At 62.7% G+C, this 100,701-nt stretch carries 98 protein-coding genes, 3 tRNA genes and 3 pseudogenes (1 of these 104 cut by a window edge); 53 read left to right on the top strand and 51 right to left on the bottom strand.

What is annotated here, in order from left to right; all coding sequences use genetic code 11:
* Positions 1-473 precede the first annotated feature (473 nt).
* Complete coding sequence (locus tag C5J22_RS24405) at positions 474-2,414, top strand: M23 family metallopeptidase (protein ID WP_105440345.1); 1,941 nt, start codon at positions 474-476, stop codon at positions 2,412-2,414.
* 78 nt (positions 2,415-2,492) lie between these two features.
* Here the strand turns inward: C5J22_RS24405 and clpB are convergent, their stop codons facing one another.
* Positions 2,493-5,093: an ATP-dependent chaperone ClpB gene (gene clpB, locus C5J22_RS24400; protein ID WP_105440344.1), complete on the bottom strand. Its 2,601-nt coding sequence runs from the start codon at positions 5,091-5,093 to the stop codon at positions 2,493-2,495.
* Between the two features lie 384 nt (positions 5,094-5,477).
* Here clpB and C5J22_RS24395 point away from each other — a divergent pair, with 384 nt between their 5' ends.
* Positions 5,478-6,545 (top strand): 3-deoxy-7-phosphoheptulonate synthase, encoded by a 1,068-nt coding sequence (locus C5J22_RS24395; RefSeq protein WP_245440518.1) that lies wholly within the window; start codon positions 5,478-5,480, stop codon positions 6,543-6,545.
* An 82-nt stretch (positions 6,546-6,627) separates the two neighbouring features.
* Here the strand turns inward: C5J22_RS24395 and C5J22_RS24390 are convergent, their stop codons facing one another.
* From C5J22_RS24390 to C5J22_RS24360, 7 genes and pseudogenes are all read right to left on the bottom strand, one after another.
* On the bottom strand, positions 6,628-7,512 hold the full coding sequence (locus C5J22_RS24390) for a DUF4167 domain-containing protein (RefSeq protein WP_105440342.1): 885 nt from the start codon (positions 7,510-7,512) through the stop codon (positions 6,628-6,630).
* A 301-nt stretch (positions 7,513-7,813) separates the two neighbouring features.
* On the bottom strand, positions 7,814-8,677 hold the full coding sequence (gene prmC / locus C5J22_RS24385) for a peptide chain release factor N(5)-glutamine methyltransferase (protein ID WP_105440341.1): 864 nt from the start codon (positions 8,675-8,677) through the stop codon (positions 7,814-7,816).
* Positions 8,674-9,756: a peptide chain release factor 1 gene (prfA, locus tag C5J22_RS24380; RefSeq protein WP_105405205.1), complete on the bottom strand. Its 1,083-nt coding sequence runs from the start codon at positions 9,754-9,756 to the stop codon at positions 8,674-8,676. Before prfA ends, prmC begins: the two co-directional genes overlap by 4 nt.
* Before the next feature lie 29 nt (positions 9,757-9,785).
* Positions 9,786-12,053, bottom strand: a complete 2,268-nt coding sequence (gene ptsP / locus C5J22_RS24375; RefSeq protein ID WP_046664946.1) for a phosphoenolpyruvate--protein phosphotransferase — start codon at positions 12,051-12,053, stop codon at positions 9,786-9,788.
* Between the two features lie 80 nt (positions 12,054-12,133).
* Entirely contained in the window at positions 12,134-13,408 is a 1,275-nt protein-coding gene (locus C5J22_RS24370) for an aspartate kinase (RefSeq protein ID WP_046605362.1), read from the bottom strand.
* Between the two features lie 307 nt (positions 13,409-13,715).
* Positions 13,716-14,282 (bottom strand): annotated as a pseudogene (locus tag C5J22_RS24365) (SH3 domain-containing protein); the annotation flags it as partial.
* A gap of 141 nt (positions 14,283-14,423) precedes the next feature.
* The gene (locus C5J22_RS24360; protein ID WP_105426089.1) at positions 14,424-15,473 is read right to left on the bottom strand and encodes a LacI family DNA-binding transcriptional regulator; all 1,050 of its coding nucleotides are present in this window, start codon (positions 15,471-15,473) and stop codon (positions 14,424-14,426) included.
* A 145-nt stretch (positions 15,474-15,618) separates the two neighbouring features.
* Between C5J22_RS24360 and C5J22_RS24355 the strand changes: the two genes are divergently transcribed.
* From C5J22_RS24355 to C5J22_RS24320, 8 genes are all read left to right on the top strand, one after another.
* Positions 15,619-16,719, top strand: a complete 1,101-nt coding sequence (locus C5J22_RS24355; protein WP_105440340.1) for a glycoside hydrolase family 105 protein — start codon at positions 15,619-15,621, stop codon at positions 16,717-16,719.
* Positions 16,716-17,552: a 5-dehydro-4-deoxy-D-glucuronate isomerase gene (gene kduI / locus C5J22_RS24350; RefSeq protein WP_105440339.1), complete on the top strand. Its 837-nt coding sequence runs from the start codon at positions 16,716-16,718 to the stop codon at positions 17,550-17,552. Before C5J22_RS24355 ends, kduI begins: the two co-directional genes overlap by 4 nt.
* Positions 17,553-17,559: 7 nt before the next feature.
* A complete protein-coding gene (locus C5J22_RS24345; RefSeq protein ID WP_105440338.1) occupies positions 17,560-20,043 on the top strand; it encodes a hypothetical protein in 2,484 nt (827 codons plus the stop codon).
* Positions 20,044-20,093: 50 nt separating this feature from the next.
* Positions 20,094-21,362 (top strand): ABC transporter substrate-binding protein, encoded by a 1,269-nt coding sequence (locus tag C5J22_RS24340; protein WP_046665355.1) that lies wholly within the window; start codon positions 20,094-20,096, stop codon positions 21,360-21,362.
* 196 nt (positions 21,363-21,558) lie between these two features.
* Positions 21,559-22,575: a carbohydrate ABC transporter permease gene (locus C5J22_RS24335; protein ID WP_105440337.1), complete on the top strand. Its 1,017-nt coding sequence runs from the start codon at positions 21,559-21,561 to the stop codon at positions 22,573-22,575.
* Positions 22,575-23,627 carry a carbohydrate ABC transporter permease gene (locus tag C5J22_RS24330; RefSeq protein ID WP_105440336.1) on the top strand — a complete coding sequence of 351 codons (1,053 nt, stop codon included), beginning with the start codon at positions 22,575-22,577 and terminating at the stop codon, positions 23,625-23,627. Before C5J22_RS24335 ends, C5J22_RS24330 begins: the two co-directional genes overlap by 1 nt.
* Before the next feature lie 9 nt (positions 23,628-23,636).
* Positions 23,637-24,719 (top strand): ABC transporter ATP-binding protein, encoded by a 1,083-nt coding sequence (locus tag C5J22_RS24325; protein WP_105440335.1) that lies wholly within the window; start codon positions 23,637-23,639, stop codon positions 24,717-24,719.
* 103 nt (positions 24,720-24,822) lie between these two features.
* Complete coding sequence (locus C5J22_RS24320; RefSeq protein WP_105440334.1) at positions 24,823-25,167, top strand: hypothetical protein; 345 nt, start codon at positions 24,823-24,825, stop codon at positions 25,165-25,167.
* Positions 25,168-25,182: 15 nt separating this feature from the next.
* Here C5J22_RS24320 and C5J22_RS24315 read toward each other — a convergent pair whose 3' ends face one another.
* Entirely contained in the window at positions 25,183-26,076 is an 894-nt protein-coding gene (locus C5J22_RS24315) for a S9 family peptidase (protein ID WP_105440333.1), read from the bottom strand.
* Positions 26,077-26,375: 299 nt separating this feature from the next.
* Between C5J22_RS24315 and ubiG the strand changes: the two genes are divergently transcribed.
* Genes ubiG through C5J22_RS24300 form a run of 3 tightly spaced genes read left to right on the top strand, consistent with a single transcriptional unit; the run spans position 26,376 to position 27,706 of the window.
* On the top strand, positions 26,376-27,122 hold the full coding sequence (gene ubiG / locus C5J22_RS24310) for a bifunctional 2-polyprenyl-6-hydroxyphenol methylase/3-demethylubiquinol 3-O-methyltransferase UbiG (protein ID WP_105440353.1): 747 nt from the start codon (positions 26,376-26,378) through the stop codon (positions 27,120-27,122).
* A gap of 50 nt (positions 27,123-27,172) precedes the next feature.
* Positions 27,173-27,418 carry a hypothetical protein gene (locus tag C5J22_RS24305; protein WP_105440332.1) on the top strand — a complete coding sequence of 82 codons (246 nt, stop codon included), beginning with the start codon at positions 27,173-27,175 and terminating at the stop codon, positions 27,416-27,418.
* Between the two features lie 9 nt (positions 27,419-27,427).
* Positions 27,428-27,706 carry a type II toxin-antitoxin system RelE/ParE family toxin gene (locus C5J22_RS24300; RefSeq protein ID WP_105440331.1) on the top strand — a complete coding sequence of 93 codons (279 nt, stop codon included), beginning with the start codon at positions 27,428-27,430 and terminating at the stop codon, positions 27,704-27,706.
* 54 nt (positions 27,707-27,760) lie between these two features.
* On the opposite strand, the gene C5J22_RS24295 is transcribed toward C5J22_RS24300, so the two are convergent.
* Genes C5J22_RS24295 through C5J22_RS24280 form a run of 4 tightly spaced genes read right to left on the bottom strand, consistent with a single transcriptional unit; the run spans position 27,761 to position 30,145 of the window.
* On the bottom strand, positions 27,761-28,189 hold the full coding sequence (locus tag C5J22_RS24295; protein ID WP_105440330.1) for a DUF1178 family protein: 429 nt from the start codon (positions 28,187-28,189) through the stop codon (positions 27,761-27,763).
* Positions 28,186-29,040 (bottom strand): carbon-nitrogen hydrolase family protein, encoded by an 855-nt coding sequence (locus tag C5J22_RS24290; RefSeq protein ID WP_105440329.1) that lies wholly within the window; start codon positions 29,038-29,040, stop codon positions 28,186-28,188. The genes C5J22_RS24295 and C5J22_RS24290 overlap by 4 nt, the downstream gene beginning before the upstream one ends.
* Before the next feature lie 12 nt (positions 29,041-29,052).
* Positions 29,053-29,310, bottom strand: a complete 258-nt coding sequence (grxC, locus tag C5J22_RS24285) for a glutaredoxin 3 (RefSeq protein WP_105405218.1) — start codon at positions 29,308-29,310, stop codon at positions 29,053-29,055.
* Positions 29,311-29,368: 58 nt separating this feature from the next.
* The gene (locus C5J22_RS24280; RefSeq protein WP_105440352.1) at positions 29,369-30,145 is read right to left on the bottom strand and encodes a ComF family protein; all 777 of its coding nucleotides are present in this window, start codon (positions 30,143-30,145) and stop codon (positions 29,369-29,371) included.
* Between the two features lie 58 nt (positions 30,146-30,203).
* Here C5J22_RS24280 and C5J22_RS24275 point away from each other — a divergent pair, with 58 nt between their 5' ends.
* Positions 30,204-31,079 (top strand): class I SAM-dependent methyltransferase, encoded by an 876-nt coding sequence (locus C5J22_RS24275; RefSeq protein WP_105440328.1) that lies wholly within the window; start codon positions 30,204-30,206, stop codon positions 31,077-31,079.
* 17 nt (positions 31,080-31,096) lie between these two features.
* Here C5J22_RS24275 and C5J22_RS24270 read toward each other — a convergent pair whose 3' ends face one another.
* The 6 genes and pseudogenes from C5J22_RS24270 to C5J22_RS24245 form a co-directional block, all read right to left on the bottom strand.
* Entirely contained in the window at positions 31,097-31,270 is a 174-nt protein-coding gene (locus C5J22_RS24270) for a Flp family type IVb pilin (protein ID WP_105440327.1), read from the bottom strand.
* A gap of 45 nt (positions 31,271-31,315) precedes the next feature.
* Positions 31,316-31,636 (bottom strand): hypothetical protein, encoded by a 321-nt coding sequence (locus C5J22_RS24265; protein WP_037081748.1) that lies wholly within the window; start codon positions 31,634-31,636, stop codon positions 31,316-31,318.
* A 107-nt stretch (positions 31,637-31,743) separates the two neighbouring features.
* Positions 31,744-32,157 (bottom strand): 8-oxo-dGTP diphosphatase MutT, encoded by a 414-nt coding sequence (gene mutT / locus C5J22_RS24260; RefSeq protein ID WP_046664960.1) that lies wholly within the window; start codon positions 32,155-32,157, stop codon positions 31,744-31,746.
* A pseudogene (locus C5J22_RS24255) lies at positions 32,154-32,974 on the bottom strand (GNAT family N-acetyltransferase). The gene mutT and the pseudogene C5J22_RS24255 overlap by 4 nt, the downstream one beginning before the upstream one ends.
* Positions 32,943-34,184 carry a bifunctional glutamate N-acetyltransferase/amino-acid acetyltransferase ArgJ gene (gene argJ, locus C5J22_RS24250; protein WP_105440325.1) on the bottom strand — a complete coding sequence of 414 codons (1,242 nt, stop codon included), beginning with the start codon at positions 34,182-34,184 and terminating at the stop codon, positions 32,943-32,945. Before argJ ends, C5J22_RS24255 begins: the two are co-directional and overlap by 32 nt.
* Positions 34,185-34,244: 60 nt before the next feature.
* On the bottom strand, positions 34,245-35,117 hold the full coding sequence (locus C5J22_RS24245; protein ID WP_105440324.1) for a peptidylprolyl isomerase: 873 nt from the start codon (positions 35,115-35,117) through the stop codon (positions 34,245-34,247).
* A 254-nt stretch (positions 35,118-35,371) separates the two neighbouring features.
* Here C5J22_RS24245 and secA point away from each other — a divergent pair, with 254 nt between their 5' ends.
* A complete protein-coding gene (gene secA / locus C5J22_RS24240) occupies positions 35,372-38,083 on the top strand; it encodes a preprotein translocase subunit SecA (protein ID WP_105440323.1) in 2,712 nt (903 codons plus the stop codon).
* Positions 38,084-38,158: 75 nt separating this feature from the next.
* Here the strand turns inward: secA and C5J22_RS24235 are convergent, their stop codons facing one another.
* Positions 38,159-39,064 carry a LysR family transcriptional regulator gene (locus C5J22_RS24235; RefSeq protein ID WP_105440351.1) on the bottom strand — a complete coding sequence of 302 codons (906 nt, stop codon included), beginning with the start codon at positions 39,062-39,064 and terminating at the stop codon, positions 38,159-38,161.
* A gap of 129 nt (positions 39,065-39,193) precedes the next feature.
* On the opposite strand from C5J22_RS24235, the gene C5J22_RS24230 reads away from it, so the two are divergent.
* The 4 genes from C5J22_RS24230 to C5J22_RS24215 all read left to right on the top strand — a co-directional run bounded on the left by C5J22_RS24230 (position 39,194) and on the right by C5J22_RS24215 (position 43,721).
* Positions 39,194-39,448: a DUF2798 domain-containing protein gene (locus C5J22_RS24230; RefSeq protein ID WP_105440322.1), complete on the top strand. Its 255-nt coding sequence runs from the start codon at positions 39,194-39,196 to the stop codon at positions 39,446-39,448.
* Entirely contained in the window at positions 39,445-40,905 is a 1,461-nt protein-coding gene (locus C5J22_RS24225; protein ID WP_105440321.1) for an MFS transporter, read from the top strand. Before C5J22_RS24230 ends, C5J22_RS24225 begins: the two co-directional genes overlap by 4 nt.
* Positions 40,906-41,007: 102 nt before the next feature.
* The gene (locus C5J22_RS24220) at positions 41,008-42,429 is read left to right on the top strand and encodes a lipopolysaccharide biosynthesis protein (RefSeq protein WP_305778791.1); all 1,422 of its coding nucleotides are present in this window, start codon (positions 41,008-41,010) and stop codon (positions 42,427-42,429) included.
* Between the two features lie 53 nt (positions 42,430-42,482).
* A complete protein-coding gene (locus tag C5J22_RS24215) occupies positions 42,483-43,721 on the top strand; it encodes a GNAT family N-acetyltransferase (protein ID WP_172746767.1) in 1,239 nt (412 codons plus the stop codon).
* A 3-nt stretch (positions 43,722-43,724) separates the two neighbouring features.
* Here the strand turns inward: C5J22_RS24215 and C5J22_RS24210 are convergent, their stop codons facing one another.
* Positions 43,725-45,359 (bottom strand): AMP-binding protein, encoded by a 1,635-nt coding sequence (locus C5J22_RS24210; protein ID WP_105440318.1) that lies wholly within the window; start codon positions 45,357-45,359, stop codon positions 43,725-43,727.
* Positions 45,360-45,648: 289 nt separating this feature from the next.
* On the opposite strand from C5J22_RS24210, the gene C5J22_RS24205 reads away from it, so the two are divergent.
* A tRNA-Leu gene (locus C5J22_RS24205) sits at positions 45,649-45,733 on the top strand.
* Positions 45,734-46,100: 367 nt separating this feature from the next.
* On the opposite strand, the gene C5J22_RS24200 is transcribed toward C5J22_RS24205, so the two are convergent.
* Positions 46,101-46,754, bottom strand: coding sequence for a hydrolase (locus tag C5J22_RS24200; RefSeq protein WP_105440317.1), 654 nt, complete (start codon positions 46,752-46,754; stop codon positions 46,101-46,103).
* Between the two features lie 153 nt (positions 46,755-46,907).
* Between C5J22_RS24200 and C5J22_RS24195 the strand changes: the two genes are divergently transcribed.
* Positions 46,908-47,786, top strand: coding sequence for a LysR family transcriptional regulator (locus C5J22_RS24195; protein WP_105440316.1), 879 nt, complete (start codon positions 46,908-46,910; stop codon positions 47,784-47,786).
* Between the two features lie 125 nt (positions 47,787-47,911).
* Here the strand turns inward: C5J22_RS24195 and C5J22_RS24190 are convergent.
* A tRNA-Arg gene (locus C5J22_RS24190) sits at positions 47,912-47,988 on the bottom strand.
* A gap of 255 nt (positions 47,989-48,243) precedes the next feature.
* Between C5J22_RS24190 and C5J22_RS24185 the strand changes: the two genes are divergently transcribed.
* Positions 48,244-48,759: a disulfide bond formation protein B gene (locus C5J22_RS24185; RefSeq protein WP_105440315.1), complete on the top strand. Its 516-nt coding sequence runs from the start codon at positions 48,244-48,246 to the stop codon at positions 48,757-48,759.
* A 42-nt stretch (positions 48,760-48,801) separates the two neighbouring features.
* On the opposite strand, the gene C5J22_RS24180 is transcribed toward C5J22_RS24185, so the two are convergent.
* Entirely contained in the window at positions 48,802-49,359 is a 558-nt protein-coding gene (locus C5J22_RS24180; RefSeq protein WP_007767848.1) for an HNH endonuclease, read from the bottom strand.
* Positions 49,360-49,460: 101 nt separating this feature from the next.
* Positions 49,461-50,132, bottom strand: a complete 672-nt coding sequence (locus C5J22_RS24175; RefSeq protein WP_205837221.1) for a DNA-3-methyladenine glycosylase — start codon at positions 50,130-50,132, stop codon at positions 49,461-49,463.
* Positions 50,133-50,150: 18 nt separating this feature from the next.
* On the opposite strand from C5J22_RS24175, the gene gluQRS reads away from it, so the two are divergent.
* Complete coding sequence (gluQRS, locus tag C5J22_RS24170) at positions 50,151-51,047, top strand: tRNA glutamyl-Q(34) synthetase GluQRS (RefSeq protein WP_105440313.1); 897 nt, start codon at positions 50,151-50,153, stop codon at positions 51,045-51,047.
* Here gluQRS and C5J22_RS24165 read toward each other — a convergent pair.
* Complete coding sequence (locus tag C5J22_RS24165) at positions 50,976-51,950, bottom strand: YihY/virulence factor BrkB family protein (RefSeq protein WP_046637231.1); 975 nt, start codon at positions 51,948-51,950, stop codon at positions 50,976-50,978. The two genes, gluQRS and C5J22_RS24165, sit on opposite strands and share 72 nt — an antisense overlap.
* Before the next feature lie 70 nt (positions 51,951-52,020).
* On the opposite strand from C5J22_RS24165, the gene C5J22_RS24160 reads away from it, so the two are divergent.
* The 7 genes from C5J22_RS24160 (at position 52,021) to C5J22_RS24130 (ending at position 57,296) form a co-directional block, all read left to right on the top strand.
* Positions 52,021-52,854, top strand: a complete 834-nt coding sequence (locus C5J22_RS24160; protein ID WP_105440312.1) for an SDR family oxidoreductase — start codon at positions 52,021-52,023, stop codon at positions 52,852-52,854.
* A 17-nt stretch (positions 52,855-52,871) separates the two neighbouring features.
* On the top strand, positions 52,872-53,075 hold the full coding sequence (locus tag C5J22_RS24155; RefSeq protein ID WP_037081726.1) for a twin transmembrane helix small protein: 204 nt from the start codon (positions 52,872-52,874) through the stop codon (positions 53,073-53,075).
* Positions 53,076-53,090: 15 nt separating this feature from the next.
* Complete coding sequence (locus tag C5J22_RS24150) at positions 53,091-53,663, top strand: cob(I)yrinic acid a,c-diamide adenosyltransferase (RefSeq protein WP_105440311.1); 573 nt, start codon at positions 53,091-53,093, stop codon at positions 53,661-53,663.
* A 24-nt stretch (positions 53,664-53,687) separates the two neighbouring features.
* Complete coding sequence (locus C5J22_RS24145; protein ID WP_105440310.1) at positions 53,688-54,434, top strand: rhomboid family intramembrane serine protease; 747 nt, start codon at positions 53,688-53,690, stop codon at positions 54,432-54,434.
* Positions 54,435-54,573: 139 nt separating this feature from the next.
* The gene (locus C5J22_RS24140) at positions 54,574-55,320 is read left to right on the top strand and encodes an electron transfer flavoprotein subunit beta/FixA family protein (RefSeq protein WP_105440309.1); all 747 of its coding nucleotides are present in this window, start codon (positions 54,574-54,576) and stop codon (positions 55,318-55,320) included.
* A 19-nt stretch (positions 55,321-55,339) separates the two neighbouring features.
* Entirely contained in the window at positions 55,340-56,269 is a 930-nt protein-coding gene (locus tag C5J22_RS24135; RefSeq protein WP_105440308.1) for an electron transfer flavoprotein subunit alpha/FixB family protein, read from the top strand.
* A gap of 145 nt (positions 56,270-56,414) precedes the next feature.
* Positions 56,415-57,296 (top strand): 3-hydroxybutyryl-CoA dehydrogenase, encoded by an 882-nt coding sequence (locus C5J22_RS24130; RefSeq protein ID WP_105405298.1) that lies wholly within the window; start codon positions 56,415-56,417, stop codon positions 57,294-57,296.
* A gap of 330 nt (positions 57,297-57,626) precedes the next feature.
* Here C5J22_RS24130 and C5J22_RS24125 read toward each other — a convergent pair whose 3' ends face one another.
* A complete protein-coding gene (locus tag C5J22_RS24125) occupies positions 57,627-58,295 on the bottom strand; it encodes a TlpA disulfide reductase family protein (RefSeq protein WP_105440307.1) in 669 nt (222 codons plus the stop codon).
* A 23-nt stretch (positions 58,296-58,318) separates the two neighbouring features.
* On the opposite strand from C5J22_RS24125, the gene argH reads away from it, so the two are divergent.
* From argH to C5J22_RS24105, 4 genes are all read left to right on the top strand, one after another.
* A complete protein-coding gene (gene argH / locus C5J22_RS24120) occupies positions 58,319-59,722 on the top strand; it encodes an argininosuccinate lyase (RefSeq protein ID WP_105440306.1) in 1,404 nt (467 codons plus the stop codon).
* A 104-nt stretch (positions 59,723-59,826) separates the two neighbouring features.
* Positions 59,827-60,033 carry a lipoprotein gene (locus C5J22_RS24115; protein ID WP_038590638.1) on the top strand — a complete coding sequence of 69 codons (207 nt, stop codon included), beginning with the start codon at positions 59,827-59,829 and terminating at the stop codon, positions 60,031-60,033.
* 16 nt (positions 60,034-60,049) lie between these two features.
* Positions 60,050-61,318 carry a diaminopimelate decarboxylase gene (gene lysA, locus C5J22_RS24110; protein WP_105440305.1) on the top strand — a complete coding sequence of 423 codons (1,269 nt, stop codon included), beginning with the start codon at positions 60,050-60,052 and terminating at the stop codon, positions 61,316-61,318.
* A gap of 135 nt (positions 61,319-61,453) precedes the next feature.
* On the top strand, positions 61,454-64,180 hold the full coding sequence (locus C5J22_RS24105; protein WP_105440304.1) for a TIGR02302 family protein: 2,727 nt from the start codon (positions 61,454-61,456) through the stop codon (positions 64,178-64,180).
* 4 nt (positions 64,181-64,184) lie between these two features.
* Here C5J22_RS24105 and C5J22_RS24100 read toward each other — a convergent pair whose 3' ends face one another.
* From C5J22_RS24100 to C5J22_RS24090, 3 genes are all read right to left on the bottom strand, one after another.
* The gene (locus tag C5J22_RS24100) at positions 64,185-64,562 is read right to left on the bottom strand and encodes a response regulator (protein ID WP_037081707.1); all 378 of its coding nucleotides are present in this window, start codon (positions 64,560-64,562) and stop codon (positions 64,185-64,187) included.
* Positions 64,563-64,693: 131 nt separating this feature from the next.
* A complete protein-coding gene (hpt, locus tag C5J22_RS24095; RefSeq protein WP_038546323.1) occupies positions 64,694-65,236 on the bottom strand; it encodes a hypoxanthine phosphoribosyltransferase in 543 nt (180 codons plus the stop codon).
* 62 nt (positions 65,237-65,298) lie between these two features.
* Entirely contained in the window at positions 65,299-65,958 is a 660-nt protein-coding gene (locus tag C5J22_RS24090) for a hypothetical protein (protein WP_105440303.1), read from the bottom strand.
* A 206-nt stretch (positions 65,959-66,164) separates the two neighbouring features.
* Here C5J22_RS24090 and ftsE point away from each other — a divergent pair, with 206 nt between their 5' ends.
* The 4 genes from ftsE to C5J22_RS24070 all read left to right on the top strand — a co-directional run bounded on the left by ftsE (position 66,165) and on the right by C5J22_RS24070 (position 69,546).
* Entirely contained in the window at positions 66,165-66,824 is a 660-nt protein-coding gene (gene ftsE / locus C5J22_RS24085; RefSeq protein WP_007770735.1) for a cell division ATP-binding protein FtsE, read from the top strand.
* A gap of 100 nt (positions 66,825-66,924) precedes the next feature.
* Complete coding sequence (locus C5J22_RS24080) at positions 66,925-67,875, top strand: ABC transporter permease (RefSeq protein WP_172746766.1); 951 nt, start codon at positions 66,925-66,927, stop codon at positions 67,873-67,875.
* A 64-nt stretch (positions 67,876-67,939) separates the two neighbouring features.
* Positions 67,940-68,671, top strand: coding sequence for a YdcF family protein (locus tag C5J22_RS24075; RefSeq protein ID WP_046665022.1), 732 nt, complete (start codon positions 67,940-67,942; stop codon positions 68,669-68,671).
* 83 nt (positions 68,672-68,754) lie between these two features.
* Complete coding sequence (locus tag C5J22_RS24070) at positions 68,755-69,546, top strand: 1-acyl-sn-glycerol-3-phosphate acyltransferase (RefSeq protein ID WP_105440301.1); 792 nt, start codon at positions 68,755-68,757, stop codon at positions 69,544-69,546.
* A 1-nt stretch (position 69,547) separates the two neighbouring features.
* On the opposite strand, the gene C5J22_RS24065 is transcribed toward C5J22_RS24070, so the two are convergent.
* A complete protein-coding gene (locus tag C5J22_RS24065) occupies positions 69,548-70,084 on the bottom strand; it encodes a gamma-glutamylcyclotransferase (RefSeq protein ID WP_105440300.1) in 537 nt (178 codons plus the stop codon).
* Between the two features lie 54 nt (positions 70,085-70,138).
* On the opposite strand from C5J22_RS24065, the gene C5J22_RS24060 reads away from it, so the two are divergent.
* A complete protein-coding gene (locus C5J22_RS24060; RefSeq protein ID WP_105440299.1) occupies positions 70,139-71,143 on the top strand; it encodes a DUF2125 domain-containing protein in 1,005 nt (334 codons plus the stop codon).
* Positions 71,144-71,149: 6 nt separating this feature from the next.
* Here C5J22_RS24060 and C5J22_RS24055 read toward each other — a convergent pair whose 3' ends face one another.
* The 3 genes from C5J22_RS24055 to C5J22_RS24045 all read right to left on the bottom strand — a co-directional run bounded on the left by C5J22_RS24055 (position 71,150) and on the right by C5J22_RS24045 (position 74,100).
* The gene (locus tag C5J22_RS24055; protein WP_105440298.1) at positions 71,150-72,079 is read right to left on the bottom strand and encodes a prephenate/arogenate dehydrogenase family protein; all 930 of its coding nucleotides are present in this window, start codon (positions 72,077-72,079) and stop codon (positions 71,150-71,152) included.
* Entirely contained in the window at positions 72,076-73,185 is a 1,110-nt protein-coding gene (gene hisC, locus C5J22_RS24050) for a histidinol-phosphate transaminase (protein WP_105425989.1), read from the bottom strand. Before hisC ends, C5J22_RS24055 begins: the two co-directional genes overlap by 4 nt.
* A gap of 174 nt (positions 73,186-73,359) precedes the next feature.
* Positions 73,360-74,100, bottom strand: a complete 741-nt coding sequence (locus C5J22_RS24045; protein ID WP_105422714.1) for a class I SAM-dependent methyltransferase — start codon at positions 74,098-74,100, stop codon at positions 73,360-73,362.
* A gap of 88 nt (positions 74,101-74,188) precedes the next feature.
* Here C5J22_RS24045 and gloB point away from each other — a divergent pair, with 88 nt between their 5' ends.
* Positions 74,189-74,959: a hydroxyacylglutathione hydrolase gene (gloB, locus tag C5J22_RS24040; RefSeq protein ID WP_105440297.1), complete on the top strand. Its 771-nt coding sequence runs from the start codon at positions 74,189-74,191 to the stop codon at positions 74,957-74,959.
* On the top strand, positions 74,960-75,379 hold the full coding sequence (locus C5J22_RS24035; protein ID WP_105440296.1) for a cupin domain-containing protein: 420 nt from the start codon (positions 74,960-74,962) through the stop codon (positions 75,377-75,379).
* Here the strand turns inward: C5J22_RS24035 and C5J22_RS24030 are convergent.
* The 3 genes from C5J22_RS24030 to C5J22_RS24020 are packed head-to-tail and all read right to left on the bottom strand — an operon-like array spanning position 75,376 to position 77,762.
* Positions 75,376-76,029 (bottom strand): lysoplasmalogenase family protein, encoded by a 654-nt coding sequence (locus C5J22_RS24030; protein ID WP_105440295.1) that lies wholly within the window; start codon positions 76,027-76,029, stop codon positions 75,376-75,378. The two genes, C5J22_RS24035 and C5J22_RS24030, sit on opposite strands and share 4 nt — an antisense overlap.
* Before the next feature lie 36 nt (positions 76,030-76,065).
* Positions 76,066-76,953, bottom strand: coding sequence for a DMT family transporter (locus tag C5J22_RS24025; RefSeq protein WP_105440294.1), 888 nt, complete (start codon positions 76,951-76,953; stop codon positions 76,066-76,068).
* A gap of 35 nt (positions 76,954-76,988) precedes the next feature.
* Complete coding sequence (locus C5J22_RS24020) at positions 76,989-77,762, bottom strand: DUF3108 domain-containing protein (protein WP_105440350.1); 774 nt, start codon at positions 77,760-77,762, stop codon at positions 76,989-76,991.
* A 250-nt stretch (positions 77,763-78,012) separates the two neighbouring features.
* Here C5J22_RS24020 and rpmB point away from each other — a divergent pair, with 250 nt between their 5' ends.
* The 3 genes from rpmB (at position 78,013) to C5J22_RS24005 (ending at position 79,490) form a co-directional block, all read left to right on the top strand.
* Positions 78,013-78,312, top strand: coding sequence for a 50S ribosomal protein L28 (rpmB, locus tag C5J22_RS24015; RefSeq protein ID WP_037081685.1), 300 nt, complete (start codon positions 78,013-78,015; stop codon positions 78,310-78,312).
* A 116-nt stretch (positions 78,313-78,428) separates the two neighbouring features.
* Positions 78,429-79,067, top strand: coding sequence for a queuosine precursor transporter (locus C5J22_RS24010; protein WP_046637207.1), 639 nt, complete (start codon positions 78,429-78,431; stop codon positions 79,065-79,067).
* Positions 79,068-79,157: 90 nt separating this feature from the next.
* Complete coding sequence (locus C5J22_RS24005) at positions 79,158-79,490, top strand: pentapeptide repeat-containing protein (RefSeq protein ID WP_105440293.1); 333 nt, start codon at positions 79,158-79,160, stop codon at positions 79,488-79,490.
* Positions 79,491-79,501: 11 nt separating this feature from the next.
* Here C5J22_RS24005 and C5J22_RS24000 read toward each other — a convergent pair whose 3' ends face one another.
* From C5J22_RS24000 to C5J22_RS23985, 4 genes are all read right to left on the bottom strand, one after another.
* On the bottom strand, positions 79,502-80,539 hold the full coding sequence (locus C5J22_RS24000; protein ID WP_172746764.1) for an esterase-like activity of phytase family protein: 1,038 nt from the start codon (positions 80,537-80,539) through the stop codon (positions 79,502-79,504).
* Positions 80,502-82,397, bottom strand: coding sequence for a cobaltochelatase subunit CobT (gene cobT, locus C5J22_RS23995; RefSeq protein ID WP_105440291.1), 1,896 nt, complete (start codon positions 82,395-82,397; stop codon positions 80,502-80,504). Before cobT ends, C5J22_RS24000 begins: the two co-directional genes overlap by 38 nt.
* A gap of 14 nt (positions 82,398-82,411) precedes the next feature.
* On the bottom strand, positions 82,412-83,404 hold the full coding sequence (gene cobS / locus C5J22_RS23990) for a cobaltochelatase subunit CobS (protein ID WP_038546380.1): 993 nt from the start codon (positions 83,402-83,404) through the stop codon (positions 82,412-82,414).
* A gap of 61 nt (positions 83,405-83,465) precedes the next feature.
* A complete protein-coding gene (locus tag C5J22_RS23985; RefSeq protein ID WP_105440290.1) occupies positions 83,466-84,101 on the bottom strand; it encodes a J domain-containing protein in 636 nt (211 codons plus the stop codon).
* A 103-nt stretch (positions 84,102-84,204) separates the two neighbouring features.
* Here C5J22_RS23985 and C5J22_RS23980 point away from each other — a divergent pair, with 103 nt between their 5' ends.
* A complete protein-coding gene (locus C5J22_RS23980) occupies positions 84,205-84,486 on the top strand; it encodes a BolA family transcriptional regulator (protein WP_007753730.1) in 282 nt (93 codons plus the stop codon).
* A 198-nt stretch (positions 84,487-84,684) separates the two neighbouring features.
* Here the strand turns inward: C5J22_RS23980 and C5J22_RS23975 are convergent.
* From C5J22_RS23975 to C5J22_RS23965, 3 genes and pseudogenes are all read right to left on the bottom strand, one after another.
* A pseudogene (locus C5J22_RS23975) lies at positions 84,685-85,557 on the bottom strand (HlyC/CorC family transporter); the annotation flags it as partial.
* An 11-nt stretch (positions 85,558-85,568) separates the two neighbouring features.
* On the bottom strand, positions 85,569-86,711 hold the full coding sequence (aroB, locus tag C5J22_RS23970) for a 3-dehydroquinate synthase (protein WP_205837220.1): 1,143 nt from the start codon (positions 86,709-86,711) through the stop codon (positions 85,569-85,571).
* Positions 86,708-87,316, bottom strand: a complete 609-nt coding sequence (locus tag C5J22_RS23965; protein WP_105440348.1) for a shikimate kinase — start codon at positions 87,314-87,316, stop codon at positions 86,708-86,710. The genes aroB and C5J22_RS23965 overlap by 4 nt, the downstream gene beginning before the upstream one ends.
* Positions 87,317-87,450: 134 nt before the next feature.
* Here C5J22_RS23965 and C5J22_RS23960 point away from each other — a divergent pair, with 134 nt between their 5' ends.
* The 5 genes from C5J22_RS23960 (at position 87,451) to C5J22_RS23940 (ending at position 91,301) form a co-directional block, all read left to right on the top strand.
* On the top strand, positions 87,451-87,609 hold the full coding sequence (locus C5J22_RS23960; protein ID WP_037081678.1) for a hypothetical protein: 159 nt from the start codon (positions 87,451-87,453) through the stop codon (positions 87,607-87,609).
* Between the two features lie 11 nt (positions 87,610-87,620).
* On the top strand, positions 87,621-88,565 hold the full coding sequence (xerD, locus tag C5J22_RS23955) for a site-specific tyrosine recombinase XerD (RefSeq protein ID WP_105440289.1): 945 nt from the start codon (positions 87,621-87,623) through the stop codon (positions 88,563-88,565).
* Between the two features lie 63 nt (positions 88,566-88,628).
* Positions 88,629-89,582, top strand: a complete 954-nt coding sequence (locus C5J22_RS23950; RefSeq protein WP_105422692.1) for an acetyl-CoA carboxylase carboxyltransferase subunit alpha — start codon at positions 88,629-88,631, stop codon at positions 89,580-89,582.
* Between the two features lie 181 nt (positions 89,583-89,763).
* Positions 89,764-91,071, top strand: coding sequence for a murein L,D-transpeptidase family protein (locus tag C5J22_RS23945; protein ID WP_105440288.1), 1,308 nt, complete (start codon positions 89,764-89,766; stop codon positions 91,069-91,071).
* Positions 91,068-91,301 carry a sulfurtransferase TusA family protein gene (locus C5J22_RS23940; protein WP_105440287.1) on the top strand — a complete coding sequence of 78 codons (234 nt, stop codon included), beginning with the start codon at positions 91,068-91,070 and terminating at the stop codon, positions 91,299-91,301. Before C5J22_RS23945 ends, C5J22_RS23940 begins: the two co-directional genes overlap by 4 nt.
* Positions 91,302-91,307: 6 nt before the next feature.
* Here the strand turns inward: C5J22_RS23940 and C5J22_RS23935 are convergent, their stop codons facing one another.
* Positions 91,308-92,483, bottom strand: a complete 1,176-nt coding sequence (locus tag C5J22_RS23935) for a GTP-binding protein (RefSeq protein ID WP_105440286.1) — start codon at positions 92,481-92,483, stop codon at positions 91,308-91,310.
* 13 nt (positions 92,484-92,496) lie between these two features.
* Positions 92,497-93,594: a D-alanyl-D-alanine carboxypeptidase family protein gene (locus tag C5J22_RS23930; protein WP_105440285.1), complete on the bottom strand. Its 1,098-nt coding sequence runs from the start codon at positions 93,592-93,594 to the stop codon at positions 92,497-92,499.
* A 158-nt stretch (positions 93,595-93,752) separates the two neighbouring features.
* On the opposite strand from C5J22_RS23930, the gene C5J22_RS23925 reads away from it, so the two are divergent.
* Positions 93,753-94,916, top strand: coding sequence for a M20 aminoacylase family protein (locus C5J22_RS23925; protein ID WP_105440284.1), 1,164 nt, complete (start codon positions 93,753-93,755; stop codon positions 94,914-94,916).
* A gap of 55 nt (positions 94,917-94,971) precedes the next feature.
* Positions 94,972-95,048, top strand: a tRNA-Arg gene (locus C5J22_RS23920).
* Positions 95,049-95,058: 10 nt separating this feature from the next.
* On the opposite strand, the gene C5J22_RS23915 is transcribed toward C5J22_RS23920, so the two are convergent.
* Both C5J22_RS23915 and C5J22_RS23910 read right to left on the bottom strand, forming a co-directional pair.
* On the bottom strand, positions 95,059-95,595 hold the full coding sequence (locus tag C5J22_RS23915) for a DUF2937 family protein (RefSeq protein ID WP_105440283.1): 537 nt from the start codon (positions 95,593-95,595) through the stop codon (positions 95,059-95,061).
* A 42-nt stretch (positions 95,596-95,637) separates the two neighbouring features.
* Entirely contained in the window at positions 95,638-96,867 is a 1,230-nt protein-coding gene (locus C5J22_RS23910) for an FAD-dependent oxidoreductase (RefSeq protein ID WP_105440282.1), read from the bottom strand.
* A gap of 133 nt (positions 96,868-97,000) precedes the next feature.
* Between C5J22_RS23910 and dxr the strand changes: the two genes are divergently transcribed.
* Positions 97,001-98,188: a 1-deoxy-D-xylulose-5-phosphate reductoisomerase gene (dxr, locus tag C5J22_RS23905; RefSeq protein ID WP_105440281.1), complete on the top strand. Its 1,188-nt coding sequence runs from the start codon at positions 97,001-97,003 to the stop codon at positions 98,186-98,188.
* A 241-nt stretch (positions 98,189-98,429) separates the two neighbouring features.
* Here dxr and hemA read toward each other — a convergent pair whose 3' ends face one another.
* The 3 genes from hemA to C5J22_RS23890 form a co-directional block, all read right to left on the bottom strand.
* Positions 98,430-99,644, bottom strand: coding sequence for a 5-aminolevulinate synthase (hemA, locus tag C5J22_RS23900; protein WP_046637191.1), 1,215 nt, complete (start codon positions 99,642-99,644; stop codon positions 98,430-98,432).
* 226 nt (positions 99,645-99,870) lie between these two features.
* Complete coding sequence (locus C5J22_RS23895) at positions 99,871-100,668, bottom strand: xanthine dehydrogenase family protein subunit M (RefSeq protein ID WP_105440280.1); 798 nt, start codon at positions 100,666-100,668, stop codon at positions 99,871-99,873.
* A gap of 11 nt (positions 100,669-100,679) precedes the next feature.
* Positions 100,680-100,701: the 3' portion of a xanthine dehydrogenase family protein molybdopterin-binding subunit gene (locus tag C5J22_RS23890; protein WP_105440347.1), read on the bottom strand. 2,324 nt of this gene lie beyond the right edge of the window; only the last 22 of its 2,346 coding nucleotides appear in the window; the start codon falls outside the window, past its right edge; the stop codon is at positions 100,680-100,682.

The following is a 100,701-nucleotide window of genomic DNA, read 5'->3' as shown; positions in this document are numbered from 1 at the left end:
CGGTCCCAACCAGCATGCGCCAATCAATCAGTGATTTCTGAAGAACGAAAGTCGTCGTCGCCAGCAGCGCCGCCGCCCTCGTTCAGTGAGCGGGTTATAGATCCCACCACCATTTGAAGTCAACAGCATTGATTCAGAAATCTTGAGAAAAACGTCATCTAACTGATTCTAAAGGGGAATTTCCGGGAAAATTCCGTGAAAGCCGTTTTCTCCCGACTTTCGAGCCCTTGAGACGTGCATAAACAGCGCCCTTTCGGCCCCTGCCCCAAAACCGCCCCGACAAATTCACAATCTCATGGTTACCACGGTTCCAGCAGGGAATCGAAACGCCGCCTCGGGCAAGTGTACGCGTTTGCACCGTGGCCGATTTGACTCTCTAGACTGAAAGGGGCACATGTTTGGCCCAAGGTCCCGCAGGCAGTATAAAAGCTGCCTACGGCAATAACGAGTATCAGGGACTGGCTTTAATTGGCATGATGACGGCCCGCAGCATGATCCGCTCGCTCGGCAACGAACCGCCGATCCTCGCCGACGGCCGTCGCGCTCCGGATCGACGTGAGATTTCGTTGCGTTGGCTGTCCGGCACCTTTCTGACCGGCATTACCTCTTCGATCCTGATGGGCGTTGCTTTGTTTGCCGCCCTCGACGGCCGGCAACAGCTTGCCATCCCCGCCGAAGCCTCCGCCTCCATCCCGACCAACGATGCAGATGCCGCCTCGCGCGGCAAAAGGCTGCTCGGCAGCAATATCGTCGCCATGCCGACCGACCGGAAAGTGATGGAAGTCTCGACGGTCGTGCACGAGGGCAATAAGGAAGTCGTCCGCCGCAAGCCTTTCGCCCATGTGAAGATGAACCTTGCCGCAAACCACGTGGCGCAGGAAGATTACCCGAACTTCGACCCGATGACGATCTTCTCGTCGAGCGAGACCCCGCCGCCGCCTGCCGCGCGTGCCGGCGTCATCTACGGCTCGAATGTCGAGTCTGAGGTCAGTCTCCAGACCGTGGCCTTCCCCATCAAGGGCAGCATGTATGCCTTCGCGCAGGCGATGACGCTGGAAGAGGTCGAGGAGAACGTCCGCTCCAACGGTTCCGTGCTCACCGACGGCAGCGGCCAGCTTTCGGCACTCTATTATGTCGACCCGCAACGCTTCTCGTCGAAGGAGGACGGCGGCGGCCTTGACATCACCGCCGGCCTTTCGGCCCGCGTCGTCGAGGAAAACATCTCGGTTTCGGTGCCTGAGGCGATCAACGCCCGCACCCGCGAATATGCCGACGACATCATTCCGGTCCGCAAGGCCGAGACCGTCAGCCAGGCAATGACCGAGGTCGGTTATCCGGAAGGCAAGGCGCGCGAGATTTCCGGCTACCTGCAATCCCGCCTCGGCGAGGCCAGCCTTTCCATCGGCGACGTGCTGCGCATCGGCGTCATCCAGGAAGGTGATATGGTCCTCGTCGTCCGCGCCAGCCTCTATCGGCGCGGCGACCACCGGGTAACCGTCGCTCTCGACGATCGCGGCCGCTTTGTGGATGGCCAGGAGCCGCCGATGCTGGATGCGGTCGCCTCGGCCTTCAGCGAACAATCACCACAGATCGTTGCCGGCCGGGAACTGCCGCGCGTCTATGACGGCATCTACCGGGCAGCCCTCTCCTACGGCATGAGCAAGGAGATGACCGGTACACTGGTAAAACTGCTTGCCAGCAATGTCGATCTGCAGGCCCAGCTGAAGCCGACGGACAAGATCGAGGCTTTCTTCTCGGTCGCCGACGAAAAGGGCCAGGCGAACAAGGATTCCCAGCTGCTTTACGTGAACGCCCGGTTTGGCGACACGACGAGCCGCTTCTACCGCTTCCAGAACCCCGACGACAACGCGGTCGATTATTTCGACGAAGACGGCAAGAGCATCCGGCAATTCCTGCTGCGCAACCCGCTTCCGAACGGCCGCATGACCTCCGGCTTCGGCATGCGCGGCCATCCGCTGCTCGGTTATTCCCGCATGCATACCGGCACCGACTGGGCCGCCCCGCGCGGCACGCCGATCATCGCCACGGGCAACGGCGTCGTCGAAAAGGCCGGCTGGGATTCCGGCGGCTATGGCAACCAGACGCTCATCCGTCACGCCAATGGCTACGTCTCCTCCTACAATCACCAGAGCGCCATCGCGCCAGGTGTTCGCGAAGGCGCCAAGGTCACCCAGGGCCAGGTAATTGGTTACGTCGGCTCTACCGGCCAATCGACCGGCGCCCACCTTCACTACGAGCTGATCGTCAACGGCACCAAGGTCGATGCGATGAAGATCCGCCTGCCGGGCGGCAATTCGCTGAACGGCAAGGCGCTCGCCCGTTTCGAAGAGGAACGCAAGCGGATCGATACGCTGCTCAACACCCAGTCGGCCGACGAGGTCGCCAGCCGCTGAGGCCTTTACCGGATCAGCGGGGCACGAACAAAAATGGCGGCCGAAGCCGCCATTCTGCTTTTCAACGTTCGGTTCGGCTTACGCAGCCTCGCTCACCACCCGTTTGACCCGGAAGAGCAGCCGGTCGGAACCGGCGCTGACCGCAACGGCGGAGCCGTCCGGGATCTGGCCGCCGAGGATCTGCTCGGCGAGCGGATCCTGCATGAACTTCTGGATCACCCGCTTCAGCGGACGAGCGCCGTAGACCGGATCGTAACCCTTGTCGGCCAGCCATTCGCGGGCGTCCGAACCGAGATCGATGGCGATCTTGCGCTCCGCCAGAAGCGACAGCAGCCGCTTCATCTGGATATCGACGATCGCGCCCATTTCGTTGCGCTTCAGGCGATGGAACAGGATGATCTCGTCGACGCGGTTCAAAAACTCGGGGCGGAACGAAGCTTTCACGACATCCATCACCTGCTCGCGCACGCTTTCGGAATCCTCGCCCTCGCGAAGAGCGGTCAGGTATTCCGCGCCGAGATTGGAGGTCATGATGATCATCGTGTTCTTGAAGTCGACCGTGCGGCCCTGCCCGTCCGTCAGTCGCCCGTCGTCGAGCACCTGCAGGAGAACGTTGAACACGTCCGGATGCGCCTTCTCGATCTCGTCGAACAGCACGATCTGGTAGGGCTTGCGCCGCACCGCCTCGGTCAGCGCGCCGCCTTCCTCATAACCGACGTAACCCGGAGGCGCACCGATCAGCCGCGCGACCGAATGCTTCTCCATGTATTCCGACATGTCGAGGCGAACCATCGCGGACTCGTCGTCGAACAGGAAACGGGCGAGCGATTTGGTCAGCTCCGTCTTACCGACACCGGTCGGGCCGAGGAAGATGAACGAGCCGATCGGCCGGTTCGGATCCTGCAGGCCGGCACGGGAACGGCGAACCGCGCGGGACACCGCCTGGACCGCATCGCCCTGGCCGACGACGGATTTCGCCAGCTCGTCCTCCATGCGCAGCAGCTTGTCGCGCTCGCCTTCCAGCATCTTGTCGACCGGAATGCCGGTCCAGCGCGACACCACGTGAGCGATCGCATCCGGGTTTACGACTTCCTGCACCATGGCATTGGTCGAGGTATCCTGGGCTTCCGCTTCCACGAGGCGCTTTTCCAGTTCGGGGATCACGCCATAGGTCAGTTCGCCGGCACGCTGGAACTCGCCCTTGCGCTGGGCGGTCGCCAGTTCGTTGCGGGCCTCGTCGAGCTGTCGCTTCAGGTCGGCGGCAAGGCCGAGCTTCTGCTTTTCCGCCTGCCAGCGGGCCGTCAGAGCATCCGCCTGTTCTTCGAGCGACGTCACTTCGCCTTCAAGACGCTGCAGCCGGTCGGCCGAGGCGCTGTCGGTTTCCTTCTTCAGGGCTTCGCGCTCGATCTTCAGCTGCATGATGCGGCGGTCGAGCTCGTCGAGTTCCTCAGGCTTTGAATCCACCTGCATGCGCAGCCGCGATGCGGCCTCGTCCATCAGGTCGATCGCCTTGTCGGGCAGGAACCGATCGGTGATGTAGCGGTTGGAAAGCGTCGCTGCCGCAACCAGGGCCGAATCCGAGATGCGGACCTTGTGGTGCTGTTCGTATTTTTCCTTGAGCCCGCGCAGGATCGAGATCGTATCCTCGACCGTCGGCTCCTCGACCATGACCGGCTGGAAACGGCGGGCAAGCGCCGGGTCCTTTTCCACGTGCTTGCGGTATTCGTCGAGCGTGGTGGCGCCGACGCAATGTAGTTCGCCGCGGGCAAGCGCGGGTTTCAGGAGGTTGGAGGCATCCATCGCGCCGTCGGATTTGCCGGCACCCACCAGCGTGTGCATCTCGTCGATGAACAGGATGATCTCGCCGTTTTCCGACTGTACTTCGTTCAAGACGCTCTTCAGGCGCTCCTCGAACTCGCCGCGATATTTGGCGCCGGCGATCAGAGCCCCCATGTCGAGCGCCATCAGCTTCTTGTCTTTCAAGCTTTCCGGCACGTCGCCGTTGATGATGCGCAGCGCCAGGCCTTCGGCGATCGCCGTCTTGCCGACGCCGGGCTCGCCGATCAGCACCGGATTGTTCTTGGTGCGGCGGGACAGAACCTGGATCGTGCGGCGGATTTCATCATCGCGGCCGATCACCGGATCGAGCCTGCCGTCGCGGGCTTCCGCCGTCAGGTCACGCGCATATTTCTTGAGCGCTTCAAAGCCGGCCTCGGCATTGGCGCCGTCGGCCGTGCGACCCTTGCGGATGTCGTTGATGACCTGGTTGAGCCCCTGCGCGGTCACCCCGGCCTTTTTCAAGGTCGCGGAGGTCGAAGCGGAGGTCTCGATGACAAGCGCCAGAAGCAGGCGCTCGACAGTGACGAAACTGTCGCCGGCCTTCTTGGCAGCCTCTTCCGCGGTCGAGAAAACCTTGGCGAGCGGCTGGGAGAGATAGATCTCGCCATTGCCGCCGGAAACCTTGGGGAGTTTCGCGAGCGCGGCGTCGTTGGCGATGCGCGCTTCCTTGGCGCTGCCGCCCGCGCGGTCGATCAGCGAGGACGCCATGCCCTGGTCGTCGTCAAGCAGCACCTTCAGCACATGTTCGGGCGTAAATTGCTGGTGACCCGAAGCCAAAGCCTGCGTCTGAGCCGACTGCAGGAACCCGCGGACGCGCTCGGAGTATTTTTCGATGTTCATTCTGGTACCTCCAGTGATCGACCCGCCCATTATAAGGCACGGACCGATGATTGAGATTGAGCTCCCTCAAAGGCGAGCCCTGCCGAAGTCTCGGCGTTGCTGGAGATATGGTAAGCGGATTCTCGTGTTTAAAGTGTTCAGAAGCTCAAAATCCGCGAGCGGAAACCTCACGAATTTTCCGCGTGACAATCCACAATCGAGCGAATACAGAAACCGCATGTCTTTCACGTCCGCCTACGCCTCGCGATTTTATAGCTACCGCTTTCCCCAGCGGATGCGGGTCCGTGCGTAGCTGATTTCGACGCAACGACATTCCCTCAAGCCGCTAGTCTATCTGGCGGCTTTTTCAATTCCGCACGGTAGGACCAAACAGGAGCCATGCCCGTGCCGAATGCCAACACTGTTGACGATCGCCGAATCGTCGAAATCACCCCGCTGACCATCCCCGCCGATATCATCGCCGAAATCCCCCGCAACGATGCGGTCACCGGGACCGTGACCGGCACGCGTGGCACCGTCCATCGCATCCTGCATGGCGAAGACGACCGGCTGATCGTCGTCATCGGTCCCTGCTCCATTCATGACCCGATCGCAGCACGGGACTATGCGGCCCGGCTGGAAGAACAGCGACGACGTTTCAGCGGCGATCTCGAAATCGTCATGCGCGTCTATTTCGAAAAGCCCCGCACCACCGTCGGCTGGAAGGGTCTGATGAACGACCCGCATCTCGACGGCAGCTACCGGATCGAAGAGGGTTTGAGGATCGCCCGGCAGCTTCTTCTGGATATCAATGCGACGGGCCTTCCGGCCGGCTGCGAATTCCTCGATACGATCACCCCGCAATACATCGCCGACCTCGTCAGCTGGGGCGCGATCGGCGCCCGCACGACCGAAAGCCAGGTACATCGCCAACTCGCATCCGGCCTCTCCTGCCCGATCGGCTTCAAGAACGGCACCGATGGCGGCGTCGCGGTTGCGCTCGATGCCATACTGGCCGCCTCGCAGACGCACCATTTTCCGGCGGTGACCAAGGACGGCCGAGCCGCGATCGCCACCACGACCGGCAACGAGGATTGCCACGTCATCCTGCGCGGCGGCAAGCTGCCGAACTACGAGGCGGCCGATGTCGAGGCCGTTTCCAGGGACGCGGCGAAACGCGGTTTGGAGCCGCGCATCCTCATCGATGCCAGCCATGCCAACAGCGGCAAGGATCCGATGAACCAGCCGCGGGTCGTCAAAAACGTCGCGGCGCAGATCGCTGCCGGCAACATGGCCATCAAGGGCATGATGATCGAGAGCAATATCGTCGGCGGCCGCCAGGACCTGGTGCCCGGCAAGCCTCTCGCCTACGGACAGAGCATCACCGATGGCTGCATCGACTGGGAGACATCGGTCCTGGTGCTCGAGGAGCTTGCCCGCTCCGTCCGTGATCGGCGCCAGCCGACGGCTTGAAGCAGAAGGCAATCTCCGCTCGAAGAAAAAGGCCGCCCGGTTTCCCGAGCGGCCTTCTTGATCTCGTTATTTGAAGAATGGCTTATTCCGACGCTGCATCCGCCAGGGCCGGCTGCGAGCCGTCGCCCGAGGTTTCGCCTTCGGAACCACCCTCTTCACCGGCGCCTTCGCCACGACGCGGACGACGCGGGCGGCTGCCGGCGGCGCGACGACGGCGCGGCGTAGCTTCTGCCTGTGCCTCTTCCTCGACGGCCACTTCGGCAGGCGTGCCTTCGATCACCGGCTGCGGGCCGGAACCATCCATCACCGGAGCAACCGGCTGAGGTGCCGCGACCTGGGTCGGAACCGCTGCCACTGCCGGCTGTTCCTGGCGGTTTTCGCGGCGGGGCCGTTCGCGCTGCTGGTCACGCTGTTCGCGGGGTTCCCGCTGGTCGCGAGGTTCGCGTTGTTGGTCGCGAGGTTCGCGTTGTTCACGGGGCTCGCGCTGTTCACGCTGCTCCCGGCGCGGCTGCTGTTGCTGGACCTGCGGCTGCGGAGCCTCGTCCATGGACGGCTGCTGCGAGTAACCGTTGTCCTCGCCGTCGCTATTGTCCATGTCGTCCTGGTCCTGAACGTTGCCGTCCCGGTCCTGGTAGTCGCCACGATTGTCGTGTTGGAACCGATCCTGCATCTGCGCCTGTGCGGCGGCAATGATGCGGTTATAGTGTTCGGCGTGCTGGAGATAGTTCTCCGCCATCACGCGGTCGCCGGAGCTTTGGGCATCACGGCCGAGTTGACTATACTTTTCGGCGATATGCTGGGCGGTCCCGCGGATCTTCACGTCCGGCCCGGAGCTGTCGTAGGTGCGGCTGAGAGGATTGCCGCCCTTGCGGTTGAAGTTGTTATTTCCGCCGCCGCCGCCGCCACTATTGTTATTATTGTTACTGCCGCGACCTCGACCGCGTTTGTTCTGCTGTCCTGGCCTCATCTATCGTTCACCAATTCTCTGTCTTCGCTGATAAGGGGCCACGCGGTCTGCCGGACAGAGCCGAACAAGACTTCGCGTGCCGCGCACAGGCCGATCAAAGCGTCCTGCCGCTTGTGAAAGTCAAATTAACTGATTCACGCACCGGGAATTGTTCAACCTTCGCAACTCTTCGAAAAGAGAAGGATCAAAGGGTTGCCCTGTAACCCGAACGAATCGCTGTTCATTCCCAGCCGTCCCAGTGCGTATTTGCAAGCTATCCCGCTTCCTCCGGAAATCCAAGCCTTTTCTTTTGCCTGCAAAATCAAGGATGATTCACGGTAAATACGAGAACCCGATCGTTGTCGCCATAATCGCGAACCGCCTCCACCGGCGTAAAGCCGGCGACGCGGAAAATCGCGGTCACGGTTTCCTTCTGATCGAACCCGATCTCGACGCCGATAACGCCGTCCTTTTCGAGGAAATCTCCTGCACTCGCCGCAATCGCGCGATAGGCTTCGAGCCCATCCGGACCTCCATCTAGCGCTGCCAGCGGATCGAAATCCCGGACTTCCGGGTCCAATGCGGGGATAACATCGCTTCGTATATAGGGCGGATTTGACACGATTATGTCGAACCGGCCGGAAATTGCGTCGAACCAATGGCTGCGGACCGCCTGAAATCTCTCGGCCATTCCCAGCCGCGCCGCGTTCCGCGCCGCCGTCTGCAGGGCATCCTGCGAAATATCGCTGCCGATCCCCTGGGCCTTTGGGCTTTCCTTCAGCAGTGCCAAAACGACCGCTCCGGTTCCGGTACCAAGATCGAGAATACGTGCCGAACCCTTGTCTGCGACAATCTGCCTCACATAGGCAAGCATCGAATCCACCAGGATTTCGGTGTCCGGGCGTGGCTCCAGCGTTTCCTTCGAAATCAGGAGCTCCATGCCGTGGAATTCACGTAATCCTAATATGCGGTGCACGGGCTCCCGTTTCAAGCGGCGCTCGACCGCTTTCGAGATCCGGGAGGTTTCCTCCTCCGTCAGCAGCCGCTCGCCGCCGGTGAAGACTTCGGTGCTGGAAAGCCCGAGCAACCCGCCGATCAGCAGCCGTGCCTCGATCGCCGCATCCGGCAGGCCCGCCGCGGAGAACCGCGACCTGGCATCCGCGACGGCTGCGGAAAGTATCGTCATCCGTGTTGCTCGCCGAGCTGCGCCAGCTGGCCGGCCTGGTAGTCGGAAATCAGCGCATCGACCACTTCGTCGATATCGCCTTCCATCATCCGGTCGAGCTTGTAGAGCGTCAGGTTGATCCGGTGGTCAGTCACCCGCCCCTGCGGAAAATTATAGGTGCGGATGCGCTCGGACCGGTCGCCGGAGCCGACCTGGCTCCTGCGGTCGGCGGAACGTTCGCTGTCCGCCTTCTGGCGCTCCATGTCATAGAGGCGGGTGCGCAGCACCTGCATCGCCTTGGCGCGGTTCTGGTGCTGAGACTTTTCCGAACTGGTCACCACGATGCCGCTCGGCATGTGGGTGATGCGGACCGCGGAGTCCGTGGTGTTGACGTGCTGGCCGCCGGCACCCGACGAACGCATCGTATCGATGCGGATATCTTCCGGCCGGATTTCGATATCGATCTCTTCGGCCTCCGGCATCACGGCCACGGTCGCCGCCGAGGTGTGGATGCGGCCGCTCGCTTCGGTATCGGGCACACGCTGCACGCGGTGCACGCCGGATTCGAACTTCAGCTTGGAAAAGACGCCGCGGCCGGTCACGGTCGCGATGATTTCCTTGTAGCCGCCCGCCTCGCCTTCGCTTGCCGACAACACCTCGACCTTCCAGCCCTTGGTGGCGGCATAACGCTCGTACATGCGAAACAGGTCGCCGGCAAAAAGGGCTGCCTCGTTGCCGCCCGTTCCGGCGCGGATTTCCAGGATCGCGCTCCTCTCGTCGGCCGCGTCCTTCGGCAGAAGCAGGACCTGCATGTCCTTTTCCAGCGCCTCCAGCCGTTCCTCGGCGTCCGGCAACTCCATTTCCGCAAGCTCGTGCATCTCGCGGTCGGTGCCCTTGTCGGTCAGCATCGCCCTGAGATCGGCCACTTCCGCGATCGACTTCTCGTATTCGCGGATCTTGCGCACCACCGGCTGCAGTTCGGAATATTCGGACGCCAGCTTCACATAGACGTCGGCAGCCGGGCCTTCCGACATGCGCGCCTCGATCTCGCCGAACCGGCGTTCCAGCTCGCGCATCTTTTCGATAGGAAGCTTCGCCACCCACTAACTCCGTTTATTCTTTTTATCCGCTAGACGGGAATATTGTTGGCCTCGGCGAACCGCACAAGCAGCGCGCGGATCGGCTCCGTCGACCTTATATCGTCGAGCGCCACGTTCAATTCAGCGGACAACTTGTCGATGTCAAGCCCGAGCAGCATCGCCTTGACCGGCCCGATCGAAGTCGGGGACATCGAAACCGAGCGGAAACCGACACCCAGCAGAGCCATGGCCGAGAGCGGCTTGCCCGCCATCTCACCGCACAGCGTCACCACCGTCTTGTTGCGTTCGCCGGCCCTCGCGATGTCGCGCAGAATGCGCAGGAACGGCTTGCCGAGATTGTCGAAACGATCGGAAACCCGGGCATTGCCGCGGTCCGCCGCCATGGTGAACTGGAACAAGTCGTTGGAGCCGACCGAGACGAAGTCCACTTCCGCCATCAGTTCGTCGAGCTGCCACATCAGCGCCGGCACTTCGAGCATCGCCCCGAACTGCAGCTTGCGCGGCAGGCTGTGGCCGAATTTCGAAAGATGCTGCACTTCCTTCTGCATCAGTTCGCGCACCGCGTGGATTTCCGAAACCTCGGTCACCATCGGCAGCATCATCTTGAGCTCGGCGCCGGCGGAAGCCCGGAGCAACGCCCGAAGCTGGGTGCGCAGCAGGCCCGGACGATCAAGCGACAGACGGATCGCCCGCCAGCCGAGCGCCGGGTTTTCCTCTTCCTGGGCCCGGAAATAGGAGACGACCTTGTCGCCGCCGATATCGAGCGTGCGGAACGTCACCGGACGGCCGGCCGCCTGCTTGATGACGTTGCGGTAGAAGCTCTCCTGCTCCTCGAGCTTCGGCATGGTCGAGGCGATCATGAACTGCAGCTCGGTGCGGAAGAGGCCGATGCCGTCGGCGCCGGACTCGGCAAGCTGCGGCAGATCCACCAGCAACCCGGCATTCATCTGCAGGCTGATGCGCTTGCCGTCCTTGGTGACCGGCTCGACGTCCCGCAGCGCCTTGAACTGCTCCTGCCGGCGGGCCCGCAGGCGTACCTTTTCCTCGTAGGCCTTCTGCAGGTCGAGAACCGGCCGCAGATGAATCTGGCCGTCGTCGCCGTCTATGATGATCGGATCGCCGTTTTCGGCAAGTGCCACGACACCCGCCGCCTGGCCGACGACCGGAATGCCCATGGCGCGCGCGACGATCACCACGTGGCTCGTCACCGCTCCGTCTTCGAGCACCAGGCCGCGCAGGCTGGCGCGCGGATAGTCGAGCAGTTCGGCCGCCCCCATGGCGCGGGCGAGAATGATGGCGTCCGTCGGGAAACCTTCGTCGAAGGCGCGGCCGGAAAAGCCAGTCAGCTGGCGCAGAAGCCGGTTGGCCAGGTCGTCGAAATCATGCATCCGCTCGCGCAGATAGGGATCGGTCAGGCGCATCATCCGCGCCTTGGTATCGCTCTGGACCTTCTCGACCGCGGCTTCCGCCGTCAGGCCGTTGTGGATCGCCTCTTCCATGCGGCGGACCCAGCCCTGATCGTGGGCGAACATCCGGTAGGTTTCGAGCACCTCGCGATGCTCGCCTTCCTGGGATACTTCGCGGCGCGACAGCATGTCGTCGATCGAGATGCGCAGGGACCCGAGCGATTCCGCCAGCCGGATCACTTCCTTCTCCGCATCTTCGTTGAGGAGATTGGTGACGACGATACGCGGTTCGTGCAGCACCACATGACCAAGGCCGATGCCTTCGTTATAGGCGTCGGCATCGATGGTGATGGCACGCGTCAGGTCCAGCTCGAGGCCCGGCCGGGTGATCTTCTTGAGCTCGCCGGTGGCGATCATCTCGGCGATCACCATCGCCGTGGTTTCGAGCGCCTCGACCTCGTCCTCGCGATAGTTGCGGCTCGCCTTGTTCTGGACGACCAGAACGCCAAGCGTGCGGCCGGCCCGCAGGATCGGCACGCCGAGGAAGGAATGGTAGATTTCCTCGCCGGTTTCCGGAAGGTAGCGGAACGCCGGATGCGCCTGCGCGTCGGAAAGGTTGAGTGGCTGCGCGGAGGCAGCGATCGTGCCGACGAGACCCTGACCCATCTTCAGCTGCGAAGTGTGGACGGCTTCCTTTTTGAGGCCTTCGGTGGCGTAGAGTTCGAGAACGCCGTCGGAGCGGAGCACATAGACCGAGCAGACCTCGGCCACCATGTTGCTGGCGATCTGGCGGACGATCCGGTCAAGGCGCTCCTGTGGCTCGAGCGGCTCCGCCATCAACTCGCGCAGCCGCTTCAACAGAACGCGCGGACCTGCCGACAGGTCTCTCATCGCCTATGCTCTCCCGAAACGAGGTCACCCCAGCCGCAAGACGGCGCCCACAACTGCCGGCGCGTCCAAACGGTTCATTCTCAACTCTTATCGAGACCGTAGGCGGAATGCAAAGTCCGAACAGCAAGTTCGGAATAGGCACCGTCGATCAGGATCGAAATCTTGATTTCCGAGGTGGTGATCGCCTTGATGTTGATGGATTTTTCGGCAAGTGCCTTGAAAGCGTGCGCGGCAACGCCCGCATGGCTGCGCATGCCGATGCCGATGACCGAGACCTTCGCCAAGCCTGATTCGGTCTGGACGACGTCGAAGCCGATTTTTTCCTTGTTGTCGTCGAGCACCTTCATGGCCTTCTGCACGTCGCCCGAAGGTACGGTGAAGGTCATGTCGGTGCGCGAACCGTCTTCCGACGTGTTCTGCACGATCATGTCGACATTGATATGCGCTTCGGCGAGCGGGCCGAAAATCGCAGCCGACACGCCCGGCCGGTCGGCAAGGCGCCGGAGCGAAATCTGCGCTTCATCCTTGGCATAGGCGATGCCGGTGACGACTTCCTGTTCCACGATTTCTTCCTCGTCGCAAATCAAAGTACCGGGCGGGTTCAAAAGGTCACCCATGCCCGGCGCATCGGGATCCTCGAAACTGGAACGCACGAAAGTGCGGACCTTGTGGACCATGGCGAGCTCGACCGAGCGCACCTGCAGAACCTTCGAGCCGAGCGACGCCATTTCGAGCATTTCCTCGAAGGAAACCTTCTTCATGCGCCGCGCCTGGGGCACGATACGCGGGTCGGTCGTATAGACGCCATCGACGTCCGTATAGATGTCGCAGCGGTCGGCCTTGACCGCGGCCGCGATCGCCACCGCCGACGTGTCGGAACCGCCGCGGCCGAGCGTCGCGATCCGGTTGTCCGGGCCGAGCCCCTGGAAGCCGGCAACGACAGCCACCTGGCCCTCACCCATCCGCTTGACGATCTCGGAACCGTCGATCTCCATGATCCGCGCTGCCCCATGGGCGCTGTCGGTGCGGATCGGAATCTGCCAGCCCTGCCATGACCGGGCGTTGATGCCCATCGACTGCAGGGCGATGGCGAGAATGCCGGACGTCACCTGCTCGCCGGATGCGACGACGGCGTCATATTCGCGTGCGTCGTAAAAAGGCGAGTTGGCGCCGGAGACCTTCGGCATGTCCTGAACCCAGCCGACAAGCTCGTTGGTCTTGCCGGACATGGCGGAGACGACGACCGCGACCTCGTGCCCGGCCTCAACCTCACGTTTCACATGGCGCGCGACGTTGTGAATGCGTTCGAGATTGGCGACCGAAGTGCCGCCGAACTTCATGACGATGCGAGCCATACCGACAAAAACCACTGTTTCGCCAAGAGGCTCGGGAGCCTTGGGCGCCTGCTTTCAAACCGTTCCGAAATCCCGTCGTTTGTGACAGGATCATCGAGTTGCGGCGTCTCTTATCGAAAAGGCTGAAAAGGCGCAATGGTCAGAACATGGCCGAACGGTACGCTTCGGCGTGTGCTTGCCCGAATGCCGGGCGCAAAAAAGGCCACCCGTAGGCGGCCTCCTTGAATTTTTGGGCGGGATCAGCGGTTCGGGTTGCTGGTCATCGTCACGGTCGAACCGCAGAGGGATTAGGCCGCAGTCAACCTCGATCTCTGTAAAAACGGTCGCGATCTCCCTGCCAGACTGGCGGAAGCGGCGGCTGCCGGTCGCCCGGCCTCCAACTGCGATCCCGGTCCCAGCGCGGGGCTCCGTCACGATCCCAGCGCGGCGGCGGAGGTGGAGGCGGGGGAAGGCGCGATTCCCGTCGCCAGTCGTAGCGGTCCCAGCGATCGCGATCGCGGTAGAAGTCGCGGTCGCGATAGTAGCGGCCCCAATAGTTGCCGACGTCGAACGTGACCATCGGAATGCCGAGGCCCTCGTAATAGTCGGGGGCGACATAGACGCGGTTGGAACGATAGGTCGCCTGCACGTAGTTGCCCGACACCCAGCCGCGTCCGCCGACGAAGGCGACGTCGCACCAGTTGACGCTGCTCATGCAGCCGTAGATCGTTACCGCCGCACCGACCGGAATGACGTCGACGGCCGGATAGCCGGTGCTTGGCCCGGACCGCATGTTGACATTGGCCGTGGCAACCCCGCGCACGGCCGCATCCGCAATCGACGGCGCCGCGAACAGGGCGCAAAGTGCCGCAACGGACATCAGAATTTTCTTCACGGGCTTCCTCCTGAGAAACCAATAATGCGCGAACCGGACTGACAATCTGCCGAACGGATTTCGCCGGATATCAATGTTCGAGACGTTCCCATTGTTCCAGCACGGCTCTGAATGGCGCATGAATAAACGAGTTGGCCGGGGTTAGCCTCTGGCCGGTCCGGTCGACTGCCGCTCGGCAATGTGGCAAGCAAGCTCCACCCGCCGTGCCGGATTTGCAAATCCGGTCATCCCGTCCCGTAAAAGATCGAGCGCCACGGCGCCGAGCTCGCGCATCGGTACATGCACTGTGGTCAGCGGCGGATTGAGGAAGGCGGCCTGCGGCAGGTCGTCCATGCCCATCACCGAAACGTCGCCCGGCACGGTATAACCCATCTGCTGCACCCCCATCATCGCGCCGACTGCGAGACTGTCGCCCGCCGTCAGCACGGCGGTGAAATCGAGCCCCTTCCTGCGCAACCGCTCGCTGATCGCCTGGGCGGCAAGCTCCGGCAGCCAGTCCTCGACCGGCACGACGAGATCCGGGGGACAGGGCAAACCGTGATGTTGGAATGCATCCTGCCAGCCTTCGCGGCGTCGGTCGATCGTCCGCCGGCCCGGACGCATCAGGAAGAGGATGCGTTTGTGCCCCAGCCGGATGAGATAGTCGGTGGCCAGATGCGCCGCCGACCGATTGCAGGGGGTTACGCTCGACAGTCGCATCATCGGATCGTCACCGTTGATCAGCACGACCGGCTTGCCGAAGCCGCGGGTGGCCTCGAGCATTCCTTCGTCGTCGACGGTCAGAAACAGCAGTCCCGCGACGTCCGGATCAACCAGTGCCTCTTCCAGCACCACCTTTTCCTCCGACTGATCAGCGACCGCGCGGGTGACGATATCGAGCCCGAGAGCCTGCGCGCGATCCCGCAACCCTTCCAGCACATAGAGCGTGAACTGGTTGCGCACGTAGTCGATCATCGCCGCGCTCGAAGCTGCCAGGATCACCTTCTTGCCGGCGACCGGGGTCGGCATTGCGTAATTGGCGTCTTTCGCCGCCTCCATGATCCGCTGGCGGATGTCCGCGCGCACGCCCTTCTCGCCGGCCAGCGCCCGCGACACGGTGGAGAGCGACACGCCCACCTTTCCCGCAATATCCTCCAGCCGCACCCGCCGGCTTTTCTTGCCGCGCTTGCCCGGCACGATCGTCGCCGCCATGACATCCTCCCATCATCGATGCGCACACTGCAAAAAATTTTCAGATTGCGCAATCAATTTTCAGATGTTTTCATGAAGGCACGCTTGGGAGAAGCGGATCGCAATGCTGCGCAGCAAATGCTGCAGCACAGGGAGGAATTGAGACATGGGCCTTTCAGCCCGGGACATCCGTGAAAAGCTTGACCGCCTCGTGACCGGCATGACCGGGCTTCGCGACGATGGCCGTTTCCACGAACCCAATCTCGACGGGACCGCCGGCGACTATATCTCTTTTGAAAGCTGGGAATGGCCGCAAGGCGTCGGCCTCTACGGCCTCATCCGTCTCTGGCTGTTCACCGGCCGCGATGATCTGAAGGCGCTGATCGAGAACTGGTATTCGGCCCGCATCGAAGCCGGGCTCCCGACGCTCAACGTCAACACCACGGCACCGATGCTCGGTCTTTCCGTCCTCTGGCGCGAAACCCGCGACCCGCGCTGGAAGCCGGTTCTCGATGCCTGGGCAGACCGCGTCATGAGCGAGATGGGCCGCACCGAGGAAGGCGCCTTCGAGCATCACGTCTCCGACAAGGTCAACAACGACGAGCTCTGGGACGATACGCTTTATATGGTCGCCCTCTTCCTCGCCTCCTACGGCGAGGCGAGCGGCCGCCGCGAGCTGGTCGATGAGGCATCAAAGCAGTTCCTCGTCCATTCCCGTTACCTCGCCGACACGAAGACCGGCCTCTGGTTCCATGGCTGGACGTTCCAGGGCCGCCATAATTTTGCGGAAGCCCGCTGGGCGCGCGGCAACGCCTGGATCACCGCCGGCATGCTCGACCTTTTTGACCTCGCCGAAGTTTCGAAGCCGGTAAAGGATTTCCTGCTTGGCGTGCTGACGGCGCAGGTCAACGCGCTGCTGCCGTTGCAGGCCGCCTCCGGCGCCTGGCGCACCCTGCTCGACGACCCGTCCTCATACGAGGAGATCTCGGCGACGGCGGGTTTTGGTTACGGCCTGCTCAAGGGTTACCGCCTCGGCCTTGGCACCCCTGAATGGCGTGCCGCCGGCCTCAAGGCCGTTGAAGCGGTGCTTGCCAATATCGACGAAACCGGCACCGTGCTCAACGTTTCCTATGGAACGCGCATGGGCCATGATCTGCAATTCTATCGGGATATTCCCATCCAGCCGACCGGCTACGGACAGGCTCTTTCGATCCTGTGCCTCTCCGAAGCCATCCGGCATGTGGAACCGGGAGGCGAGACAGCATGACGATGAAGGTTCTCTACGGGGCTGGCCCCAACGACATCAAGACCTACGACACCGCCCGCCTGCGGGCCGAATTCCTGATGGAAGACCTGTTCCAGGCCGACAGGGTGAGCTTCACCTATACCCATGTCGACCGCTTGATCGTCGGCGGCGCTGTTCCGGTATCGTCGACGCTGAGCTTCGGTTCTGGCGAAGAGATCGGCACGCCTTTCCTGCTGTCGGCCCGTGAAATGGGCATCGCCAATCTCGGCGGCACCGGCGTCGTCTCGGTCGACGGCAAGAGTTTCACCCTGGAAAACCGCGATGTGCTCTATGTCGGCCGCGGCGCAGAGCAGATTTCGGTCGCCAGCGCCTCGGCCGAAAAGCCGGCCCGGTTCTACATGAACTCCGTTCCTGCAGGCGCCGACATTCCGCACCGCCTGATCAAGCGGTCGGAATCGAAGATGCTGACATTCGGCGATCCCAAGCGCGCCAATCTGCGGAACCTGCGCATGTACATCCACCCGGAAGTCACGCCGTCCTGCCTGCTTCTGCTCGGCATTACCGACCTTGCCGACGGCAGCATCTGGAACACCATGCCGCCGCATCTGCATGAGCGCCGCATGGAAGCCTATTGCTATTTCGATCTGCCCGAAGAGGAACGGGTCATCCACCTGATGGGCCGCCCGGAAGAGACGCGCCATCTCGTGGTCAAGAACCTCGACGCGGTTCTCTCGCCCGCCTGGTCGATCCATATGGGTGCCGGCACCGCGCAATACGCCTTCGTCTGGGGCATGACCGGCGAGAACCAGGAATACAACGACGTGGCCCCCGTGGCCCTGAGCGAGCTGAGATAAGACTGCCATGAATCCCGAAGCAAACTGGATGCGAAAGACGTTGAAGCCGGGCGAAGCCGTCCGGTACTGGCAGCTCGGCCGCATCGCCGAAGAGCGTTTCGACGTGCCCGATGCCCCGATGAAGGGCGAGATGGACCCGTTCTTCTTCCTGACCAAGGTCAAGAACTTCATTCCGCACGAATATCCGTGCCGCACCATCTTTGCAGACACCTATCGCGGCAAGCGCCCGGATGTCCGCGGCTCCTTCGATGCCACCCGCTGGTGGCTGCCTTTCGGTTCGCCGCGGCTCGATCTCTCCGGCTTCTGGTTCCGCCCGACGCGGCTCGCTACCTGGACCCGCACTTATATAGAGGCGGAAACTGCCGGCACGGCAAAGATCCGCCTCGGCACCTGCGGCGGCGCCGTCATCTGGGTCAACGGCACGGAAGCCGGCTGGATGGCGCCCTACAGCCGCAATCTCGAAGCCAAGCAGGAATTCGAACTGCCGCTGGTCGCCGGCCTCAACGAGATCACGCTGTTCTTCGACGACCTCGCCGAGCGTGACGCCCGCTATTTCTATCAGTTCGACTACCTCTCAGGCCCGGCGGCCAGTGTCGCCATGCCGGTTCCGGTCACGAGCCCCGTCGCCGCAAGCCTCGAAAAGGCGCTCGACACCATGTATTTCGACCGCCAGCATTATTTCGGCGGCGATATCACCCTGCTCCTCTCCGCGCCCCTGCCGGTCGAGGTTAAGGTCAATGTCGCGGTCGAAGGCGATTTCATGTCGCGCGAGCGCTTCGATTTCGACTTCACCCTGGCCGCCGGCGCCACAAGCCTCAATATCGGCCCGTCGGAAAAGGCGCCCGCCGACTTCCGCCACTTCCGCATTACCCTCAATGCCGGCGGCTTCGTCGTGTCCCGTTCGCTGGGCGTCGAGATCTGCCACGCCGAAAGCCAGGGGCAGGCTCCTGCATCGCTGAGCGATCGCATCACCGAGACCCTGGCGCAAATCTCGGAAAATTCCGAACGCGATACGGTCCGCGCCTTCGCCCGTCTGGCAAGCGGCCGGTCCGGTCCCGATACGGATGCGATGATCGAGGAAATCCTGCCCTCGATCGAGGACTGCCACGACTGCGCCGACTTCTCGCTGGTGCCGCTCATCTGGTCGCGCACCGTCTGGGGCAAGGACATCAACGAGAAGACCCGTGGCCGCATCGACGGTGCCATCCTCAATTACCGTTACTGGATGGATGAACCGGGTAACGACGTGCAGTGGTATTTCTCCGAAAACCACGCGCTGCTGTTCCACACCTCGGCCTATCTCGGCGGCAGCCTCTTGCCCGACGCCACCTTCGTCCGCTCCGGCCGCAAGGGTTCGGAGCAGGCAAAAGTCGGTGCCGCCCGCGTCCGCGCCTGGCTCGACCATTTCGAACATTGGGAAATGGCCGAGTTCAACTCCGCCCCCTATTTCCCGATCGACCTCAAGGGCCTGACGGCGCTCGCAGCCCTTTCGCCTGACAAGGATATCGCCGACCGCGCCAAGGCCGGCATCGTCCGCCTCTGCGAAATCATCGCCCGCTCCGCCCATCACGGCATGGTGACGGCAGCGCAAGGCCGCTCCTACGAGCACACGCTCTGCGCCGGCCGATCGCTGGAACTGTCCGGCGTTGCCCGCCTGCTCTGGGGCAAGGGGTGGTACGGCCGCCGCGTCCACTGCCTGCCGCAGATGGCCGTCTGCCTGCGCGATCATGGTCTCGAAATCCCTGCCGAATTCGCCGCGATTGCCGATCACCGCGGCAGCCAGCACCAGGAATGGCGTTTCGCCCAGGGCGAAAATTCCTTTGCGGCGCTCTACCACTACAAGGGCGAGCATTTCGCCATGGGCTCGACGGCTCATTACCGCTGGGACGAATGGGGTTACCAGGAGACCATCCTGCATCTGCGCCTCGGCGACAAGCCGGAAGCTGCGATCTGGATCAACCATCCGGGCGAGACCATCCAGTTCGGCTACGGCCGCCCGTCCTACTGGGGCGGCTGCGGCACCATCCCCCGCGCGCAGCAATACCGCGGTCTGGCGATCCTCGAATTCACCACCTACGAGGAACAGCCGGATTTCACCCATGCCTGGTTCCCCAAGGCCGAGTTCGACGAAACGCTTGTTTCCGGCGGCGTGGCGCTTGCCCGCTCCGGCAAGGGCGCCGTCATGCTCCGCACCGCCTCGAAGCTGGAGGCCGTCACCGAAGGCCCGTCGGCAGGGGCTGAACTGCGCCAGTACGGCCAGAAGACCCGCTGGATTGTCCGCGTCTGCGAAGCGGACAATCTCACTGCCGTCGAGTACCGCTTCAGCGGGCTCGCCCCGAGACAGGAATCCGACGGCACCGTCGTTGTCGAGGACCCGGAATATGGTACCGTCCGCTTCAGGAAAGACGGCTCCGTGGAAGCCGAAGGCCGCGTGATCGCGCGGGCGGATTACACAGTAAAAGGCGAAGCAACGATGCTGAGCGCTTCGTGATCTAAAAACCGGACGGGTGGAGGCCCGTCCATTCAGAGGAGGAAATGAGCATGAAAACCAAATCGCTTCTGGCGGGCGCTGCGCTCGCCCTTCTCATGTCGACGGCGGCACATGCCGGCGACGTGCGGATCATGTGGTATTCGGACGGCGTCGAAGGCGACGTCATGAAGGACCTCGTCGGCCGTTTCATGAAGGAAAACCCGGGCATCAACGTCATCCTCGACAACGTTGCCTACAGCGTCATCAAGGACCAGCTGCCCGTGCAGCTCGAAGCCGGCAACGGCCCGGATATCGCCCGCGTCACGGCGATCAAGGACCTCTCCAGGCACTGGCTCGACCTGCGCCCGCTGGTCAAGGACGCCAAGTACTGGGACGATAATTTCGGCGCCCAGGCCGACTGGATGCGTCCGGACGGCTCCAAGCAGATCTCCGGCTTCATGACGCAGATCACCCTGACCGGCGGTTATGCCAACAAAACCCTGTTCGACCAGGCCGGCGTTCCGCTTCCGGGCCCGAAGGCCACCTGGGAAGAATGGGCGGCTGCTTCCAAAAAGGTCAAGGACAGCCAGAAGCTTCCGTTCGCCATGGCGATCGACCGCTCCGGCCACCGTCTGACTGCCCCGCTCCTGTCCTACGGCGCCAACTATGTCGGCAAAGACGGCAAGCCGGCTCCGCTCGACAAGGGTGCCAAGGACTTCCTGACCAAGTTCGTCGGTTGGGTCGGTGAAGGCTCCTTCGCCAAGGACGTCTGGGTTTCGGCAGCGGGCTCGACCTACCGCGCCGCGGCCGAAGACTTCATCAACGGCCAGCTCGCCTTCTATTATTCCGGTTCCTGGCAGGTGGCGAACCTCACGACCAAGATCGGCAACAGCTTTGACTGGGTGGCGACCGGCAGCCCCTGCGGCCCGGCAGCCTGCACCGGCATGCCCGGCGGCGCGGCACTCGTCGCCGTGAAATACACCAAAAACCCGAAGGACGTCGCAGCCGTCATGGACTGGTTCGCCCAGGAGAAGATCGTCAAGGAATTCTCCGAGCGCACCCTCTTCCTGCCCGGCCACAAGGGCGTCGTCGACAAGGGCGGCCTCGACTTCAAGACCGACAACGCCTTCGCCAAGGCTGCCCTGACCAAATATGTCGAGGCATCCAAGACCACGGCCGACACCGCCCTGAAGCTGCCCGGCTGGCGCTGGTCCGACACGGTCTATGCCGCGGTCGTCACCCGCGTCGGTCAGACGCTGGCCGGCGAACTGAAACTCGATGACGCTTTCACGCGCATCGACGCCGACATCGCCCAGAAGGTCAAGGACAGCGGCCTTTGATGACAGCATTGGGGGTGAGCCTCTCACCCCGCCTCCGCTCCGCTCGGCGCACCCTCTCCCCGTAGGCGGGCGAGGATGACCGGCGACGGCGCGGCAAATCCCTTCTCCCCGCCTGCGGGGAGAAGGTGCCGGCAGGCCGGATGAGGGGCGAGCCTCGTCATCCGGACAAGAAGACAAGGAGGGATGGAATACGAACATGAGCACGACGTCTCTCACCGACCGTCTCGGCAGCCTTCTCATGGCGCCCGTGCATCTCCTGATGCGCATCATCGACATACCGCTCCGCGCCGTTCAGAAAACGGCCGGCATCGGCGGCATGGCGGCCGTATTCCTCGCCCCGAACATGCTGATCTTCGGCATTTTCGTGCTCCTGCCCCTCGTCATCAACTTCGTCTATTCGATGACCGGCGGCACGGCCTTCTTCCTTTCCGAGCGCAATTTCATCGGCGCCGAGCAGTATCAGCGCCTCTTCACCTGCACGAACTACCTCGACCCGATGTCCTGCCAGGAGGATGCCTTCTGGACCGCCGTCGGCAACACCTTCTGGTTCGTGATCCTGCAGGTGACGCTGATGATCGGCGTGTCGCTGATCACGGCATTGATCCTCAACCGCGATCTCGCCGCCCGTTCCTTCTGGCGCGCCGTGTTCTTTTTCCCGGTCCTCTTGTCGCCCGTGGTCGTCGGCCTGATCTGGAAGTGGATCCTGCAGCGCCAGGGCCTTCTGAATTTCGGCCTCTACCAGTTCGGCATCGAGCCCTATACCTGGCTTACCGACCGCAACTGGACCTTCATCGCCACGATCGGCGTCTCGATCTGGGCGCATATGGGCCTCTACACGCTGATCCTGCTCGCCGGCCTGCAGGCGATCCCGAAGGATCTCTATGAAGCTGCCGAAATGGACGGCACCAAGCCGGCGCGCGTCTTCCGGCGCATCACGCTGCCGCTTCTCGCGCCGAACCTTCTGGTCGTCGTGGTCCTCGCCCTGATCAAGGCCGTGCAGATCTTCGACGAGGTCTACGTGCTGACCGGCGGCGGTCCCGGCACCAGCACGCTCTATCTGACCCAGTACATCTACGAGACCGGCTTTGCCTCGGTGCTCCGCAATCCTGGCCTTGCCGCTGCCGCTTCGATCCTGATGGGCCTCGTGCTCGTCGTCCTGACACTGATCCAGCTCGGCATAGGCCAGCGTGGCGAAAAGAAGGGGAAACGCTGATGGGTGTCGCCTCTCGCTTCATTCTGCGCCGCCGCGGCGGCAAAAGCTGGCACTGGACGGATATCGTCACCTGGGTCTGGCTCGTCGGCGGCCTGATCATCATGTTCGGTCCGGCCGTCTGGCTCGCCTTCTCGTCCTTCAAGACGCCGGCAGCCCTTGCAGAATTCCCGCCGTCGATCCTGCCCTATGTCACCAGCCAGGCGACAGTCCAGGGTTACGACAAGCCGCTCCAGCTCTTCGAAGCCAAGATGCCGGACGGGTCGACCAAGGTGCTGGCCGAGGTGCGCCGCATCGGTCTCGTCGCCCAGATGGTCGATCCGACGACGCCCGGAGAAATCGTCCGCGTCAACATCGGCGACCGCACGCCGGTCCGCTCGGTCTCGTTCGCCACGGAAAACTACACGACGCCCTTCACCCAGTTCGATTTCCTGCGCTACCTGTGGAACTCGGTCTTCGTGACGGTGACGGCGACGCTGATCACCCTGATCGTCAATTCCATGGCCGCCTTCGCGCTGTCTAAATACGAGTTCAAGGGCCGCGGTCTCGCGATGCTGATCATCCTCGCGACGCTGATGGTGCCGCTTTCGGTGATCATGGTGCCGCTCTATTCGATCATCTCGTCGCTCGGCCTGTTCAACAGTCTCTGGGGCGTCATCCTGCCGACGGTCGCGACACCGACCGGCGTCTTCATCCTACGCCAGTACATGCTGACCATCCCGGACGAGCTGATCGACGCCGCGCGCATGGACAAGGCGTCCGAATGGCAGATCTACTGGCGCATCGTTCTGCCGCTGACGGCACCGGCGCTCGCGGTTCTGGCGATCTTCTCGGTCGTCTGGCGCTGGAACGACTTCCTGTGGCCGCTGATCGTATTGTCGCGGCGCGAACTCTACACCCTGCAAGTGGGCCTGAGCATCTATTCCGGCGAGTTGAACGTCCAGTGGCACTTCATCCTGGCGATGACGGTCGTGACCATGATCCCGGTCGTGCTTGTCTTCATCTTCCTGCAGCGTTTCATCACCACCGGCATTGCCGGCACCGGCCTGAAGTAAGGATCACCGATGGGCGAGATCACCCTCACCAAAATCAAGAAGTCCTTCGGCGCGGTCGACGTCCTGAAGGACATCGACCTCGATATCAAGGACGGCGAGTTCATCGTTTTCGTCGGCCCGTCCGGCTGCGGAAAATCGACCTTGCTGCGCACCATCGCCGGCCTTGAAAAGGTCACCGGCGGCGAGATCGAGATCGACGGCAAGCGCGTCAACGAAGTGTCCGCCGCCGACCGCGGCCTTGCCATGGTCTTCCAGTCCTACGCGCTCTATCCCCATATGAGCGTGCGCCAGAACCTCGCCTTCGGGCTTGAAAATTCCAACATGCCGAAGACCGAGGTTGCCGAGCGCATCCTCGAAGCCGCCCGCATGCTGGAGATCGAGCCTTATCTCGAACGCCGGCCCGGCCAGCTTTCCGGCGGCCAGCGCCAGCGCGTCGCGATCGGACGCGCCATCGTGCGCCGCCCGACCGCTTTCCTGCTCGACGAGCCGCTGTCCAACCTCGACGCCGAACTGCGCGTCTCGACCCGCGCCGAGCTCGCAGCCCTCCACGCCCGCCTCGGCTCGACGATGATCTACGTCACCCACGACCAGGTGGAGGCGATGACATTGGCTCACCGCATCGTGGTCATGCGCGCCGGCAAGATCGAACAGGTCGGCACCCCGCTCGACCTCTACAACACGCCCGCCAACCGCTTCGTCGCCGGCTTCATCGGCGCGCCGCACATGAACTTCCTGGCCGGCGAAGTCGCCGAGCTGGAAACCGGCACGGCGACGCTTGCGACCGCCGGCGGCCACCGCCTGCTCGTGCCGTTCTCGGGCCATTCCCTGTCCGTCGGCGACAAGCTGACGATCGGCATCCGCCCCCAGCACATCACGCTCGCCAATGATCCGGGAAGCCTCAAGGTCAAGGTGCGCCTCGTCGAAGCGCTCGGCTCCGAAACGGTCATCCACGCCGATCTGAACGGCGAAAAGCTCCTCGCCGTCGTTCCCGGCCAAAAGCTGATTTCGCCGGGCGACGAAGCCTACCTCTCCGTCGCCGGTGCGCCGCTGCACCTGTTCGACCGGAATGGACTGAGGGTAAAAGGGACATGAACCGCGCCTTGCGGCGGTTTTATTAGGGCAAGCTGATAACCCGATGATAAGAAATTGAACGCTAATATGCCCCTGGAGCAAAGCGTCATCATCGGGAAAGATCATGGGCGAGTATCAGAACAGAGCTGTCGCACTGGTAGCGGCAAGCGTGGGTGAAAATTTCGCCTTCGACCAGGAGCAACGCAGCCAGGCCTGTCTCGTGGCCGCGATAGAACTTTTTTACGTTCTTGGCGGTTCTGCCGAAGGGCTTGCAACTGCCGCGGCCACTGCTGCCACCAGGCCTACCCCCGCCACGGATACCGCAATTGGCGAGCTGATGAAGGAGATTGCCGCGATCGGCGCCATGAAGGATCTCGACATCATGCAGGCAGCGTACAATACGCTCGACCGGCAGATGCGAGCGATCAAGGCAGGTCGAGCAAGCCGCCGCCTCTACGACCGCTTTTGACCTGCGCGTCTCCCCTCACAGATACCCATTAAAAAAGGCCAGCATCGCCCGCCGCATCTCCGCCGTCTCACGGTGACCGACGCCCGCTTGCGGCAGAAACACCAGCGCACCGAGCGCCTGGGCCCTCAGATAGGCGGCTTCCGTCTCGGCAAAGGCGCGCTCCACCGCGTCAGGCGGTGTCAGCGGATCGTCCCAGCCGACGCAGATCAACTGCGGCCGCGGTGCCACCAGCCCGGCGATCTCGCCGATCGAGGTTTCCTTGAGCAGCCCCGGCACGGTCAGGTAATGCCCGTGCAGGTCATGGGCGCCGGTTTTGACCAGCGTCGCGAAATCCGCATAACAACACAGATGCGCCGTCGCCTTCACCCTCGGATCGAGCGCCGCCAGGAAATAGGCAAGCGTCGCGCCCATCGACAGACCCGCGACGCCGATCCTTTGCGGATCGGCCTCCGGCCGCCCTGCAAGCCAGGTCAGCGCCGCTGCCTGTTCCGAAAGCATCTGCCCGAACAGCGTTTTGCCATGCCAGAGCGCCGCCTTGCTCGCCGCATCCTCCGTCACCCCAGCCCGCTCGCCAAACGTCGGCATGTCGATGCAGAGCGCCACATATCCCTCGCGCGCCAGAACCGGCCCGGGGGCATCGAGCAGGGCCGGCCGGCCGTCGATCAGTTCCGATGCGCCGATATCCCAGCGGGCGCCATGCGCATGCGCATAGACGATCGCCGGGCCGCGGGTGAGGAAGCCTTCGCTCGGCCGGGTGAGGAAGCCCCGTACCTCCGCGCCATCCTCGAGCCTAAACCGCAACCTTTCGAGAATATAGCCGTCGTGGATCTCCGCGGAACAGTCCGCCAGCGTCATGGAGACTTCCTCGAAGGCAAGCAACTCCTTCAATCGCTCAACCGTGATCGCCATCTTGCCCTCCTCCCGGCGCGCCACCCTCCCCTCCAGAGAGGATGACAGCGATCCGTACCTGCCGGCTTTTCAAGGCATAGACGAAATCGCCCGCCGCCGCATCAGGCCGGCGGGTCCGCCGCTACGAAAATTTCCACCGCATCCTGCAGCTATCGAGGCAGAGGATGGAACAGCGCACGCACGCCGACTGCCTTGCGATCCTCAGTACACGGTGTCAAAAAGACGCTGACGACCGCAGAACTCTTGACTTCCACGCCCTATCGTCCGACTTCAAACGCTGAAACGAAGGGATGACGACCATGACCGAAGCCGCCCGCAGCACGATCGACCAGAGCGAAGTCGATCGGTTTTCCGCAATGGCCGCGGAGTGGTGGGACCCGACCGGCAAGTTCAAGCCGCTCCACAAGTTCAACCCCGTGCGGCTCGCCTATCTCCGCGACCGCATCTGTGAAAATTTCGGCCGCGACCCGAAGAGCCACCTGCCGCTTTCCGGCCTGCGCATCCTCGATATCGGCTGCGGCGGCGGCCTGCTCTCCGAGCCGATCGCCCGCATGGGCGCGACCGTCGTCGGCGCCGACCCGTCCGAAAAGAACATCGGCATCGCCGCCACCCACGCGGCCGAGACGGGCACCTCGGTCGACTACCGCGCCGTGACCGCCGAGCAGCTCGCCGAAGCCGGCGAGACGTTCGACGTCGTGCTGAACATGGAAGTGGTCGAGCACGTCGCGGACGTCAATTTCTTCATGACCACCTGCGCCAACATGGTCCGCCCCGGCGGCCTGATGTTCGTCGCCACCATCAATCGCACCTTCAAGGCCGGAGCGCTGGCGATCTTCGCCGCCGAAAACATCCTGCGCTGGCTGCCCCGCGGCACCCATCAATACGAAAAGCTGGTCCGCCCGGAAGAGCTCGAAAGACCGATCTCCTCAGCCGGCATGGAAATCATCCACCGCACCGGCGTCTTCTTCAATCCGCTGCAGGACCGCTGGAACCTGTCGCCGGACATGGACGTCAACTACATGATGCTGGCCAAGCGGCCTGCGTGATGGAAATTCGTGGCGTCTGTGGTACCATGTCGGAGTAGAAGGAGCTGCATATGCCGCAAGTAACCGTAAAGCTTGACGCAGTCCTGGATAGCCACATCCAAGATGCTATCGAACGAGGTGAAACCAAGTCACGCGATCGATATATCGAGGACGCGCTCCGTGATCGCTATCTCCGCGACCTCCGAAGACAGAAGCTACATGAGTCTCTTGATCGGGCGATAGCCGACGCCGATGCGGGTCGCGTCACCCCACTCGAAGAGGCCTTCGATCGCATCTTGAGCGACCTCGAAAAGTAGGGAAAGCCCGTGAAAGTCGTCATCACGGACGAAGCGCTTTCGGACATTTCCTCAATCACAAAATTTATCAGGAAAGATAATCCTCCGCGGGCGATCTCATTCGCGCTGGAATTAAGGGAAGCCTGCCGCCAGCTCGGAAATTCACCGGGCGCTTTTGCCGCTTTATCAGACTATCCGGAAAGCGGGATCAGGCGACGCCCCTATGGCAACTATGTGATCCTGTACAGGATCGGCGGTGCGACGGTCGAGATCCTCCACTACGAGGGCGTCCTCTTTCCGAAAGAGTAGCCATCCCCGCTCCCGCCGCGCACGCTGACCTCTCCCCGATCGCCAGCCGCTCGTTCAGTTCGCGTCTTCGGGAATGATCGGCAACGGCGCAATCTCGATGCCCTCGTCGAGCAGCTCACGCACCTCGCCGAGGCTCGCCTGGCCGATGATGCCGCGGGCATCCGCCTCGCCATAATGGATCTTGCGGGCTTCCTCGGGAAACTTCTCGCCGACGTCCTCGGCATTGGCCTTGATCGCCGCCACGGCTTCCTTGAGCTTGGCGATAGCCTCCTGGCGGGCGAGGTCCATCACCATCGCCTGCTTCTCTTCCTTCTTTCGGGCGGTCGAGACTGAGGGCGCCATCAGCGTCTTGGAAATGGAAGCGGAATTGCAGATCGGACAGGTGAGGAACCCGCTCGCCACCTGCCGGTCGAAATCGGCGCTTTCCGAAAACCAGCCTTCAAACGTGTGGGCGTTCTCGCAGGAAAGGGAATACTTGATCAAGCGGCCACCTCTCCCGCCGCGTCCGTAACCGCATCGAGCGAGAACTCGCGGGCGTTCTTCAGGTTCGGGATCTTTCCCCGGGCCGCCGCAACGGCGGCTATATCGATCTCGGCGAGCACGATGCCTTCGCCGGTGCCGCCGGCGGATGCCAGCATCCTGCCCCAGGGATCGACGATCATCGAATGGCCAAATGTCTCGCGGCCGTCTTCATGCACGCCACCTTGAGCGGCAGCGATCACGAAGGCACCGTTCTCGATCGCACGGGCACGCAGCAGGATTTCCCAATGGGCCTCGCCGGTCTGGCGGGTGAAGGCGGCCGGCACGGTCAGGATTTCGGCGCCGGCCAAGGCTTCGGTGCGGAAAAGCTGCGGGAAACGGACATCGTAGCAGATTGCAAAACCGAGCTTGCCGAACGGCAGGTCGGCGACGCGCGCTTCGCTGCCGGGCTCGTAGGCCGAGCTTTCACGCCAGCTCTCGCCATTGTCCAGATCGACATCGAACATATGGATCTTGTCATAGGTGCAGACCTGCCGGCCGCTGGGCGCAAACAGGAAGGCACGGTTGGCGATCTTGCCGCCGTCGACGGCGATCGCCGTGGAGCCGACATGCAGATGGATGCCGAGTTCGCTCGCAAGGCTGCGGGCGGTCGAAACGATGATGTCGCCCGCCTCGTCGCGCAGCACTGCGCGCATAGCCTTGCGGTCCCGCTGCAGGAAGCCGGTCATCTCGGGGGTCTGGACATAAACCGCCCCATGCGCCGCGGCCTCGTGGACCAGCCGCACCATGTCGGCAGCGTTCTTTTCCGGATCGACGCCGGAGCACATCTGGATAGCGGCAGCCTTGAAAGCCATGGAGGATACCTCTCAGTTCGCCAGCATCGGGTCCAGCCGGCCGGCCCGGTCGAGTGCATGCAGATCGTCGCAACCGCCAACATGCGTGCCGTCGATGAAGATCTGCGGGAAGGTCGAGCGACCGCTCGCCTTGCCGATCATCTCCTGGCGCAATTCCTGCGAATAAGTGGCGTCATGCTCGGTGTAGGAAACGCCTTTTGTCTCCAGCAATGCCTTGGCGCGTGCGCAATAACCGCAATATTCGCGGGTATAGATAGTGACCTCTGCCATGATCGTCTCCGGGCGCGGCCAGGCGGGAATGGGCCACGCGCAATAGTGTCTTCTTCTGTCATATAGGCCCGGTAACAGCCATTGCAAAGGTCAAAACCGTGACCTCTGCGGCGCCGGCTCGTCTCAATGCGCGCGTGGCGGATGAAACCGTCGCACCGGTCGTATAGACGTCGTCGACCAGCACCAGCCGCTTGCCGAAGACGCGGTCCTCATGGCCCGGTGCGATTGCGAAAGCCGCCCGCACGTTGTCCTCGCGGGCCCGCGCCGAAAGCCCCACCTGCCGGTTCGTGCGTTTGACGCGGATGAGTGTGGACGGCAGGAATGGCTGGCCGGATTTTCGCGACAGATGCCGGGCAAGCTCCGCCGCCTGATTGAATTTCCGCGATGCGAAGCGCGAGCGATGCAGCGGCACCGGCAGGATGCCGTCGCAGTTTGCGACGTAACCATCGGAGGCACGCAGCATCCATCCGGCCATCATACCTGCGAGATCGGTGCGGTCGCGGTATTTCAGCGAATGGACAAGGTCGCGGGCCGCGCCCTCGAAGATTGCCGCCGAACGCAGGCGGTCGAAGACGGGCGGTTCGGCAATCGCTTGCGCCGACAGAATGCCAGGCCCTGGATCGTAGGAAAACGGCAGGCCGAGCGTCTCGCAATAGGGCCGCTCGATGAACCGGATTTCACGCCAGCAGGCGGGGCAGAAGCCCTGATGCGCGCCCGTTCGCACACCGCAGCCGGGACAGGTCGGGGGATAGACGAGATCGCCTACCCATCTCGTCCACCCCACGGCAAACGATGTTAAAAGTCGCAGGGCATTGACGTTGGGCTCGGCGGACATGACTTGACAATAGCGGACGGAGGGCGCCTTTGCGACGGCAGAATACGAGTGGACGGCCATGGAAATTCTTTTCGACGAACAGCTGGTAAGTGCACGGCGCAGACGCGCGATAACCGCCAAGGACAGCAATGCCGCCTTCCTTCTGGACATTGCCGGCCGCGAGCTTGCAGACCGGCTGGCGGTCGTCGAACGGCAATTCGAGACCGCGGTAGAACTCCATGGCGGAACCGGCATCGCGGCCCGTGAGGCGCTTGCCACCGGCAAGGTCGGCACCTTGAGCCGCGTCGAGACCGATGCCGCCTTCGCAAGGCCCGGAGACGCTTTCACCGCGGCTCCGTTCGAAGACGTCCCCCTGGAACCCGAATCCGTCAATCTGGTCCTGTCGCCGCTCTCGCTGCACCTGGTCAACGACATGCCCGGCACGCTGGTCCGCATCCGCCGCGCCCTGAAGCCCGACGGGCTTTTTCTAGCAGCGATTCCCGGCTCCGGCACGCTGCAGGAAATGCGCGACGTTCTTCTGTCTGCCGAGGCGGAACTGACCGGCGGCGCGAGCCCCCGCGTCATTCCGTTTGCCGATGTGCGCGATGTCGGCGCCCTGCTGCAGCGGGCCGGTTTCTCGCTGCCGGTTGTCGATGCCGAGACCTACACGGTGCGCTACGACTCGCTCTTCCCGCTGATGCGCGATTTACGCGCCATGGGCATGACCAACCCCGTCGCGGGCCGCAGCCGCGTGCCGGTCGCGAGGCGTTTCTTCGTAAGGGCTGCAGAACTTTATGCGGAACGTTATTCCGATCCGGACGGCCGCATCCGCGCCACGTTCTCGATCATCTACGCATCCGGCTGGGCCCCGCACGAAAGCCAGCAGAAGCCGCTGAAGCCGGGATCCGCCAAGATGCGGCTGGCCGAGGCTCTCAACAGTCGCAGCCCGCGCTGAACGGCCCCGACCCAAATTCAGGGAACAGGGTCGTCAACGCTGTTAGAGATGGTTTTGAACGTATTCGTCAATGCGTCGGTAAAGGTGGTGAACCCTGCGATCATCGACAGCGAGATGATCCCGATAATGAGGCCATATTCCACGGCCGTTGCGCCGCTATTATCCTTCAGAAGAAACCTGAAAAGGCGCATGGAATATCCTTCAATCAACATCAGCGGGCCAAAAAGCCCTTGGCGTCAGCAGTCGCTGCCGACGCCATAACCCTGCACGATGCAGACCGAGCCCGGCGTTTCCTGCAGCACGCTGCGCCGGATCGTATAATGTCTTGCGCCCTTTTCGCCGGGCTTGATGGAGCCCGTGCTGATCAGGTCGAAATCCTCCTGGACATGCGCCAGTCGGCGCTCGTCATTGCGGCCAGCAAGCATCGGCGTCACGATCAGTGAAAGAGCGATCGCGGCCGTCCCAAACAGAAGAGCGATATTGAGCGCGCCGGTTTTGCCGGAGCCATGCGTCGCCCGCTGACGGACCCGCACAGTTTTCCAGAATTCCTCGTCCATGCCTTCTAAAGCCTCATCAACGCGTTACCGGATAAGCCTTGAAGGTGCCACAATCGGCTAAACGATCCCTTAACGCCGTATGAATTCGGCCGCTCTAATTTTACCGATCAGAGCAGATCCTGCAGGATCGGGATCAGCGGCTCGTCGGCCGGCGGCATCGGGTAATCCCTGAGCGCCTTCGGCCGCACCCATTTGATCGCCTGCCCTTCCCTTCCCGTCGGAATGCCTTCGAACCGACGGCAGACATAGAGCGGCATCAGGAGGTGGAAGGTCTCGTAGGTGTGGCTGGCGAAGGTGAGCGGCGCAAGGCATGGAATCCTGGTCTTGATGCCGAGCTCTTCCTCGAGCTCGCGCACCAGCGTCTCCTCGGGCGTCTCACCGGGCTCGACCTTGCCGCCGGGAAATTCCCAGAGACCGGCCAGCGATTTGCCCTCCGGGCGCTGCGCCAGAAGAATGCGGCCGTCGGTATCGATCAGCGCGCAGGCGGCGACGAGCAGTATCTTTAAGGGGGCATCGCTCATGCCCGGCTTTCCTGCCGCCAGTAACGGTATTCGTAGGCCTTGCGGAAGCCGAACTTTCGATAAAGCGCCATCGCCGGTTCGTTGGTCGAGACGACCTGCAGCCAGGCCGAACGCGCACCGCTGATACGAGCCCAGCGTAGCGCCGAAGACAGGATTTCGGTGCCGAGACCCTCGCGCCGATGCGCCTGGGCCACGGCAAAGGAGATGATGCCGGCAAGATCGTTGTCCTGGACGCAGAGCGCCACGGCCGCGGCTCCTTCCTGCGGATTCTCCTTGATGAAGAAGCCGGAGGTCGGCTTGATCGAACTCAGGATCTCGGCAAGCGCCGGCTTCAGCGCCGGATCTTCGTTATCGATCGCCAGGCTCGCGTCGCAGAACCGGCCGATATCGTGGCTCGGCAGGTGATCGAGCGTGTCCGGCAGTTCCAGTTCGGTGAGGTTGACAGTCAGGACGTCGACGGTCTCGAACACCCGCCAGCCGGCGGCATCGAGATGGTCGATCAGCCTGGGAGGAGCGAGCGGCGTCTCCCGGACGACCAACTCACGGCCGTAATTCTCGAACCGCTTGCGCGCCTTCTCGAGCCGCATCGCCATGTCGCGGTGATCGGACGGGTCGAGCGGCACGATGCAGTTCAGGCGCTTTGAAGGATGGCCGCCGGTCAGCCGAACCTGCCAGCTCCCGTCATAAACGACGGACGCCGCCGGCCAGGCTCGAAAGCCCACGGCTTCGAGCCGCCTGACCAATGGCAGATCGTTCTGAGGAGATGATGCTTCGTTCAATTCCTGTCAGCTCCGGTAGTCGCCGTTGATGGCAACATATTCCTTGGTGAGGTCGCAGGTCCAGACGGTCGCCCGGCCGTTGCCGAGACCGATATCGACCTTCACGGGAATGTCCTGTTCCTTCATGACGGCGGTGGTCGCGGCTTCGGAATAGGCCGGATCGCGCTCGCCGTCGACGGCGACACGAACATCGCCGAACCAGATCGCCAGCCGGTCGCGGTCGGCCATTTCGCCGGACTTGCCGACGGCCATGACGATGCGGCCCCAATTGGCGTCTTCACCGGCGATCGCGGTCTTGACCAGCGGCGAATTGGCGATCGACAGCGCGATTGTCTTTGCCGCGGCATCGCTTTCGGCGCCGGTGACGGTGATCTCGACCATCTTGCGGGCGCCTTCGCCGTCGCGCACGACCTGCAAGGCCAGATCCTTGAGCAGGTCGTTGAGCGCCGCGCGGAAGCTCGTGAGGCGTGGATCGTCGGCGGCCTCGACGCGGGCCTGCCCATCGTCGGCGGCGGCGCCGGTTGCAAACAGCATCAGCGTATCGGAGGTCGAGGTGTCGCTGTCGACGGTGACCGAATTGAAGGTCGGGCCGACGCCGGCGGAAAGCAGGTTCTGCAGCGCCGGCGACGCGATGTCGGCATCGGTCGCCACGAAGGACAGCATGGTCGCCATGTCGGGCGCGATCATGCCGGCGCCCTTGGCGATGCCGTTGATCGTCACCGTGACGCCGCCGATCTCGGCGGTGCGGGTCGCGACCTTCGGATAGGTGTCGGTGGTCATGATCGCCTTGGCAGCTTCGAGCCAGAAGTTGCCGGTGGCGCCGCTGTTCATGTCGCCGAGCACGCCTGCGAATTTCGTCGCGTCGAGCGGCTCGCCGATCACGCCGGTCGAAGCCAGATAGACCTCGTTCTCGCCGCAGCCGACAGCCTCGGAGGCCGATTTGGCGGTAAGTTCCGTCGCTGCCTTGCCCCTGATGCCGGTAAAGGCGTTGGCATTGCCGGAATTGACGACCACGGCGCGTGCCACCCCGTGCGACAGATTGGCACGGCAGAAATCGACCGGCGCCGAAGGGCACCTGGAGCGAGTGAAGACGCCGGCGACGGTCGCCGGCTCGTCAAACACCATCAGCAGCACGTCGGTGCGGTTCTTGTACTTGATCCCGGCGGCGGCTGTCGCCATGCGCACGCCGCGGATCGCCGGCATGTCGGGATAGGATTTCGGAGCGAGCGGCGAAACGGAATCGGACATCGGAAATTACCTGGCTCAAATATGGAGAGGGCCCGGAAAATCCGGGCCCGTTGTCGGGAATTACTGCTGGACCGGCGCGTCGCCCGCGTCCTGCATCTTGCTGACGTCTTCATAGCCCTTCTTGAGGGCCGCATCCTTGATGTCGATCTTCTGTTCGCTCTTGGCCTTGGTGATGAGAGCGACGTACTTGTCGCGCATCACCAGTTGCTTGACCTGGTCCTCGACCTGGTCGAAAGCCGGCGCCGGGGCATCGCGCGTGTCTTCCAGCTTGATGACGTGATAGCCGAACTGCGACCTGACCGGCGTCTTGCTGTATTCGCCCTTCTTCAGCGTGAACGCGACTTCTTCGAATTCCGGAACCATACGGCCGCGGCCGAACCAGCCAAGGTCGCCGCCTTCATCCTTGTTGGAATCCTGGGACTTTTCCTTGGCGATCGCGGCGAAATCCTTGCCCTTGTCGAGATCGGCGATGATCACCTTGGCTTCGTCCTCGGTCTTCACGAGGATGTGGCGGGCATGCACCTCTTCCTGCTTCGGCAGGGAAGCGATTTCCTTGTCGTAACGAGCCTTGATCTCTGCCGGGGTGGTGGCATCGATCACATGCTTGCGGAAATAGGCGTTATGCAGCTCGCGGTCGGCGATGTAATCCATCCGCTTCTTGAAGTCCGGCGTATCCTTGATGCCTTCGGCGAGAGCACCCTTGGCAAGCAGCTTGACGTCGATGGCGCCGGAAAGGGCTGCGACCTTCTTCTGTTCGTCCGGAAGCTGGGCGAGCTGCGGGTCGAGGTTCTGGACTGCAATATCCAGTTCCGACTGGTGAATTTCCAGGTCGCCAACCTTGGCAACGACGGTATCCTCCGCCGCAAAGGCGGGAGCCTGGCAGAGGATCGCAGCGGCCAGCGCGGCCGTCATGAGAAATTTGTGGCGCAACATCGATAAAGACCTTTCGATAAGGATACCGGTTTCAGAACGTCTGATTCCGGCCAGAAAACCTTCACAAACACCGGATTGTGGCCATTCTGTATCGGCCGCCACCGTTGACATCATTCGACCCCCCTCTTATCTGTCACGCAACTTGGCGTCCAGCAGAGTTTCCGGGCGTGACGGGTCATTTTATCGGCATCAGAAACCGATGGTTCGACCGGTCCCGCGCCCCCATGGGACAGATTTCAGAAAGGACCATTCGCATGGTCAGCCTTGGCGGCATCGCCCGCAAATTGTTCGGTTCGGCAAACGATCGCCGCGTGCGCGGCTACCAGCCGACTGTCGACGCCATCAATGCAATCGAGGAGAAGACCAAGGCTCTCTCCGACGAGCAGCTTGCAGCCCAGACGGTGGAGTTCAGGAAACTGCTCGCCGAGGGCAAGACGCTCGACGACCTCCTGATCCCGGCCTTTGCGGTCGTGCGCGAGGCTTCCCGCCGCGTACTCGGCATGCGCCCGTTCGACGTGCAGCTGACCGGCGGCATGATCCTTCACGATGGCGCGATTGCCGAGATGAAGACCGGCGAAGGTAAAACGCTGGTGGCGACGCTGGCGGTCTACCTGAACGCCCTCGCCGGCAAGGGCGTGCATGTGGTCACCGTCAACGACTACCTGGCCCAGCGCGACGCCCATACGATGGGCAAGCTCTACGGCTTCCTGGGCCTGACGACCGGCGTCATCGTCCATGGCCTCAGCGACGAAGAACGCCGCGCCAACTATGCCTGCGACATCACCTATGCCACCAACAACGAGCTCGGCTTCGATTATCTGCGCGATAACATGAAGTACGAGCGCAGCCAGATGGTCCAGCGCGGCCACAATTACGCGATCGTCGACGAAGTGGACTCGATCCTGGTCGACGAGGCGCGCACGCCGCTGATCATCTCCGGCCCGCTCGACGACCGTTCGGAACTCTATAACACGATCGACGCCTTCATCCCGGTACTGACGCCGGAAGACTACGAGATCGACGAGAAGCAACGCTCTGCAAACTTCTCCGAGGTCGGCACCGAAAAACTCGAGAACCTGCTGCGCCAGGCGGGCCTGCTGAAGGGTGAATCCCTCTACGACGTCGAGAACGTGGCGATCGTCCACCACATCAACAACGCGCTGAAGGCCCACAAGCTCTTCACCCGCGACAAGGACTATATCGTCCGCAACGACGAGATCGTCATCATCGACGAATTCACCGGCCGCATGATGCCCGGCCGCCGCTATTCGGAAGGCCAGCACCAGGCGCTCGAAGCCAAGGAAAAGGTGACGATCCAGCCGGAGAACCAGACGCTCTCCTCGATCACCTTCCAGAACTATTTCCGCATGTACGGAAAGCTCGCCGGGATGACTGGTACGGCCCAGACCGAAGCGGAAGAGTTCGGCAATATCTACAAGCTCGAGGTGATCGAAGTACCGACTAACCTGCCGATCCAGCGTATCGACGAGGACGACGAGGTCTACCGGACCTTCGACGAAAAGTTCAAGGCGATCATCGAAGAGATCAAACAAGCCCATGAGCGCGGCCAGCCGGTTCTGGTCGGCACCACGTCGATCGAGAAGTCGGAACTGCTGGCGACCATGCTGCGCCAGTCGGGCTTCAACAATTTCCAGGTGCTGAACGCCCGTTACCACGAGCAGGAAGCCTATATCGTCTCGCAGGCCGGCGTGCCGGGCGCAGTGACGATCGCCACCAACATGGCCGGCCGCGGCACCGACATCCAGCTCGGCGGCAATATCGACATGCGCCTCGAACGCGAGCTCGAAGGCATGGAGCCGGGTCCGGAGCGCGATGCGCTGGAAGCGGCAAGCCGCGAGGAAGTGAAGCAGCTCAAGGAAAAGGCGCTTGCCGCCGGCGGCCTCTACGTCATCGCCACCGAGCGCCACGAAAGCCGCCGCATCGACAACCAGCTGCGCGGCCGCTCCGGCCGTCAGGGCGACCCCGGCCGTTCGAAATTCTACCTGTCGCTCCAGGACGACCTGATGCGCATCTTCGGCTCCGACCGGATGGACAGCATGCTGCAGAAGCTCGGCCTCAAGGAAGGCGAAGCGATCGTCCATCCGTGGATCAACAAGGCGCTCGAACGCGCCCAGAAGAAGGTCGAAGCCCGCAACTTCGATATCCGTAAGAACCTTCTGAAATATGACGACGTCACCAACGACCAGCGCAAGGTGATCTTCGAGCAGCGCATCGAGATGATGGACTCGGAAGACGTATCTGAGACCGTCGAGGACATGCGCAACGAGGTGATCGAGGTTCTCGTCGCCAAGCACATTCCCGAACGCGCCTATGCCGAACAATGGAATGCCGCCGGCCTTCGCGAAGACGTCGACCGGATGCTCAACCTCGACCTGCCGATCGAAGACTGGGTCAAGGAAGAAGGGATCGGCGAGACCGATATCCGCGAGCGCATCACCGAGGCTGCCGACAAGGCCGCGGCCGATCGCAAGGAGCGCTTCGGCGCCGATATCATGACCTATGTGGAGCGCTCGGTGCTGCTCCAGACGCTCGACCACCTGTGGCGCGAGCATATCGTCAATCTCGACCACCTGCGTTCGGTCATCGGCTTCCGCGGTTACGCCCAGCGCGATCCGCTGCAGGAATACAAGGCGGAAGCCTTCGAGCTGTTCCAGGCCCTGCTCGCCAACCTGCGCGAGGCGGTCACTGCCCAGCTGATGCGCGTCGAGCTGGTGCAGAACCCCGAGCCGCCGCAGCCGCCGGCCGTCTACGACGAACAGCATGTCGATCCGACGACCGGCCTCAACCAGGTCAACGGCTTCGACAGCGAGAACTTTATCGCCGCACCGGAAGACCGCCGGCCTGAAGATCCCTCCACCTGGGGCAAGATCGGCCGCAACGAGGCCTGCCCCTGCGGATCCGGCAAGAAATACAAGCATTGCCACGGCGCCTTCGAACAGGCCTGAGGCTTCCGCGAAACCTGATGATGCGAACGCCGCCCCTGGGCGACGTTTTCGTTTCCGCCTTCCGGAAGGACTGCATCAACCTTCGGCTGGAGACCCGGCGCAGATTTCCCGAACACATGTCCGCAGCCACCGGTGAGCCGGATCGGCATCCAGCCGCGGATGCCAGAGCAATGACACGGTGATCTCGGGCACCGGGACCGGCAGGGCGAAACTGAACATTCCGGCGCGCAGGTTGCCGCTGTGCCGCTCGGGAATGCTGGCGATCAGATCCGAACACCTGGCGAGAGCCAGCGCCGTCGCGAAACCGTCGACGATCGTCATGATCCGCCGTTCCAGCCCCGACGCCGCCAGAGCCTCGTCGATCGCCCCCCTTTCAAGCCCCCGTCGCGAAACCAGGATATGATCGCCCGCCGCGTATCGCCGAGCCGATATCTCGCCCTCGGCCAGCGGGTGCCCGCTGCGCACGACGCCGATGAAACGGTCCCGGAACAGTGCCTGGGCCCGCACTTCCGGACCGATCGTCGCGCCGACGACCCCGGTTTCCAGATCGACGCTTCCGTCACGAAGCGAGGTGCTCTCCTTGTCCGGCTTGCGGATGAACCGCAGCCGCACGCCCGGCGCCCGAGCGCTGACACGAGCGATGAGGCCAGGCCCGAAATTCTCGACGAAACCCTCGCTGGTGCGCAGCGTGAATGTCCGGACCAGCTTACCGAGATCGAGCATCTCGACCGGCCGCAAGACCGCTTCCGCATCCTGCACGAGGCCGCCGACCCGTTCGCGCAGTTCGATCGCCCTTGGCGTTGGCACGAGCCCGCGGCCCGCCCTCACCAGCAGCGGATCGCCCGTCGTCTCGCGCAATCGCGCCAGGGCCCGGCTCATGGCCGACTGGCTGAGCCGCAGCCGTTTGGCCGCCCGCGCCACGCTGCCTTCGGCCAAAAGAACATCGAGGGTAAAAAGCAGGTTGAGATCAGGTCTGGACATGCGCGCAGCATAACACAGGCGCTTCGCTATGACATGGCGTCCGATGCATTGAATCGATGCAAATGATGCGCCTTCCGCCATGCGTGCCCTTGAGATAGCCCTTGGACAATAGTTTCTGGAGGTTCCCCCATGATACCCGTTCGACTGATACCCATCATTTTCGGCCTTGTTCTTTCCTGCCTGATGTCCCTGCTCATCTCCGGCGTTTCCACGCTCCGCAGCGCAGGGCTGATCGACGGCTTCTTCCGAATCTGGATGGGAGCATGGCTTCCCTCCTGGATCATCGCTTTTCCGGTCGTGCTGGTTGTCGCACCGCTGGCGCGCCGGATCGTCAGCAACCTCGCGAAGCCGGCCCCGAAACCGGCGGAGGGCGGAAAACGATGACCTCTGCCGCCCACGATCCGGTTCCGAAACCGGCAGAGCGGGCGAGTACCCTCCGTGGGGCGCTCGCCGGTCTTTCGCTCTCGATGTTGCTCTCTTCGCTCGGCACCAGCGTCGCCAATGTCGGCCTGCCTACATTGGCGCAGGCGTTCGACGCCTCCTTCCAAGGGGTCCAATGGGTAATCCTTGCCTATCTTCTCGCAATCACCACCCTGATCGTCAGCGTCGGGCGGCTTGGCGACATTGCGGGACGTCGGCGGCTCCTGATCGCCGGGATCACCCTTTTCACGGTGGCCTCGATCGCCTGCGGGATTGCTCCGACGCTGGGCATCCTGATCGCCGCAAGAGCCGCACAGGGTCTCGGAGCCGCCGCCATGATGGCCCTCACCATGGCTTTTGTCGCTGACATATTTCCAAAGACACGCATCGGCGCGGCCATGGGATTGCTCGGCACCATGTCGGCAATCGGCACCGCGCTCGGCCCTTCCCTGGGCGGCCTTCTGATCGCCGGCGCCGGCTGGCGGGCGATCTTCCTGATCAACGTGCCGCTGGGCCTGCTGGCTCTCCTTCTTGCCTTTCGTTACCTGCCTGCCGATCTTCACCGCGAAAGACCGGACCAAAGACCCGGCTTCGACGTCTCGGGCACGCTGCTGCTTGCCCTGGTGCTTGCAGCCTATGCACTCGCCATGACGATCGGCCGCGGCAGCCCTGGTCCGGTCAACGCCGCTCTGCTGCTGCTGGCTGCCGTCGGAGCCGGCCTGTTTGTTCTTGTCGAAGCGAAAGCGGCGTCGCCCCTGATCCGACTGTCGATGTTGCGCAATCCAGCCTTGAGCACGGGATTGATAACCAGCGCGCTTGTCTCGGCGGTGATGATGTCGACGCTGGTGGTCGGGCCGTTCTATCTTTCGCGTTCGCTTGGTCTCGACGCAGCTTTCGTCGGGCTCGTCATGTCGATCGGCCCAATCGTTTCCACGCTCAGCGGCGTACCGGCCGGCCGGCTCGTCGACCGCCTGGGCGCGGGGACGGCGGTCGTCATCGGCCTTGTCGGAATGGTGGCCGGCTCGTTGGCCCTCACCCTGCTTCCCGGAACGTTCGGCATCGGCGGTTACATCGCCGCCATCACGGTGCTGACGCCCGGTTATCAACTGTTCCAGGCAGCCAACAACACCGCGGTCATGGTGGACGTCGGTGCGCAGCAGCGCGGCGTCGTTTCCGGCCTGCTCAATCTGTCGCGCAATCTCGGCCTCATCACCGGCGCCTCGCTGATGGGCGCGGTGTTTGCAATGGCCTCGGGAACGGGCGATGTCGCGGCGGCACCTCGCGAAGCCGTGGCCGCCGGCATGTCGTTCACCTTCGCGATTGCCGTGGGGATGATTGCCGTCGCACTCGCCATTGCCGCCATTCACCAGGCTGTTCCGGCCGTCCGCAACCTTTTGACCCGTTCTTCCAGGGAGCCTTGAAGTTCACAGTTGGTGAAGCCATCGACGCCCGGGCGAACCCTTTCTTAACCCTGCTGTGGCAACACTTTTGCCCATTGTTCCCGTCGTCGTTACGAGTATTGCGTGCCCATCATGGCGGTTATCGAAACAGCGGAAAGATTGCTTCCGCCTGGTCTTAGGACCCGGCTGGCACCGCTGACCCGCAAGCTCGAATCCATCCTTACCGACGACGACGAGACAGCCCGCGCCCAGCGTCGCGCGCTGACTGCCTTCGTGATCCGGGTCGCAAGCGCGGCCATCGCCTTCGTGTCACAGATCGTGCTCGCCCGCCTGATGGGCGAATTCGAATACGGCATCTTCGCATTCGTCTGGGTTCTGGTCGTGCTTGCCGGCAATCTCTCCTGCCTCGGCTTCCACACGTCCGTCATTCGTTTCCTGCACCAGCACAAGGCGCGCGAAGAAGTGGCGACCGTGCGCGGGCTCAATCTTGCTGTCCGCCTGGTGGCGCTGATTTCGGCAAGCATGGTGGCCGGCCTCGGCTTCCTGTTCCTGCATGTCTACGGCCACACGGTCGAGGCCTACTACCTCGTGCCGGTGTCGCTGGCCTTCTTCACCATACCGATGATCGCGCTCGGCGACGTGCTCGACGGCACCGCGCGTTCGAACGGATGGACGGTGACGGCGCTCTCGCCCACCTACCTGATCCGCCCGACCCTGATCCTCGCGTTCATGCTGGTCGCACTGTGGTTCGGCGCTGCCCACACGGCCGTTACCGCCATGCAGGCAGCCCTTGCCGCAACCTATGTCACGACGCTCCTGCAGCTGCTGCGCCTGACGCTGCGCCTGCGCCGGCTCTATGGCCCTGGCCCGATGCAGTTCGAGATCGGCGCTTGGTTCCGTTATTCCCTGCCGCTCTTCCTCGTCGACGGCATCGGCTTCCTGCTGACCAATGCCGACGTCGTCGTCGTCGGCCTCTACCTGCCGCCGGACCAGGTTGGCATCTATTACGCCGCCGCAAAGACGATCGTGCTGGTGCAGTTCGTCTACTTCTCGATCAAGGCAGCCGCCGGTCCCCGCTTCTCCGCCATCATGGCGGACGACGACATGCCGGCGCTGGCCGCCTTTGCCGGACAGACCGCGCGCTGGAGTTTTTGGCCGTCGCTTGCCGTCGGGCTCATGGCGCTGGCAGCCGGCGAACTGCTCCTGTCGCTGTTCGGCAGCGCGTTCACGGCCGGCTACTGGCTGATGGCGATCCTGTTTTGCGGCATCCTCGCCAAATCCATGGTCGGCCCCGGCGAGGTGCTGCTCAGCATGGCCGGTCGCCAGAAGCTCTGCGTCCTGCTTTACGCCGTGACGCTGTTGGCGAGCATCGTTCTCAACATCGCGCTGATCCCCCGCTTCGGCCTGACCGGGGCCGCGATGGCGACGGCGGCGGCGATGATGATCGAGGCTATCCTGCTGCATATCGCAGTCCGCCGCACGCTCGGCATCGTGCTCTTCGCCTTTGCCGATCCGACGCCCTCTGCTCCTTCAAAGGCTTCCTGACCATGGCGCAACCTCCGTTCAGCAGCGAATTCGAGGGCAATGGCGGCGGCCGGATGAGCATGCTCCAGACGCTCCGCGCCGAGCGGCCGGATGCCGACACGCATCTCCAGGTCGGCCGGCCGGGCCGTGAGCTCTGCCTTTACCCTGCCGCCTTCGGTTACGACCTGCAGGAAGAACTTGAATTCCTCTCCAACCGTGCGCTGGAGCCGAACATCTTCTTTTCGGCCCGGCTGCTCGCCCCCGCCATGCCGCGGGTCGAGGACAAGCAGGTCCGCCTGGCGCTGATCCGCGACGAGACCGGTACGCGCAGCCGCATGCGGCTGCTGATGCCGTTCACGGTCGAAAAACCCGGCTTTTCCGTCGGCGCCTCGATCATCCGTGCCTGGGCCAATCCCTTCGGGCCGATCGGCACGCCGCTCGTCGATGCGGAAGACAGTGCCGAGACGATCGACAATCTTTTCGAGGCGCTGAGCATGCGCGAAGCCCGCCTGCCCTCGGTGCTGGTCATGCCGGACGTCAGGCTCGCCGGTCCGTTCGCACAACTCGCCAAGGCGGTCGCGATCGGCCGCAACCTGCCGGTCACCGTCACCGATCCCAATCTGCGGCCGATGCTGGAAAGCCTGCTCGACGGCGAAGCCTATCTGAAACACTCGATCTCGTCGCACCACTACCGCGAAATGCGCCGCCTGTGGCGCAATCTCGGCAACAAGGGCTCGCTCAGCTACTCGGTTGCCCGCCAGCCGGAAGAGATCCGGTTGCGGATGGAGGAATTCCTGGCGCTCGAAGCCAAGGGCTGGAAGGGCCGCAAACGCTCGGCCCTGATCAACGACCGTTACCGCGCCGCCTTCGCCCGCGAGGCGATCACCAACCTGGCGGAAGTCGACGCGGTCCGCATCCACACCATCGATTTCGACGGCCGCGCGATCGCTTCGCTCATCGTCTTCATCATGGCCGGCGAGGCCTATACGTGGAAGACCGCCTACGACGAGGGTTTTTCCCGGTTCTCGCCCGGCAAGCTGCTGATGGTAAAACTGACCGAGTGGCATCTCGAAGACGCCAACATCATGCGCACCGACAGCTGCGCGATTCCCGATCACCCGATCATGAGCCGCTTCTGGGAAGAACGCGAGGAGATGGGGACGCTGGTGATCGGCCTGCGGCAGAACGGCGACCGCGACGTGCGCCAGGTGGCAGCCCAGCTTCACCTCTACCGCAACACCCGCAACATGGCCCGCATGCTCCGGGAAAAGATCATGTCGCTTGCCGGCCGTTCCGGAGCAGTTACGCCTTGACGATCACTCGGCAGCCGCCTTGTCCCGCAGCAGCCGGCGGATGACCTTGCCGCTGGTCGTCAGCGGAATATCGTCGACGAAGGCGACCTCGCGGGGATATTCGTGCATCGAGAGCCGCGTCTTCACCCAGTCGCGGATCTCCAGAGCCAGTTCGTCGCTCGGACGATAGCCGGGCGCGAGCGCGATATAAGCCTTGACGATCTCGGTACGGATCGGGTCCGGCTTGCCGACCACGGCTGCCAGCCGCACCGCCGGATGGCCGGTCAGGCAGTCCTCGATCTCGCTTGGCCCGATGCGGTAACCGGACGAGGTGATGACGTCGTCGTCCCGCCCGATGAATTCCACATAACCGTCGCGGTCCTTTCGTCCGAGATCGCCGGTGATCAGCCAGTCGCCGACGAACTTCGCCTCGGTCGCCGCCTCGTCGTTCCAGTAGCCGAGGAACATCACCGGATCCGGACGACGAATGGCGATCTGCCCCATCTTGCCGGCCGGCAGCTCGATGCCCCTGCCGTCGACCACGGCCACATGATGGCCCGGCACCGCCCGCCCGATCGCCCCGCCGCGCGACACGCCGAGATTGGCGGCCGAGGACAGCACGAAATTGCATTCTGTCTGGCCGTAGAACTCGTTGACCGTCAGCCCCAGCGCCGCCTTCGCCCAGTCATAGGTCTCGCGGCCCAGCGCCTCTCCGGCCGACGCGATGGTCCGCAGCTTGAGATCGTATTTTTCAAGCGGCTTTTCGACGGATTTCAGGAGCCGCAGCGCCGTCGGCGGGATGAACGCGTTGCGCACATCCATTTCGCTCATGATACGGAAGGCCATGTCCGCATCGAATTTCTGGGCTGGCGAGGAGACGACCGGAATGCCGAGCATCAGCGCCGGCATCAGCACGTTGAGCAGGCCGCCGGCCCAGGCCCAGTCGGAAGGCGTCCAGATCCGGTCCCCTTGCTGCGGTGCGAATTCATGCGCCAGCTGGAAACCGGGAATATGGCCGGCCAGCACCCGATGACCGTGCAGCGCCGCCTTCGGCGGCCCGGTCGTGCCGGAGGTGAAGATCATCAGAGCCGGATCGTCCGGCCCGCTGTCGACGACCTCGAACAGCGGCGGATGCGCGGCAATCAGCGCATCGAGCGCCAGCAGGCCGTCGCCGGCAGGCGTATCTCCGGTGACGATCACATGCCGCAAATCCGGCAGCTTTTCCCTGAGGTCGGCCAACCGCGACAGGCCGAAGGGATTGGTGACGATCGCCGCCGCCCCCGAAGCCTTCAACCGATATTCGAGCGCCTCGGCACCGAACAGAAGCGCCAGCGGCAGGGCAATGCCGCCCATCTTGTAGATCGCCACATGCGCGATCACCGTCTCGAAACTCTGCGGCAGAAGAAGTGCGACGCGGTCGCCGGGCTTCAGACCCAGCGCGACAAAGGCGTTCGCAAGCGCAGCAGACCGCCCGGACAGCTCGCCATAGGTCAGCGCCGGATGAGCGCCGTCCGGGCTGAAATGCTGGAGACAGATGCGATCCGGAAATTTTTCCGCCCAGGCATCGCTGACCGCCTCCCCCATGTTGAATCGCTGCGGGATTTCCCAGGCGAAATCGCGAAAAAGGTCTTCATAGGAGGTACGGGCAGGCAGTTTCATGGGCAGCGCTTCTATTTTTGCTGCACCAGCTAACATCCGGGATGCTTAGAATACAAGGGGGACACGGGAGGGGACCTATATGGCGACCTCCGGAGGCGCCAGGCGGCGCGCATGTTCCGGGAGGCGCTAAAAAAGACGGCGCGATCTGCCGCCAAGGATCGGGAAAAACGACAGCGAGCTGCCTTGATCCGGGACAATCTCGCAGCTGCGAGGCATGTGAGATTGCAACCTCACTTCATCCTTGCATGCCGGTGCGGCCCCGTGATAGAGCGCATACCGCTACCCGAGTGCCCCGTTGGCGGAATTGGTAGACGCGCCTGACTCAAAATCAGGTTCCGAAAGGAGTGCTGGTTCGATTCCGGCACGGGGCACCACATCACTTTCCGACCTTTGATTTCCTTATGCTATTTTCAACTTTCTCCGCACTCGAATTTAGGAGCCGGGAAAGTTCGATCGCAATTTGTTCTTCCGCAACCGGCTTCGACGACTTGAGTCCCACCGCGGAGCAATAGCACCCATCTTCATCGGCGGCGGCGCGCCGCACCGGGTGTTTATCTACGGAGCGACGGAGAGCAGGCCAAGCCGGCCCCAGTCGCTGGGTTGGCAGGGAAGTGGGTTGATCGCACCGGCCGCCCTGCGTTCAGGCACAGACGGCCGGCGTGTTGGGAGGGTGACGCAAATCTATAGGCAGCCAGTGTGTTGGCGCGGGATCGCACAAGACTTTCGTCACCCCCGCCCGGATCAGCCAGCGGTGGCCGGCACCGGCGTGTTGAGAAGCTGCTGCTCCCACAGATACGCGATGCCGCTGCCGCTCATGTGCGAGATGAGCACTTCGGTCAGCTCTTCGACGTGCTCGGTGCGCGCCCAGTCCCGCTGCCATTCGCCAGCAAGAGCCATCCAGGTCATCATGTTAACGCCGGCCGCGATCATCCGCTGGATGGCGACCTGGTGAGACTCGGTTGAGCTTCCGCCGGATGCGTCGGTAATGACGGTCACGTCCCAGCCTTCGCCGGCTGCCTGAATCGCAGGCATCGCTACGCAAACTTCGGTCCACAGACCTGCGATGATCAATTGCTTGCGGCCGGTCGCCTTGACCAGGTCCACCACCTTCTTGTCCTCCCAGGTATTCACCCAGGTCCGATCGATCACTTCCTGCCCCGGGAAGACGTCAGTGATTTGCTTGAAGAGCTTGCCGCCACGATCCGCTATCACGCTGGTGAGGATTGTCGGAACATTGAAAGCTTTTGCCAGCTTTGCCAGCGCGGTCACATTGTTGACGACTGCCTGAGGATCATGGCTATTGAGATTGGTCAGCTGATAAGGCTGATGATCGATCAGGACGAGGACGGAATCTTCGGGGCGGAGAAGTGAGTCAAGGCCGTTACGAAAGGTCATGGTTTCATCCTATGTTGGCGGTTTACCGAAGCGCGTTTGCGCAAAAGACATGCGTCCTCCGAGGCGCTGCCGCGGGACGAAACTTGTCATTCCTGTTTGTGATGCGGTAGCCCTTGCCTGTGCTAAGCTGTGTCGCAGAATGAGGAACGCTGAGTGGATATCGAAGATCTCCGGACATTCGTCGAAGTTGCTGATGCGGGAGGCGTCACCTCGGCCGCGCTGCGGCTTGGCGTCTCCAAATCGATGGTCAGCCGACGGCTTGTGCGGCTTGAAGCTGAGCTTGGTGTCCAGCTCCTAGCCCGATCCACACGCGGGGCTTCTCTGACAGAGGCAGGCGCAACCTTCCGGGACCACGCAGCCAGGGTTTCCGCCGAAATCGAGGTGGCCAGGGAAACGATCCTACACGCCGGTGACCTTCGCGGGCGCTTGCGGGTCGCCGCGCCGCTTTCTTTCGGCCCCACGCACTTCGCTCCCGTGCTGGCGGAAATGGCGCGACGCCACCCGCAGCTCCAAATCCACACGTGCTACAGCGATCACGTCGTCGATCTCATCGCGGAGGGCTATGATTGTGCGATAAGGCTTGGCTATCTTCAGGACTCCAGCCTGATCGCCAGACGCGTCGGACCGATCCATGGGAAGGTCGTTGCGAGCCCGGACTATATCAAGGCGCATGGGTCGCCCGAGACGCCGGAAGAACTGCTCGCCCACCAGGCCCTCATGCAGGGCACGGAAGCCTGGCAACTCATGGACGGCGACAAAACCATCACGGTCCGCCCGCAAGGGCGCTTCAAGGCAGACAATGGCACAGCTCTGGTCGCCGCCGCTTTGGCAGGGCTCGGGATCGCATACCTCCCCGATGGCCTGATCGGTGAATATCTAGCCTCCGGCGCGCTGGTTCCGGTTATGACACGCCATCCAGTCCCTCCGGCAGGTATATATGTTGTCCGTCCGCCAACGCAGCATCCCGCCAGGAAGGTAGGGGTCCTCATCGAAATGCTGATCGAGTGTTTCGACCATCCTCCGCGCCCTTAGTCTCTACCGCCAAGGCACGAACGGCGCGAAGCCCAATGCCGGGCCCACGACAGCCGAGGCGGCTGCAACCAGGGGATCGACGTGACAATCAGCGGCTACAGCATATTGTGGAGGGAAATCGGCGGTGGCGCACCCGACAGGATTCGAACCTGTGACCTTTGGAATCGGAATCCAACACTCTATCCAGCTGAGCTACGGGTGCTAACCTGTAAGGCGATGACTCGCCTCCGTCCGATGGTGGTTCTTAGCTCAGGATGTTGCCCGCATCAATCGCCAATTTGCGGTCAACGCAAATCATCCGAGAGCGACACCCATATTTTCCGCAGGGCGAAGACTTGGTAACGTCTCTGGCGCCGATCGGGTGCCGAGTTCAAGATAATTTGTCTTACGGCGCCGGCGCATCTGCTCTAAGGGAGGCCATGGCGTCCCGGCCGGTCAAACCATTCAGGAGAAGCGCATGGCGCTGACAGCTTCAACACCCCGTTCCCGCGCCGGCATCGGCTACGCCGTGGTCGTGACGCTCGGCATGGCGGTGACCGTCGGCGGGGCGCTGGCATTTCAGTATATCGGCGGCTACATCCCCTGCGCGCTCTGCCTCCTGCAGCGCGATCCCTATTATTACGGCATTCCGGTGGGCATCCTGGCGATCGTCGTCTCGGCAATCGGCCTGCCCGCCTCGGTCACCCGCGCGCTGCTCGTCGTCATCGGCGTGATGATGCTGGTCGGCGCCGGCATGGGCGTCTATCACTCGGGCGTGGAATGGGCTTTCTGGGAGGGTCCGGCAAGCTGCGGCGGCGGGGCTGGCGTCACCACCAATGCCGGCAGCCTGCTTTCCGATCTGAACACGGTCCACGGCCCCTCCTGCACCGAGGCCGCCCTTCGCGTGGCTGGCCTTTCGTTTGCCGGCTGGAACGTGATTGCGAGCGTGATCCTCGCCGCCATCGCATTCCTCGGCGCAAAAAAGGCCGCGTGAAGCGGCCTTCCAAATTCCAGATCCTTGCTGCGCCCATCCGTCTTACGGCTGCAGCTCCGTATCCCAGTAGAGATAATCCATCCAGCTTTCGTGCAGATAGTTCGGCGGGAACAGCCGGCCATTATTGTGCAGGTCCTGCACCGTCGGCTGGTAGGGCTTCTGGTGCGGAAACATGGCGGCCTGCTTGGGCAGCTTGCTGCCTTTCCTCAAATTGCAGGGCGAACAGGCGGCCACGACATTTTCCCAGGTCGTCTCGCCGCCATGGGCGCGCGGGATGACGTGGTCGAAGGTCAGGTCGTCGTGTTCTCCGCAATACTGGCACTCGAACCTGTCGCGCAGGAAGACGTTGAACCGGGTGAACGCGGGGTTGCGGGTCGGCTGGACATAGGTCTTGAGGCTGACGACGCTCGGCAGCTTCATCGAGAAGCTCGGCGAGCAGACCGAATGATCGTATTCCGCGATGATGTTCACACGGTCAAGAAAAACTGCCTTGATCGCGTCCTGCCAGGACCAAAGCGACAAGGGATAATAACTCAGCGGCCGGTAGTCGGCGTTCAGGACGAGCGCCGGCAGGGCCTGCGGGGAGACTGCAATCGTCAAATGACGCTCCTACCCGATTCGGCATCCGTACTTTCTATATTAGGTCCGTTGTTACAGGAATGTGAAGCCCAATAAATGCAGTGGGATACTTGTTCCCGGCTTCAGCCGAGAGGTGTGACGTCGCGGCGCATTTTCGCCGCATAATAAGCCCAGAAAAGCCGGGCCGCGACGGATCGCCACGGCGCCCAGGTTTCAGCCATCACCCCCAAATTTTTAGCCGACGGCCGTGTTTCGAGGCCGAGCGCATGGCCGACCGCGGCCTGCAGCGCCACGTCGCCCGTCGGAAAAATATCAGCGTGTCCGCCGCAAAACATCAGGTAGACTTCCGCCGTCCATGGACCGATGCCGGGAAGTGCCGTCATCTTGCGGATCGCTTCACCCGTTTCAAGCGCGCAGACGGATGCGAGATCGAAATGCCCTTCCGAAATTGCTGTGGACAAATGGAGAAGCGTCGCCGCCTTTGCCCGCGAGAGGCCGAACGTGGCGATAACGGCGGGGTCGAGCGCCCGATATCCTTCGGCGGTCACCGGGCCGGCGGCTGCTATCCTCCGCCAGATCGCCTCGGCACTCGCCCTCGACACCATCTGGGAGACGACGATCGACGCAAGGCCGGAAAAGCCCGGCTCGTTCAGCCTGAGCGGGACCGGGCCGGAAGCCTCGACGACATCGGCAAGCCGCGGATCGAGCGCCACCAGCGCCTCGAGCCCTGCCTGGATGTCGGAATGATCGCGGATGATCGCCACCGCCTGTCTCCCCACCGGTTGCCTCCCCATGGCCGTTTTTCAAAAAGCATGGCAGAAGAAATCATGCCCGCTCCGCCTTCTGATAAACCGGTCTATCGTTTCGCGCCAAGCCCGAACGGGTTTCTGCATCTCGGCCACGCCCTGTCGGCATTCCTCAACCACGACATGGCGAGCGCGAATGGCGGTCGTTTCCTGCTGCGCATCGAGGATATCGACCTTGCGCGCTGCACGCCGGAGTTCGAGCAAGCGATCTATCGCGATCTCGCCTGGCTGGGGCTTGTATGGGAAGAGCCGGTGCGGCGGCAATCCGAACATTTCGATGCCTACCATGCGGCACTTGATCGGTTGACCGAGATGGATCTCGTCTATCCGGCCTTCCTGACCCGCGGCGAGGTGAAAACCAGAGTCGCGGCCTGCGAGGCGGATGGGAAGAGCTGGCCGCGCGATCCGGACGGTTCGCCGCTCTATCCCGACGATGACCGCAGTCGCAGTCAGACGGAGCGGCGGAGACTGATCGCCGATAGTGTCCGGCACGCCTTTCGTCTCGACATGGGAAAGGCACTTGGCCTGATCGAGGCACCGCTGAGCTGGATCGAGACCGGCGACGGAGAACGCGGCGAGATCATCGCCGATCCGTCGGCCTGGGGCGACGTGATCCTCTCCCGCTCGGATGCACCGTCAAGCTACCATCTGTCGGTGACGGTGGATGATGCCGCGCAAGGGATCAGCCATGTGGTGCGCGGGCTCGACCTTTTCGAAGCGACGGCGGTGCACAGGCTGTTGCAGGAACTGCTCGGCCTTCCCCAGCCGGTCTACCACCACCACCGGCTGATCATGGGAGCGGATGGTCGGAAGCTCTCGAAAAGCGAGGGCTCAACCGGGCTCGCGGCGCTTCGCGGCCAGGGTTTCTCCGTTGCCGACATCCGTCGCCTGGTTGGCTTTTGACGGCGCTTGGCCGCGCTTGCGGCGCTCCCGCCGGAACCGGGAGAAGACCGAATAGATCCGGTATTTCATCAGGGCAGCGTTGAACTCGGCACCGAGAATGAAGATCACGCTGATCATGTAGAGGAAGACCAGCACGATCATGATCGACGCCAGCCCCGCATAGGTCGCCGCATAGTTGGCGAAAGTCGAGAGGTAGGAGGCGAAACCGAGACCGAACGCGGTCCAGATGACGATCGTCAGCGTCACGCCCGGCAGCACGTCGATGATCCGCCTCCGGCCGGCCGGCAGCCATTTGTGCGAAAGCAGCAGGCCGATCATCAGCAAGAGGGCTGTGCCATAAAGGCCCCAGTTCGCGGCCCGCGTCAGGTCGCCGATTAGCCAGGGAAAGCGGGTTTCGGCAAAACGGAGCGCGACCGGCACCGCGACGAGCAGGATGCTGATCACCGCGAAGATGACGACCGCGACGATCACATAACCGAGGCTGGCGAGACGGGTCACGTACCAGGGCCGGGTTTCCGTCACGCGGTAGGCGCGGTTGAGGGAAATCCTGAGCGCCTCGACCCCGTTGGAGGCAAAATACGCAGCCGCCAGGACCGAGATCGTCAGCAGCCCGCCGCGCGGGATTTCCAGCACCTGGCGAATCTCGGAAGCGATAGGTGCCGCGATATTCGCCGGCCAGGTGTCGAAGAGGAGATGCACCGCGGTTTCCGAAAAACCGCCGGCTCCTAAGAAACCGGCGAGCGCCGTGCCGAAGATCAGGAACGGAAACAGCGCCAGCAGGCCGGAAAGCGCGACATGGCTCGCCATCGCCCAGCCATCGTCGTCCGAGAAGTGCCAGTAGGCGTCCCAAAGAACCTTGAAGGCGAGGCGATACCACCGGACGGGGCGGTTTTCTTCGGGCAAGGGCAACTCCGTTGTGACGTGGCGGGAAATATGGGAGGAACTCTTTCGATTGTACAGGGAGCCTTACTCAATGGCCGAAAATAGAACGATCATCGTTACCGGCTGTTCCTCCGGCATCGGCGCCCATTGCGCCCGGGCTCTGACGGAGGACGGCTGGCGGGTGTTCGCGACGGTGCGCAGGCAGGCCGATCTCGCAGCCCTCGAGGCGGACGGCATCGAAACCCTGCTGATGGATTATACCAGGCCCGACACGATCGCAGCCTTGGTGGAAACCGTGCTGGATCGCACCGGCGGACGGCTCGATGCACTGTTCAACAATGGCGCCTACGGCCAGGCGGGTGCAGTGGAGGACCTGGGGACCGACGTGCTGCGCGAGCAGTTCGAGACCAATTTCTTCGGTTGGCACGAGCTGACGCGGCGGGTGATCCCGGTCATGCGCGCAAGAGGCCAGGGCCGCATCGTCAACTGCTCGTCGATATTGGGGCTATTGCCCTATCGTTACCGCGGCGCCTACACGGCCTCGAAATACGCACTTGAAGGCCTGACGATCACCATGCGCATGGAACTTCAAGGCAGCGGCATCGGGGTGAGCCTCATCGAGCCCGGCCCGATCACCTCGCGCTTCACGGCCAACGCTCTTGCCAAGATCCGCGAGCATGTCGATCTCGAAGGCTCGGTCCATGCGGAGCAGTATCGGCGGCAGTTGAGGCGCCTCGAGGGAGGGGGGCAGGCCAGCCGCCATAAGCTTGGGCCCGAAGCGGTCTATGACGTCTTGACGCATGCCTTGACCGCGCCTCGTCCGAAGCCACATTATCTGGTAACGAAGCCCGCCAAGCAGGGCGCTTTCCTGAAAAGAATACTCCCGGCCGCGCTCTTTTATAACCTGATGCGCCGGCTGGATTGAAAGGCAGCAATCCGACAATGTCCACTTTCACAACCGTGCTTGCCCTGATCGTCATGGGCCTCGTCGCGCTCGTACTGATCCGCGGGCTGTTCAACATGCTGAAGGGCACCGACGCCAACAAATCCAATAAGCTGATGCAATTGCGTATTCTCTTGCAGGCGGTTGCAATCGTCCTCATCATGCTCACTCTCTGGATTACGGGCGGCGGTCGCCCGACCTGATTCTGATGACGGCGGATGGTAAAGCTCAACAAGATCTACACGCGCACCGGCGATAACGGCAGCACGGCGCTGGTTTCCGGACCGCGCCGCGACAAGCACGACCTGCGCGTCGAAGCCTATGGCACGGTCGATGAGACCAATTCGACAATCGGAGTGGCCCGCTTGCATATGTCCGGCATGGCCGAGCTCGATGCCATGCTCTTCCGCATCCAGAACGACCTTTTCGATCTCGGCGCCGATCTTGCCGCGCCGGATACCGGCGAGAAGCTCGACTACGAGCCGCTCCGCATCGTCGAAGCCCAGGCGACGCGGCTGGAAACGGAGATCGACGCGCTCAACGCCCATCTCGATCCGCTGACCTCCTTCGTGCTGCCGGGCGGCTCTGCCGCCGCCGCTCATCTTCATCTCGCCCGCACCGTGTCGCGCCGCGCCGAACGGCTGATGGTCGAGCTGTCCCGAAGCGAGACCGTCGGAGCCCCGGCGCTGAAATATATCAACCGGCTTTCCGACTTTCTGTTCGTGGCGGCGCGTTTTGCCAATGACGGCGGCAAAGCCGATATACTCTGGATCCCGGGCAAGAACCGATAACCGCAACGGCGGAGGAGCCACAGCATGTTCATCCCGCTGCACGACGCCGTCGAACTCAAATACATCCGCGTGCAATATGTCACGATCAGCATCATCGCCATCAACGTGCTGATCTGGCTGTTCACCAATTTTTCCGCACCTGAAGTAGCCGAACACGCCTCGCTCGGGCTCGGCTTCATTCCGGCGGTGATCTTCAACTACGCGACGCTCGATCCGTCGCTGGTGATCGTGCCCGACGACCTGACCTTCGTCACCTATGCCTTCCTGCATATCGACTTCTGGCATCTCGCCTCGAACATGCTGTTCCTCTGGGTGTTCGGCGACAATGTCGAGGATGCGCTGGGGCATGTGAAATTCCTCGCCTTCTATCTCATCTGCGCAGCGGCGGGCGCCGCTCTCCATGGTTTCGTGGCGTCGAGCTCGGAAGGCCCGCTGATCGGCGCATCCGGGGCGATTTCCGGCGTGGTCGCGGCCTATTTCCTGCTGCATCCTCGCGTGCGGGTCTGGGTGCTGGTGCTCTTCCGAATTCCGCTGCCGCTGCCTGCCTTCATTCCGCTGGCGCTCTGGATCGTCCAGCAGTTCGCCATGCTGGCGCTCGATCTCGACGGCATGGTCTCCTGGGGGGCGCATGTGGGCGGCATCATCGCGGGCGCCATCCTCGTGCTGTTCATGCGCCGCAAGGGCGTGCCGCTGTTCGACCGCAACATCGTGACCCCGAAGGCAGTCGAGCTTAAGCCGGACGTTCCGCGGATCGCCGCGGCAACCGAATAGAACTATGAGAAAACGGCAATGCCCGGCGGCAAATCCGCGTTGTAATCGCGCGAAAAATGCGTATCCATGTCGCCAACTGACAAATGAGGAAGCAGCAAATGTCGCAATTTGCGGCTGAAGATAGTCAAGGAAGGACCCCATGAAGATCCTGGTGCCAGTCAAGCGAGTGGTCGATTACAACGTGAAGATCCGCGTGAAGCCGGACGGCACGGGTGTCGAGCTTGCCAATGTGAAGATGTCGATGAACCCCTTCGACGAAATCTCCGTCGAGGAGGCTTTGCGGCTGAAGGAAGCCGGCAAGGCGGAAGAAGTGGTGGTCGTGTCGATCGGCCCGGCCAAGGCCGAAGAAACACTGCGCACCGCGCTCGCCATGGGCGCCGACCGGGCGATCCTGGTCGAGACCGACGACGTGGTCGAGCCGCTTGCCGTGGCCAAGATCCTGAAGGGTATCGTCGATGCCGAACAGCCGGGCCTGATCATCGTCGGCAAGCAGGCGATCGATGACGATTCCAACCAGACCGGCCAGATGCTGGCAGCCCTGCTCGGCTCCGCCCAGGCGACCTTTGCCTCGAAGATCGAGCTCGCGGACGGTTCCGCAAAAGTGACCCGCGAAGTCGACGGCGGCCTGCAGACGATCGAAGTCAAGCTTCCGGCCGTCATCACCACCGACCTTCGCCTGAACGAGCCGCGTTACGCCTCGTTGCCGAACATCATGAAGGCCAAGAAGAAGCCGCTCGACAAGAAGACGCCTGGCGATTTCGGCGTCGATACCGCGCCGCGCCTGAAGGTCCTGAAGACCGAGGAGCCGGGCGGCCGCAAGGCAGGCATCAAGGTGAAGACGGTCGAGGAACTGGTCGGCGCCTTGAAGACCGCCGGCGTTCTGTAAGGAAAGGGAGAACATCATCATGGCCATTCTTCTTCTGGCAGAACACGACGGTTCGAGCCTCAACGACCAGACCGCCAAGGCGCTCTCGGCCGCCTCCAAGATCGGCGGCGACGTGCACGTGCTGGTCGCGGGTTCCGGTGCCAAGGCCGCTGCCGATGCCGCTGCAAAGCTTGCCGGCGTTTCCAAGGTCCTGCTCGCTGATAGCGCCGACTACGCCAACAACCTCGCAGAGCCGCTTTCGGCTCTGATCGTTTCGCTGGCCGGTTCCTACGACACGATCATCGCCGCCGCGACGGCGTCGGCCAAGAACGTCATGCCCCGCGTCGCGGCGCTTCTCGATGTCATGCAGATCTCGGAAATCATCGAGGTGGTTTCAGCGGATACGTTCAAGCGTCCGATCTACGCCGGCAACGCCATCCAGACGGTCCAGTCGACCGACGCCAAAAAGGTGATCACGGTGCGCACCGCCTCCTTCCAGGCGGCTGGCGAAGGCGGCTCCGCCTCGATCGAAACTATCTCGACTGTCGCAAACCCGGGCCTGTCGAGCTTCGTCTCGGATGCCCTCTCGTCGTCCGAACGCCCGGAACTAACCTCTGCGAAGATCATCATTTCCGGCGGCCGAGCGCTTGGTTCGTCTGAAAAATTCCAGGAAGTCATCCTTCCGGTCGCCGATAAGCTCGGCGCAGCCGTCGGCGCATCGCGCGCAGCGGTCGACGCCGGTTACGCCCCGAACGACTGGCAGGTCGGCCAGACCGGCAAAGTGGTCGCGCCGGCACTCTATATCGCCGTCGGCATTTCGGGCGCCATCCAGCATCTCGCCGGCATGAAGGATTCGAAGGTCATCGTCGCCATCAACAAGGACGAGGAAGCTCCGATCTTCCAGGTCGCCGACTACGGCATCGTCGGCGATCTCTTCGAAATCCTGCCTAAGCTTGAAAAGGCGCTTTGAGCCCGGTTCATTTCGCAAGCGCGAAAAATGCTGGCAAAACGACATGTAGCGGAATAACAATCTGCCGGGCTGCATACATGCAGTCCGGCATTTTCATAAAATCGGCGTACGCTAGAGATAGCGTAAACGCCCAGGGAGCGAAACCATGGGTTTGGTCATAAAAAGCATCGGCGTCATCGGAGCAGGCCAGATGGGCTGCGGCATTGCACATGTTTCGGCTCTCGCCGGTTACAAGGTGCAGATGTACGACGTGTCCAAGGACCGGATCGAAGCAGCGCTCGCAACCATCAACGGCAATCTCGCCCGCCAGGTCTCCAACGGCAAGCTCGGCGACGACGAGCGCAAGGCAGCTCTTTCGCTGATTGCCGGTTCTTCGGACCTTAACGACCTCGCGCCGATGGACCTGGTGATCGAGGCTGCGACGGAAGATGAGAGCGTCAAGCGCAAGATCTATGCGCAGGTCTGTCCAGTCCTTAAACCCGACGCCCTGCTCGCCACCAACACCTCGTCGCTCTCGATTACCCGTCTCGCGTCCGCCACCGACCGTCCGGAGCGCTTCATGGGTATACATTTCATGAACCCGGTTCCGGTCATGAAACTTGTCGAACTGGTCCGCGGCATCGCCACCGACGAGCCAACCTTCCGGGCCGCCAAGGACTATGTCACCGCGCTCGAAAAGACCGCGACCGTCGCTGAGGATTTTCCGGCCTTCATCGTCAACCGCATCCTGCTGCCGATGATCAACGAAGCGATCTACACGCTTTATGAAGGCGTCGGCTCGGTCGAGGCGATCGACACCGCCATGAAGCTTGGCGCCAATCATCCGATGGGCCCGCTGCAGCTCGCCGATTTCATCGGCCTCGACACCTGCCTTTCGATCATGCAGGTCCTGCACGACGGCTTGGCGGACAGCAAATACCGCCCCTGCCCGCTTCTGGTGAAATATGTCGAAGCCGGCTGGCTCGGCCGCAAAGCCGGCCGCGGATTCTACGATTATCGCGGCGAAGTACCGGTACCGACGCGGTAAGCGGACGCTATTTTGGCCTTGCCTTGTCAGAAAAGGCATTTCAAACTATATTGACGGAGTGAGAGGCGAGCTTTCGCCCGCCTCTCTGGTTTATTTTTGGAATGTGACCCGCACGCTTGCCTGCCAGCTCGTGCGGGTTTTCCGTAAGATAGACGTGATGCTAAATGGCATGAGCCACATAGTTCACTCTCCAATTGGATGGCGAGGCCTTCGCCGGGTCGGAGGAGCCCATCTCCTCCGATGCGCCTGACAGGGACACGTCGCTTTGGCCATCACAACCAAAAGCAGCATAGAGTAGAGATCTACGTTACTTCAATTGGAAATTGCGGGCTAAGGCCCCTTCGCCGCCGTGATCAGCGCCTTGGCATCCGCGCTGTCCCAGGCCGCCGGGCCGTTCATCGCGGAAATCAGGCAACCCTTCTTATCCATGATCAAGGTCACCGGCAGGCCGAAGGCGAGGCCTTCCTTCTTCAGCGAATTGAAGACGCCCATCGAGCTGTCGCGGTAATAACCGAGCGTATCGATGCCGTATTCGGCGAGAAAGGCCTTGGGCTTCTCGTCGCTGCCGGTATCGATATTCACCGCCACGACCTCGAAGTCCGGACCGCCCATGCCCTTCTGCAGCGCGTTCAACGCCGGCATCTCTTCCCGGCACGGGCCGCACCATGTGGCCCAGAGATTGAGGAGAACCGTCTTGCCGGCAAAATCGGCGGTCTTGAGGTCCTTTCCGTCGGGTCCCTTGAAGGCCAGATCGAGCGGCCTCGGCGGCTGCGCGGCAACCATGGCGGCGACCTGGCCCTTTGAGAATTGCGAGACCGACTTCACCGTCTCGACGGCACCTTCGCAGGCGCCGGAGGATTGGGCGAGAAGCCCGCTCTCGCCATTGCCAGACCCCACACTACTCACGTATACCGCCACGGCACCGGCAAGTATTCCCGCAACGGCGGCAATCACGATCAATCTGGCGGACGGAAGGCCGAAAGGTCTTTTGGTCGTCATCAATTACTCCAGGACTAGGCATCATGGCTGACGGCACGAAGGACTCAGTATCCTCCAACCAGATGTGGGGCGGACGATTCGCTTCAGGGCCGGATGCGATCATGGAGGAGATAAATGCCTCGATCGGTTTCGACAAGAAGCTGTTCGCCCAGGATATCCGCGGCTCAATAGCGCATGCGACGATGCTGGCGGAAAAGGGCATTATTTCGGGCGAAGATAAAGACCTGATCGTGTCCGGCCTGAACACGATCATGTCAGAGATAGAAACCGGCAAGTTCGAATTCTCTAGGCAGCTCGAAGACATCCACATGAACATCGAGGCGCGGCTGGCAGTGCTGATCGGCCCCGCCGCCGGACGCCTGCACACGGCCCGCTCCCGCAACGACCAGGTGGCGCTCGATTTCCGCCTTTGGGTGAAGGAAGAGCTCATCAAGACGGAAGCGATGCTGACCGGCCTGATCGCCGCCTTCCTCGACCGCGCCGAGGAACATGCCGATACGGTCATGCCCGGTTTCACCCATCTCCAGACCGCCCAGCCGGTGACCTTCGGCCATCACTGCATGGCCTATGTGGAAATGTTCGGCCGTGACCGCGCCCGCGTCCGTCACGCGATCGACCATCTCGACGAAAGCCCGATCGGCGCCGCAGCGCTGGCCGGCACGCCCTACCCGATCGACCGCCACATGACGGCCAAGGCTCTCGGCTTCCGCGAGCCGACCCGCAATTCGATCGATACCGTTTCCGACCGCGATTTCGCGCTGGAATTCCTGTCGGTCGCGGCGATCTGCGCCGTGCACCTGTCGCGCCTCGCCGAAGAGATCGTCATCTGGTCGACGCCGCAATTCGGTTTCGTGCGCCTGTCGGATGCGTTTTCGACCGGCTCGTCGATCATGCCGCAGAAGAAAAACCCGGATGCCGCCGAACTGGTGCGCGCCAAGACCGGCCGCATCAACGGTTCGCTGGTGGCGCTCCTGACCGTCATGAAGGGCTTGCCGCTCGCCTATTCCAAGGACATGCAGGAAGACAAGGAACAGGTCTTCGATTGCGCCGAGAACCTGGAACTGGCGATCGCCGCCATGACCGGCATGATGCGCGACATGACGATCCGTGCCGACAAGATGCGCGCCGCCGCCGGTGCCGGTTATTCGACAGCGACCGACCTTGCCGACTGGCTGGTGCGTGAAGTCGGCCTTCCCTTCCGCGATGCCCATCATGTGACCGGTCGCGCGGTGGCGCTTGCCGAAGAGAAGGGCTGCGATCTTTCCGAACTGTCGCTGGAAGAACTGCAGTCGATCAATCCTGATATCACCGACAAGGTCTTCAACGTCCTCTCCGTCGACGCCTCGGTCGCCAGCCGCACCAGCTTCGGCGGCACCGCGCCGGCGGAAGTGAGGAAGCAGATCGCCTGGTGGCGCGCCCGGAATTGATGCCGGCCGGAACGAACGCTTGAGAAGTGATGCCGGATAGTGACTGCACAAGGGCGCGGAACTTCGCTATGAAAGTTCCGCAGCCGTGCCGGAGAAGGAATAGAATGTCGAAGTCCCTGGTAAAAATCGCCCGCATCGCCTTTGTGCTGAGCCTCGCCGGCATCGTTGTCGTCGGCTGCGGCCGCAAGGGCAGCCTCGACCGCCCGAGCACGCCGGTGGAGCAGCAGAACATCCGCAAGAGCGGCAAACCGGGCGAACAGAAAGCCGAGCCGGTTGCCAACCGGCCTTTCCTGCTCGACCCGCTCCTGTAATTTTCCGAGTTTTACCGTGAATCATTTTCATTACATCGACGGCGTGCTGCACGCCGAGAACGTGCCGATCCCGGAAATCGCCAAGGCGGTCGGGACCCCCTTTTACGTCTATTCGACAGCCACCCTGGAACGTCACTACAAGGTTTTCGCCAAGGCGTTCTCCGATGTGGACGCAATGGTCTGCTACGCGATGAAGGCGAATTCCAACCAGGCGGTGCTGAAGACGCTCGGCCGGCTCGGAGCCGGCGTCGATGTCGTCTCCGGCGGAGAGCTGCGTCGCGCGTTGGCGGCCGGCATCCCGGCAAACCGCATCATGTTCTCGGGCGTCGGCAAGACGGTGCGGGAAATGGATCTGGCGCTATCGGCCGGCATCTACTGTTTCAACGTCGAGTCCGAGCCGGAACTGGAAGTCCTCAACCTGCGCGCCCGGAAAGCCGGCAGAAAGGCGCATGTCTCCTTCCGCATCAATCCGGATGTCGATGCGGGCACGCATGCCAAGATTTCGACCGGCAAGAAGGAAAACAAGTTCGGCATCGCCTATGAGCGTGCCCGCGCCGTTTACGCTCATGCCGCGACGCTCGATGGCATCGACGTCAAGGGTATCGACATGCATATCGGCAGCCAGATCACCGAACTGCAGCCATTCGAGCACGCCTTCCGGCTGCTGCGCGAACTGGTCGAGACGCTGCGCACCGACGGTCACCGCATCGATCACGTCGATATCGGCGGCGGTCTCGGCATTCCCTACCGTCAGGACAACAATCCGCCGCCGCTGCCCGATGCCTATGCGGAAACGGTGAAGCGCCAGCTGCGATCGCTGAACTGCAAGATCGTTACCGAGCCCGGCCGGTTGATCGTCGGCAATGCCGGCATTCTGGTGACCGAGGTCATCTACGTGAAGGACGGCGGCGAAAAGTCCTTCGTGGTCGTCGACGGCGCGATGAACGACCTGATCCGTCCGACGCTCTACGACGCCTATCACGAGATCCGTCCGGTCGTCGTGCCGGCCGCCGATGCGCCGCGCATCAAGGGCGACGTCGTCGGCCCGGTCTGCGAAACCGGCGACTATCTGGCGCTCGACCGAGAGATGGCCGAACCGAAGCCCGGCGACCTGATCGCAGTCTCGTCCGCCGGCGCCTACGGCGCCGTGCAGGCGAGCACCTACAACAGCCGCCTGCTGATACCGGAGGTTCTGGTGAAGGGATCGGAGTTCCATGTGGTGCGCCCGCGCGGCAGCTACGAAGAGCTCATCGGCCTCGATTCCGTGCCGGCATGGCTCGACTGAACATTTAACGCGCCGTTCACTTTTACGGGAAAGCCCGGAAAATATGGGGGCGGATCGCCCCCTGCCCTCGTCTTCGCCACAAACATCGTTATCTTAAAAGCTTGATTTGCGCCGCCACGACTGGAGTCGGACCGCATGAGCTTCATCCGCAAAGGTGCCTTCGAATTGCATCCTGTGCTTGCGCGCCGCGTTGCACTGAAACGGTCCTTCGCCCGGATCGTGTTGTTTTTCGAACGGATTTTGCCGCTGCTGCTCGCGCCTCTCGCTATAGCGGCGCTCTTCCTGTCGGCTGCCTGGTTCGGGATTTTCCGGATCGCTCCGGATTGGCTGCGGTGGGTCCTGGTCGGCGGCTTTGCCTTTGCCTTCGTGTATGCGCTGCTGCCGTTCAGCCGCCTGCGATGGCCGGAAGTGGCCGACGCTGATCGGCTTCTCGAAGTCCGCAACAACCTGCCGCACCAGCCGGTCGGCGTCCAGGACGACCATCCGGCTTTCGAGACGCCTTTTTCACGCGCGCTCTGGAAGGAGCACCAGATTCGCATGGCCGAGCGCATCGCGGCGCTCGATGCGGGCCTGCCGCAGCCGGATATCGCCCGGCACGACCGGTTCGCCCTGCGTGCCATTCCCGCTCTCGTCTTCGTCGTCGCCCTCGGTTACTCCTTCTCGAACGGCGGCGGTTCTCCGGCCGATGCCTTCCGGCCCGCACCGCCGGCGCCGAGCATCAACCCGGACCTGCGCATCGACGCCTGGCTGACGCCGCCCTCCTATACCGGCCGCGCCCCGGTCTTCCTGACCGGCCGCGAGGTCACCACCACCACTGCTGCCGTCTCGATCCCGCAGAATTCGGCGCTGACCGTGCGCGTCACCGGCGGTGAAGGCGGCGAGGCCGTGGTCTTCGCCCCGAAGGCCGGCGGGCAACCCTCGACGTTGATCACCGAGGAAGCCAAGAAGGCGGCGGAAACGGCGGCGCAGCAACCGCAGCAGGGCGCCCCCGGCCAACAGGGGCAGCAGACCGCCCAGCAGCCACCGGCTCAGCAGGCCGCGCCGCAGCAGCCCAACCAGCAGCGGCCACCCCGCACCTATGCGCTTAACGTCGCCGAGAGCGGCAGCCTGACCGTCAACGGCCAGAGCTGGGCTTTTGACGTCATCCCCGACAGGCCGCCGGAAATCGCCTTCGACGGCCAGCCGAAGCGTTCCGTCAACGGCGCGCTCGAAATCGGCTTCACCGGCAAGGACGATTACGGCATTCGGGAAGCCCATGCGCTGATCGAACCGGTCGATCAGCCGGCTCCGGGCGCAACCCCGCTCTATCCGGCCCCGGACTACCGGCTCGACCTGCCGCGGCAGAACAGCCGCGAGGTCAAGGCCCTGACGAGCCGCAGCCTGATCGAGCATCCGCTCGCCGGCAAGCGGGTCAGGATCACCCTGGTTGCCAAGGACGGCGCCGGCCAGACCGGCCGCAGCCCTGCCCATGAAATGGTGTTGCCGTCGCGCGGCTTCTCCGAGCCGCTCGCCGCCGCCGTCGCGGAAGAGCGTCAGGTCTTCGCGCTCGACACCCGCCAGATGCCCCGCGCCATCGAGCTCAACGAGGCGCTGGCGATCCGCCCCGACGAGACCATCCCCAACCTCAGCCACTTCCTGCTGATCCGCTCGGCGCTCGAGCGCATGAAACTCGCCCGCAACGAGGAGCAGCTGAAAGATACCGCCGAATATCTCTGGGAGATCGCGCTTGGCATCGAGGACGGCGACCTGTCGCAGGCGGAGCGCCGCCTGCGCGACGCCCAGCGCAATCTCGCCGAAGCGCTGCAGAACAAGGCGTCCGATCAGGAGATCGCCCGGCTGATGCAGGAACTGCGCGAAGCCATGCAGCAGTTCATGAACGAGCTCGCGCAGCGGATGCAGAACGCCCCGCAGGCGCCCAACAACATGCAGTCCCAGAACGTCATCCGGCAGCGCGACCTGCAGAACATGATGGACCAGATCGAGAACCTCGCCCGGTCCGGCAATCGCGATGCCGCCCAGCAGATGCTCAACGAGCTGCAGCGGATGATGAACAACCTGCAGGCCGGCAGGCCGCAGCGCGGGCAGCAGGGCCAGCAGCAGCAGAACGGCCAGATGCGCCAGCAGATCGACAAGCTCGGCGAGATCATGCAGGAACAGCAGCGGCTGATGGACCAGACCTTCAAGCTGGATCAGGCGCTGCGCGACCGCATGCAGCGCCGCGATCCCAGCGAGCGGCCCGGCGATCAAAGCCAGCAAGGGCAACAGCAGCAGGGCCAGCAACAACAAGGTCAGCAGGGTCAGCAAGGGCAGCAGAACAGTGACCAGATGACCGCGGAGCAGCTTCGGGAAGCGCTGAAGAACCTCCGCGCCCAGCAGGAAGGCCTCGGCAAGAAACTGGAAGAGCTGCAGCAGGCGCTGAAGGGCCTCGGCATGCAGCCCGGCGAAGGTTTCGGCAAGGCGCAGAGCGAGATGGGCAATGCCGGCAAGGCACTCGGCGAAGGCCAGGGCGACCAGGCGGTTCAGGGCCAGGGCAATGCGCTCAATGCGCTGCGCCAGGGCGCACAGAACATGATGCAGCAGATGATGCAGGCCATGCAGCAGCAGGGCCAGGGTCAGGGCGAAGGCCAGGAGCGCGGCGGCCCGGGCGAGAACATGACCCAGGGAGGCCAGAACGGGCGCGATCCGCTCGGGCGCCCGCGCGCCACGTCAGGCCCGGATTTCGGCGATCAGGTGAAGGTGCCTGACGAAATCGACGTCCAGCGTGCCCGGGAAATCCTTGAAGCGATCCGCGAAAAGCTCGGCAATGCGCTCTCCGGCGAGGCGGAGCGGCAATACCTGGAACGGCTTCTGGATATTCGCTGAGCGATCAGGCGGCTCGGGAGTTTCCGGTCGCCAGCGCCGAGGCGACGGCCCGGCGGATATCGGGCAGCGCGAACGGCTTCTGCACCACATCGATCACCTTGGCCGCGAGATCGTCGGCTCGCTCCCGCTGCTCCGCATAACCGGTCATCAGCAGGATCTTGAGATCCGGGAACCTGGCCGACGCCTGGTGCACCAGTTCTATGCCATCCATGACCGGCATGCGGATGTCGGAAAGCAGCAGGTCGAAAGGCCCTTCGCTCAGCTTTTCGAGACCTTCCGCGCCGTCGCCCGCTTCATGGGTCTCATGACCATCGAGACGAAGCGCCCGCGCAACGAACATGCGGAGCGAATCCTCGTCTTCGGTAATCAGGATTTTTGCCATTGCGGTGATCGCTCCCGTGTTTTGTTTATGTGGGAAGCAAATCAACAGAGTTTTCTTGTCGAGGAGTAAACGCCAGCCCATTGCGGGCCGACATGGTTAACACCTCGTCTCACCCGGTGCATGCAAATCGGTCAGGCGTCTCCGGTCACGACACCGACGAAAGGCAGCTCGCGGAAAGCGTACGCTACGTCCATTCCGTAGCCGACGACGAAGTAGTCCGGGCATTCGAAACCGACGTAATCCGCCTCCAGGTCCTCCTGGCGCTTAACGCGCTTGTCGAGCAACACGGCGACGGAAACATTGCGGGCGCCACGCTCATAGAGCATTTCCTTGGCGAATTTCAGCGTCCGGCCGGATTCCAGGATGTCATCGATCAACAGAACGTCGCGATCCTTTACGTCGCTGTCGATATCCTTGACGATCCGCACCCCTTGCGAAACGGTTCCGGCGCCGTAGCTCGACAGCGTGACGAACTCGACTTCCGGCGCCAGACCCACGTCATGCAGCGCCCGCAACAGGTCGGCGGCGAAGATGAACGAGCCCTTGAGAATGGCGATGACCAAGAGATCCTTGGTCGGTCCGGTAGCGATCTGCGCCGCGATCGCATGGTTGCGCTCGGCGATCTGTTCGGCGGTATAAAGCGGCTCGATGATTTTGCCGCGTACGACGGGCATGAGGTTCTCCTGCGTGTCCGTAAAAAACCGCGATACCACAATCAGCCGGGAAAGAGAAAGCTCTAGGCGCCGCGCTCCGCGAAGGAAAGCCGCAGATCGGGCAGTTTTCCACCGGGGTGGGGCACGCGCGCCGAAAAACCACGGCTCTGACCGCCTTCGATGGACGAGGCCGGCGGCGAGATCAGCGTCGTGGCGATGAGCGTCTCACCCGAGATCAGCTCGGCGCGGATCTGCGGCATGGCACGATTGCCGCCGCTGCGGTTCTCGACGATGCCGTTGATCAGCAGCACGCGCATGCCGTTGGCATCCTGCGGCGTCATCGTCACATGGGTGATGTCGAGCGTCGGTCCGGCCTCAGCCGTCACTGACCCGGCAAACAGGAAGGTGAAACCACCCGCAAGGCTGAAAACGGCAACGAAGACGATGGCCACGACCGCCGAGAAGAAATCGGCGGAAAGACGCATCAGGCCGCGTTCTATACGGGCGAGGACCCGCTCCGCGAACGACGATGCGGCGACCGTGGACTCCGCACGCCTGGTTCGGTTGTCGTTGTGCGAGCGCGGAGCCGGGCCTCTGCGGAAGGTCTCGCGAACCGGAACGAACTGGGCGTCGACCACCTCGCCGCGCCGCGCATTTACCCGGGTCGTGCGCATGGAAGGTTCCGGCGGCAGGATGTCCATCCGGATGGCTGTCTTGCCCTGATGGCTGCCAAACGTGCTCATGGGGCCCTCTTCGGCCCGTTTTCCCCTTTGTTCGGGATTGCGGGCATTGAATCGAATCCTGCTCAGTCGTAAATTGAAATGGTTAATGCTTCGCAAATACGGCCTGAAATTAGCCCTTTTCCGCGCGTGATTTACCGTTCGTTTACCCGGGTCGTTAAGAGATAGACGGGCACCAGAGAGTCGAAAGAGCGAGGACTGGTCATCCGTTGATTCATTTCGAAAATGTTGGTCTGCGCTATGGGATGGGTCCCGAGATCCTGCGGGATATGACCTTCGACATCCCCAAGCGCTCATTCCAGTTCCTCACGGGCCCATCGGGCGCTGGGAAGACCACCCTGCTGCGCCTGTTGTTCATGTCGCTGCATCCCACCCGCGGCATCATCCACATGTTCGGCCGCGACCTGTCACAGATTCCCCGCGCCGAACTGCCGATGCTGCGCCGCCGGGTCGGCATTGTCTTCCAGGATTTCCGCCTGCTCGACCATTTGACGACATACGAGAACGTCGCCCTGCCGCTGCGCGTGCGCGGCAAGGAGGAAAGCTCCTACCGCAACGACGTGATCGAGCTTCTGAAATGGGTCGGGCTCGGCGAACGCATCAACGTGCTGCCCGCCGTCCTCTCGGGCGGTGAGAAGCAGCGTGCCGCAATCGCCCGCGCCCTGATGGACCAGCCGGAAATCCTGCTCGCCGACGAACCGACCGGCAACGTCGATCCGCCGATGGCGCGCCGGCTCCTCAATCTCTTCCTGGAACTGAACCGCCTCGGCACCGCTGTCGTCATCGCCACCCACGATCTGGCGCTGATGGACCAGGTGGATGCAAGGCGGATGATCCTCACCGAAGGGCGGCTCGACATCTATGAATGAGCAGAGCCGCCCGAAAGCGCCGAAGAGCGCCCAATCGCAGAGGCCCGAAAACGAGCAGCAGGCTCAGCCGGCAGGCCAGAAGCAGGCGCGCCGCGTCGAGATGCGGGTGCGGCCCACCGCGCCGATCCTGCCGCCCTCCAACATCCAGGGTAATGCGCTGATGGTGGTGATCGCCATCATGGCTTTCCTTGCCTGCCTGACGCTCGGCGCGGTGAGCATGGTGAGGGCCACGGCATCGAGCTGGCAGAGCCAGATCTCCCGCGAGATCACCATCCAGATCAAGCCGGAAGACGGGCTCGACATGAACGCGGCTTTGAAGAAGGCCCGCGACCTGGCGCTCACCTTCGTCGGCACCCGCGAAGGCACGATCATGGACGAAAGCGCGACCGCAAGGCTTCTGGAGCCGTGGCTAGGCACCGGGCTGAACCTCGCCGACCTGCCCGTGCCGCGCCTGGTCATCGTCACTATCGACGAGCAGAACCCACCCGATTTCGCCGGGATGCGCGATCTCCTGAAGACCGAAATCCCGCAAGCCTTCCTCGACGATCACCGCACCTGGGTGGATCGTCTGGTGTCCATGGCCCATACGACTGTGCTGATCGGCATGGGCGTCCTCGTCCTGGTCTTCACGGCAATGATCCTGACGGTGATCTTCGCGACCCGCGGAGCGCTGTCCGGCAATCGCCATATCGTCGAGGTGCTGCATTTCGTCGGTGCCGAAAGCTCTTTCGTAGCCAGTGAATTCCAGAAACATTTCCTGAAGATCAGCATCAAGGGTTCGGCCGCCGGCGGAGCGCTTGCGGCCGCCATATTCGCCATCGCCAACATGTGGCAGGCCAATTCGCTGGCGACGCCGGAGAGCGACCAGGCGAGCGCGCTGTTCGGTTCCTTCACCATCGGCGTCGGCGGTTATCTCGGCATCTTCGCGACGATGGTGGTGATCGCGCTGCTGACGACCCTGACGGCCCGGTTCACGGTCATGCGCACGATCGACGAGATCGACCTGATCCGTTCCGATCCGGCGCGATCCGACGGATTATCAGCTTCTTGAATCGGTTGCCTTCCCTCTGTAGGTTGGCCCTGTTCTCGCCACGAATCTCCGGCTATGGACAATCATGACACCGGCCCCGACCACACCCGAAAATGGAGCGGACCGCCACCCGCGGCGGCGGCTCGGGGGAGTGTTTTCGCGCAACAGCCGGCTGCGATGGGCCGCGCGCCGCATCATCATGGTCTGCGTGCTCGGATTGGCCCTGCTTTTCGGGGGGTTTTTGTGGTTTGCGAACGCCGTGACGTCACTGAAGGCGCCTGACGGCGTCAAGGCCGATGCGATCGTCGTATTGACCGGCGGCTACCTGCGCATCGAACAGGCGCTCGGACTTTTGCGGGATGGGGCCGGCCAGCGCCTGCTGATCTCGGGAGCGCACCCGTCCACCAGCCCGACCCAGATCCGCAAGGTCACGCAGGCCTCGCCGGATCTCTTCGCCTGCTGCGTCGATATCGGCTACGATGCGATCGACACGATCGGCAATGCCAACGAAATCACCCGCTGGATCCACGACCACGGATACCGGTCCGTACTGGTCGTCACCAACAATTATCACATGCTGCGCAGCCTGCACGAACTTCGCCGTGCCGATCCGGTTACGGAGTTCATCGCCTATCCGGTGGTCAGTTCCGATCTCACCCGGAAAGCCTGGTTCGCCGAGCCGGACGTGTTGCGCACCATGCTTTCCGAATACGGCAAGGTCGTGCTCGCCACCTGCCGCGACTGGTTCGGCATCGAGCGCGGCACCGGACTGCGCAACGAGGACCCGCCGAAGACAGCGGCAAAGCCCGCGCCCTGACACTTTTCCCTCCGGATGACGAGCCGACGCTTTTTTCCCCGCGCGATCTCGTGTAGGCAACGCCTGTCCAAGAGGAAGCTCCCATGCTGCTGGTGCGTTCGGTTCTTTTCAACATCGCCTTCTACACAAACCTGATCGTCCGCATGATCGTGCTGAGCCCGATCTATTTCCTGATGCCGCGCAAGGCGGCCTACCGCATCCCCAAAGCCTGGGCCGCCTCCTGCAACTGGCTGATGGCAAAGATCGTCGGCGCCACCTTCGAGATCGAGGGGCTGGAAAACGTGCCCGAGGGCGGTTGCATCTTCGCCCCCAAGCATCAGTCCGCCTGGGATACCGTGGCACTGCTGCCCTGGCAGCGAGATCCGGTCTATATCCTCAAGCGCGAGCTGATGTGGATTCCGCTGTTCGGCTGGTACGCCGCCAAGCAGAAGATGATCCCGGTCAACCGCGGCGCCCGCGGCAAGGTGATGGTCGACGTCATGAACCGGACGAAGGAGGAGATGGCCAACAACCGCCAGCTCATCATCTACCCGGAAGGCACGCGCCGCCCGCCGGGCGCCGAGCCGCAATACCGCTACGGCATCGCCCGTATCTATCGCGACGTCGAGGTACCCGTCGTGCCGGTCGTCGCCCATTGGGGCCTGTTCTGGGGCCGCCGCAAGCTCATCAAATATCCCGGCCATTTCAAGGTCCGAATCCTGCCGCCGATCGCCCCGGGCATGGATCCGGATACCTTCTACGCCCATCTGGTCGAGACGCTGGAACGAGAAAGCGACAAGCTGCTGGTCGAGACCGTGGCCGCCAATCCTCACCTGCCGCTGCCGCCCTCGGCGGTCAAACGGCTCGCGGAGCTGAAGGGCCAGACTGCGGCGTAAGTCAGATGGCGGCTGCCACCGCGGCGCCGACACCTTCCAGCCAGTGATCTCGGATCCCCATTTCCTTGAGATGCTCGAGCGTGTTGAACACGTAAGTGTCGTTCGGCCCGGACTGGCCGACGGAGACGCGGACGATCTGCGCCGCCTGCTCGATCTCGAGCGCGCCGGCATATTGGACATGATGGCGATCGACGATATAGCCGACCGCCCTTGCCTGCCGCCCATCTCCGAGCGTCACCGGCAAAGTTTTCTCGAGATAGACATTGGTGACCAGTTCGCGCCGGCGCAGATAGTCGAGCACGTCCGCCCGGTTCTCCTCGCTCACCCGGAAGGCGACACCGCGGCATGAGCCGCCGCGGTCGAGACCGAGGACAAGGCCCGGGCGATCCGGAGTGCCGCGATGCACGTAGGACCAGACACAGAGGGAGCGGCGGAAGCCGAAGGCACGAGCGGGCAGTCTTTCCTCGAACGCAAAACCCGGATTCCACATCAGGGACCCGTAGCCAAACACCCAAAATTCGTCCATATCCCGCGCCACACCATTCCAATTGAAGCATCCAGCCCCAAGTTTTCAGCACCATTGGAGAACATCATGGCAGCGTCAAGCCGAACCGGCGTCAGCGGCAAATTATGGCTACTCGCCTGCGGGGTGGTGCTGGTGATCGCACTTTACACCGCCGGCTGGTTCTATGCGGCATCGATGCTGAAAGAGCGGACGCTTGCCCTGCTCGGCAGCCAGGAACGGCGCGGCATCTCGGCGGAATGCACGGACGCAGACTATCGCGGCTACCCGTTCCGGATCGGCCTGTTCTGCTCGAAGGTCTCGGTCGACGACCGCACCAACGGCATTTCCGCAATGTTCGGATCCCTGCGGTCCGCCGCCCAGGTCTATAATCCCGGCCATATCGTCTGGGAACTCGATTCGCCGATCGAGTTCCGCACCGGCCACGGGCTTTCGGTCTCGACCACCTGGGAGAATTTCCAGTCGAGCCTGACCACCCGGTTTCGCGGGGTGGAGCGCACCTCCACCGTGATCGAGAACGCCAGGACGAACATCCTGTCGTCGGCCACCGGCCAGGCCTTCAATATCAGCGCCGGTCACACCGAAATCCATCTGCGCCAGAACGGCACCGACCTCGACGCGGCCATGACGCTGCAAAACACCGATGTGGTGATGAAGGATCTGCCGCAGCTTCTGCCGCGGTTCACGACCAATCTCGACCTGACCTTGACCGGCCGCGCCGGCATGATCGACGGATCCGATCCGAACGGAACCGTTCTCTATGGCACTGAGGGCCAGATGCGCAGCATTTCGGCTGATCTCGGTGATGGCAAGCTGATCACCGTTTCCGGACCCTTCTCCTTCGACGAGCAGGGTTATCTGTCGGGCAAGCTGAAGCTCCGGATCGAACAGATCGATGCCTGGCGCGACAGCCTGAGCCAGGCGTTTCCGCAGATCGCACCGACGCTGAAGACCGCCGCCAACATGCTGTCCGCGCTCGGCCGCGGCAAGAGCGCGTCGCTCGACCTCACCATCAACCGCGGCAAGGTGTTCGCCGGCGGCTTCATTCAGATCGGCGAAATCCCGCCGATCTGATCCTGGTCACTTTTTGGCGTCGAGCGCGTGGCGGCCGAAATCCGGTGCGTCGACGTCCTGGCCGGCCTGGACGATCGAGCGGCGGATGGCGCGGGTGCGGGTGAAAAGTTCGAACAGCTTGTCGCCCTCGCCCCAGCGGATCGCCCGCTGCAGATAGGCGAGGTCTTCCGAAAACCGCGCCAGCATTTCCAGGATCGCATCCTTGTTGTGCAGGCAGACATCCCGCCACATGGTGGGGTCTGACGCGGCAAGGCGCGTGAAATCGCGAAAACCGGAGGCGGAATACTTGATCACTTCCGCGTCGGTCACCGTCTCGAGATCGTCCGCCGTGCCGACGATGTTGTAGGCGATGATGTGCGGCAGGTGGGAGACGATCGCCAGCACCTTGTCATGGTGCTGCGGGTCCATCTCGTCGATGCGCGAGCCGAGCGCCATCCAGAAGGATTTCAGCTTGTCGAGCGCCGCCTGATCCGTCTCCGGGAGCGGCGTGAAGATGCACCAGCGATCCCGGAACAGGCCGACGAAACCGGCGTCCGGGCCGGATTTTTCGGTGCCCGCCAGCGGATGGCCCGGGATGAAATGCACGCCTTCCGGCATATGCGGCGCCATCTGCGCGATGACGGAGGCCTTGGTGGAGCCGACATCGGTGACGATCGCACCGGGCTTCAGGGTGCCGGCGATCTGCTTGGCGACCGCTTCCGATGCACCGACCGGCACCGAGACGATGACCAGATCGGCATCCTTCACCGCGTCCGCGGCTGAGGAGACGTAATGCGTGCCGAGCGCCAGTTCTTCGGCACGCTTGAGCGTTTCAGCGCTGCGGGTGGAAATCACCACCTCGCCGGCGAGGCCCAGTTCCTTGACGTCACGGGCGATCGACGAGCCTATCAGGCCGATGCCGATCAACGCGATCCTGTCGAAAAGCAGCGTACTCATGCGCTTTTGCCCATAAATTCGCCGAGCGTCTCGATGACGCCGCGATTGGCCTCTTCCGAGCCGATCGTCATGCGCAGGGCGTTCGGGAAGCCGTAACCGCGGACGGCGCGAAGGATATAACCGCGGCTGGTGAGGAACGCATCCGCTTCCGGCGCCCGTTTGCCGTCGACATCCGGGAAATGGATCAGCACGAAATTGGCGACCGACGGCGTCACCTTCAGACCGATCGTCTCCAGCGCATGGGTGAGCTTGCCCTGCCAGAGATTGTTGTGCTCGACGGCCTTTTCGACAAAGGCCTGGTCGCGGATGGCGGCCGCACCCGCGGCAATCGCCGGGGCGTTCATGTTGAACGGGCCGCGCACACGGTTGAGCGCATCGAGAATGCCGGCCGGGCCGTACATCCAGCCGATGCGCAGCGCCGCAAGCCCGTAGACCTTGGAGAAGGTGCGGGTCATCACGACGTTCCTGTTGGACGACACCAGTTCGAGGCCGGCTTCGTAATCGTTCTTGCGCACATATTCCGCGTAGGCCGCGTCGAGCACGAGGATGACGCTCTTCGGCAGGCCGGCATGCAGGCGGCGGATATCGGCGACCGGGACGTATGTACCAGTCGGATTGCCGGGATTGGCGATGAACACCATCTTCGTCTTGTCGGTGACGGCGGCAAGGATCGCATCGACATCGACGGTGCAATCCTTCTCCTTCACCTCGACCGCCTTGGCGCCGGCGCCCATGATCTGGATCTTGTAGACGAGGAAACCGTGCTCGGTAATGATCGCTTCGTCGCCGGCACCGAGATAGACGTGGCAGAGCAGGCCCAGCAGTTCGTCCGAGCCGTTGCCGCACATGATGTTTGCGACATTGAGCCCGTGCACCGAGGCGATCGCCTCGCGCAGCGCCATCGCCTGACCGTCAGGATAAAGTTCGAGATTGCCGGCCGCCTGTTTGAAAGCTTCGATCGCCTTCGGGCTGGCGCCGAGCGGCGTCTCGTTGGACGAAAGCTTGAAGACGCGCGCTACGCCCGGAGCATGTTCCTTGCCGGGCACATAGGCGGCGATATCCAGGATGCCTGGACGCGGAACGGGCTCACTCGTGACGATGCTCATCGGATCAACCTTTTTGGAAAGCCTTAAACGGCGGGTGTGATCCAGTGGGATTAAAGCCGAATTTCTGCTTTGTCGAGTGGTGAGGAATGGTCGGCGCAGCCGACGAAACGATCCAGTGAATCGTTTCGAATGACGAACGCCCTGAGCCAAGCGAAGGGCAGGACTATCGCTTCTTCACCGGGTCCGCGTCGTCGGCACGCCCCGCGGCGCCAGCACCGGCACGAAGACGCGCCGGGAGGCGCGAGCGGCGACCGGCAGACCCTGGTAGAGCCGCTTCTGGGCCTCCACCACGATGACCCCGGAAAAGACCGGCCAGAAGCGCCGGCCCATGCGCTCGAAGGCCTGGCGCAGCTTCAGCACGGCGCGGATCTTCGACGGCGGGAAGAACAGTGCCTCGGCGCTGGCGCCCGGCGTAAAGTTGGTCTCGCGCAGCAGCGACGTGAGCTGCCCGCGCGAATACGGCCGGCCGGAGCCGAACGGCGTGTGTTCCATGCGCGCCCAGACACCACGCCGGTTGGGCACGACGATGACCAGCCGCCCGCCGGGCGCCAGCACCCGCCAGAGTTCCTTCAAGGTCTCCCGCGGGTTTTCGGCAAATTCCAGCGAATGCACCATCAGTACGCGGTCGACGGAAGAGTCCGGCAGCGGCAGCTCCTCGTCGAAGACGAGAGCGGTCGAGGAAAGCTCGCTGACCGGCCAGTTCACCGCCCCCTGCCCCGCCGGCATGAAGGCGAAGGTGCGTTCCGTATCGGCGCGGAACCGGTCGAGATAAGGCACGGCATAACCAAGGCCCACCAGCCGCTCCTCCGGCAGCCGCGCCCAGAGCGAAGACAGCGCGAACGTGATCGACTGTTCGGCAAGGTGGCCGAGGGGTGAGTGGTAGAATTCGCGAAGATCGACGATATCCGTATGCATGCGTAATTTGGTACCAGACGGTGGTTGGACTTCAAGGGACCAGTCTCTACATTGTGACCCAAAACACTTTCAGCAATGGGGTTATGTTATGAGACCACTAGAACTCGAAGTTTTTTCATGCCGCAGCGATAATTACGGCGTTCTCGTGCACGATCCGGAAAGCGGCCTGACGGCTTCGATCGATGCGCCGGAGGAAAAGCCGATCCTCGATGCGGCGGCCCGCCGTGGCTGGAAGATCACCCACATCTTCACCACCCATCACCACGGCGACCACGTCGAAGCCAACCTGGCGCTCAAGGAAAAGTTCGGGCTGGAGATCATCGGTCCGTTCAACGAAGCGGTTGCTATTCCCGGCCTCGACAGGACCATGGCGGATGGTGACGAGTTCCAGTTCGGCGACCATCTCGTCTGCGTCCTCGAGACGCCGGGCCACACGGCCGGCCATATCTGCTACCATTTCCCGGACGACAAGATCCTGTTCGCGGCAGACACGCTGTTTGCGCTCGGCTGCGGCCGGCTGTTCGAACGCCCGGCGGCCGACATGTGGCATTCGCTGCAGAAACTCGCCGTTCTGCCTGACGAGACGGCCGTCTATTTCGGTCACGAATATACGCTTTCGAACGCGAAGTTCGCGCTGAGCGTCGATCCGGACAACGGGCGTCTGCAGGCGCGTGCGAGCGAGATCGAGGCGCAGCGCGCGGCCGGCCAGTTCACCATTCCGACGACGATTGGGCTGGAGAAGGAGACCAATCCCTTCCTGCGCGCATCGGACCCAGCCATCCGCCGCAACCTCCTGATGGAGAGCAAATCCAACGAGGAAGTGTTTGCCGAAATCCGCAAGCGCAAGGATAATTTCTGAATGACGCCGGAGGAGATCATCACCACGCTCGGTATGCAGCGGCATCCGGAGGGCGGCTGGTATGTCGAGACATTTCGGGACACCGAAGGCGGTGCACGCGGCTATTCGACGGCGATTTATTACCTGCTGGAAGCCGGCGAACGCTCCCACTGGCATCGGGTTCGCGACGCGGCCGAGACCTGGCATTTCTATGCCGGCGATGCGCTGCTGCTGCGGATTTCCAACGGCGAAACGGTCGAAGAGGTGAGGCTCGGAACAGACCTTGCCACAGGAGAACGGCCGCAGGCCGTGGTCCCGGCCGACGCCTGGCAGGCAGCAGAACCGCTCGGCCGCTTCACGCTGGTGGGCTGCACGGTCGCACCAGGCTTTCAGTTTTCGAGCTTCGAGATGGCGCCGCCCGGCTGGGAGCCGTCGACCTAGGCTGAAGGAAGCCCGGCAATCGCTAACGTAAAGATCAGCTGTGCCGCGAAGTAAGTGCCCCACACGAACGGCCTCAACCTCGCCATGACAGGCGCATCCGGCTTGACCAGGAATTTCTGGATCGCCAGTGCGGTGTCGGACATGACGAACAGCGCAGCACCGGCCGCCGGCAGGATCGGCTTCACCGCCAGCGCCGAAAGCGCCATGGCGACGATCGCGATCCCGTAGGCGGCGACGGGGATGGCAAGCCGTCCTGCAGGCCGCCACAGCATGAACAACGTCATGCCCGTCAGCACCACGAAGATCCACGCCGCCGTATAACGCCAGGCGGAGGTGAAAAGCAGGCTTGGTTCTATCGACGGCCAGAACAGCGCCGCATAGGCAATATGCAAAGCGAGGAAGGCAGCGAGCCCGGCGACGAAGGCTGGCTCTCCCTCGTAGGCGAGGCAGGCGTCTCCGAGTGCACCGAGCGCCAGCGCTGCGACGAGCAGCGCCGGGGCGCCGGAAAGACCGGCATAGAGCACAAGCAGCAAGACCGGTACGGTCTTCAGCACCGCGCGAAGATGGCCCGCCGGCCTTTTCAGCCAGCGGAAATAATGGATCGCAAGCACGATCGAGGCGGCCAGCACCGCCCACAACAACAGATACATCTCTTCCCCCCACGTCCCCGCCCCCTTAGGGAACGCCTATTCGGCCACGGCTTCCGCAATCGGCTTCGGCCGGAACATATCCCGCGCCGCCAGCACCGCCCCTCCGGTGATCAGCAGGCAGGCAAGCAGGATGTTCCAATTCGCTTCGGCAAAACCCGATGCGACCAGGATCAGCGTCGACAGCAGCGGCGCCGCATAACTGGCCGCGCCGATGATCTGGATATCGCCGTTCTTGACACCGTAGTCCCAGGCATAGAAGGCCGCGCCGACCGGCAGCAGGCCAAGCCCGACGACCGCCGCCCACTCGCCGCCATCGGCCGGCCAGACGGTCGTCTCCAGCGCCAGATGGCAGACCAGCGAGAGCAGCGAGGTACCGAGGCAGAAGCCGGTGACGACATCGGTCGAAACCCGGTCGAAGCGCCGCGTCAGCAGCGAATAACCGGACCAGGTGAAGGCGCAAAGAAAGGCAGCGCCATAACCCATGAGATAGGCGTCGTCGAAGGCAAGGCCGTTGCGGGAAACGATGGCGATCGTGCCGCAGAGCCCGGCGACAGCGCCAGCCACGTGATACCAGCGCAGCCTCTCGCCCGGCAGCAGGGCCGAGCCGACGACGATGAACAGCGGCCAGAGATAGGCGATCAGCCCGGCCTCGACCGCCGGCGCATTCCGGAGCGCGGTGAAATACAGAAAATGATAACCGAACAGGCCGCCGATGCCGGTGATCCAAACCTTCGGCGGCTGTTTCAGGAGCGCGATACGCTCGGGCCTGACAATAAAAAGCACGATGCCAGGCAGGCTGCCGATCGCGAACGTCATCGCGCTCATCTGGAAAGGCGGCACTTTTCCGGATGCAGCCGTCATCAGGGCCAGCAACGACCACATCAGGATCGCCGTAAAACCGATCAACGTTCCCCGGATTTTCACCCCTGCCCCCTTGGGCGCCCGGACGGGCGCTTTAGTCAGCCGCCATATTTGACGGCCGTCACGTAAACCTGCCCCATCCTGGTCGGGATTACGGCATAGACCGGAGCATATACATTTACGGACTGCGCCTTGGCAAACCAGATTTCCATCGGCGTCTTGCGCAGGTATTCGATATCGCTGCGGCCGCGCTTGAAGCCCGATCTCGGAAGGTAGCGGATCGAGCAGACGATCGCCTCGCCCTTGAAACCGTCGGTCGAGAACGGCTTGGTGCCCTTCGGCGTCAGCACCAGGTCCATGCGCGACTCACCGTCATAGATCGGCAGCCGGCTGGGGCAGACCTTGGCGTCGCCCGGGAAGATCAAGCCGCTCAGAGGGTCCAGGACGGCACGCAGATCCTTTTCGGTCACGGGGATCCAGGTCTCCGGATTGCGGGTCGGCTCGGGCTTGACCGTCGTCCCGGTGACATTGCCGTTGCGGTATTCGACATCGTAGATGCGCGTGCGTTTTCCGGTGCTGTAGACGAGGTTGTAGCGATCGGCCTGCAGCTTGTCGGCCTGCATGCGCCCGCTGACGCTGGTCTCGGCGGAGATGCGGCTGATGATGTTGACGATCCCTGCCGATTTGAACCTTCCGGTGATCTTGTAGTCGCTGCTGTTGAATTCGCTGGCAAAAGACGCCTTGGCGATCGGCAGTATCCCAAGCGAGATATTGTATTCGCTGACATGCCGGATTTCCGCCGAGCCGAGCGGATTGGTCGTGAACCCGAAGACGAGCACGAAGGCACTGACGAAACTGCCGCGAAGGTTCATGATTTTGCCCTGACCGATGAGGACGCCGAAAAGCGTCTTCCCGCAGACATATAGACGGTGCATCATGGCAAGAAAATAGCGGCTTCACGGCACTGGCGGCGGATTCTCTTAGGGTGAGGTCAAGGTTTTGGCTTGACGCGACGAGCCCCACTGACTATAGAACCGCAACTTTCCACTCAGGACCAGTTGGATCGGCGCACCGGCATTGTCCGGAAGTACCATCCGATTGCAGAAGAACAAAGGTGTATCCATGTCTCGTGTGTGCGAACTGACCGGCAAGGGCGTTCAGACCGGCAACAACGTAAGCCACGCCAACAACAAGACCCGCCGTCGGTTCCTGCCGAACCTGTGCCAGGTTACGTTGATCTCCGACGCTCTCGGCCAGCGTTATCGCCTGCGCGTCTCGGCACACGCTCTGCGCTCCGTCGAACATCGTGGCGGCCTCGATGCCTTCCTGTTGAAGTCCGACGAGACCGAACTGTCGATGCGCGCCCGCCTGCTGCGCCGCCAGATCGTCAAGAAGACCGCCGAAGTCGCTGCTGCGGCTTAATCGGCCCGACGACAAATCATCCGGCTTTGAACAAGGCTTGAACGGGTAATACCGGCCAGGCCTTTTCTCTTGGCCTTCATAAAACTCCAACTGGTGGCATCACCCAGGATAAAAAAATGCTGAGCTCACGCTATACTTTCATCTATGCCCTGCTGATGGCGGCCGTCGTTGTCGCCTCCAATTTCCTGGTGCAGTTCCCGGTCGTCGGCACGTTCTGGGGCATCGCCCTCGGCGATCTTCTGACCTGGGGCGCCTTTATCTATCCCTTTGCCTTCCTGGTGACCGATCTCGCCAACCGGCAGTTCGGGCCTTCGATCGCCCGACGCGTCGTTCTCGCAGGCTTCGTCGTCGGCGTGACGCTGTCGTTCCTGGCCTCCGCCCCGCGCATCGCCATCGCCTCGGGCACCGCCTATCTGGTCGGCCAGCTTCTCGACATCTCCGTGTTCAATCGGCTCCGCCGCCAGACCTGGTGGCGCGCGCCGCTCGCTGGCTCCCTGCTCGGTTCGGCGCTCGACACGCTGCTATTCTTCTCGCTGGCCTTCGCCCCGCTCTTCGCCTTCATCGGCCCCAATGAGGACTTCGCGATCCAATCCGCACCGATCCTCGGCGCCCTTGCCACCGAGGCCCCGCGCTGGATCTCCTGGGCGCTCGGCGACCTCGTGGTCAAGATCCTGGTCGGCGTCGTTCTTCTCCTGCCCTATGGCGCCCTGATGAACGTGCTGAAGCCGATGCCGCAGGTGGCGAAGGCAGCCTGACTTTCAAACTCGTCCAAGTCCGATCCTACTTGCAAGTTGAACGGTTGCGCTGCAGTCTGCGCCGCGTCGCAACTTTTTGGACGGGCCACGATGCAGATTCACGATGTCTTCGATGTTCTGGAAGCCACCCGCGCAACCCTTTCGGGCTCGTCGTTCGATGATGTGAACCTGTCCGGCACGCGCTTCAACAACACGAATCTGTCAGGCGCGAGTTTCAATCAGATCAATTTTGCGGGCGCGACATTCAACGATAGCAATATGTCGGGCTGGTCGATCGATGACGTCAATCTGTCCGGCCTGCGGCTGCACAACTCCAACCTTTCGGGCGCGGAATTCGCCGGATGCAGAATGACGGGAGCCAAGATCGATGGCATACCCGTTCAAGCCCTGCTCGATGCGTACAACGCCGCGAAAAGGGACTGAAGTCGGAAACGCTACTCGTTCAGGCGGAATTCCAGCATCACGTTACGCTGCAGCAGATTGCCGTTGTCATCCGAAATCAGGATCAGATGCGGCTTGCCCTCCGGCCCGGTGATGACGTCGAGCCCTTCCATGTTGTCGATCGCATAGCCCATATCGGCTTCGAGAAGCACGTCCCCATCCACCGCAGCGCCGGGACGGATGTTGTCGCCCTTGATCAGGCGAATGCGCATGCCGAGGCCGCCGATGAAGCTGAAGCGGCGTTCGAGCAGCAGGAAGTCGCCGTTCGGTAGGAAGGCCCCATCGGTCGCGTCGAATGGATCGTGCCGCACCACCGTGAACACGCCCTTGAGCGGCCCTTCCAGGATCGCGGCGAAAAGGTTGCCCTGATCATCGAGGCTATGCTCGGTGACCGCGACGGGCGCCCCCTTGAGCGGACCTGTCTGAGGCGAGATAGCCACCGTCTCCATGCCCGCATTCATCCGGAACTCGTGGCGGGGAATGGGGAGATCGAGGCTCTTCAGAGGCGCCGATGTTTCGAACCCCGGATCGGGATAGGCATCGACGCGGTGCAGCTGCTCGAAGCCGACGATCGCCTGGCCGTCCCGCAGCGCCAGCCCCTCGGCGTCCGAATTGTATTTCGAGCCGACCCGGCCGCCACGGATGAGGATCGGGTTGATGGCGAGATCGGTGAGGTTGGCGAGACGCCCCTTCGCATCCCGTTCAACGCGGCCGGTCAGCCAGGAACCGGTATCGAGCACCGACACGAACCTTTCGCCATCGGCGCGAAAGCGGATGCTCGACAGCGACTGAAGCCGGCTATCAGGTGACGAAAATTCTATCCCACCGAGAAATTCGAGCGAACCGAAGCGCCTCTCCGCCGAACCGCGCTTGAATTCGGTGATAGCCTGCGCCCTGACCAAAACATTGTCGGTGGCAGGCGCCACCGGGGAGGCGATGGCGCCGAAAAGGCTGGCACAGACGACGAGGCGGGAAAGTTTCAAGCGGCGGACCTCAGCTGGCCCGTCGCATGCGGCCCTGCTGCCTGCCATTTTCCGCAAACAGTTCGGCAAGCTGCTCGGTCATCGCCCCGGCAAGCTCGTCTGCATCGACGATCGTCACGGCCTTGCGATAGTAGCGCGTCACGTCGTGGCCGATGCCGATCGCCAGCAGCTCCACCGGCGAGCGCGTCTCGATCTGTTCGATCACGGCGCGCAGGTGCCGTTCCAGATAATTGCCGGGATTGACCGACAGCGTCGAATCGTCGACCGGCGCGCCATCCGAGATCATCATCAGGATCTTGCGCTGCTCGCGACGGGCGATCAGGCGGTTATGCGCCCACATCAGCGCCTCGCCGTCGATGTTTTCCTTGAGAAGGCCTTCGCGCATCATCAGGCCGAGATTGCGGCGTGAACGGCGCCACGGCGCATCGGCGGACTTGTAGACGATATGGCGCAGGTCGTTGAGGCGGCCGGGCGTCGGCGGCTTGCCGCTCGCCAACCACTTTTCGCGCGCCTGCCCGCCCTTCCAGGCCTTGGTGGTGAAGCCGAGGATCTCGACTTTGACGCCGCAGCGCTCCAGCGTGCGGGCGAGGATATCGGCGCAGGTGGCAGCGACCGTGATTGGCCGGCCGCGCATCGAGCCGGAATTGTCGATCACCAGCGTCACGACCGTATCGCGGAATTGCGTATCCCGCTCCTTCTTGAAGGAGAGCGGCTGCATCGGATCGATGATCAGGCGCACTAGGCGGGCCGGATCGAGATACCCCTCTTCGAGATCGAAGTCCCAGGAGCGGTTCTGCTGCGCCATCAGGCGGCGCTGCAGGCGGTTGGCAAGCCGGCCGACGGCGCCCTGAAGATGAGCAAGCTGCTTGTCGAGGAAGGCCCGCAGCCGGTCGAGTTCCGCTTCGTCGCAAAGCTCTTCGGCGGTGATTTCCTCGTCGAATTCCTGGGTGAAGATCTTGTAGTCGACCTTCTCGTTGAAATCGTCGAACGGGCTGTTGGGCCGCCGGGTTTCGCCGGGTGTTTCCGAATGTTCGTCGCTGTCGTCCGACATGTCGTCGTCGGACATTTCCGCGCCGTCCATCTCGCCGTCGTCCATTTCCTCGTCGGAAGCATCGCTCTGCTCGGCAGGTGCGGCGTCGGAGCCGGCTTCTTCCTCGACCTCGTCGTTCTCGGTCTCGTTGCTGCGCGGCTGGTCATCCTGATCCGGGTTTTCCATCTCCTCCGGCTCGGCGTCCTCGTCGGCAAACTCCTCCGCCATCTGCATGGAGGTGAGCATGTGCCGCACCAGCTTGGCGAACGCCTGCTGGTCTTCGATCACGTTTCGGAGGTTGTCGAGGTCGCCGGCCGCCTTGTCCTCGATGAACGGGCGCCAGAGATCCAGCACCTTGCCGGCACTCGGCGGCGGCTTGATACCGGTCAGCTTCTCGCGCACCAGCATGGCGACCGCTTCGCCGATCGGCGCGTCTTCCTGTCGTTCGATGCCGGAAAAATTCGCTTTCGAGTATTTTTCGGCATGCATCGAACTGATGTTCGATGCCATGCCGGCCATGCGCAATGCGCCGATCGACTCGACGCGCGCCTGCTCGACCGCATCGAAGACCACGCGTGCGTCAGCGCCCTGGGGCGACATGTTCGCATGCACGCCCGTGTCGTGGCAGGCAATCCGCAGCGCCATGGAATCGCCGAGCCCGCGGGTGACCGCAAGCTCATGGGCCGTCGGCCGCTTGGAGATTTCCGGCAGGCGGATGCGCTCGCCGGCAAGGCCCGGACGTTCGTTTGCGAACGTGACCTCGACTTCCGCGTCACCGGCGATCGACCTCACGCAGCCGGTAATCGCCCGCCGCAACGGTTCCGTATCCACGGGACCGCCGGATTTGGCTTTCGAATTGTCTCCGCGACCTGCCATGATCTCGTCTCCGCTCAGGCTCCGAGAACGATGTTGGCGGCACTTTCCTTCAACTCGACACCGAAGGCGCGCTGGTACTGTTCGGCGACCAGCGTGCGTTCCAGTTCGTCGCACTTGTTGAGGAAGGTGATGCGGAAGGCGAACGCGATATCACCGAAAATCTCGGCGTTTTCCGCCCAGGTGATGACGGTACGCGGGCTCATGACGGTCGAGAGATCGCCGTTGATGAAGGCCGAACGGGTGAGATCGGCGACGCGCACCATCTTCGACACCGTTTCACGGCCCTCGGCCGTACGACCGAAAGACTTGACCTTGGCGGCGACGATATCGACTTCCTTCTGGTGCGGCAGATAGTTCAGCGTCGTCACGATCGACCAGCGGTCCATCTGTGCCTGGTTGATCTGCTGCGTGCCGTGATAGAGGCCGGTCGTATCGCCGAGGCCGACCGTGTTGGCGGTCGCGAAGATGCGGAATGCCGGGTGAGGACGGATGACACGGCTCTGGTCGAGCAGCGTCAGGCGGCCGGAGGATTCGAGAACGCGCTGGATGACGAACATCACGTCCGGGCGACCGGCATCGTATTCGTCGAAGACGAGCGCGACATTGTGCTGGTAGGCCCAGGGCAGGATGCCGTCCTTGAATTCGGTGACCTGCTTGCCGTCCTTCAGCACGATCGCGTCCTTGCCGACGAGATCGATACGGCTGACATGGCTGTCGAGGTTGATACGCACGCACGGCCAGTTGAGGCGTGCGGCAACCTGCTCGATATGGGTGGACTTGCCGGTGCCGTGGAAGCCGGACACCATGACACGTCGGTTATGCGCAAAGCCTGCGAGAATGGCGAGCGTCGTGTCGCGGTCGAAAAGATAGTCCGGGTCGAGATCCGGAACGTAAGGGTCGCCGCTGCTATATGCCGGAACCCTGATATCGCTGTCGATGCCGAAGACTTCCCTGACCGAAACGGTGGTATCGGGAAGGTTGGAAATATCTAGATCAATCTTACTCATCGTCTCTCCAAGGCGCGAGCCGCCGCCCGGCCGTCATCCTCACTGCCATAATTTTTACGGCTTAGCAGAAACCCGCCTGCTTCAACAACTGATATGCTTGAATGACGGCACGAAAACGTTCTTCCGAACCGCGGTCGCCGCCATTCGCATCCGGATGATGTTTCTTGACCAGTTCCTTGTAGCGGGTCTTGATCTCCGCAGCCGACGCATTGGCCGCCAACTCCATCGTATCGAAGGCTTTGGCTTCCAATGTCTTCAGCTTGCGCCCCTGCGTCTGGAAACGGGGGCCGGCCGCCCTCGCACTCGACACGAAACCGAAGGGATCCCTGAAGCGCTGCTGGGTGCCGGTAGCGCCGGCAGCACCTGAGCGCGCCGTGGAATGAAGCGGCGCATCCTTGGCGGCCTTGTTGACGCCGACGGCCCAGGTCGGCCGATGGCCGGTGATCGCCTCTTTCTGGTACCGGGCGATCTCGCTGTCCGAGAGGCCGGAGAAATAATTATAGCCCTTGTTGTATTCCCTGACGTGCTCGAAGCAGAACAGAAAGAACTGGCCTTCCGCGTTGCGGCCCACGGGAGCGCGATGGACGCCGGGCTTGTCGCATCCGTCCCACTGGCAGGTGGGCGCTTCAGGAACGGCTTCCTGCTGCCTGTTCTTGCGCGTCCGGATGCGGTCGAAATATTTGGAATCTAGTTTCATAAGGCCCTCATTATGGGGCGACGAACAGGGCGCGGCAAGAATTGACAAAGTCCTTTCTTACTGGTTTGTGGGATGCCCCTTTTGCGTCGCAACGGAGACCGAAATGTCCGTCAAATCCCGGATCGAAATCACGCTCACCGACAATCTCGAACCGGAACGGCTGGTCGTCATCGATGAGAGCCATCAGCACGCCGGCCATCAGCCCGACATCACCGGAACCGGCGAAACCCATATGCGGGTCCGCATCGTTTCGAAAAAGTTTTCCGGAATGAGCCGGCTCGACCGGCATCGGACGGTGAACGCGCTGCTGAAGCCGGAACTCGACGCCGGCCTCCACGCGCTGGCGGTGGAAGCCTCGGCCCCGGGTGAACCGACGCGCTGGTAGCGGGATATAGATAGGAAGGGATGGCCGATTGGCCAACGTTGAAATCGAATTCTTCTGAGGCACCCCCTCATCCGATCCTTCGGGCCACCTTCTCCCCGAGGGGAGAAGAAGATATGTCGCGACGTCTCCACTCCTCCTCCCCTCGGGGAGAGGGTGGCCGAGCGAAGCGGAGGTCGGGTGAGGGGGAGCCGCGGCAGATTACTCCGCCGGCAGCGTCACATCTTCCGCCGGCCTGATCCTTAGCCGCGTGATGCGGTTCTTCTCCCGCTTCATCACCGTGAAACGCTTCCCATAGAACGTAAACGCCTGCCGTTCTTCCGGGATCAGCTTCGATTCGTGAATGACGAGGCCCGCGATCGTCGTTGCTTCCGCATCCGGCAGGCTCCAGTCGAGCGCGCGGTTCAGGTCGCGGATCGGCACGGAACCGTCGACGACGATCGACCCGTCCGCTTCCTGGCGCACGCCTTGGATCTCGATATCGTGCTCGTCGGCAATGTCACCGACGATTTCCTCCAGGATGTCTTCCAGCGTGACGATGCCCTGCACCTCGCCATATTCGTCGACGACGACCGCAAAATGCCCCTTGCGGCGCAGGAAGGCGCTGAGCTGGTCCTTGAGGCTGGTGCTGTCGGGCACGAACCAGGGCTTCTGGGCGATCTTGACGATGTCGAGGTTTTCGGGCTCGACATTCGGCTCGGCAAGCGCCCTGAGCAGGTCCTTGGCATGGACGACGCCGATGATGTTCTCGGTCGAGTTCCGCCAGAGTGGCATGCGCGTATAGGGGCTTTCCAGCACGGTGCGGACCGCCACCTCCGGCGGATCGTCGGCATTGACCGCCCGCATGACGGTGCGATGCCGCATCACGTCGGAGACTTCGAGCTCCTCGAGTTCGAAGAGGCCGCTCAACCGGTCGCGATCCTGCTTGTCGAAATTCCCCTCACGATGAACGAGGTCGAGAGCGGCATGCAGATCGTCATGGCTGGAAAGGGCGAGCGTCTGCTCGGACAGGGAAGCGCCGAACGCGCGAAGAAGCCCGCGGATCACCGCGTTGACAGCACGCGACTTGAGGCCCTGTTTGGACGTCATTTCGGCCGCTTTTCCTCCAGGAAGCTCAAGACCTCGGACGACGGAACGTCGTTGGCGACGAAGGACCGGCCGATGCCGTGGGTCAGGATGAAGGTGAGCTTGCCGCTCTGTACCTTCTTGTCCTGCGCAATCGCGTCCAGCAGCTTTTCCGTCGGCGGTAGCTTTCCGGGAATATCGCTCATCGACGTCGGCAGGCCGACGGCTTTCAGATGGGCCGTGACCCGTGCCGCGTCGTCCGGGCTTGCAAGGTTCATGCGCGCCGAGAACTGGTGCGCGAGAACCATGCCGATCGCGACGCCTTCGCCATGCACGAGGCGGCTGCTGTCATATTCGGTTGCCGCTTCCAGCGCGTGGCCGAACGTGTGGCCGAGATTGAGCAGCGCCCGGCGGCCGGTCTCGCGCTCGTCCTCGACCACCACGTCGGATTTCGCCTGGCAGCTGGTCGCGATTGCCTCGATCCGCTCCGGGCCGCCCGCAAATACGGCCTTCCAGTTCTTTTCGAGCCAGGCGAAGAAATCCGGCTGGTCGATCAGCCCGTATTTCGCCACTTCCGCATAGCCGGCCCGGAATTCTCGCTTGGAGAGCGAATCAAGTGCCGCGGTGTCGGCGAGAACGAGGTCCGGTTGGTGGAAGACGCCGAGCAGGTTCTTGCCATGCCGGGTGTTGATACCGGTCTTGCCGCCGACCGACGAATCGACCTGCGCCAGAAGCGAGGTCGGGATCTGCACGAAACGCACGCCGCGCCTGACGATGCCGGCAGCAAAACCCGCAAGGTCGCCGATCACGCCGCCGCCGAGCGCGATCACCGCGTCGTTGCGCTCGATACGGGCCGAGAGCACCATGTCGGTAACGGTCGCCAGATGTTCGAAGCTCTTGGTCTTTTCGCCGGGCGGCAGCGTCAGCGAGACGGCTTCGATCCCGTCCGTCTGCAGGCTGTCCATCAGCGCTTCGAGATAAAGCGGCGCGACGTGCTCGTCGGTGACGATGGCCGCCTTGCGGCCCTTCAGCCGCGCGGTGATCTCGCCGCCGGCACGCGTGATCAGGCCAGGGCCGATCAGGATGTCATAGGCCCGTTCGCCGAGCGGCACATGCACCAGACGCTCGGCGTTACGGCCCTCAGATCGGGAAGACATGTTCATTGCAATTCACCTTCGCTGGGCAATTCACTTTCGCCGGGCAGATTGGCCACAGCAGAAAGTACCTCGTTGACCATCATGTCCTTGCGGACATTTTCGGACAGTACCGTCACATCGGCTTCGGCATAGATCGGATAACGCTGGATCATCAGATTTTCGAGCGTCTGCCTGGGGTTCTCGGTCTTCAGCAACGGCCGGTGGTCGCGTTTGTTCACCCGCTCCCACAAAACGTCGAGATCCGCTTTCAGCCAGATGGAAATGCCGCCGATCTTGATCTGGTGGCGGGTGTTCTCGTTGATGAAGGCACCGCCGCCGGTCGAAACCACGCGGGGACCGCCCCTCAGCAACCGCTCGATGACGCGGGTTTCCAGCGCCCTGAACTCCACCTCGCCGTAGGCGGCGAAGAGTTCGCTGATGGTCATGCGCGAAACCTTTTCGATCTCCGCATCCGTATCGATGAAGGGAATGGAAAGGGTCTGCGCCACCAGCCGGCCGATCGCCGATTTGCCGGCCCCCATCAGCCCGACGAAGATCAGGTTGCGCTTGCCGAGGACGGCGCGCGCCTTTTCGCTGAGTGGAGTTGCGACTTCTGTCATTGTCAGGTCCATTTCGAAAAACGGTATCGACAAATGCATCGGCAGCGTCAAGCCGTCGCAACCCTCAAAGAATGCGGGGGATTGTTTGTTCTTGCCGATATGTAAACCTTTATCGATATATTGCGGCGCAACTCCGGGAGTCCTTCATGCCCACCCTTTTCCGTTTCCTCTTCGTGCTGGCGGCGATCGCAGGCATCGTTTATGGAAGCATGGTGGCTCTCGTCATGCTGGTGGATCCGCGCGAGCGCGACGTGACCGTGCGCATTCCTTCCGAGCGGTTGAACCCGGCAACGCCGCAACAATAACGGCAGGTTAGATGGCCGACCTTTCCCGAGCCCATATCGAAGCCTTTCTGGAAATGATGAGCGCCGAACGGGGTGCCGCCGGCAACACGCTCTCATCCTACGAACGCGACCTCGAAGATCTGCAGTCCTTCCTCGCCGCCGGCAATGTTTCGGCCCTGACGGCGCAAAGCGCCAATCTCTCCGCCTATCTCGCTCATCTCGGCGCCCAGGGCTTTGCTGCCTCGTCGCAGGCGAGAAAACTGTCAGCCATGCGGCAGTTCTACAAATTCCTCTATGCCGAGGGCCTGCGCGGCGACGATCCGACCGCCATCCTCGATGCACCGAAAAAAGGCCGCTCGCTGCCGAAGATCATGAGCGAGGACGACGTGACGCGGCTCCTGGACCTGGCCGCCAAGGAAGCCGCCGAACCCGGCCCGGATCAGCTTGCGCGGCTCAGAATGCTGGCGCTGCTCGAACTTCTCTACGCAACCGGCATGCGCGTCAGCGAACTCGTGTCGCTGCCGGTCAAGGTTCTCGACCAGGAAGGACGTTTCCTGATCATCCGCGGCAAGGGCAACAAGGAACGGCTGGTGCCGCTATCCCGGTCGGCGATCGCGGCTCTCGGACCCTATGGCCAGGCCCGCCAGGCCTCGCTCGCCAAGACAGGCGACAGTCCCTGGCTGTTCCCGTCGGCCGGCAAGGAGGGGTATTTGCCAAGGCAGGTATTTGCCCGCGACCTCAAGGGCCTGGCGGCGCGCGCCGGACTTCGCACGGCCGCAATCTCTCCGCATGTGATGCGCCATGCCTTCGCAAGCCACCTCCTCCAGAACGGCGCGGACCTGCGCGTTGTGCAGGAACTGCTCGGCCATTCGGACATTTCCACCACTCAAATCTACACGCATGTACTGGAAGAAAGGCTGCGAGAGCTGGTTCAAACACACCACCCTCTTGCAAAACAGGCCAAAAACCGGGATTAGAGGCCCCAAACATAAAATAGGAACTCCGTGTTCCTGAGATAAAACAACCGGAAACCGGCTCTCATGCAGACTTATCTCGATTTCGAAAAGCCAATCTCGGACCTCGAAGGCAAGATCCACGAGCTCAAAAAGCTCGCCTCCGAGGACGAAAGCATCGATACGTCCGAGGAAATCGGCAGGTTGGAGACCCGAGTCAGGGAAGCCACCCGGGAAATCTATTCCAAGCTCGGCGCCTGGGAAAAAACGCAGGTCGCGCGCCATCCGCAGCGTCCGCATTTCGTCGATTATTCCGCCCATCTCTTCACCGACTTCACTCCGCTCGCCGGCGATCGCAATTTCGGCGAGGATGCCGCCATCCAGGCCGGCCTTGCCCGCTTCAACGGCATGCCCGTCGCCGTCATCGGCCAGGAAAAGGGCCATGACACCAAGACCCGCCTGAAACACAATTTTGGCAGCCCGCGTCCCGAAGGTTACCGCAAGGCGATCCGGATCATGGAAATGGCCGATCGTTTTCACCTGCCCGTCATCACCCTCATCGATACGGCAGGCGCCTATCCGGGTGTCGGCGCCGAGGAACGCGGCCAGGCGGAGGCCATCGCCCGCTCGACCGAAATGTGCCTGGGCCTGAAAGTGCCGATGGTTTCGGTCGTGATCGGCGAAGGCGGCTCCGGCGGCGCAATCGCCATCGCCACCGGCAACCGCGTCTACATGCTCGAACATTCGATCTATTCGGTCATCTCCCCCGAAGGCGCTGCCTCCATCCTCTGGCGCGATTCGACCCGCGCCCGCGAGGCGGCGACCAACATGAAGATTACCGCCGAAGACCTGAAGGGCCTCGGCATTATCGACGACATCATCCCCGAACCGGTCGGCGGCGCGCATCGCGAACCCGAAACCGTCATCAGCGCGACGGGCAAGATCATCGCTTCGGCGCTGGAAGATCTCGGAAGGCTCTCGGGCGAAGAAGTGCGGGCTGCACGCCGGCAGAAATTCCTCGATATCGGCCGCAATCTCTGATCTTCGGGCCTCTGCCACGCCAATAGCCAAATTTGGCCATATTGCTGATAACATTGGGTGCCGGGCGGTTTTGCTGGACAGGCCGGCGCAAGCGGTTAAGAATATGTAAAGATTACCGCTTTATTCATAGAAGTCCTGTACCGAATTCGTTCGTCGTTCCAAGTCTATGTGGTCCGTACCGATGCGCCTGAAACACATCGCTTTTGCTCTCCTCGTGGCAACTGCCCTGACGGGCTGTAACGACACGCTCGATTCCGCGAGCATTGACCTGAAGAGCGTCAAGAACAAGGTCGAGCAGCCCTTGCCTTCGAGCATTCTCGCCGAGATGCAGAAGAAGAACATGCCGCGCACTTCGCCGATCATGATCCGCATCCTCAAGGAAGAGGGTAAGCTGGAAGTCTGGAAGGCGAGGGCCGACAACCGTTTCGAGGTGATCAAGAGCTACGACATCTGCGCCTGGTCCGGAAAGCTCGGCCCGAAGGTCAAGGAAGGCGACCGCCAGGCCCCGGAAGGTTTCTACAACCTGACGCCGGCGCACCTGAACCCGAATTCGAAATATTACCTTGCCATCAATACCGGCTTCCCGAACCGCTACGATGCCGCCAACGGCCGCAGCGGATCGAACCTGATGATCCACGGCGCCTGCTCGTCGTCCGGCTGTTATTCGATGACCGACGAACAGGTTCTGGAAATCTACGCCTTCGCCCGCGACGCCTTCAAGGGCGGCCAGACCTCCGTGCAGCTCCAGGCTCTCCCCTTCCGGATGAACGCGGAGAACATGGCGCGCCACCGCGACAGCCAGAATTATGATTTCTGGAAAATGCTGAAGACCGGCTTCGATCATTTCGAAGTCACCAAGCGCCCGCCGGAAGTCAACGTCTGCGAAAAGAAGTATGTCTTCAACCAGCAGGTCGACAGCAACGGCACATTTGCGCCTGCCGCAGCCTGCCCGCCCATGTCCACGCCGCCGGCCCTCTCGGCTGCGCTGACCTCCTACGAAAAGACCTACCAGGTCGCCTACGCCAAGGCGCTCGAGAATTTCGACGGCAAGGTCTGGTATGAGCCGACCGAAGCCGAGCGCAAGGCCGTGGTTGCCGGCAAGCGCAAGGGCCGCGACATCGCCTATGCGCCGACCGGAACCTCGCTGGAAGCCGGCAAGCTGCTGAGCCAGTCCGAGTTCCGCGACATGATGGAAAAGCGGATGGCCTCCCAGAACAAGCCGGCCAATACCATGCTTGCCTCCGCCACGCCCGTCACGTTTCGTCCCGGCACCGCCGCCGACCGCATGAAGCAGGACCGCCTGCCGGGAGCCGGCCCGATCGCCCAGAGCAATGCCGCGCAGAGCACCGGTACGGTACCCACTGTCACAACGGCGCAGGGCACGACGACCACGGTTCCGATCCCGGCCCAGAACCCGCTCGCTTACGCAGCACCGCCGATCAGCGAGGAAAAGAAGAAGCCGTTCTGGAAGTTCTGGAGCCAGGAATGAGCTTCGAGACCGCAGGCCTCTACGATCTGAGAGGCCTGAAGTGTCCGCTGCCCGTCCTGAAGACGCGCCGCCGGCTGAAAGGCATGGAGAGCGGCGCGGAGCTTGCGATCGAAACCACCGACCCTCTCGCCGGCATCGACATCCCGCATTTCTGCAATGAGGAAGGCCACGAACTGGTCCGCTCGGAAAAGACCGAGACGGGACACCGTTTTCTGATCCGCAAGGGTTGAGCGGGCCTACATCCGCAGGCCGGGAACGGCGAGTGGATTGTCTTCCAGCGCAGCGCGGTCCGGCCGGTCGACGCGGGGCTGGCCCGTAAATGCCGCGAAAAGATCCGAGACAAAGGCTTCTTCCAGCCCTTGCGTGATCAGCACCATGCGCGTGCGCCGGTCCGAGCCGTCGGGCCACTTCGGCAGGCGCTGCGGCGGATGGAAGACGCTCTGCACCCCATGCAGCACCAGCGGCCGTTCCGGATTGTCGGAAAGCGCCACGATCGCCTTCATCCGGAGCAGTTTCTCGCCATGCGCCGAGCGCAACAGGTCGATGAACATCTCGATCGCCATCGGATCGATCGGCTTGTCGTGGATGATCGAGAAGGAGCGGATGTCGTCGCCATGGCGGTTCACGTCATGATGATGGTGGTGATGGCCATGCCCGTGGTGGTCATGGTTATGTTCATGGCCGTGGTGGTGATCATGACCGTGATCCTGGTTATGATGCGCCTCGGCATCGTTCGCCAGCTCGTCATGCAGCCAGCGATCGACGTCGGCGATCTTCGTCGCCGGATCGTAGAGGCCGTTCACCAGAATGGCCGCCGTGCCGGCCGCTTCGCTGTCGCCATCGACGATTGGCGCCCGGGGGTTGAGCGCCGCAAGCCGGCTTTTCAGCGCGGCCAGCTGGGAGTGATCCGCCATCGACAGTTTTGAGATGATCAGCCGGTCGGCCACCGCCACCTGCTTCACGGCCTCCTGATGACGGTCCAGCGTCGACACGCCGTTCACCGCATCGACGACGGTGATGACGCCGTCGAGCTCGAAATTCTGCGCGATGACCGGATTGCCCATCACCGACTGCATGACCGGCGCCGGGTCCGCAAGGCCCGTGGTTTCGATCACGATGCGACGGATCGGCCTCAGCCGGCCCGTCTGGATGCCGTCCATGATCGAAGCAAGCGAATCCACCAGCTCGCCGCGCACCGTGCAGCAGAGGCAGCCATTGGCGATCTCCAGCAACGCGTCGCCCGAAGCTTCGACCAGGAAATTGTCGATCCCGACCTCGCCGAACTCGTTGATGATCACGGCCGTATCGCTGGTGCCCGGATCCTTGAGGATACGGTTCAGCAGCGTCGATTTTCCAGCGCCGAGAAACCCGGTGAGGATGGAAACCGGAATCCGGCTGCGGACAGAAGACATGACCTGTTCTCGTTCAGAATGTCGGGCGCGGTTGCGGGATCGGCACGTTGGCGATCTCGTTCTTGCCCTTGGTTGAAGCGATCTGTTCGCTGCCGGGAATAAGACCGGCGAAGCTGTAGACGGGCGGGCGGTCCATCTCATGGATATAGGGCGAATGCTGGACAGTCCGGCCGGCATCGTCACGGGTTTCGCTGCGCACCTTGGCCGCCTGCGGATTGCAGATCGTGGCGCTGACGTCGTTGACCTCGGCCATGTCTCCATAGGGCTGCAGCGATGTCAGCGGCACGCCCTGGCTCGGCGGCGAGGTCAATCCCTGCTGCAGAAGGTTGGCGGTGTCATCGGCGCGGCCGGCAAGGCTGTCGGACCCCAGCACCACGGAGATCACCGTGCGGCCGTCGCGGGTCGCCGAACCGACCTGATTGAAGCCGGAGGCGCAGATGAAGCCGGTCTTCATCCCGTCGGCGCCATCGAAACGGCCGATCAGCGTATTGAAGTTCGGATATTGCTTGGCACCGGTATCGATGCCCTCAAGCGAAAAATAGCTCTGGTATTCCGGAAAATCCTGCTTCAGGCGCAGCGTCAGCAGCGCAAGATCGCGCGCCGTCGAATACTGGCCCTTGCCGGGCAGGCCATGGGGGTTGATATAGCGCGTCGAGGTCATGCCGAGCGCCTGGGCTTGGCTGTTCATCATCGCCACGAACTGGTCGAGCGAGCCGCCGACCGTCTCGGCGACCGCGACCGCCACGTCGTTGGCCGACTTGACGAGCAGGATTTTCAAGGCGCTGTCCATGGTGAGCTTGGAGCCCGGCTTGAAATACATCTTGCTCGCCGGCTGATCGGTCGCCTTCTTGCTCATCACGATGGGCGTATCGAGCGTAAGCCTGCCGGACTTCAACGCCTTGAAGGTGACGTATGCGGTCATCAGCTTGGTCAGCGAGGCCGGATACCATTTCAGGAACGCGTCCTCATGGGCGATCACCTTACCGGTCCGGGCGTCAATCACCATCTTCGGATTGGCGGCGGCGCTTCCTGCGGATACGAAAAGCCCAATGGCCGTAACGGCAGAAATCAGCCGGGTGGCGGACACGGATCGGAGGCTTGAAGTCGGCAAGGGTGTCCCTCGTTGTTGCGGCTTTAACGAGTGTGGCGCATATGCGGCCTATGTGGCCAAGCAATGGCAAAGAAGATTGATTACGTCAATCATGACAGGCACACTCCGGGCGGGAGGACTTGTCATAACCGCGTGACCAGCCAGCAACAGGGAACATTATGCCGATTTTGAACCGAGCCGCCGAACTTCAGGGCGAAGTCAGCGAGTGGCGACGATATCTTCATGAAAATCCTGAGATTCTTTACGAGGTCGAGAACACCGCCTCCTTTGTGGAACAGAAGCTGAAGGAATTCGGCGTCGACGAAGTGGTGCCGGGCATCGGCCGCACCGGCGTCGTCGGCATCATTCGCGGAAAGGGGCCGGGCGGCCGCACGATCGGGCTCCGCGCCGATATGGACGCGCTGCCGCTCACCGAAATCACCGGCAAACCCTGGGCCTCCAAGGTCCCCGGCAAGATGCACGCCTGCGGCCATGACGGGCACACGTCGATGCTCCTGGGTGCGGCGAAATATCTCGCCGAAACCCGCAATTTCAACGGCACCGTGGCGCTGATCTTCCAGCCCGCCGAAGAGGGCGGCGCCGGCGCGCTGGCGATGGTCGACGACGGCATGATGGAGCGTTTCGGCATCGAGGAAGTCTACGGCATGCACAACATGCCCGGCATTCCGCTCGGCCAGTTCGCCATCCGCAAGGGCGGCATCATGGCGGCGCCCGACCGCTTCACCATCACCATCAAGGGCCGCGGCGGCCATGCGGCCCAGCCGCACAGGACCATCGACCCGATCTTCATCGGCTCGCAGCTGGTCGGCAGCCTGCAGGCGATCGCCGCCCGCAACGCGGACCCGGTCCGCTCGATCGTCATTTCGGTGACCCGTTTCGACGCCGGCACCGCCTATAACATCATCCCCGACCAGGCGACGCTCTGGGGCACGGTCCGGACGCTCAGCGAGGAGAACCGCGATCTTGCCGAAAACCGCATCCGCCAGATCGTCGAGGGCATCGTCAGCGCCCACGGCGCCGAGGCCGAGATCGAATATTACCGCCAGTGTCCGGTCACCTTCAACCACGACCTGGAGACCGACCACGCGATCGGCGTCGCGACGGAAGTGGTCGGCGCCTCCAACGTCGACACCAATGTCGATCCGACCATGGCCGGCGAGGATTTCGCCTTCATGCTGAAACGCCGCCCCGGCGCCTTCATCTTCATCGGCAACGGCGACACGGCAGCGCTGCACAACCCGCATTACGATTTCGACGACGAGGCGATTTCCTACGGCATTTCCTACTGGGTTCGGCTCGCCGAACAGCGGTTGACGGAATGAGGGAAAGGAAAAGGCTTGGCTAAACGCCTCGCCTTTTGTATGGAATTCCTCACGTGGTCCCATAGCTCAGCAGGATAGAGCGCAGGATTCCTAATCCTGAGGCCGATGGTTCGAATCCATCTGGGATCACCACCCTCGTTTATCAGGCAATCGTCGACGTCTGGTCCATCCGGTTCGGCCGCCTTACCAAGCGAAAGGCGCCGCGGCGGGCGGCGCCGAGAAGTGCCGCAATCAGCCAGCCGCAGAACAATCCCCCCGCCGCCCAGGTGAGACCTGCGAAATCCACCGGCACGCCTGGGACAAAATCGCGCCAGGCATTCGCAAATGTCGTCGAATCGGGATTGCGCATCACCACGAACGGCTTGGTGAACGGCGGCGCCAGGGTCAGCTCTTTCTGTTGCTCGGCGAGCATCTCGTAACGCGAAAAGGTCCGCCGCATCGCTTCGCCCTGATTGCGCAGAAAGGTCTGCGGCGAGGCGGAATAGATGTTGAGCGCCTCCTGGCGATCGAGGCCGTTGTGGTTGGCCTGGGCGTCGAATTCCGAGATCATGATCTTGAGCTCGTCGAGCGCGCCGCCGATCCGCTGGCGGTATTGCTGCGCGAATTCCGGCGCCTGGGAAAAGAAGATCCCGCCCAGCAGCGCCATCGCCATCGTCAGCATTCTTCCGAGCATGAGCATGGCAAAGCCTCGATTGTTTTGCCGATCAACGACGCCGGGCCGTCAAAGGTTGCCTTGTTTTACCCGCACATGCTCCATGCGGAAACCGAGCCCGATCAGCCGGCCGGCGAGATGGGCGAGCAGCGGAAAGCGGGCAATGCCCCGGATGAAGGCCGGCGGGCCCCGGCGCTTCCGGTCGTCTCCCTCATCGGTGCGGCGGCTGCTCCTCATCATCAGCTGCAGCTTCTGCGTCGCCCTGGTCGGAAACCCGCGGCGCTTTTCGACGGCGGCGAGATCGGCATCGGCAAGGCGCCCCTCGCGCAGCGGTGCGGCCAGGATATTGGCGGCCGCCACCGCATCCTGGATCGCCAGGTTGACGCCGACCCCGCCGATCGGCGACATCGCATGCGCCGCGTCACCGATGCAGATCAACCCCGTCCGCCACCACTGCTTCAGCCGGTCGATGCGCACCGTCAGCAGGTTGGTATCGTCGAAACTGCGGACCTCCTGCATCCGCTCGGCCGGCAGCGGCGAAACGTCGATCACCATCTGCCGAAAAACCTCGATGCCCTTCTCGCGGATGTCGGCGAACGTGGTGCGGCGGATCACATACCCGCATTGCCAATAGTCGCCGCGGTCGATCAGCACGAAACCCTGGCGCGGTCCGGCATGGCCCATTACCTCGTTCGGATCGCCCGGCTGTTTCGACAGCTTCATCCAGACGACTTCGCTCGGCATGCCGAAACTCTCGACATCGAGGCGAGCCTTTTCCCGCACGACCGAATTGCGGCCGTCGGCGCCGACGACGAGGCTGGAGTGGATAGTGAGCTCTCCTTTGGGCGTCTCCAGGACGAGGCCCGAAATTGCGCCCTGATCCTCCAGCACGTCCGCCACCCTCGCCTGCATGATCAGCCGGAAGTTCGGAAAGCCTTGCGCCTTTTCAGCGAGAAAGCGCAGAAAATCCCATTGCGGCATGAAGGCGATGAAGCGGTGCCTGACCGGCAGCCGCGAGAAGTCTGCGATCGTCACCGTTTTCCCGCCCATCTCCGCCGACAGTTTTGGCGCCCGCGTATGCGGCAGCCGCAAGAATTCGTCGACCAGGCCGAGTTCGTGCATCACCTCCAGCGTCGAGGGATGGATCGTGTCACCCCGAAAATCGCGCAGGAAATCGGCGTGCTTTTCGACAACCGTAACATCGACGCCGGCGCGCGCCAGCAGGAGGCCGAGCATCAGCCCCGCCGGGCCGGCGCCGGCGATCACGCAAGTCGTCTGGATTTCACGGTGTTCGCTCATCGCCCCACTTCGCGCCAAGAGTACCCGTTGTGCAAGCTGCACTTGGTCGCAGCCGGGCCGAATTCAAGCCCGCTCTTGTGAGCCGTGGCTTTCGCTTGTAGACCAACGGCAGCTTTAGGAAATGGAAGACAGCATGGCCGAAACCGGTAAGCGCCGTATCAGCATCCTCGGTTCCACCGGCTCGATCGGCGTCAATACGTTGGATGTGGTGAACCAGCTCGGCGGCCGCGAGGCCTTCGAGGTCGTCGCCATCACCGGCAACAGCAATATCGCGCTTCTGGCAGACCAGGCGAAGGCATGCGGTGCAAAACTGGCCGTCACCGCCGACGACCGTCAGTATGCGGCGCTGAAAGACGCGCTTTCTGACAGCGGCATCGAGGTCGCCGCCGGCCGCGAGGCGCTGATCGAGGCGGGTGCGCGCCCATCTGACTGGGTCATGGCGGCGATCGTCGGCACAGCCGGGCTTGCCCCGACGCTGGCCGCCGCCGAACGTGGCGCCGATATCGCGCTCGCCAACAAGGAATGTCTGGTCTCCGCCGGCGAACTGTTCGTCAGGGCGGTCACTGAGGGCGGCGGACGGCTGATCCCGGTCGACAGCGAACACAGCGCCATCTTCCAGTCGCTCGAAGACGACCAGCACCACGCGGTCGAGCGCATCGTGCTCACCGCATCCGGTGGCCCTTTCCGCACCTGGACGCGCGAGCAGATGGCCGGCGTTACCGCGGATATCGCACGCGCCCATCCCAACTGGTCGATGGGCCTGAAAATCTCGATCGGCAGCGCCTCGATGTTCAACAAGGCACTGGAGATGATCGAGGCGAAACATCTCTTTAATCTGCGCCCGGACCAGATCGAGGTGATCGTCCATCCGCAATCGGTCATTCATTCCATGGTCGGATACAGGGACGGGTCGGTGCTGGCGCAGCTCGGCTGTCCGGACATGCGCACCGCGATCGGTTATGCACTCACCTACCCGAACCGCCCGGCGCTCGATGTCGAGCGGCTGGATTTCGCAAAGCTCGCAAGGCTGGATTTCGAGGCGCCGGACGAGGTTCGTTTCCCCGCGCTGAGGCTGGCTCGCACGGCTCTGGAACGCGGTGGCGTACAGGGCGCGGTCATGAACGCTGCCGAAGAGATAGCCTTCCACGCCTTCTGCGCCGGCCGCATCGGTTTTCTCAACATGGCGGATGTCGCCGAACAGGTGATGGACGACATGGCGGGCCATCCGCCTGCCGCGACGATGGATGAGGTGTTTGCGGCGGATGCCGAGGCAAGGCGTCGTGCCGGAGAGATTATTGCTCAGAGGGAAATGGCTGCTTAGGGCGGTATTGGGCTTGGTTGCCCACGAACATCCCCTCACTTGCGATTTCTAACACTTAGCTTCGCTAAGATGTTGAAATCACTTTCTCTCCCGCAGGGGGAGAGATAAGGGCGCCGCGCCGCCGCAGCCTGCTTCTCCCCTTGCGGGAGAGGTTACAAAATCACGATCTTAGCGAAGCTAAGTCGTAGATTTTGTTGGTGAGGGGGTAGGCCGCCTCTTCAGGTGATGGGGCAAGCCGTCATCAAGCCACGTGCCGCGCCAGCGCGCAGCGCGACCAGAGCTGGTGCAGCGAGCCGACCAGGTGCTCGATGTCCGCGTCGCTATGCAGCGGCGTCGGGGTGATGCGCAGGCGTTCGGTCTTGCGCGGCACGGTCGGATAGTTGATCGGCTGCACATAGACGCCGCAGGTATCGAGCAGGATGTCCGAGATCCATTTGCACTTGGCCGCATCGCCGACCATGACCGGCACGATATGGCTCGGGTTGTGCATATGCGGAATACCCTGTTGATCCAGCATCGTGCGCAGCTTGCGGACACGATCCTGATGACGGACCCGCTCGAAAGGGCTTGCCTTCAGGTGCCGGATCGAGGCAATCGCCCCGGCTGCCAACGTCGGCGGCAGCGCCGTCGTGAAGATGAAGCCCGAGGCAAAGGAACGGATGAAATCGCAGAGCGCCGTCGAAGCGGCGATATAACCGCCCATCACGCCGAAGGACTTGCCGAGTGTACCTTCGATGATCGTCAGACGGTCCATCAGGCCTTCGCGTTCGGCAATGCCGCCGCCGCGCGGGCCGTACATGCCGACCGCATGCACTTCGTCGAGATAGGTCATCGCGCCGTATTTGTCGGCGAGGTCGCAGATTTCCTTGATCGGCGAAATGTCGCCATCCATCGAATAGATGCTTTCGAAGGCAATCAGCTTCGGCGCGTTCGGATCGGCTGCCGCCAGCTTTGCCTCGAGGTCGTTGAGGTCGTTGTGCTTCCAGATCACCCGTTCGCACTTGGCATAACGAATGCCCTCGATCATCGAGGCGTGGTTCAGCGCGTCGGAGAAAATGATCAGGCCGGGGATCTTCTGGCCGAGCGTGCCGAGCGTTGCCCAGTTCGACATATAGCCGGAATTGAAGATCAGCGCCGCTTCCTTGCCGTGCAGGTCCGCGAGTTCCTGCTCGAGAACCACGTGGTAGTGCGTCGTGCCAGAAATATTCCGGGTGCCTCCCGCACCCGCGCCACAGTGATCGATGGCTTCTTTCATCGCCTCGATCACGGCGGGGTGCTGGCCCATGCCGAGATAGTCGTTCGAACACCAGACGGTCACTTCCTTCGGGCCATCGGGAGTATGACGCGTGGCGCGGGGAAAATTGCCGCGATGTCTCTCGAGATCGGCGAACACCCGGTAACGGCCTTCGCCGTGAAGACCGTCCAGTTCGCTCTTGAAAAATGCCTCGAAGTCCATGCTCACACTCCAGAACCTGCCTTGGTTTTGATTTCAGCCGCGCTTTTCGTCAACCCCGGACAAAGCGAATAGAACCAACCTGCGGCAAAAGGCCCCCTTTTTTTGAATTATTCCAATAAAAAGGTAAGCGATATCGAAAATGTGAGAATTGATCCAAGTCAAGCAGCAGGAAAGAAGAGCGGCCCTCGCCGCTCTTCCCGGCCTTTTCGGGCGACCCCGATTCGTCTCAGCCCGCGGAGATGACCGCCCTTTTCGCCATGACCTTGACCAGATTGGCGCGGTATTCCGCGTTGGCGTGCATGTCCGACATCAGGTTGGAGGCATCGACAGCGACATTGCCCAGCACATCCGCCGACCAGTTGGAGGCCAGCGCCTGCTCGAAGCCGGGATGACGGAAGACGCCTGACGAACCGGCGCCGGTCACTGCCACGCGCACGCCGCCAGCGGTCTTGGCCGCGAACACGCCGGTCATCGCAAAACGCGAGGCCGGGTTGTTGAACTTGGCATAGCCCGCCTTTTCCGGCGCCTCGAAGGTGACTGACGTCACCATCTCGCCCTCCTCCAGCGCGGTGTCGAAAAGACCGGTGAAGAAATCGTCCGCCGGGATCGAACGCCGGTCGGTGACGATGGTCGCGCCGAGCCCGAGCAGGCCGGCGGGATAGTCCGCCGCCGGGTCGTTGTTGGCGATCGAACCGCCGATCGTGCCCATGTGGCGCACATGCGGGTCGCCGATATGGCCGGCGAGCTTGCAGATCGCCGGACACATGCCCGCAAGCTCGCGCGAAGCCGCCACATCCGCATGCGGCGTGGCAGCCCCGATCGTCACCTTGCGACCGTCGATCGAAATCCCGCGCAGCGTCGGGATATGGCGAAGGTCGATCAGATCGCTCGGTGCGGCAAGCCGCTGTTTCATGGTCGCGATCAGGGTCATGCCGCCGGAGAGGTATTTGCCCTCCTCGTTGACGGACTTGAGCTTGACGGCATCTTCCACCGAGGATGCACGATGATAGCTGGTAGCATACATGTCTTTTCTCCTCAGTGAGCCGCGTGCAATGCC

The organism is Neorhizobium sp. T25_13 (genome assembly GCF_002968675.1).
GTDB classification, from domain to species: Bacteria; Pseudomonadota; Alphaproteobacteria; order Rhizobiales; family Rhizobiaceae; genus Neorhizobium; species Neorhizobium tomejilense.
Note: the sequence above shows the minus strand (reverse complement) of the source record. Positions and strands in the feature narration are given on the sequence as shown.

What these genes read in the sequence shown, in the direction of transcription:
- C5J22_RS24280 (WP_105440352.1), bottom strand. Translation starts at nt 30,145, where the DNA reads ATGTCCGCCGAGCCCAACGTCAATGCCCTGCGACTTTTAACATCGTTT.
- C5J22_RS24140 (WP_105440309.1), top strand. Translation starts at nt 54,574, where the DNA reads ATGAAGATCCTGGTGCCAGTCAAGCGAGTGGTCGATTACAACGTGAAG.
- C5J22_RS23925 (WP_105440284.1), top strand. Translation starts at nt 93,753, where the DNA reads ATGCCGATTTTGAACCGAGCCGCCGAACTTCAGGGCGAAGTCAGCGAG.
- gloB (WP_105440297.1), top strand. Translation starts at nt 74,189, where the DNA reads ATGAGACCACTAGAACTCGAAGTTTTTTCATGCCGCAGCGATAATTAC.
- hisC (WP_105425989.1), bottom strand. Translation starts at nt 73,185, where the DNA reads ATGAGCATCGTCACGAGTGAGCCCGTTCCGCGTCCAGGCATCCTGGAT.
- C5J22_RS24030 (WP_105440295.1), bottom strand. Translation starts at nt 76,029, where the DNA reads ATGTATCTGTTGTTGTGGGCGGTGCTGGCCGCCTCGATCGTGCTTGCG.
- C5J22_RS24330 (WP_105440336.1), top strand. Translation starts at nt 22,575, where the DNA reads ATGGGTGTCGCCTCTCGCTTCATTCTGCGCCGCCGCGGCGGCAAAAGC.
- kduI (WP_105440339.1), top strand. Translation starts at nt 16,716, where the DNA reads ATGACGATGAAGGTTCTCTACGGGGCTGGCCCCAACGACATCAAGACC.
- clpB (WP_105440344.1), bottom strand. Translation starts at nt 5,093, where the DNA reads ATGAACATCGAAAAATACTCCGAGCGCGTCCGCGGGTTCCTGCAGTCG.
- C5J22_RS24390 (WP_105440342.1), bottom strand. Translation starts at nt 7,512, where the DNA reads ATGAGGCCAGGACAGCAGAACAAACGCGGTCGAGGTCGCGGCAGTAAC.
- C5J22_RS24275 (WP_105440328.1), top strand. Translation starts at nt 30,204, where the DNA reads ATGGAAATTCTTTTCGACGAACAGCTGGTAAGTGCACGGCGCAGACGC.
- C5J22_RS24370 (WP_046605362.1), bottom strand. Translation starts at nt 13,408, where the DNA reads ATGGCTCGCATCGTCATGAAGTTCGGCGGCACTTCGGTCGCCAATCTC.
- C5J22_RS24340 (WP_046665355.1), top strand. Translation starts at nt 20,094, where the DNA reads ATGAAAACCAAATCGCTTCTGGCGGGCGCTGCGCTCGCCCTTCTCATG.
- C5J22_RS24090 (WP_105440303.1), bottom strand. Translation starts at nt 65,958, where the DNA reads ATGAGCACGTTTGGCAGCCATCAGGGCAAGACAGCCATCCGGATGGAC.
- grxC (WP_105405218.1), bottom strand. Translation starts at nt 29,310, where the DNA reads ATGGCAGAGGTCACTATCTATACCCGCGAATATTGCGGTTATTGCGCA.
- C5J22_RS24225 (WP_105440321.1), top strand. Translation starts at nt 39,445, where the DNA reads ATGACCTCTGCCGCCCACGATCCGGTTCCGAAACCGGCAGAGCGGGCG.
- dxr (WP_105440281.1), top strand. Translation starts at nt 97,001, where the DNA reads ATGGCCGAAACCGGTAAGCGCCGTATCAGCATCCTCGGTTCCACCGGC.
- C5J22_RS24230 (WP_105440322.1), top strand. Translation starts at nt 39,194, where the DNA reads ATGATACCCGTTCGACTGATACCCATCATTTTCGGCCTTGTTCTTTCC.
- C5J22_RS23945 (WP_105440288.1), top strand. Translation starts at nt 89,764, where the DNA reads ATGCGCCTGAAACACATCGCTTTTGCTCTCCTCGTGGCAACTGCCCTG.
- C5J22_RS24345 (WP_105440338.1), top strand. Translation starts at nt 17,560, where the DNA reads ATGAATCCCGAAGCAAACTGGATGCGAAAGACGTTGAAGCCGGGCGAA.
- mutT (WP_046664960.1), bottom strand. Translation starts at nt 32,157, where the DNA reads ATGAGCGATGCCCCCTTAAAGATACTGCTCGTCGCCGCCTGCGCGCTG.
- C5J22_RS24315 (WP_105440333.1), bottom strand. Translation starts at nt 26,076, where the DNA reads ATGGCGATCACGGTTGAGCGATTGAAGGAGTTGCTTGCCTTCGAGGAA.
- C5J22_RS23980 (WP_007753730.1), top strand. Translation starts at nt 84,205, where the DNA reads ATGTCCGTCAAATCCCGGATCGAAATCACGCTCACCGACAATCTCGAA.
- C5J22_RS24145 (WP_105440310.1), top strand. Translation starts at nt 53,688, where the DNA reads ATGTTCATCCCGCTGCACGACGCCGTCGAACTCAAATACATCCGCGTG.
- gluQRS (WP_105440313.1), top strand. Translation starts at nt 50,151, where the DNA reads ATGGCAGAAGAAATCATGCCCGCTCCGCCTTCTGATAAACCGGTCTAT.
- C5J22_RS24360 (WP_105426089.1), bottom strand. Translation starts at nt 15,473, where the DNA reads ATGGCGGCGACGATCGTGCCGGGCAAGCGCGGCAAGAAAAGCCGGCGG.
- C5J22_RS23960 (WP_037081678.1), top strand. Translation starts at nt 87,451, where the DNA reads ATGCCCACCCTTTTCCGTTTCCTCTTCGTGCTGGCGGCGATCGCAGGC.
- argJ (WP_105440325.1), bottom strand. Translation starts at nt 34,184, where the DNA reads ATGTCCGATTCCGTTTCGCCGCTCGCTCCGAAATCCTATCCCGACATG.
- C5J22_RS24100 (WP_037081707.1), bottom strand. Translation starts at nt 64,562, where the DNA reads ATGGCAAAAATCCTGATTACCGAAGACGAGGATTCGCTCCGCATGTTC.
- C5J22_RS24010 (WP_046637207.1), top strand. Translation starts at nt 78,429, where the DNA reads ATGCTGAGCTCACGCTATACTTTCATCTATGCCCTGCTGATGGCGGCC.
- C5J22_RS24245 (WP_105440324.1), bottom strand. Translation starts at nt 35,117, where the DNA reads ATGTTGCGCCACAAATTTCTCATGACGGCCGCGCTGGCCGCTGCGATC.
- C5J22_RS24125 (WP_105440307.1), bottom strand. Translation starts at nt 58,295, where the DNA reads ATGACGACCAAAAGACCTTTCGGCCTTCCGTCCGCCAGATTGATCGTG.
- C5J22_RS24210 (WP_105440318.1), bottom strand. Translation starts at nt 45,359, where the DNA reads ATGAAACTGCCTGCCCGTACCTCCTATGAAGACCTTTTTCGCGATTTC.
- C5J22_RS24200 (WP_105440317.1), bottom strand. Translation starts at nt 46,754, where the DNA reads ATGACCTTTCGTAACGGCCTTGACTCACTTCTCCGCCCCGAAGATTCC.
- C5J22_RS24060 (WP_105440299.1), top strand. Translation starts at nt 70,139, where the DNA reads ATGGCAGCGTCAAGCCGAACCGGCGTCAGCGGCAAATTATGGCTACTC.
- C5J22_RS24290 (WP_105440329.1), bottom strand. Translation starts at nt 29,040, where the DNA reads ATGGCTTTCAAGGCTGCCGCTATCCAGATGTGCTCCGGCGTCGATCCG.
- C5J22_RS24135 (WP_105440308.1), top strand. Translation starts at nt 55,340, where the DNA reads ATGGCCATTCTTCTTCTGGCAGAACACGACGGTTCGAGCCTCAACGAC.
- C5J22_RS24000 (WP_172746764.1), bottom strand. Translation starts at nt 80,539, where the DNA reads ATGGCAGGCAGCAGGGCCGCATGCGACGGGCCAGCTGAGGTCCGCCGC.
- C5J22_RS24175 (WP_205837221.1), bottom strand. Translation starts at nt 50,132, where the DNA reads ATGGGGAGGCAACCGGTGGGGAGACAGGCGGTGGCGATCATCCGCGAT.
- C5J22_RS24355 (WP_105440340.1), top strand. Translation starts at nt 15,619, where the DNA reads ATGGGCCTTTCAGCCCGGGACATCCGTGAAAAGCTTGACCGCCTCGTG.
- C5J22_RS24270 (WP_105440327.1), bottom strand. Translation starts at nt 31,270, where the DNA reads ATGCGCCTTTTCAGGTTTCTTCTGAAGGATAATAGCGGCGCAACGGCC.
- C5J22_RS23910 (WP_105440282.1), bottom strand. Translation starts at nt 96,867, where the DNA reads ATGAGCGAACACCGTGAAATCCAGACGACTTGCGTGATCGCCGGCGCC.
- cobS (WP_038546380.1), bottom strand. Translation starts at nt 83,404, where the DNA reads ATGAGTAAGATTGATCTAGATATTTCCAACCTTCCCGATACCACCGTT.
- cobT (WP_105440291.1), bottom strand. Translation starts at nt 82,397, where the DNA reads ATGGCAGGTCGCGGAGACAATTCGAAAGCCAAATCCGGCGGTCCCGTG.
- hpt (WP_038546323.1), bottom strand. Translation starts at nt 65,236, where the DNA reads ATGCCCGTCGTACGCGGCAAAATCATCGAGCCGCTTTATACCGCCGAA.
- C5J22_RS24045 (WP_105422714.1), bottom strand. Translation starts at nt 74,100, where the DNA reads ATGCATACGGATATCGTCGATCTTCGCGAATTCTACCACTCACCCCTC.
- C5J22_RS24155 (WP_037081726.1), top strand. Translation starts at nt 52,872, where the DNA reads ATGTCCACTTTCACAACCGTGCTTGCCCTGATCGTCATGGGCCTCGTC.
- C5J22_RS23965 (WP_105440348.1), bottom strand. Translation starts at nt 87,316, where the DNA reads ATGGACCTGACAATGACAGAAGTCGCAACTCCACTCAGCGAAAAGGCG.
- xerD (WP_105440289.1), top strand. Translation starts at nt 87,621, where the DNA reads ATGGCCGACCTTTCCCGAGCCCATATCGAAGCCTTTCTGGAAATGATG.
- C5J22_RS24075 (WP_046665022.1), top strand. Translation starts at nt 67,940, where the DNA reads ATGACACCGGCCCCGACCACACCCGAAAATGGAGCGGACCGCCACCCG.
- C5J22_RS23915 (WP_105440283.1), bottom strand. Translation starts at nt 95,595, where the DNA reads ATGCTCATGCTCGGAAGAATGCTGACGATGGCGATGGCGCTGCTGGGC.
- C5J22_RS24005 (WP_105440293.1), top strand. Translation starts at nt 79,158, where the DNA reads ATGCAGATTCACGATGTCTTCGATGTTCTGGAAGCCACCCGCGCAACC.
- C5J22_RS24235 (WP_105440351.1), bottom strand. Translation starts at nt 39,064, where the DNA reads ATGTCCAGACCTGATCTCAACCTGCTTTTTACCCTCGATGTTCTTTTG.
- C5J22_RS24130 (WP_105405298.1), top strand. Translation starts at nt 56,415, where the DNA reads ATGGGTTTGGTCATAAAAAGCATCGGCGTCATCGGAGCAGGCCAGATG.
- hemA (WP_046637191.1), bottom strand. Translation starts at nt 99,644, where the DNA reads ATGGACTTCGAGGCATTTTTCAAGAGCGAACTGGACGGTCTTCACGGC.
- C5J22_RS24325 (WP_105440335.1), top strand. Translation starts at nt 23,637, where the DNA reads ATGGGCGAGATCACCCTCACCAAAATCAAGAAGTCCTTCGGCGCGGTC.
- C5J22_RS24160 (WP_105440312.1), top strand. Translation starts at nt 52,021, where the DNA reads ATGGCCGAAAATAGAACGATCATCGTTACCGGCTGTTCCTCCGGCATC.
- C5J22_RS23985 (WP_105440290.1), bottom strand. Translation starts at nt 84,101, where the DNA reads ATGAAACTAGATTCCAAATATTTCGACCGCATCCGGACGCGCAAGAAC.
- C5J22_RS24320 (WP_105440334.1), top strand. Translation starts at nt 24,823, where the DNA reads ATGGGCGAGTATCAGAACAGAGCTGTCGCACTGGTAGCGGCAAGCGTG.
- C5J22_RS24105 (WP_105440304.1), top strand. Translation starts at nt 61,454, where the DNA reads ATGAGCTTCATCCGCAAAGGTGCCTTCGAATTGCATCCTGTGCTTGCG.
- rpmB (WP_037081685.1), top strand. Translation starts at nt 78,013, where the DNA reads ATGTCTCGTGTGTGCGAACTGACCGGCAAGGGCGTTCAGACCGGCAAC.
- C5J22_RS24150 (WP_105440311.1), top strand. Translation starts at nt 53,091, where the DNA reads ATGGTAAAGCTCAACAAGATCTACACGCGCACCGGCGATAACGGCAGC.
- secA (WP_105440323.1), top strand. Translation starts at nt 35,372, where the DNA reads ATGGTCAGCCTTGGCGGCATCGCCCGCAAATTGTTCGGTTCGGCAAAC.
- C5J22_RS24070 (WP_105440301.1), top strand. Translation starts at nt 68,755, where the DNA reads ATGCTGCTGGTGCGTTCGGTTCTTTTCAACATCGCCTTCTACACAAAC.
- C5J22_RS24215 (WP_172746767.1), top strand. Translation starts at nt 42,483, where the DNA reads ATGAGCATGCTCCAGACGCTCCGCGCCGAGCGGCCGGATGCCGACACG.
- ubiG (WP_105440353.1), top strand. Translation starts at nt 26,376, where the DNA reads ATGACCGAAGCCGCCCGCAGCACGATCGACCAGAGCGAAGTCGATCGG.
- C5J22_RS24305 (WP_105440332.1), top strand. Translation starts at nt 27,173, where the DNA reads ATGCCGCAAGTAACCGTAAAGCTTGACGCAGTCCTGGATAGCCACATC.
- C5J22_RS24265 (WP_037081748.1), bottom strand. Translation starts at nt 31,636, where the DNA reads ATGGACGAGGAATTCTGGAAAACTGTGCGGGTCCGTCAGCGGGCGACG.
- C5J22_RS23940 (WP_105440287.1), top strand. Translation starts at nt 91,068, where the DNA reads ATGAGCTTCGAGACCGCAGGCCTCTACGATCTGAGAGGCCTGAAGTGT.
- argH (WP_105440306.1), top strand. Translation starts at nt 58,319, where the DNA reads ATGGCTGACGGCACGAAGGACTCAGTATCCTCCAACCAGATGTGGGGC.
- aroB (WP_205837220.1), bottom strand. Translation starts at nt 86,711, where the DNA reads ATGAACATGTCTTCCCGATCTGAGGGCCGTAACGCCGAGCGTCTGGTG.
- C5J22_RS24335 (WP_105440337.1), top strand. Translation starts at nt 21,559, where the DNA reads ATGAGCACGACGTCTCTCACCGACCGTCTCGGCAGCCTTCTCATGGCG.
- C5J22_RS24115 (WP_038590638.1), top strand. Translation starts at nt 59,827, where the DNA reads ATGTCGAAGTCCCTGGTAAAAATCGCCCGCATCGCCTTTGTGCTGAGC.
- prmC (WP_105440341.1), bottom strand. Translation starts at nt 8,677, where the DNA reads ATGACGATACTTTCCGCAGCCGTCGCGGATGCCAGGTCGCGGTTCTCC.
- C5J22_RS24080 (WP_172746766.1), top strand. Translation starts at nt 66,925, where the DNA reads ATGCGGGTGCGGCCCACCGCGCCGATCCTGCCGCCCTCCAACATCCAG.
- C5J22_RS23950 (WP_105422692.1), top strand. Translation starts at nt 88,629, where the DNA reads ATGCAGACTTATCTCGATTTCGAAAAGCCAATCTCGGACCTCGAAGGC.
- C5J22_RS24185 (WP_105440315.1), top strand. Translation starts at nt 48,244, where the DNA reads ATGGCGCTGACAGCTTCAACACCCCGTTCCCGCGCCGGCATCGGCTAC.
- C5J22_RS23895 (WP_105440280.1), bottom strand. Translation starts at nt 100,668, where the DNA reads ATGTATGCTACCAGCTATCATCGTGCATCCTCGGTGGAAGATGCCGTC.
- C5J22_RS24020 (WP_105440350.1), bottom strand. Translation starts at nt 77,762, where the DNA reads ATGAACCTTCGCGGCAGTTTCGTCAGTGCCTTCGTGCTCGTCTTCGGG.
- C5J22_RS24055 (WP_105440298.1), bottom strand. Translation starts at nt 72,079, where the DNA reads ATGAGTACGCTGCTTTTCGACAGGATCGCGTTGATCGGCATCGGCCTG.
- ptsP (WP_046664946.1), bottom strand. Translation starts at nt 12,053, where the DNA reads ATGAGAGACCTGTCGGCAGGTCCGCGCGTTCTGTTGAAGCGGCTGCGC.
- C5J22_RS24405 (WP_105440345.1), top strand. Translation starts at nt 474, where the DNA reads ATGATGACGGCCCGCAGCATGATCCGCTCGCTCGGCAACGAACCGCCG.
- C5J22_RS23935 (WP_105440286.1), bottom strand. Translation starts at nt 92,483, where the DNA reads ATGTCTTCTGTCCGCAGCCGGATTCCGGTTTCCATCCTCACCGGGTTT.
- C5J22_RS24035 (WP_105440296.1), top strand. Translation starts at nt 74,960, where the DNA reads ATGACGCCGGAGGAGATCATCACCACGCTCGGTATGCAGCGGCATCCG.